Annotated in this window: 91 protein-coding genes and 2 pseudogenes (2 of these 93 running past the window's edge); 33 read left to right on the top strand and 60 right to left on the bottom strand. The window is 65.5% G+C overall.

Going from position 1 to position 115,343, the window contains the following annotated elements; all coding sequences use genetic code 11:
- The 3 genes from ACN22W_RS22565 to ACN22W_RS22555 all read left to right on the top strand — a co-directional run.
- Window positions 1-76: the final stretch of a DUF6881 domain-containing protein gene (locus ACN22W_RS22565; RefSeq protein WP_226122493.1), read on the top strand. It extends 224 nt beyond the left edge of the window; only the last 76 of its 300 coding nucleotides appear in the window; the start codon falls outside the window, past its left edge; its stop codon occupies window positions 74-76.
- A gap of 113 nt (window positions 77-189) precedes the next feature.
- Entirely contained in the window at window positions 190-879 is a 690-nt protein-coding gene (locus ACN22W_RS22560; protein WP_419689470.1) for an alpha/beta fold hydrolase, read from the top strand.
- A gap of 352 nt (window positions 880-1,231) precedes the next feature.
- Entirely contained in the window at window positions 1,232-2,323 is a 1,092-nt protein-coding gene (locus ACN22W_RS22555) for a hypothetical protein (protein WP_419689469.1), read from the top strand.
- A gap of 301 nt (window positions 2,324-2,624) precedes the next feature.
- On the opposite strand, the gene ACN22W_RS22550 is transcribed toward ACN22W_RS22555, so the two are convergent.
- Entirely contained in the window at window positions 2,625-3,341 is a 717-nt protein-coding gene (locus tag ACN22W_RS22550) for an EthD domain-containing protein (RefSeq protein ID WP_226122498.1), read from the bottom strand.
- A 51-nt stretch (window positions 3,342-3,392) separates the two neighbouring features.
- Window positions 3,393-3,905, bottom strand: a complete 513-nt coding sequence (locus ACN22W_RS22545; RefSeq protein WP_193100456.1) for a nuclear transport factor 2 family protein — start codon at window positions 3,903-3,905, stop codon at window positions 3,393-3,395.
- 212 nt (window positions 3,906-4,117) lie between these two features.
- On the opposite strand from ACN22W_RS22545, the gene ACN22W_RS22540 reads away from it, so the two are divergent.
- The 5 genes from ACN22W_RS22540 (at window position 4,118) to ACN22W_RS22520 (ending at window position 9,582) form a co-directional block, all read left to right on the top strand.
- Complete coding sequence (locus ACN22W_RS22540; protein ID WP_419689468.1) at window positions 4,118-4,618, top strand: nuclear transport factor 2 family protein; 501 nt, start codon at window positions 4,118-4,120, stop codon at window positions 4,616-4,618.
- A 50-nt stretch (window positions 4,619-4,668) separates the two neighbouring features.
- A complete protein-coding gene (locus ACN22W_RS22535) occupies window positions 4,669-5,535 on the top strand; it encodes an SDR family NAD(P)-dependent oxidoreductase (RefSeq protein ID WP_412024489.1) in 867 nt (288 codons plus the stop codon).
- Window positions 5,536-5,544: 9 nt separating this feature from the next.
- A complete protein-coding gene (locus ACN22W_RS22530) occupies window positions 5,545-6,300 on the top strand; it encodes an SDR family NAD(P)-dependent oxidoreductase (RefSeq protein WP_419689467.1) in 756 nt (251 codons plus the stop codon).
- Window positions 6,301-6,409: 109 nt separating this feature from the next.
- A complete protein-coding gene (locus ACN22W_RS22525) occupies window positions 6,410-7,186 on the top strand; it encodes a glucose 1-dehydrogenase (RefSeq protein WP_412024491.1) in 777 nt (258 codons plus the stop codon).
- A gap of 527 nt (window positions 7,187-7,713) precedes the next feature.
- Window positions 7,714-9,582: a phosphoenolpyruvate carboxykinase (GTP) gene (locus tag ACN22W_RS22520; RefSeq protein WP_419689466.1), complete on the top strand. Its 1,869-nt coding sequence runs from the start codon at window positions 7,714-7,716 to the stop codon at window positions 9,580-9,582.
- Window positions 9,583-9,687: 105 nt separating this feature from the next.
- Here the strand turns inward: ACN22W_RS22520 and ACN22W_RS22515 are convergent, their stop codons facing one another.
- The 5 genes from ACN22W_RS22515 to ACN22W_RS22495 all read right to left on the bottom strand — a co-directional run bounded on the left by ACN22W_RS22515 (window position 9,688) and on the right by ACN22W_RS22495 (window position 13,620).
- Window positions 9,688-10,596 carry an NAD-dependent epimerase/dehydratase family protein gene (locus ACN22W_RS22515; protein WP_193100461.1) on the bottom strand — a complete coding sequence of 303 codons (909 nt, stop codon included), beginning with the start codon at window positions 10,594-10,596 and terminating at the stop codon, window positions 9,688-9,690.
- Between the two features lie 73 nt (window positions 10,597-10,669).
- On the bottom strand, window positions 10,670-11,506 hold the full coding sequence (locus ACN22W_RS22510; protein WP_419689465.1) for an SDR family NAD(P)-dependent oxidoreductase: 837 nt from the start codon (window positions 11,504-11,506) through the stop codon (window positions 10,670-10,672).
- 37 nt (window positions 11,507-11,543) lie between these two features.
- A complete protein-coding gene (locus ACN22W_RS22505) occupies window positions 11,544-12,302 on the bottom strand; it encodes an SDR family oxidoreductase (RefSeq protein WP_129514957.1) in 759 nt (252 codons plus the stop codon).
- Window positions 12,303-12,342: 40 nt separating this feature from the next.
- The gene (locus ACN22W_RS22500; RefSeq protein ID WP_419689464.1) at window positions 12,343-13,200 is read right to left on the bottom strand and encodes an SDR family NAD(P)-dependent oxidoreductase; all 858 of its coding nucleotides are present in this window, start codon (window positions 13,198-13,200) and stop codon (window positions 12,343-12,345) included.
- Between the two features lie 3 nt (window positions 13,201-13,203).
- On the bottom strand, window positions 13,204-13,620 hold the full coding sequence (locus ACN22W_RS22495) for a nuclear transport factor 2 family protein (RefSeq protein WP_419689463.1): 417 nt from the start codon (window positions 13,618-13,620) through the stop codon (window positions 13,204-13,206).
- A 454-nt stretch (window positions 13,621-14,074) separates the two neighbouring features.
- Here ACN22W_RS22495 and ACN22W_RS22490 point away from each other — a divergent pair, with 454 nt between their 5' ends.
- Both ACN22W_RS22490 and ACN22W_RS22485 read left to right on the top strand, forming a co-directional pair.
- Entirely contained in the window at window positions 14,075-14,284 is a 210-nt protein-coding gene (locus ACN22W_RS22490) for a hypothetical protein (protein ID WP_343494530.1), read from the top strand.
- A 282-nt stretch (window positions 14,285-14,566) separates the two neighbouring features.
- A complete protein-coding gene (locus tag ACN22W_RS22485; protein ID WP_419689462.1) occupies window positions 14,567-16,063 on the top strand; it encodes an FAD-dependent oxidoreductase in 1,497 nt (498 codons plus the stop codon).
- 102 nt (window positions 16,064-16,165) lie between these two features.
- Here the strand turns inward: ACN22W_RS22485 and ACN22W_RS22480 are convergent, their stop codons facing one another.
- Window positions 16,166-17,830 (bottom strand): acid phosphatase, encoded by a 1,665-nt coding sequence (locus ACN22W_RS22480; protein ID WP_419689461.1) that lies wholly within the window; start codon window positions 17,828-17,830, stop codon window positions 16,166-16,168.
- A 472-nt stretch (window positions 17,831-18,302) separates the two neighbouring features.
- Here ACN22W_RS22480 and ftsH point away from each other — a divergent pair, with 472 nt between their 5' ends.
- A complete protein-coding gene (ftsH, locus tag ACN22W_RS22475) occupies window positions 18,303-20,279 on the top strand; it encodes an ATP-dependent zinc metalloprotease FtsH (protein WP_419689460.1) in 1,977 nt (658 codons plus the stop codon).
- Window positions 20,280-20,362: 83 nt separating this feature from the next.
- Window positions 20,363-20,830 (top strand): OsmC family protein, encoded by a 468-nt coding sequence (locus tag ACN22W_RS22470; RefSeq protein WP_129514951.1) that lies wholly within the window; start codon window positions 20,363-20,365, stop codon window positions 20,828-20,830.
- Window positions 20,831-20,836: 6 nt separating this feature from the next.
- Here the strand turns inward: ACN22W_RS22470 and otsA are convergent, their stop codons facing one another.
- The 4 genes from otsA to ACN22W_RS22450 form a co-directional block, all read right to left on the bottom strand.
- A complete protein-coding gene (gene otsA, locus ACN22W_RS22465; RefSeq protein ID WP_419689459.1) occupies window positions 20,837-22,243 on the bottom strand; it encodes an alpha,alpha-trehalose-phosphate synthase (UDP-forming) in 1,407 nt (468 codons plus the stop codon).
- 657 nt (window positions 22,244-22,900) lie between these two features.
- Window positions 22,901-24,520, bottom strand: a complete 1,620-nt coding sequence (locus tag ACN22W_RS22460) for a methyl-accepting chemotaxis protein (RefSeq protein WP_419689458.1) — start codon at window positions 24,518-24,520, stop codon at window positions 22,901-22,903.
- A 468-nt stretch (window positions 24,521-24,988) separates the two neighbouring features.
- Window positions 24,989-27,067, bottom strand: coding sequence for a TonB-dependent receptor (locus tag ACN22W_RS22455; RefSeq protein ID WP_419689457.1), 2,079 nt, complete (start codon window positions 27,065-27,067; stop codon window positions 24,989-24,991).
- 180 nt (window positions 27,068-27,247) lie between these two features.
- A complete protein-coding gene (locus ACN22W_RS22450; protein ID WP_419689456.1) occupies window positions 27,248-27,457 on the bottom strand; it encodes a hypothetical protein in 210 nt (69 codons plus the stop codon).
- A 61-nt stretch (window positions 27,458-27,518) separates the two neighbouring features.
- On the opposite strand from ACN22W_RS22450, the gene adhP reads away from it, so the two are divergent.
- On the top strand, window positions 27,519-28,547 hold the full coding sequence (gene adhP / locus ACN22W_RS22445; RefSeq protein ID WP_343494537.1) for an alcohol dehydrogenase AdhP: 1,029 nt from the start codon (window positions 27,519-27,521) through the stop codon (window positions 28,545-28,547).
- 60 nt (window positions 28,548-28,607) lie between these two features.
- Here the strand turns inward: adhP and ACN22W_RS22440 are convergent, their stop codons facing one another.
- From ACN22W_RS22440 to ACN22W_RS22430, 3 genes are all read right to left on the bottom strand, one after another.
- The gene (locus ACN22W_RS22440; protein WP_419689455.1) at window positions 28,608-30,050 is read right to left on the bottom strand and encodes a sialidase family protein; all 1,443 of its coding nucleotides are present in this window, start codon (window positions 30,048-30,050) and stop codon (window positions 28,608-28,610) included.
- 463 nt (window positions 30,051-30,513) lie between these two features.
- Window positions 30,514-30,945, bottom strand: coding sequence for a MarR family winged helix-turn-helix transcriptional regulator (locus tag ACN22W_RS22435; protein ID WP_343494539.1), 432 nt, complete (start codon window positions 30,943-30,945; stop codon window positions 30,514-30,516).
- A complete protein-coding gene (locus ACN22W_RS22430) occupies window positions 30,942-31,859 on the bottom strand; it encodes a serine aminopeptidase domain-containing protein (protein ID WP_419689454.1) in 918 nt (305 codons plus the stop codon). Before ACN22W_RS22430 ends, ACN22W_RS22435 begins: the two co-directional genes overlap by 4 nt.
- Window positions 31,860-32,159: 300 nt before the next feature.
- On the opposite strand from ACN22W_RS22430, the gene ACN22W_RS22425 reads away from it, so the two are divergent.
- The 3 genes and pseudogenes from ACN22W_RS22425 to ACN22W_RS22415 all read left to right on the top strand — a co-directional run.
- Window positions 32,160-33,125: an ABC transporter substrate-binding protein gene (locus tag ACN22W_RS22425; protein ID WP_419689453.1), complete on the top strand. Its 966-nt coding sequence runs from the start codon at window positions 32,160-32,162 to the stop codon at window positions 33,123-33,125.
- A gap of 73 nt (window positions 33,126-33,198) precedes the next feature.
- Window positions 33,199-33,457: pseudogene (locus ACN22W_RS22420) on the top strand (LLM class flavin-dependent oxidoreductase); the annotation flags it as partial.
- A 288-nt stretch (window positions 33,458-33,745) separates the two neighbouring features.
- Window positions 33,746-34,558: pseudogene (locus ACN22W_RS22415) on the top strand (LLM class flavin-dependent oxidoreductase); the annotation flags it as partial.
- A 108-nt stretch (window positions 34,559-34,666) separates the two neighbouring features.
- Here the strand turns inward: ACN22W_RS22415 and ACN22W_RS22410 are convergent.
- The 11 genes from ACN22W_RS22410 to ACN22W_RS22360 all read right to left on the bottom strand — a co-directional run bounded on the left by ACN22W_RS22410 (window position 34,667) and on the right by ACN22W_RS22360 (window position 46,015).
- Window positions 34,667-35,599 (bottom strand): ABC transporter substrate-binding protein, encoded by a 933-nt coding sequence (locus ACN22W_RS22410; protein ID WP_419689452.1) that lies wholly within the window; start codon window positions 35,597-35,599, stop codon window positions 34,667-34,669.
- A 43-nt stretch (window positions 35,600-35,642) separates the two neighbouring features.
- Window positions 35,643-37,424: an amino acid ABC transporter permease/ATP-binding protein gene (locus ACN22W_RS22405; RefSeq protein WP_419689451.1), complete on the bottom strand. Its 1,782-nt coding sequence runs from the start codon at window positions 37,422-37,424 to the stop codon at window positions 35,643-35,645.
- Between the two features lie 56 nt (window positions 37,425-37,480).
- Window positions 37,481-38,833 carry an LLM class flavin-dependent oxidoreductase gene (locus ACN22W_RS22400; RefSeq protein ID WP_193100481.1) on the bottom strand — a complete coding sequence of 451 codons (1,353 nt, stop codon included), beginning with the start codon at window positions 38,831-38,833 and terminating at the stop codon, window positions 37,481-37,483.
- A gap of 7 nt (window positions 38,834-38,840) precedes the next feature.
- Window positions 38,841-39,890, bottom strand: a complete 1,050-nt coding sequence (locus ACN22W_RS22395; protein WP_419689450.1) for an LLM class flavin-dependent oxidoreductase — start codon at window positions 39,888-39,890, stop codon at window positions 38,841-38,843.
- A gap of 53 nt (window positions 39,891-39,943) precedes the next feature.
- A complete protein-coding gene (locus tag ACN22W_RS22390) occupies window positions 39,944-40,885 on the bottom strand; it encodes an ABC transporter substrate-binding protein (RefSeq protein WP_419689449.1) in 942 nt (313 codons plus the stop codon).
- A gap of 70 nt (window positions 40,886-40,955) precedes the next feature.
- Entirely contained in the window at window positions 40,956-41,516 is a 561-nt protein-coding gene (locus ACN22W_RS22385; protein ID WP_419689448.1) for a GNAT family N-acetyltransferase, read from the bottom strand.
- Between the two features lie 315 nt (window positions 41,517-41,831).
- Window positions 41,832-42,233 carry a type II toxin-antitoxin system MqsA family antitoxin gene (locus ACN22W_RS22380; protein ID WP_193102115.1) on the bottom strand — a complete coding sequence of 134 codons (402 nt, stop codon included), beginning with the start codon at window positions 42,231-42,233 and terminating at the stop codon, window positions 41,832-41,834.
- Window positions 42,234-42,235: 2 nt separating this feature from the next.
- Window positions 42,236-42,532 (bottom strand): type II toxin-antitoxin system MqsR family toxin, encoded by a 297-nt coding sequence (locus tag ACN22W_RS22375; protein ID WP_048247685.1) that lies wholly within the window; start codon window positions 42,530-42,532, stop codon window positions 42,236-42,238.
- A 108-nt stretch (window positions 42,533-42,640) separates the two neighbouring features.
- Window positions 42,641-43,675 (bottom strand): succinylglutamate desuccinylase/aspartoacylase family protein, encoded by a 1,035-nt coding sequence (locus tag ACN22W_RS22370; RefSeq protein ID WP_343494548.1) that lies wholly within the window; start codon window positions 43,673-43,675, stop codon window positions 42,641-42,643.
- Between the two features lie 255 nt (window positions 43,676-43,930).
- Window positions 43,931-44,206, bottom strand: coding sequence for a hypothetical protein (locus tag ACN22W_RS22365; RefSeq protein ID WP_419689447.1), 276 nt, complete (start codon window positions 44,204-44,206; stop codon window positions 43,931-43,933).
- 258 nt (window positions 44,207-44,464) lie between these two features.
- Window positions 44,465-46,015 carry a diguanylate cyclase domain-containing protein gene (locus ACN22W_RS22360; protein ID WP_419689446.1) on the bottom strand — a complete coding sequence of 517 codons (1,551 nt, stop codon included), beginning with the start codon at window positions 46,013-46,015 and terminating at the stop codon, window positions 44,465-44,467.
- Between the two features lie 490 nt (window positions 46,016-46,505).
- On the opposite strand from ACN22W_RS22360, the gene ACN22W_RS22355 reads away from it, so the two are divergent.
- Genes ACN22W_RS22355 through ACN22W_RS22345 form a run of 3 tightly spaced genes read left to right on the top strand, consistent with a single transcriptional unit; the run spans window position 46,506 to window position 51,324 of the window.
- Window positions 46,506-49,385, top strand: coding sequence for a xanthine dehydrogenase family protein molybdopterin-binding subunit (locus tag ACN22W_RS22355; RefSeq protein WP_412024517.1), 2,880 nt, complete (start codon window positions 46,506-46,508; stop codon window positions 49,383-49,385).
- Window positions 49,382-50,068, top strand: a complete 687-nt coding sequence (locus ACN22W_RS22350) for a (2Fe-2S)-binding protein (protein ID WP_419689445.1) — start codon at window positions 49,382-49,384, stop codon at window positions 50,066-50,068. Before ACN22W_RS22355 ends, ACN22W_RS22350 begins: the two co-directional genes overlap by 4 nt.
- On the top strand, window positions 50,065-51,324 hold the full coding sequence (locus tag ACN22W_RS22345) for a c-type cytochrome (RefSeq protein WP_419689444.1): 1,260 nt from the start codon (window positions 50,065-50,067) through the stop codon (window positions 51,322-51,324). The genes ACN22W_RS22350 and ACN22W_RS22345 overlap by 4 nt, the downstream gene beginning before the upstream one ends.
- Window positions 51,325-51,413: 89 nt before the next feature.
- On the opposite strand, the gene ACN22W_RS22340 is transcribed toward ACN22W_RS22345, so the two are convergent.
- A complete protein-coding gene (locus ACN22W_RS22340) occupies window positions 51,414-51,575 on the bottom strand; it encodes a hypothetical protein (protein WP_419689443.1) in 162 nt (53 codons plus the stop codon).
- A 202-nt stretch (window positions 51,576-51,777) separates the two neighbouring features.
- Here ACN22W_RS22340 and ACN22W_RS22335 point away from each other — a divergent pair, with 202 nt between their 5' ends.
- Window positions 51,778-52,251: a hypothetical protein gene (locus tag ACN22W_RS22335; RefSeq protein WP_419689442.1), complete on the top strand. Its 474-nt coding sequence runs from the start codon at window positions 51,778-51,780 to the stop codon at window positions 52,249-52,251.
- Window positions 52,252-52,395: 144 nt separating this feature from the next.
- Here ACN22W_RS22335 and pal read toward each other — a convergent pair whose 3' ends face one another.
- The 3 genes from pal to ACN22W_RS22320 form a co-directional block, all read right to left on the bottom strand.
- Complete coding sequence (gene pal / locus ACN22W_RS22330) at window positions 52,396-52,887, bottom strand: peptidoglycan-associated lipoprotein Pal (RefSeq protein ID WP_412024522.1); 492 nt, start codon at window positions 52,885-52,887, stop codon at window positions 52,396-52,398.
- A gap of 295 nt (window positions 52,888-53,182) precedes the next feature.
- The gene (locus ACN22W_RS22325) at window positions 53,183-54,394 is read right to left on the bottom strand and encodes a porin (protein ID WP_412024523.1); all 1,212 of its coding nucleotides are present in this window, start codon (window positions 54,392-54,394) and stop codon (window positions 53,183-53,185) included.
- Window positions 54,395-54,671: 277 nt separating this feature from the next.
- On the bottom strand, window positions 54,672-55,250 hold the full coding sequence (locus ACN22W_RS22320; protein WP_419689441.1) for a hypothetical protein: 579 nt from the start codon (window positions 55,248-55,250) through the stop codon (window positions 54,672-54,674).
- Window positions 55,251-55,793: 543 nt separating this feature from the next.
- On the opposite strand from ACN22W_RS22320, the gene ACN22W_RS22315 reads away from it, so the two are divergent.
- The 3 genes from ACN22W_RS22315 (at window position 55,794) to ACN22W_RS22305 (ending at window position 58,296) form a co-directional block, all read left to right on the top strand.
- Entirely contained in the window at window positions 55,794-56,411 is a 618-nt protein-coding gene (locus ACN22W_RS22315; protein WP_419689440.1) for a TetR/AcrR family transcriptional regulator, read from the top strand.
- A gap of 87 nt (window positions 56,412-56,498) precedes the next feature.
- A complete protein-coding gene (locus ACN22W_RS22310; RefSeq protein WP_412024526.1) occupies window positions 56,499-57,266 on the top strand; it encodes an alpha/beta fold hydrolase in 768 nt (255 codons plus the stop codon).
- 154 nt (window positions 57,267-57,420) lie between these two features.
- The gene (locus ACN22W_RS22305; RefSeq protein WP_193102119.1) at window positions 57,421-58,296 is read left to right on the top strand and encodes a patatin-like phospholipase family protein; all 876 of its coding nucleotides are present in this window, start codon (window positions 57,421-57,423) and stop codon (window positions 58,294-58,296) included.
- Between the two features lie 241 nt (window positions 58,297-58,537).
- On the opposite strand, the gene ACN22W_RS22300 is transcribed toward ACN22W_RS22305, so the two are convergent.
- Genes ACN22W_RS22300 through pcaB form a run of 3 tightly spaced genes read right to left on the bottom strand, consistent with a single transcriptional unit; the run spans window position 58,538 to window position 62,775 of the window.
- Window positions 58,538-59,926 (bottom strand): class II fumarate hydratase, encoded by a 1,389-nt coding sequence (locus ACN22W_RS22300; RefSeq protein ID WP_419689439.1) that lies wholly within the window; start codon window positions 59,924-59,926, stop codon window positions 58,538-58,540.
- Window positions 59,927-59,952: 26 nt separating this feature from the next.
- On the bottom strand, window positions 59,953-61,374 hold the full coding sequence (locus ACN22W_RS22295; protein WP_419689438.1) for a cation:dicarboxylate symporter family transporter: 1,422 nt from the start codon (window positions 61,372-61,374) through the stop codon (window positions 59,953-59,955).
- A gap of 27 nt (window positions 61,375-61,401) precedes the next feature.
- On the bottom strand, window positions 61,402-62,775 hold the full coding sequence (pcaB, locus tag ACN22W_RS22290; RefSeq protein WP_419689437.1) for a 3-carboxy-cis,cis-muconate cycloisomerase: 1,374 nt from the start codon (window positions 62,773-62,775) through the stop codon (window positions 61,402-61,404).
- Window positions 62,776-62,902: 127 nt separating this feature from the next.
- On the opposite strand from pcaB, the gene ACN22W_RS22285 reads away from it, so the two are divergent.
- Both ACN22W_RS22285 and ACN22W_RS22280 read left to right on the top strand, forming a co-directional pair.
- Window positions 62,903-63,634 (top strand): GntR family transcriptional regulator, encoded by a 732-nt coding sequence (locus tag ACN22W_RS22285; protein ID WP_419689882.1) that lies wholly within the window; start codon window positions 62,903-62,905, stop codon window positions 63,632-63,634.
- A 313-nt stretch (window positions 63,635-63,947) separates the two neighbouring features.
- A complete protein-coding gene (locus ACN22W_RS22280) occupies window positions 63,948-64,259 on the top strand; it encodes a hypothetical protein (protein ID WP_419689883.1) in 312 nt (103 codons plus the stop codon).
- Window positions 64,260-64,436: 177 nt separating this feature from the next.
- Here the strand turns inward: ACN22W_RS22280 and ACN22W_RS22275 are convergent, their stop codons facing one another.
- On the bottom strand, window positions 64,437-65,888 hold the full coding sequence (locus tag ACN22W_RS22275) for a PIN domain-containing protein (RefSeq protein WP_419689436.1): 1,452 nt from the start codon (window positions 65,886-65,888) through the stop codon (window positions 64,437-64,439).
- Window positions 65,889-66,307: 419 nt separating this feature from the next.
- Between ACN22W_RS22275 and ACN22W_RS22270 the strand changes: the two genes are divergently transcribed.
- Both ACN22W_RS22270 and ACN22W_RS22265 read left to right on the top strand, forming a co-directional pair.
- Window positions 66,308-67,264 carry an SIR2 family protein gene (locus tag ACN22W_RS22270; RefSeq protein ID WP_419689435.1) on the top strand — a complete coding sequence of 319 codons (957 nt, stop codon included), beginning with the start codon at window positions 66,308-66,310 and terminating at the stop codon, window positions 67,262-67,264.
- A gap of 46 nt (window positions 67,265-67,310) precedes the next feature.
- Entirely contained in the window at window positions 67,311-67,466 is a 156-nt protein-coding gene (locus tag ACN22W_RS22265; RefSeq protein ID WP_419689434.1) for a hypothetical protein, read from the top strand.
- A gap of 2 nt (window positions 67,467-67,468) precedes the next feature.
- Here the strand turns inward: ACN22W_RS22265 and ACN22W_RS22260 are convergent, their stop codons facing one another.
- Both ACN22W_RS22260 and ACN22W_RS22255 read right to left on the bottom strand, forming a co-directional pair.
- On the bottom strand, window positions 67,469-67,717 hold the full coding sequence (locus tag ACN22W_RS22260) for a hypothetical protein (protein WP_419689433.1): 249 nt from the start codon (window positions 67,715-67,717) through the stop codon (window positions 67,469-67,471).
- A 49-nt stretch (window positions 67,718-67,766) separates the two neighbouring features.
- On the bottom strand, window positions 67,767-68,306 hold the full coding sequence (locus ACN22W_RS22255) for a hypothetical protein (RefSeq protein WP_419689432.1): 540 nt from the start codon (window positions 68,304-68,306) through the stop codon (window positions 67,767-67,769).
- A 171-nt stretch (window positions 68,307-68,477) separates the two neighbouring features.
- Between ACN22W_RS22255 and ACN22W_RS22250 the strand changes: the two genes are divergently transcribed.
- From ACN22W_RS22250 to ACN22W_RS22240, 3 genes are all read left to right on the top strand, one after another.
- Complete coding sequence (locus ACN22W_RS22250) at window positions 68,478-72,995, top strand: hypothetical protein (protein WP_419689431.1); 4,518 nt, start codon at window positions 68,478-68,480, stop codon at window positions 72,993-72,995.
- Window positions 72,996-73,388: 393 nt separating this feature from the next.
- Window positions 73,389-74,666: a hypothetical protein gene (locus ACN22W_RS22245; RefSeq protein ID WP_419689430.1), complete on the top strand. Its 1,278-nt coding sequence runs from the start codon at window positions 73,389-73,391 to the stop codon at window positions 74,664-74,666.
- A 55-nt stretch (window positions 74,667-74,721) separates the two neighbouring features.
- Window positions 74,722-75,318 (top strand): plasmid pRiA4b ORF-3 family protein, encoded by a 597-nt coding sequence (locus ACN22W_RS22240; protein ID WP_419689429.1) that lies wholly within the window; start codon window positions 74,722-74,724, stop codon window positions 75,316-75,318.
- Between the two features lie 247 nt (window positions 75,319-75,565).
- On the opposite strand, the gene ACN22W_RS22235 is transcribed toward ACN22W_RS22240, so the two are convergent.
- The 19 genes from ACN22W_RS22235 to tssJ form a co-directional block, all read right to left on the bottom strand.
- Window positions 75,566-76,342 carry a hypothetical protein gene (locus ACN22W_RS22235; protein WP_129514921.1) on the bottom strand — a complete coding sequence of 259 codons (777 nt, stop codon included), beginning with the start codon at window positions 76,340-76,342 and terminating at the stop codon, window positions 75,566-75,568.
- Window positions 76,339-80,919 (bottom strand): RHS repeat-associated core domain-containing protein, encoded by a 4,581-nt coding sequence (locus tag ACN22W_RS22230; RefSeq protein ID WP_419689428.1) that lies wholly within the window; start codon window positions 80,917-80,919, stop codon window positions 76,339-76,341. The genes ACN22W_RS22235 and ACN22W_RS22230 overlap by 4 nt, the downstream gene beginning before the upstream one ends.
- Window positions 80,916-82,214, bottom strand: a complete 1,299-nt coding sequence (locus ACN22W_RS22225) for a hypothetical protein (RefSeq protein ID WP_419689427.1) — start codon at window positions 82,212-82,214, stop codon at window positions 80,916-80,918. Before ACN22W_RS22225 ends, ACN22W_RS22230 begins: the two co-directional genes overlap by 4 nt.
- 17 nt (window positions 82,215-82,231) lie before the next feature.
- The gene (locus ACN22W_RS22220; RefSeq protein ID WP_419689426.1) at window positions 82,232-82,855 is read right to left on the bottom strand and encodes a hypothetical protein; all 624 of its coding nucleotides are present in this window, start codon (window positions 82,853-82,855) and stop codon (window positions 82,232-82,234) included.
- A 56-nt stretch (window positions 82,856-82,911) separates the two neighbouring features.
- Window positions 82,912-85,185, bottom strand: coding sequence for a type VI secretion system tip protein TssI/VgrG (gene tssI / locus ACN22W_RS22215; RefSeq protein ID WP_419689425.1), 2,274 nt, complete (start codon window positions 85,183-85,185; stop codon window positions 82,912-82,914).
- A complete protein-coding gene (gene tssH, locus ACN22W_RS22210; protein ID WP_419689424.1) occupies window positions 85,182-87,839 on the bottom strand; it encodes a type VI secretion system ATPase TssH in 2,658 nt (885 codons plus the stop codon). The genes tssI and tssH overlap by 4 nt, the downstream gene beginning before the upstream one ends.
- Before the next feature lie 12 nt (window positions 87,840-87,851).
- Window positions 87,852-89,024 (bottom strand): type VI secretion system baseplate subunit TssG, encoded by a 1,173-nt coding sequence (gene tssG / locus ACN22W_RS22205; RefSeq protein ID WP_419689423.1) that lies wholly within the window; start codon window positions 89,022-89,024, stop codon window positions 87,852-87,854.
- Entirely contained in the window at window positions 88,949-90,820 is a 1,872-nt protein-coding gene (gene tssF, locus ACN22W_RS22200; protein WP_419689422.1) for a type VI secretion system baseplate subunit TssF, read from the bottom strand. The genes tssG and tssF overlap by 76 nt, the downstream gene beginning before the upstream one ends.
- 4 nt (window positions 90,821-90,824) lie before the next feature.
- Window positions 90,825-91,373 carry a type VI secretion system baseplate subunit TssE gene (tssE, locus tag ACN22W_RS22195; protein WP_419689421.1) on the bottom strand — a complete coding sequence of 183 codons (549 nt, stop codon included), beginning with the start codon at window positions 91,371-91,373 and terminating at the stop codon, window positions 90,825-90,827.
- A 26-nt stretch (window positions 91,374-91,399) separates the two neighbouring features.
- The gene (locus tag ACN22W_RS22190; protein ID WP_027791618.1) at window positions 91,400-91,891 is read right to left on the bottom strand and encodes an Hcp family type VI secretion system effector; all 492 of its coding nucleotides are present in this window, start codon (window positions 91,889-91,891) and stop codon (window positions 91,400-91,402) included.
- Window positions 91,892-91,938: 47 nt separating this feature from the next.
- Complete coding sequence (gene tssC / locus ACN22W_RS22185; RefSeq protein WP_419689420.1) at window positions 91,939-93,447, bottom strand: type VI secretion system contractile sheath large subunit; 1,509 nt, start codon at window positions 93,445-93,447, stop codon at window positions 91,939-91,941.
- Window positions 93,440-93,994, bottom strand: coding sequence for a type VI secretion system contractile sheath small subunit (gene tssB / locus ACN22W_RS22180; protein ID WP_419689419.1), 555 nt, complete (start codon window positions 93,992-93,994; stop codon window positions 93,440-93,442). The genes tssC and tssB overlap by 8 nt, the downstream gene beginning before the upstream one ends.
- A 77-nt stretch (window positions 93,995-94,071) precedes the next feature.
- Complete coding sequence (gene tssA / locus ACN22W_RS22175; protein ID WP_419689418.1) at window positions 94,072-95,202, bottom strand: type VI secretion system protein TssA; 1,131 nt, start codon at window positions 95,200-95,202, stop codon at window positions 94,072-94,074.
- Window positions 95,189-97,438: a protein kinase domain-containing protein gene (locus ACN22W_RS22170; RefSeq protein WP_419689417.1), complete on the bottom strand. Its 2,250-nt coding sequence runs from the start codon at window positions 97,436-97,438 to the stop codon at window positions 95,189-95,191. The genes tssA and ACN22W_RS22170 overlap by 14 nt, the downstream gene beginning before the upstream one ends.
- Window positions 97,439-97,500: 62 nt before the next feature.
- Window positions 97,501-98,181, bottom strand: a complete 681-nt coding sequence (gene tagF, locus ACN22W_RS22165) for a type VI secretion system-associated protein TagF (RefSeq protein ID WP_419689881.1) — start codon at window positions 98,179-98,181, stop codon at window positions 97,501-97,503.
- Window positions 98,178-101,804: a type VI secretion system membrane subunit TssM gene (tssM, locus tag ACN22W_RS22160; protein WP_419689416.1), complete on the bottom strand. Its 3,627-nt coding sequence runs from the start codon at window positions 101,802-101,804 to the stop codon at window positions 98,178-98,180. The genes tagF and tssM overlap by 4 nt, the downstream gene beginning before the upstream one ends.
- 1 nt (window position 101,805) lies before the next feature.
- The gene (locus tag ACN22W_RS22155; RefSeq protein ID WP_419689415.1) at window positions 101,806-103,134 is read right to left on the bottom strand and encodes a DotU family type VI secretion system protein; all 1,329 of its coding nucleotides are present in this window, start codon (window positions 103,132-103,134) and stop codon (window positions 101,806-101,808) included.
- A 14-nt stretch (window positions 103,135-103,148) separates the two neighbouring features.
- A complete protein-coding gene (gene tssK / locus ACN22W_RS22150) occupies window positions 103,149-104,555 on the bottom strand; it encodes a type VI secretion system baseplate subunit TssK (RefSeq protein WP_419689414.1) in 1,407 nt (468 codons plus the stop codon).
- The gene (gene tssJ, locus ACN22W_RS22145) at window positions 104,552-105,067 is read right to left on the bottom strand and encodes a type VI secretion system lipoprotein TssJ (RefSeq protein ID WP_129514904.1); all 516 of its coding nucleotides are present in this window, start codon (window positions 105,065-105,067) and stop codon (window positions 104,552-104,554) included. Before tssJ ends, tssK begins: the two co-directional genes overlap by 4 nt.
- A 630-nt stretch (window positions 105,068-105,697) precedes the next feature.
- On the opposite strand from tssJ, the gene ACN22W_RS22140 reads away from it, so the two are divergent.
- A complete protein-coding gene (locus ACN22W_RS22140; RefSeq protein WP_129517284.1) occupies window positions 105,698-106,084 on the top strand; it encodes a TssQ family T6SS-associated lipoprotein in 387 nt (128 codons plus the stop codon).
- Window positions 106,085-106,132: 48 nt separating this feature from the next.
- Window positions 106,133-107,584 (top strand): type VI secretion system-associated FHA domain protein TagH, encoded by a 1,452-nt coding sequence (gene tagH, locus ACN22W_RS22135; protein ID WP_419689413.1) that lies wholly within the window; start codon window positions 106,133-106,135, stop codon window positions 107,582-107,584.
- 43 nt (window positions 107,585-107,627) lie between these two features.
- Here tagH and ACN22W_RS22130 read toward each other — a convergent pair whose 3' ends face one another.
- Window positions 107,628-107,999, bottom strand: a complete 372-nt coding sequence (locus ACN22W_RS22130; RefSeq protein ID WP_129514902.1) for a DUF4430 domain-containing protein — start codon at window positions 107,997-107,999, stop codon at window positions 107,628-107,630.
- A gap of 761 nt (window positions 108,000-108,760) precedes the next feature.
- Here ACN22W_RS22130 and ACN22W_RS22125 point away from each other — a divergent pair.
- Window positions 108,761-109,810, top strand: coding sequence for a hypothetical protein (locus tag ACN22W_RS22125; RefSeq protein WP_419689412.1), 1,050 nt, complete (start codon window positions 108,761-108,763; stop codon window positions 109,808-109,810).
- A gap of 82 nt (window positions 109,811-109,892) precedes the next feature.
- On the opposite strand, the gene ACN22W_RS22120 is transcribed toward ACN22W_RS22125, so the two are convergent.
- The 4 genes from ACN22W_RS22120 to ACN22W_RS22105 form a co-directional block, all read right to left on the bottom strand.
- Window positions 109,893-111,338: an NAD-dependent succinate-semialdehyde dehydrogenase gene (locus ACN22W_RS22120; protein WP_048244459.1), complete on the bottom strand. Its 1,446-nt coding sequence runs from the start codon at window positions 111,336-111,338 to the stop codon at window positions 109,893-109,895.
- 153 nt (window positions 111,339-111,491) lie between these two features.
- Window positions 111,492-112,790: a c-type cytochrome gene (locus ACN22W_RS22115; RefSeq protein WP_419689411.1), complete on the bottom strand. Its 1,299-nt coding sequence runs from the start codon at window positions 112,788-112,790 to the stop codon at window positions 111,492-111,494.
- 13 nt (window positions 112,791-112,803) lie between these two features.
- Window positions 112,804-115,023 (bottom strand): molybdopterin cofactor-binding domain-containing protein, encoded by a 2,220-nt coding sequence (locus ACN22W_RS22110; protein ID WP_419689410.1) that lies wholly within the window; start codon window positions 115,021-115,023, stop codon window positions 112,804-112,806.
- A 1-nt stretch (window position 115,024) separates the two neighbouring features.
- On the bottom strand, window positions 115,025-115,343 hold the 3' portion of the coding sequence (locus ACN22W_RS22105) for a (2Fe-2S)-binding protein (RefSeq protein ID WP_048244466.1). It continues 137 nt past the right edge of the window; the window shows 319 of its 456 coding nt (coding positions 138-456); its start codon lies beyond the right edge, outside the window; the stop codon is at window positions 115,025-115,027.

The raw sequence follows: 115,343 nt of genomic DNA, 5'->3' as shown, positions 1-115,343 counted from the left end.
AGAGATCACGTTGGAGTTGTTCGACACGTTATGGTCATGCCACGTGGCACCTATCGACAACCTCGACCAGGTTTGACCAGAAGCGGCCAGCTGATGACCTCGGCCAGATTACGATCAATTGGTTTGCCGCTGCACCGTGATGCAAGCGCAGCTCGTTAGCCCGTTCAACTGCCAGCCCGAACCATTCTGATGTCGCTACCGCTCATATTTCTACCGGCGATGCCGTGTGATGGTCGCATGTATGCCGACCAGATCGAAGCGCTCAAGGACCTCGCTTCACCGACAGTGAAGATATTGGCGCATGCAACCTTCGCCGAGAGTGCCGAGAAGCTCCTGACATCCACGAGCGGCGCGTTCATTCTCGTTGGTACGGCATATGGCGGGTGCCTCGCGATGGAAGTGCTCGCGAGAGCGCCAGAGCGCGTCCGTGGACTCTGGCTGATGAACTGTCAGCCGGGCATTCATCCGAACCCGGATGCCGCTCGTGCGACTAGCCGGAAAATTCGCGCTGGAGAGTACGAGCGCGTCATTGCGGAGTTTGCCGAGAATGCAATCCCGGCTGACGACCGCTCATCACGGGCTGCGTTCATCCAGATGGCTCGCGATGCTGGGGCGGATTTGTTTGCCCGTCAATCCGACTCGACGCTGACACGTTCGGATCATTGGTCGACCCTGGCATCGAGCCAGGTCCCCACGTTGCTCATATGGGGCGCTGCGGACCGCTTCGTACCGGTTGACGTTGGCCGCCGCATCGCCGGCGTGATGCCACATGCCCGTTTCGAATCAATAGACGGATGCGGCCATTTCCCGACCTTGGAGCGGCCCGCGCTATGCACGGCGATCGCGCGCGAATGGTTGATGGAGTCGGTGCTCGGTTGAAGCGTGCATGAGAGGTGGCCCCATGCCCGACTGCGCGGGGCGGTGCTCGGCCAGGAACGATCATCCGACGCAAGCAAGTAATTGACGACGATCTGGTGTTGACCGAAGAGCCCGTGATCGGTGAAATGATGTCCGATCTCGCAACTAGTAAAACAACTCCTTGAGAATTATGACCGCGATAGCGCTTCTAAACGTAGAAAACGATCCTCATATCGTCGCAGATAGTCTTTTGTCCGTAGATGGTCCAGCTCCTGAAAATAGGAAGAAGATCTGGCTCCCCGCCGTAGGCATAGTACAGTCGGAATGGGGGCGCGACGGTCGTACTTGGCATGTCGGTCGGCTAGGTAGGAAGATGTTTGCTCTCCCCAACCACTCCGGGATACTTTGTTTTGCTGGAGACGGATCGTCCGCATATCGTTTCTGGGCGGCGTTATCGGATAAATGGGCGACTGCGAGTGGTTACGACCCACTTGTGCGAGTCAGCCAAGAGATGCTTCAAGACGTATTTCGCGAGAATTCGGAAGATATTCGCAAGATTTCAATTTTTGGCGCCTTGATTGATTTGTGTGGGAATCGCACCGCTATTTTTCATAATTTTGAATTGAAAATAGAAACGAAACAATTCGGCACATGTTATATTGCTGGGTCAGGAGCCCGGCTGGTGGAGCAAATAATTCGCCGTGTGGATCAAAATCTAACTAACAGCAGAGGATGGCCGGAGCAGTACCCAATTTCTGCAACGGAAGATCTCGCCGAACACATATCATGCGAGATGCTGCATGCGGAAGGTAGTTTCTCTAACGGAATTTTACCCGGCACGCCTCTTGATCTGCGCTGTGGCGGATATTACGATTGGATTAAAATTTATCCAGATGGAATTCGTCCCATGCGCCCACGGATTGATCTATCTGTTGCCGTGGAGAAGGATGAGCTTATTATATATCGAGCATATTTTTTTGAGCATCAGCAGCTTATGCTGCATACCAAAACAAATTCTCAACGAATTTGCACGTCGGTTGTGAATATGGGGATGGAGTTCTCTCCTATAAAAATACCCCAGAGTTGGGGGGGAGGGTACGAAATATTATTCGATGAGACTTGGGGAACCTCCATTCCATCATTCTTTTTTGGTCACCACTACGAGGATGATGTATTTAGAAACCAGCTTTTTGGTAGAATGAATGCGGAAATAATTGAGAAGGATTTTTCGCCGCCGCTCGAGGTTAATCGAATTCGTGTGATCGTTAAGGTCGGGTCATCCACGGCAATTCAAAAGCGTTTCATTACCAAGAGAGGTTCCGGAGGAGATGGGGTGCTTTCTTGTGTCAACGGAAAGCTTTCTCTCTGGCTTAGTCCTCGGCTTCTTGAAATGACGGTCAAGACGGCCAGGTTTGGCGGGGACGGCGGTGCGACAGATAAATCGGAAAATATCCTCGCCGAGTAGCGTCTGACTGGATCTAGCAAGGCGCGTCCTTGACTCATTTGGCATAAAGTGAATTAGTTACTATGCCTGCCGACACCGGTGTTAGCGCCTTGTTCCATGACAGTGTCTAATCTTGATGTTCTGCAACGACCGTAACGGCCCGTTCAATGATATCCAGAGAAAGCCACGAAGAACAAAAAAATCAGGCCGACAACGCGCAATGGACCGCGCACCATCGGCCTGCTGAGGAACACAAGACGAACCTTCGATAAAAGCAATCGAGCCGCGCGACCACATCCGCGCGGCTCGCCACCACCACAACCTACCCGCGCACCGCCTTCACGACATACTGACTCGTCGGCACCACATCGATCTTGTCGAAGTCGATAAACCGTCCGCAGCTATCCATCATCTCGGCCACATTGCGCTGAAACTTCTCCTCGTCACCGACCGCATCGAAGAACGCATGCGGATCGGTCATCGCCGCAGCCGGAAAACACTCCTCGACGATCGCGTCATACCCGGGCGCCGCATGCGTGAGCGCACGCACGACGACGTTCTGCACGTACAGAAAATTATCCTGCGTATCGATTGCCACACGCGTGTGATGCCCGTGCCACACATCGAGCCACGCTTCGTGCGTAAGGCGCGGCGGCCGCTTCAGGAACGCGAGCTGCGAGAAGCCGGCCGTACGCTCGCCCGGCCGCGCCGGGAAGCGCGTGTTCGGAATCGGCTGCGACTCGGTGACGAGATACGCGGCCATGTGCGGGACGATCGCGCGCACTGCCTCGTCGAACGGCTGGCGAAACATCGCGTTCGCGCTGTCGACCCACACCGCGACGATCCCGTCGATGCCCGGGTGCGTGTTGGTCTGCTTCAGGCCGGCGGCCGGCGCGACATCGGCGTCGGCGACGTTCACCTGCACGCCGTGCGCGCCGAGCGACAGCAGCTTGTCGGCGAGCTGCGCGCGCACCGTGCGGCTCCACTGATCGGGCGCGGCCTGTGCGTCGCGCCACAACACGTAAATGACTTTCTCCATTGCTCCGGCTCCAGAAGGGAATGACGGGATCGGCGGCGCTGCCGCCGGGGTTCAGGACGCGGTTTCGGTCGATCCGGCCGCCTGGTGCGCGACCGGCGCGAACCGGTTCGCGGTCAGCGTGAACGACGGCGGGATCGGCGACGTGACGGTTTCGAACAGCCGCTCGTGACGCGTCGCGTGAATGCGCCACACGCCGTCGCGCTTCACGTACTGGTCGTCGTAGAACGCGGTGCCGTGCAGCAGGTAGTTGTCCTCGAGATTGATCGCGTGATCCTCGAGAAACCACACGCCGCACGCGTGATCGGCGGACACCAGCGTGAGTTCCGGGTGATGGCCGTGATGCATCGTCAGGAAGGTCGGCTTGCCGATCAGCTCACGCAGGCTCGACACGAACGTTTCGCGGCCGTCGTACGCGTAACGGCCGCCGTACAGCCGCGCCTCGCAATCCTCGGTCAGGCAATCCGCGAGCAGCGACCAGTCGTGCGTGTCGACCGCGCGGAAATACCGGTATTTCAGCTGTCGGATCTGCTCGTATTCATGGAGCGTGCGGGTCGTGTCGTCCATCGCCGTGTCTCGTGGTGGTGTCGTTCGATGGTAGGAACGAAGCCGCCTGCATCACATCGTCTGTTCGGACGAAAGCCGCTGGCGCATGCAGCCGGCGTTTCGACGATACATCGCCCGTTTAATCCGAACGGGTGATGGCCGGCGATTCGTGCGGCTGTAACGTGGCATCGACGCGGCCTTCGAACCGCGCCGGCACCGAACAAGGAGACGGGATGACCCTCATCGAATCGCTGGAAACGCGCGTGCGCAGGCTGGAGGACGCCGATGCGATCCGCCGGCTGAAGGCGCGCTACTTCACGTGCTGCGACCGCAAGGACCCGCAAGGAATGCGCGACTGCTTCGTGCCGGGTCGCGTGCATATCGACTACGGCCGGATCGGCACGTTCGACACGCGCGACGCGCTCGTGGATGTATTCGAACAACTCGGCTGCCATCCGCACATCGTCGAGATGCACCACGGCGTGAATCCCGACATCGCCGTGCTCGACGACACGCATGCGCGCGGCACGTGGGGCCTGCACTACCAGATGATCGATACGAACGCGCGCACGCTCACGCAGCTCGGCGCGTATTACGACGACGAATACCGGAAGGTCGACGGCGAATGGAAGATCGCGGCCACGCGCTGCGTCGTCACGTCGACGCTGTCGGCCAGCTACGAAGGCGACGCATCGGGCGTGCTGTTCGCCGGCGCGCAGCCGCCGGCCGCCTGACGCACGCCATCGCCACGCGCGTGGCGGACATTCCACTGGAGACATCGAACATGACACAGAACCACGAGACGCCGGTCGCCGTCGTGACGGGCGCTTCGCGCGGCGCGGGCAAAGGCATCGCGCGCGCGCTCGGCGCGGCCGGCATGACCGTCTACGTGACGGGCCGCTCGCAGCACGAAGGCGATGCGCCGCTGCCCGGCACGATTCACGAGACCGCGCGCGAGATCGACGCGCTCGGCGGCCGCGGGATCGCGGTGGCGTGCGACCACGCGGACGACGCACAGGTGAAGGCGCTGTTCGAGCGCGTCGAACGCGAAAGCGGGCGGCTCGACATCCTCGTCAACAACGCGACCTACCTGCACGACCAGCTGATCCTGCCGGGCCCGTTCTGGGAGAAGTCGCTCGATCTCGTGAACATCCTCGACGTCGGGCTGCGTTCGGCCTACGTCGCGAGCTGGCATGCGGCGGCGCTGATGGCGAAGCGCCGCAGCGGGCTGATCGCGTTCACGTCGTCGTTCGGCGCGAGCTGCTACATGCACGGCGCGGCGTACGGTGCGCAGAAATCCGGCGTCGACAAGTTCGCGAAGGACATGGCCGTCGACCTGAAGCCGTTCGACGTCGCGGCCGTGTCGATCTGGATGGGTCCGCTGCGCACGGAGCGCACGACGCGCGTGTGGGACGAGCATCCGGACCTCTACAAGGAATTCTCGCTCGTCGCCGAAAGCCCAGAGTTCACGGGCCGCGTGATTCACGCGATCCACGGCGATCCGCAGCGCATGGCGCTGTCGGGGCAGGTGCTCGTCGGCGCGGAAGCGGCGCTGCAGTACGGCATCGCCGATCTCGACGGCAAGCAGCCGCCGTCGTACCGCGAGCTGCTCGGCGGGCCCGTGCAGGCGCATCCGGCAATCGTCGCTTAAGGGGCGCGCATGGGCATCCTGAAGGGCAAGGTCGCGCTGGTGACGGGCGCGGGGCAGGGCGTCGGCCAGGGTGTCGCGCACGCGCTCGCGGCCGAGGGCGCACACGTCGCGGTGGTCGGTCGCACGCGCGACAAGCTGCTTACGACCTGCGACGCGATCCGCGCACGCGGCGGCGTTGCGGCGCCGTTCGTGTGCGACGTGATGGACGCCGCGCAGATCGCGCATTGCGTCGACGCGGTGGTCGAGCGGTTCGACGGCGTGCAGATCCTGATCAACAACGCGCAGGTCGTGCCGCTCGGCCGCCTGCTCGACGTGACCGACGAGGATTTTCTGGCGGGACTCGAATCGGGGCCGATGGCGACGCTGCGGATGATGCGCGCGTGTCATCCGCATCTGAAGGGCGACGGCGTGATCGTCAATTTCGCATCGTCGGCCGCGGTGCGCTGGGATGCGTCAGGGTACGGCGCGTACGCGGCGACCAAGGAGGCGATTCGTGCGCTGACGCGTGCGGCCGCGTGCGAATGGGGTGCGGACGGCATTCGCGTCAACGCGGTCGCGCCGCATGCATTGTCGCCGGGCCTGAAAGGCTGGGTCGATGCGAATCCGCAGGAAGCCGCCGCGTTTTTCCGCACGATTCCGCTCGGCCGCGTGGGCGACTGCGAGCAGGACATCGGCCGCGCGATCGTGTTTCTCGCGAGCCGCGATGCCGCATACCTGACGGGCGCAACGCTGCCGCTCGACGGCGGGCAGGCTTACTGGGGCTGACGGCGGGGCTGACGGCGCGCGGCGTGTGCCGCGTGCCAATCACGAATTCGGCTCGCACGCGCATGCCTGCGCGCGGCGGCCGGCAAACCGGAATCGAAGAGAGGACGACATGGGTCGACTGGAAGGAAAAGTAGCGATCGTCACGGGCGGTGCGCGTGGCATGGGCGCGGCAACGTGCAGGCTGTTCGTCGAAGAAGGCGCGCGCGTCGTGATCGGCGACGTGCTCGACGCGGAAGGCGAAGCGCTCGCGCGCGAGCTCGGCGATGCGGCGCGTTTCATGCGCCTCGATGTGGCCGACGAAGCGCACTGGGTGCGCGTGGCCGAAGCGACGGTCGAACAGTTCGGCCGCATCGACGTGCTCGTCAACAATGCGGCCGTGCTGACGTTCGGCGGCATCACCGAGCTGTCGAAGCGCGATTTCGAACGCGCGGTGTCGATCAATCTCGTCGGCACGTTCGTCGGTATCCGCACGATCGCGCCGCGCATGATCGAGCGGAAGAGCGGGTCGATCGTCAACATCTCGTCGGTGGACGGCCTGCGCGGCGTGAACGCGCTTGCCGCGTACGTGTCGAGCAAGTGGGGCGTGCGCGGGCTGACGAAGGTCGCCGCGCTCGAACTCGGTCACCAGGGCGTGCGCGTGAATTCGATTCATCCGGGCGGCGTGAACACCGTGATGTCGAACCCGACGGGTGCGCCGCTCGAGGAGATCAACAAGCATTATGCGAACGTGCCGCTGCAGCGTGTCGGCCTGCCCGACGAGATCGCACGTGCAACGTTGTTCCTCGCGAGCGACGAAGCGTCGTATTGCAACGGCGCCGAACTGGCCGTCGACGGCGGGATGGCGGCAGGCGCGTATTACCCCGGATTGCCGGGCGCGCCGTTTTGAGCAGGGGCGTACATCAAGCATTCGACCCGGATGTTTGTGTACGCAACCTAATTCAGGGTTTGCCTGAGTAGCGAAAACACGAATTCGCCGGACGCGCATGCGCGATCGTCATGCATGCGTCCGGCGAGCCGAATTGACTGCTTCCCCGAAACCATTGCCGGATGGACGTTCCGGCCGTTTCGTCCCCGAAAGCGGACGCGTCGACGCCGTCGACATGACGTGCCGGCAACGCATGTGCCGGCACGTCGTCACAGTTGTTTCTTGTTGCAACGCAACGCCCGAGCAATATCGGCGATGGTATGCTGGCCGGCATGGAAGTTGTAAGGCAGGTTGCATGCATGGCGAAACTCGCGTTCGCATCTTCTAACGAGACATCACATCCTCTCGCCCGCATCGCGGCATCGACACGCGCACAGCTCGCGTGTACCGCGCTGCGCGTTGCTGCGTCCTGCGCTCCAATCGCATTCCCCATCTGGCGGGTTCACCCCGCATTCCCCATCCCCGCCCAATAATCTGGAGACATCCTCATGTCGCAAAACAATCTGGCCGAAGCGACAACACACGGCCCGCTGATCGCTCCTCCGGCTTTCGTCAAACATCGCAAGCTGATCGACTGGGTGTCGCGCATCGCGGCGCTCACGGAGCCCGCGCGCATCGTATGGTGCGACGGTTCGCAGGAAGAAAACGATGCGCTGTGCCAGGCGATGGTCGACCAGGGCACGCTCACGCGCCTGAACCCGGCGAAGCGCCCGAACTCGTATCTCGCGCAATCCGATCCGTCGGACGTTGCACGCGTCGAGGATCGCACGTTCATCTGCTCGGCATCACGCGATGACGTCGGCCCGACCAACAACTGGATCGAGCCCGCCGAAATGCGCGAGACGCTCAACGGTCTGTTCCGCGGCTCGATGCGCGGCCGCACGCTGTATGTCGTGCCGTTCTCGATGGGCCCGCTCGGCTCGCCGATCGCGCACGTCGGCGTCGAACTGTCCGACAGCCCGTACGTCGCGGTGAACATGCGGATCATGACGCGCATGGGCCGCGACGTGTACGACGTGCTCGGCGAGGACGGCGAATTCGTGCCGTGCGTGCACAGCGTCGGCCATCCGCTCGAAGCGGGCCAGCAAGACGTGCCGTGGCCGTGCAACCCGGTCAAGTACATCGTGCATTTCCCCGAAACGCGCGAGATCTGGAGCTTCGGCTCGGGTTACGGCGGCAACGCGCTGCTCGGCAAGAAGTGCTTCGCGCTGCGCATCGCATCGACGATGGGCCGCGACCAGGGCTGGCTCGCCGAGCACATGCTGATCCTCGGCGTGACGTCGCCGGCCGGCAAGAAATATCACGTCGCGGCTGCGTTCCCGTCCGCGTGCGGCAAGACCAACTTCGCGATGCTGATTCCGCCGCAGGGCTTCAACGGCTGGAAGGTCACGACGATCGGCGACGACATCGCGTGGCTGAAGCCGGGCCGGGACGGCCGCCTGTATGCGATCAACCCGGAAGCCGGCTTCTTCGGCGTGGCGCCGGGCACCGGCGTGAAGACGAACCCGAACGCGATCTCGACGCTGACGGAAAACGTGATCTTCACGAACGTCGCGCTGACGGAAGACGGTGACGTGTGGTGGGAAGGGCTGACCGACACGCCGCCCGCGAAGCTGACCGACTGGCAAGGCAACCCGTGGACGCCGGAGATCGGCAAGGAAACGGGCCGCAAGGCCGCGCATCCGAATTCGCGCTTTACCGCACCGGCCGCGCAGTGTCCGTCGATCGACGGCGACTGGGAGAACCCGGCCGGCGTGCCGATCGATGCGTTCATCTTCGGCGGCCGCCGCTCGACGACGGTGCCGCTCGTGACCGAGGCGCGCGACTGGGTCGAGGGCGTGTACATGGCCGCGACGATGGGCTCGGAGACGACCGCCGCGGCGGTCGGCCAGCAAGGCATCGTGCGCCGCGATCCGTTCGCGATGCTGCCGTTCTGTGGCTATAACGTCAGCGATTATTTCGCGCACTGGCTGAAGCTCGGCAAGCAGCTCGAAGGCGCGGGCGCCGCGTTGCCGAAGATCTACTGCGTGAACTGGTTCCGCAAGGATGCGAACGGCAAGTTCGTGTGGCCGGGCTTCGGCGAGAACATGCGCGTGCTGAAGTGGATGCTCGATCGTCTCGAAGGCACCGGCGGTGGCGGCGAGCATGCGTTCGGCGTATCGCCCGCGTATGAGGATCTGCACTGGGACGGGCTCGATTTCACGCGCGAGCAGTTCGATGCGGTGACGTCGATGAACGCCGACGAATGGCGCGAGGAGCTGAAGCTGCATGCGGCGCTGTTCGACACGCTGAAGCTGCGCTTGCCGGCCGAAATGACCGACACGATGAAGAAGATCGAACAGCGCCTCGGCGCCTGACGATCCGCAGCGACGCATCGCCGCGTCAACCCTGACGTCCCGCCGCCGGCATGCATCGCCGGCGGCGGGACGTTTTCGCATCCGCGCCGCGTGTGCGCGGTTCGCTTACTGCGCGCTGCAATGCGCGACGACCTCGTCGACCGCGCGCTGCACGTCGCCGCGCCGGTAGCGCAGCAGCGCGCTATCGGCCGGATCGGGCTCGTACGACACGACATTGCCGCGCCCGGTGTAGATCGCCATGTCGGGCAACAGCGGATGCTCCTGGTCGAGCGACGGCACGGGTTGCGGGTTGCCGGCCGCGCGGAAGAATGCGGCGAAGTAGTCGGCGAAGCTGAGGTTCTCGTCGCCGACGAGGTAGGCCTTGCCCGCTTCGCCACGCTGAAGCGCACCCCAGATCGCTTCCGACAGCGATTGCGTCGAGATGAAGTTGCTGCCGCCGGCCGGCCCGTACACAGGCAGCCCCGCGAACTGGCCCCGCGCATAACCCGTGTACGCGGCGAACATCTCGTTGCGCAGCCCCGGTACCGACCCGACGACGAACGGCGCATTGACGCTGCACACCGTGAATGACGGCGTCGCGAGTGCACGTACGCGTTCGTCGGCGAGATGGCGCGAGCGCACGTACGGCACGGTATCGACGAGCGCCGGTGCGACCTGCGGATAGAAGCTGCCGACGAGCACGGCGCGCTTCACGCCCGCGTCGCGCGCGAGCGCGAAGAAACGCGGCACCGCGTCGACGTTCGCGCGTTCCCAGTGCGCGGCTTCGTCGGTGCCGGGCGGCAGATGGCGGATGTCGTTGCCGGCCGCGAACACGATCGCGTCGAACGGCGCGAGATCGTCGCGCGTGAAGTTGCCGGCGACATAGTCGCGCAGCAGCACGTCGAACTGCGCGAGCGCGCTGCCGGCCGCGGGCGGCTTGCGCGCGGCGAGCGTGACGTGGTTGCCCTGCGCATGCAGGTGCAGCGCGGCGTGGCCGCCGATGAGGCCGGTGCCGCCGACGATCAGGATCTTCATGGTGTCTCCGGTGGCGGCGCAGGCGCGCCGCGAGAAATGAACGGATGAAGCCGCGCTGGTGCGCGGCTGTCGCTCAGAAATTGAAGCCGTTACCCGTGACGACGGGCATGTTGGTCCAGAATCCTTTCGGGTCGCGATACCAGCCGGCCGCCGCGAGCGCGCCGCCGTCGACGTGCAGCGTCGTGCCGGTGACCCACGCGGCGAGCGGGCTCGCGAGGTACAGCGCGGCACCCGCGATGTCGCCGGCCGCGCCGAAGCGCCCGAGCGGAATCCAGCGCGGGATGTGGTCATGGTGCTCGGCCGCGACCATCGCGCTGACGGGCACTTGCGGTGTCTCGGTGGTTTCTGGCGCGATCTGGTTGACGCGGATGCCGGTCGGCCCGAGTTCGAGCGCAAGGCTTTTCGTGAAGCCGGTGAGCGCGGCCTTGAACGATGCGTACACCGAACAGTTCGGAATCGCGCGGAAACCTTCGATCGACGATACGCCGACGATGCTGCTGCCCGCACCGCGCTTGCGCAGCAACGGCAGCATCGCGCGCGTGACAACGAACACCTGGCGCAGGTTCACGTCGAACAGCCGCGCGATGTCGTCGTCGGTGTAGTCGTCGAACGGTTTCGCGATCTGCAGGAAATCGCCGACGTTGTTGACGAGCACGTCGAGGCCGCCGAAGCGCGCGTCGACCGTCCGCGCGAACGCATCGACCTCGTCGCGGCGCGTGACGTCCACGGTGCCGACGAGCGCGTCGACGCCCGCCGCTTCGAGCGCCTGCCGCACGTCCTGCGCGCGGGCCGCGTCGATCTCGGCCACGGCGACACGCGCGCCCGCCGCGCCGAATGCTTCCGCACACGCACGGCCGATGCCCGCGCCGCCGCCCGTGACCAGCACGGTCTTGCCGGTGAATGAAATCATCGATGCACTCCTTCGAATGGAAAAGCGTTGCGCCGCGTCACAGCGACGACACCAGTTGCGCGTTGTCGATCCGCAGTTCCGCGCCGTTCACGAAGCGCGATTCGTCGGAGGCGAGGAACAGCACGAGATTCGCGACGTCCTGCGGGTCGCACATGCGCGCCATCGGGTCGCTGCCGATGCCGAGCGCGGCCGGGTCGAGGTCGGGCATCAGCGCCTGCGTCATCGGCGTCCAGATCCCGTCCGGGTGGATCGAGTTGCAGCGGATCCGGTAGCCGCTGCGCTTGCAGTGCACGGCGACGCTGCGCGCGAGCGCCGTCACCGCGCCTTTCGAGCCGGTGTACGCGCACATCATCGGCAGCCCGCCGAGCGCGGCGACCGACGACATCATCACGATCGAGCCCGGCGTGTCGTTGCCCTTCATCGCGCCGATCGCGTACTTGCAGCCGAGGAAATAACCGTCCGCATTGGTGCGCATCACACGCCGCCACGTGTCGAGGCTCGTCTCCTCGATCGAGCCGACCGGGCAGATCGCCGCGTTGTTGACGAGCACGTCGAGGCGGCCGAAGCGGTCGAGCGTTGCTGCGAGCGCATGCCGCCAGCCGTCTTCGTCGGCGATGTCGTGGCGCACGAACAGCGCCGCGTCGCCGATCTCGCGCGCGAGCGCACGGCCTGCGTCCTCGTCGATGTCGGTCAGCACGACGCGCGCGCCTTCGGCGGCGAGCAGCAGCGCATCCGCGCGGCCGACGCCGCTTGCCGCGCCGGTGATCAGCGCGACCTTGTTTGCGACTCGATTCATGGTCGGTCGATGTCCTGTGAAGTTGAAAGAAGGCGGGCGCTCATGCGGCGCCCGGTGCACGGCCGGCCTTGACCGCATCGAGCGCGGCCGCGCCGTAGATCTGCGCGATCGTGTCGTCGACGCGCGGGTTCGTGCGCAGCTCGTGACCGCCGTCGACCGCGAAGCTCTGGCCGGTCACCCAGCCCGACTCGGGGCCCGCGAGATAGCGCACTGCGTGCGCGATCGCTTCGGGTTCGCCGAGCGTGCCGAGCGGGATCTGTTCGAGAAAGCTGTCGACCAGTGCGCGGTTGTCGAACATCGGCGCGGTCGCTTCGGAGCGTGTGAGGCCCGGGCGCACCGCGTTCACGCGGATCTTCGCGCCGGCCAGTTCCTCGGCCGCGCCGCGCACGAGCGCTTCGAGCGCGGCCTTCGCGGTGCAGTACGCGGTCAGCCAGCGGAAATTGATCTGCGCGGCGGTCGACGAGATGCAGACGATCGCGCCGCCGCCGCTCGCGGCCAGCCGCGGCGCCGCATGGCGGATCGCGGCGAACGCGCTGTGCAGGTTCAGGTCGATCTCCGCGCGGAACGTGTCGGCGTCGTGCATCAGCAGCGGCCGGAACCCGGCGCCGCCGACCGTCGGCACGACGATGTCGAGGCGGCCGTCGAGCGCCCACGCACAGTCGAGCGCGGCCTGCAGGTCGGCTTCGTCGCACGCATCACCGGCGTGGATTGCGACGCGGCTGCCGGGCACCGCGTCGGTCAGGTGCCGTTGCGTGCGTTCGAGCGCGTCGCGGCGGCGGCCCATCAGCACGACGGCCGCGCCGTCGGCGACGAGCGCCTGCGCGCAGGCCGCGCCGATGCCGCCGGCGCCGCCCGTCACGAGCGCGGTGCGGCCGTCGAGGGGAAGGGAGGTGCGCATCGTTCAGCCCTCCAGCGGCAGGTCTTGCGCCCAGTCGACGTGCAGCGTGCGCGCGGCGAAGCGCCACGTGCCGCCGTCGAACACGCAGTGGTCGCGATAGCGCAGCCCCCAGTCGAGCTTGCGCTTCACGCCGTCGCGTACATACACGTGGCACGCGATGCCGTAGGTCTCGACGTCGGCTTCGCCGCCGTCGAGCGTGACGAGCTGGTTGTGCACGTGATGCTGGGTGGCCTCGTAGCGCTCGATCACGCGCATGCCGGCGACGATCGCATCGCGGTCGTCGAAGCGGAAGCCGGGGCCGGCAAGGGTTGCATCGGCGGTGAAGAGGCGGGTGAGTCGCGGCCAGTCGCGCCGGTCGACGGCTTGCGCGTAGCGGCACGCAAGTTCGTACAGCGCGTGGCGGGGATTCGAATCGGTCATGCGTTGCTCCCGTGGAAGAACGGAAAGAGTCGGCCGCGCCGCGCCGCGAATGCGGACGCGGCGGCATTGCGACGTCGACGCGCAGGTTCGCATCGGACCGGTCGCGATCCATCATCCATACGGAGCAGGGCGAGGCTCGGGGAAAACACCGGGGCCGGCGGCCGCGCGTTGCGCGATGGTGCGGCGCAGCGGCCGACGTACGGCATGGGTCTGACGATTGACTTGGCCTGTCGCGAAAGGCGTACGACGTGAAGTGTTCCCTCCACGCATGCAAATCCGTTGCCCGCGATGTTGCGACGCCGCATGCCGTATGACCTCCGCTCAGCGTTTGCCCCTAGTCGAAATGGACGATGGCTGGCGGCGGGGCGCTGGCTACCGTGCAGTCATCCGGTGCTGCAACAGAGGCGCACCGGACACGAACCGCACGAGCGGCCAACCGGAGGGGACGACGATCATGAGACTGACGACTCGCAAGCTGTGCGTATTGGCAATGGGCACGTTCGCTGCCATGGCGATGGCGCGATACGGAGCCGATCAGGTCCCGTCGCCGCCGTATGCGGCCGGCATCCTGCAATGCCGCTCGGTCGACCCGAATGGCCTGCCGACCGGTTGCGTGCCGATCGATCCGGTGCACTTCGGTTTCGCCGCGCTGCGCGGCATGTAACGCCGGCGCGGCCGCGCGCCGCTCGGGCCGGCAGCCGTCGCGTTGCGGCGGCACACGGACGGTTTTCGCCGGCGTCACGGCACAAGCGCCACGCGTCCGCGCGGCCGATCTGCCGGGCCGGCTCAACACTGTTCGACTTCAACCGCGCATCAGACGGCGCACGGCTTGCGTTCGCACCGCCGCGCGCTCGCAGCGGCAACGACGCGGCGACGCCAGCATCAGGCCGCGTGTCCGCAGGCCCGCACCACGCCCGCCGATTTCCTTCACGCTGACCCATTCCCCATGTCATCCGACCATTCCCTGACCCGCCCCCTGAACATCCGCGACGTGCATCGCTGGGACGCCGAACACGACGTCGTGATCGTCGGCTTCGGCGCGGCCGGCGCATGCGCGGCGATCGAAGCCGCGAGCGCCGGCGCCGACACGCTGATCGTCGAGCGCGCATCGAGCTACGGCGGCACGAGCGCGCTGTCGGGCGGCGAGATCTACCTCGGCGGCAGCGGCGGCACGCCTGCCCAGCGGCAGGCCGGCTTCGCCGACGACACCGAGGACCTGTACCGCTACCTGATGCTCGCGGGCGGCCGCGACGCCGACGAAGCGAAGGTGCGCCTCTACGCGAACGAAAGTCTTGCGCATCACGACTGGCTGGTCGCGCAGGGCCTCACGTACAAGAACACGTTCATCGCCGAGCGGATCGTCGAACCGGAAACCGACGACTGCCTGATCTGGTCGGGCAGCGAGGAGGCCTGGCCGTTCAACGAGGCCGCGAAACCGTGTCCGCGCGGCCACACGCCGCAGTGGCCGGGCTGGGGCGGCGGGCAGATGCTGATGCGCGTGCTGGCGGAACGCGTGGCGGCGCTCGGCGTCGCGACGCGCTACGACACGCGTGCGCTCGCGCTGATCGTCGACGACGGCGGCGCGGTGCGCGGCGTCGTGCTGCGCGCGTATGGCGAGACGGCGTTCGTGCGTGCGCGCCGCGCGGTGATCCTGTGCGCGGGCGGCTTTGCGATGAACCGCGACATGGTGCGCCGCCATGCGCCGCAGTTCCTGCGTTCGGATGAACCGATCGGCAGCCCCGGCGACGACGGTTCGGGCATCCTGCTCGGCCAGAGTGCGGGGGGTGCGGCGATCCACATGGACCAGGGTTTCGTGAGCCTGCCGTTCTATGCGCCCGAATCGCTGATCAAGGGCATTTTCGTGAACGCGCGCGGGCAGCGCTTCATCAACGAGGACGGCTACCACGGCCGCACGGGCCATCACGCGTTCCACCAGGCCGACGACCGCATCTACCTGCTCGTCGACCACGCGACGTACCAGGAGCCGCCCGCGATCGCGCGGATCGGCATCGCGGCGGCCGGCGAAACCTGGGAGGAAGTCGAACGCGACCTGCAGATGCCGGCCGGTACGCTGACGGCGACCGTCGACGTCTACAACCGTCATGCGGCCGAAGGCGCCGATCCGCTGTTTCACAAGGCGAAGAAGTGGCTGCAGCCGCTGATCGAACCGCCGTTCGTCGCGCTCGACTGCCGGATCGACTACGCGTTTTATCCGCATTTCACGCTCGGCGGGCTCGACACGCTGCCGACCGGGCAGGTGCTCGATGCAACGCGCGCGCCGGTGCCGGGCCTCTATGCGGCCGGGCGCACGACGTGCGGGCTGCCGCGCTGGGGCGCCGGGTACAGCTCGGGGCTGTCGCTGGCCGACGCGACGTTCTTCGGCCGGCAGGCCGGCCGTCACGCCGCGCAGGCGGTGCGCGACGCATTGCGCAGCGCCGCGTAGCGGTGCCGTAAACGAAAGACGCCCCGGGCAATCCATCGCATTGCCCGGGGCGTCGCCGTTTCAAGCGGTCACGCGATCACCGATCACGCAACCACCCGGCCGTCAGCCGAGGTCGAGCGCGTTCGTGAGATCGCCTGGCGGCGTCTCGCCGCGCGCGGCGAACGCCTTGTTGCGCGCGGCCACGCCGTCGAGCGGCGCGAGCCCGTGCACGCGGCTGATGAAGCGCAGGATCGAGTTCGTGTCGTACAGCGTGTGATCGACGAAGCCCTTTTTCGCGAACGGCGAGATCACGAGCGCCGGAATCCGCGAACCGGGGCCCCAGCGGTCGCCGACCGGCGGCGCGACGTGATCCCACCAGCCGCCGTTCTCGTCGTGCGTCATCACGATCACGGTGTTCGCCCATTGCGGCCCGCGCCGGATATGGTCGATCACGGTCGCGATGTGGCGGTCGCCCGATTCGATGTCCGCGTAGCCCGCATGCATGTTGAGGTTGCCCTGCGGTTTGTAGAACGTGACGGCCGGCAGGCGGCCCGCGTCGATGTCGGCGATGAAGCGGTTCGTCGACGGATCGTCGCCGAGCCCCGCGTCGCGCAGGTGCTGGCGACGGGCTTCAGTGCCCGGCGCATAGTTCACGAAGTAGTTGAACGGCTGGTGGTGGTACTGGAAATCGGGCACGGTGCCCGTGTCGCGATGCTCGAGCGCGTATTGCCACGCGCCGCTGTACCACGCCCAGTCGATGTTCTTCTCCGACAGGCGATCGCCGATCGTCGCATAACCCTGCGGCGGCATCACGCGATGGTCGGCAGGGTCCGCATACGCGGCGTTGCCCGGGTCGGGCGGTGGCACGTAGCTCGGCTGGTACGGCGGTGCCATCGTGTTCACGCCGTAGCCGTCGGGCGTCAGCGGGCCGTCGACCGCGAACTTCGGCGGGCCGTCGAGCGCGGACGCGGGCGAATCGTCGGCGAGCTTCAGGCGCGTGCCGGCAGGATCGTCGCCTTCTACCTTCGACAGCAGCTTGCCCGCGTGCGGATGCTTGTGCGCGTCCGGATACATCGGCGGCTGCGCGGAGATCAGGAACATGTGGTTCATCCACGAACCGCCGAAGGCCGCCATGAAGAAGTTGTCGCACAGCGTGTATTGCCGCGCGAGATTCCACAGCCGCAGCGTGTCGGCTGAATTGCGGTAATGGCCCATCACGAGGCCGCCCGAATCGGCCCACGCGGCGAATTGGTTGTTGCGGCCGGCCGCGATCTGCATCTGGTTCTGGTAGAAGCGGTGCCACAGGTCGCGCGTGATCACGCCGTTCGGCAGCGGCTGGCCCTGCGCATCGGCGACCCGGAACGGCGCGTTCGGCAGCTTGTCGATATCGCGCTCGGCGATCGCGTAGCGCTTGCCGTCCACTTCCTGCGCCTGCGGCACGAGCCCGCCCCAGATCTTCGGCAGCACGGGCAGCGGCGTCTTGCCGTCGCGATCGAGCTGCTGCGCCTGCTCGGGCCGCACTTCGCTCAGCGGATGGCGCACACCCGGGAAATCGCCGTACAGGTTCGCGAAACTGCGGTTTTCCGCATAGATCACGACGATGTGGCGCACGCGCTCGCGCAACGCTTCGTCGACGCGCAGGTCGGCGGCGGAACGCGGTGCGCCGCCCGGCGTGGTTTCACAGCCGCTGAGCGCGACACCCGCACCGAGCGCGGCGAGGCCGCCGAGCATGCGGCGGCGGTCGGGATCGGCGGGAAGGTCGTCGGGGCGATCGGGGGTGTCGTTCACGTCGTGTGCTCCTCGAATGGGCGGGTTGGCGGTGTGGTTCGATGCGCGGCGGCGTCGCACAGGCTGCCGCGACGCGGGACGGAAAGCAACGGCCCGCGTTGCGTGCAAGCGGGCGCGATGCAACTGTCATAAAAATGTCACGAACGCGACTATAACGCGGCTGGGGCTGCCGATGAAAGGCGTTTGTCGGACGATTCGGTTCGCACGGCGGGCGATGCGCGACGCGCGTGCGCGAACTAGACTGGATTCAGGGGCGGCACGTCGCGGCGCGCCGCCCGGGCGAGGATCGCCCGGCGGCGCCGGCCGACGGCGTCGCCGCGGCGTCATCGATGCGACGAAACGAGGCGATCAAGCGAGGCGACGATGGTGCGGATGAATGGCGCTTTCGCATGGCGGCCGATGCCGCGCGCCGACTGCGCGTGCGTGCCTGCGTGAGCGTGTGCCGCGCAGCGTGGATGGCTGGCCCGATGCCATGGACAGGAAATTCGACTACCCGGGATTGCTGATCGCGGCGGGCTTCTTCGTGCTGTTCGCCGCGCAGTTGCTGATGCTGCACCAGACGTCGGCGTCGATCGCCTACAGCGATTTCCACCGGCTCGTTGCCTCGCGGCTCGTCGACGATCTCGAGGTCGGCCCCACGCAAATCACCGGCACGCTGAAGATGCCGCAGGCCGCGACGCTGCTGCCGGCGTCCGAGGCCGCGGTCGTGCAGCAGGCCGGTACGCCGTGGCGCTTCACGACCAACCGCGTGACCGACGAGCATCTCACCGACACGCTGACCGCCGCCGGCATTCGCTATCACGGCACGCCCGACACGGGCTGGATCGCGTCGTTGGCTTCGTGGCTGCTGCCGCTCGTGCTGTTCGTGTTCATATGGAACATGATGCTGCGCAGACGCGGCGGGCTTCAGGATTTCACCGGGATGGGCAAGAGCCGGGCGCGCGTGTACGTGCAGCAGGAAACCGGCATTACGTTCGACGATATCGCGGGCATCGACGAGGCGAAGGCCGAGCTGCAGCAGTTGGTCGCATTCCTGCGCAACCCCGATCGCTACCAGCGGCTCGGCGGCAAGATTCCGAAGGGCGTGCTCGTCGTCGGCGCGCCGGGCACCGGCAAGACGCTGCTCGCGCGCGCGGTGGCCGGCGAGGCGGCCGTGCCGTTCTTCTCGATCAGCGGCTCGGCGTTCGTCGAGATGTTCGTCGGCGTGGGCGCGGCGCGGGTGCGCGACCTGTTCGAGCAGGCGCAGCAGAAAGCGCCGTGCATCGTGTTCGTCGACGAGCTCGATGCGCTCGGCAAGGTGCGCGGCGTCGGCCCGATGTCGGGCAACGACGAGCGCGAGCAGACGCTCAACCAGTTGCTCGTCGAGATGGACGGCTTCCAGGCCGGCTCCGGCGTGATCATCATGGCTGCGACGAACCGGCCGGAGATCCTCGATCCCGCGTTGCTGCGGCCGGGCCGCTTCGATCGTCATATCGCGATCGACCGGCCCGACGTGAACGGCCGCCGGCAGATCCTCGGCGTGCACGTGAAGCGCGTGAAGCTCGCGCCCGACGTGGACCTCGGCGAACTCGCGTCGCGCACGCCGGGCTTCGTCGGTGCCGATCTCGCGAACGTCGTCAACGAGGCCGCGCTGCATGCGGCCGAACTCGGCAAGCCGGCGATCGGCATGGCCGACTTCGACGAGGCGATCGACCGCGCGCTGACGGGCCTCGAGCGCAAGAGCCGCGTGATGAATGCACAGGAGAAGCTGACCATCGCGTATCACGAGGCCGGCCATGCGCTCGTCGCGGAAAGTCGCGCGCATTGCGATCCTGTGAAGAAAGTGTCGATCATTCCGCGCGGCGTCGCCGCGCTCGGTTATACGCAGCAGGTGCCGACCGAGGATCGCTACGTGCTGCGCAGGAGCGAGCTGCTCGACCGGATCGATGCGCTGCTCGGCGGGCGGGTCGCGGAAGAACTCGTGTTCGGCGACGTGTCGACGGGCGCGCAGAACGATCTCGAACGCGCGACCGCGATGGCGCGTCACATGGTCATGCAGTACGGGATGAGCGAGAAGATCGGGCTGGCGACGTTCGACGACGGCGATGCGCACCAGGGCATCCCCGGCGCATGGCGTGCGGCCGACGGACGCTGCAGCGAGCATACCGCGCGGATGATCGACGACGAGGTGCGCACGCTGCTGGCCGATGCGCATACGCGTGTCGCGGCGACGCTCGGCGAACGCCGCGATGCGCTTGAACGCATCGCGCGACGGCTGTTGCAATGCGAGGTGCTCGAACGCGACGCGCTGCAGGCGCTGATCGACGGGCGCATCGAAACGTCGTCTGCCGCGGCAGCGGCACCCGATGACGAAACCAGCCCGCGCGGCGACGCGATCGCGCCGGAGCAGGCTTCCGCGGTCGAGCGTGATTTCGTCGCGTACGGGCCGCCGCGCGAGCCCGAGCGCTGAACGCGCTACCGACCTGAGACCGGCGCGCGCCGATACGGCGCCGCGCCGCGATTCAATTCCCTCTTTTCCGCCACGGAGTCGCCATGAGCGAGCCGCACGTATCGGTCAAGGTCGCGCAGCAAGCGCGCTTTTGCTTCGAAGTCACGTTTGCCGGCACGACGCTGTCGCCGGTGTTGATCGACGAGCCGCCGCCGCTCGGCGCCGGAAACGGGCCGAACCCCGTCCGGTTGCTTGCCGCGGCCGTCGCGAGCTGTCTCGCGGCAAGCCTGTTGTTCGCGCTGGAAAAGCATCATGTCGATCCGCAGCCGGTCGCCGCGCACATCGACGTCGACATGGTGCGGAACGAAACGGGCAGGGTGCGCGTGGGCGCGATGTCCGTGCGGCTGTCGATCGGGAAAACGTGGTCGGATCTCGCGGCGGCGACGCGTGTGCTCGACCGCTTCGATGCGTATTGCGTCGTCACCGAGAGCATGCGCGCGGGCATCCCGATCGCGGTCGACCTGTGCGACGCGAACGGCACGGTGATGGAATACGCGGCGACGGACGGGTGAGTGCGGTCAGTGCTCGGTGGCCGCGGCGACTTCGGCCGCTTCGGCGAGCGCTTCGAGAAAGCGCGTGCGCCACCAGTGCACGTCGGTCTTGCGCACGATCGCCATCAGTGCCGAATGACGCTGGCGGCGTTCTTCGAGCGGCATCGCGAGTGCGCGCTGGATGGCCTGCGCGGTACCTTGCGTGTCGTACGGATTGACGAGCAGCGCCGACTTCAATTGCTCGGCCGCGCCCGCGAAACGCGACAGCACGAGCACGCCCGGGTCGGCCGCGTCCTGCGCGGCGAGGAACTCCTTCGCGACGAGGTTCATCCCGTCGCGCAGCGGCGTGACGAGCGCGACGCGGCTCGCGCGGTAGAGACCCGGCAAGCGCTTGCGTGCAACGGTGCGGTGAATGTAGCGCATCGGCATCCATTCGAGTTCGCCGTAGTCGCCATTGATCGCGCCGCACAGGCTGTCCATCTCGCGCCGCAGGTCGTCGTAGGCACCGAGATCCTCGCGGCTCGGCGCGGCGATCTGGATCAGCGTCGCGCGATTGCGGTTCTCCGGATACTGTTCGAGCAGCTGGCGGAACGCATGCACGCGCTGCGGCAGCCCCTTCGTGTAGTCGAGCCGGTCGACGCCGACGAGCAACTGGCGGCGCGAATATTCGTCGCGCATCCGATCGAACATGTCGATGCCGTCGCGATCGCGGGCGAGCGACTCGAACTCGTCGACGTTGATGCCGATCGGGAATGCACCGGCCGACAGCGTGCGGCCGAACGCGCGCAGGCGGCCGTCCGGCAGCCGCGCGGCACCCGCTTCCGCTTCGACGTAATGCTCGAAGTGCAGCAGGTCCGATTCGGTCTGGAAGCCGACGAGGTCGTACGCGAACAGCGAACGCATCAGCCATTCGTGTTCCGGGATCGCGGCCATGATCGGCGGCGGCGGCATCGGGATGTGCAGGAAGAAGCCGATCGGATTCGGGCAGCCCATCGCGCGCAGTTCGGCGGCGAGCGGAATCAGCTGGTAGTCGTGGACCCAGATGGTGTCGTCGGGCCGCAGCAGCGTGCGCAGCTTGCGCGCGAACAGCTGGTTCACGCGCCGGTAGCCGTCGGCGAAGCGGCGGTCGAACTGCGCGAGATCGAGCCGGTAGTGAAACACCGGCCACAGCACGTTGTTCGAATAACCGAGGTAGTACGCGTCGTAATCCTGCGGGTCGAGGTCGATCGTCGCGAGCTGGATGCCGCCGACGTTCTGGATCTGCACCTCGTCGCCATGCGTGGGCTGATCGTCGCCGCCGCGTAGCCTGCCGCTCCAGCCGAACCATACGCCGCCGGTTTCCTGCAGGCTGTCCTTCACGGCAACGGCGAGGCCGCCGGCCGCGGCTTTACGGGGATCTGCAATGCGATTGGATACGACGACGAGTCGGCTCACCAGCTCTCCTGACGATTGTTGGGGGAAAGGATCGTGCGGCCGGCGGCGCGAAGCGGACGCCGCCATCGCCGCGCTGTGCGCGATGCGATGAGGCCGCAATGCAATCGGACGGGAGTCAGGGCACGCGATTCGCCGTCCGAACGGGGAGTGCTCTTTTTAGGATACTCGTCATTCGGCAGTTTTAAAAGGCTGCATCCGAGAGCGGCGCGGGTGCGCATGCGGCGTGATGGGCATGACGTCGGCGTGACGTCGGTGTGGCAGCACGCGATGCGTGGGCGAGGTCGACACTTGTGCGGCGCTGCAAACGTGGCGTGCGCCCTGCATAGCGGAGGAAGGCGAATGCCGTGCGGTGATTGATCTCGGTGTGCGTGCGGACATGCATGCGGACACGCGCACGCGCACGATGCCGCGACGATCGACGGCGATGGTTTTCGATGCGGCTACGCCGATGCGCGACCTACATGCATGCGTGCCGTGAACGCGCGACGCGGATCGGCGACGCACGACGTCGTGCATGGGTGCAAAGCGCGCCGGCCCCCCGACGCTGCGCAGCCGCACCGCGTGCCGCGTGCGGCCGCGCATCGCGCGGTGCGCGCAAGCGAGACGCAGGCGGACCACCGGCGCAGCGTGCGCATCATCGTCTCCTCGCTGCGGCCGTCATGCGGCAGCCGGTTGCCAGTGATGCGTGTCGGCTGCCTGTGCATGCATGCCCGGCGACGCGACATGCGCGCCGGACGGCATCCGGAATGCGGAGACCGTTTCGGACAGCTCGCGGCCCTGCGCCTCGAGCGACTTCGATGCGGCCGCGGCCTGTTCGACGAGCGCCGCGTTCTGCTGCGTTGTCTCGTCCATCTGCGTGATCGTCAGGTTCACCTGGTCGATGCCGCGGCTCTGCTCGGCCGACGCGGCCGCGATCTCGCCCATGATGTCCGTCACGCGCGCAACCGCCTGCGTGACGTCGGACATCGTCTTGCCGGCTTCGCCCGCGAGCGCCGAGCCGTTCTGGATCGTCTGCACCGACGCGGAGATCAGCTCCTTGATCTCCTTCGCCGCCGTCGACGAGCGCTGCGCGAGACTGCGCACCTCGCTCGCGACGACCGCGAAGCCGCGGCCCTGTTCGCCGGCACGCGCGGCTTCGACCGCCGCGTTCAGCGCGAGGATGTTGGTCTGGAATGCGATGCCTTCGATGATGCCGGTGATGTCGGCGATCTTCGACGAGCTGTGGCCGATCTCCGTCATCGTGTCGACCACGCGGCCGACCACCGAGCTGCCGCGTTGCGCGACATCGGACGCATTCGCGGCGAGCGTGCTCGCCTGTTGCGCGTTTTCCGCGTTCAGCCGCACCGTCGACGTGAATTCCTCCATCGTCGCGGCGGTTTCCTGCAGCGATGCGGCTTGTTCCTCGGTGCGCTGGCTCAGGTCGAGATTGCCCGATGCGATTTCGCCCACCGCATGCGCGATGCTGTTCGACGAATCGCGCACGCGGCCGACGATGCCGATCAGCCGTTCGTTCATGGTCCGCAGCGCGTCGAGCAGGTCGCGCGTCTCGTCGTTGCCGCTCACCTGGATGCGGCTGCCGAGATCGCCGTTCGCCACCGTGCGCGCGACGTCCACCGCCGAGCCGATCGGCGCGGTGATCTTGCGCGTGAGCCACAGGCCGCCGCACGCGGCGATCACGACGGCGATCAGGCAGATGCCGGCCAGCAGGTTGCGCTCCATCGCATAGCGATCCGCGAATTCCTGCGCGATCGCGAGTTCGCGGTCATGCGTATAGGTCGCGTATGCGTCGGTCGCGCGCACCAGCTGTGCGAGCAGCGGGCGGCAATTGTCGTCGATGTCGGCCGTCGCCTCGTCCTTCTTGCCGGCCTGCGCGAGCCCGACGATGCGCAGCGCGACGGGCCCGTAGCTCGTTTCGATGCGCACGATGTCGGCCACCAGCTCGCGCGCGCGATCGGAGGTGTCGGTCGCGCTCGCCATCATGTCCTTGAGCTTCGCGAGATGTTCCTGCACGTCCTTGTGCGCCTGGTTCACTTCGGCCAGTTCGAGCTCGATGTCGGACGGTTTGGTCACGAGCACGAGATTGCGCGCGGCGATCGCGCGCCGGTCGACCGCGGTGCGGATTTGCGCGGACAGGGTCGCCCGCGCATTGATGCCGTTCATGTAGCGGGAAAACTCGGCGTTGGTATCGGATAGCGCCTTGAGGGCCATGCCCGACACGACCACGACGACCGCGGCGAGCAGGCCGAAGCCGCCCAGGAGTTTTGTTTTGATGCTCATTCTGGCGATTTTCACGTTGTGCCTCTGCGCGTGTGGTTGGCAAATGGAATTTATTCTTCGACCAGATACGGGCTCGTGCCGGCATTAACGGGTATCCCGGATGATTCTTTACCCTTCGAAAACCCTGATATTAGTTTTTTTAGCGATGAGAGCCTTGTGGGGCGGGGCGGGGTTGATTCTTGTCAAAAAACGGCGGATCACCCGTGATTCAAACGTTTATACGCAGAATTTGAAACCGGTTTTATTGGTAAAACAAAAATCATCTTTTTGTTAATAATCGTCTGATGATTTTGTTTCAATTTATGGGTGAATAACGGAATTTCCTTGCGGATGAATCGGGAGGCGGGAACCGGTACGCGTCATTGGCGTGCGCTGCACCATGCGGGGGTAATGGCGGATAAACGGAAATCGGCGGCGAATCTTTGTCGTGCCACGGGCCTGCGGCGCCAGCCGCAGGCCCTGAGAGGGTCAGAACGTGGTGCGCAATCCGGCCATCGCGCTGCGGCCGCCTTGCGGCGCGAAGCCGCGCACGACCGAGGTCGAGTAGCGGATTTCCTGGTTCGTCAGGTTGTCGCCGCGCAGGTACGCGAGCCAGTGCGTCGGGCCGACGCGGAACTTGTAGGTCAGCATCACGCCGAGCGACGTGTAGCCGTCCGTCGAGAAGTCGTTGTCCGGCACGCGGTGCTGCGACCATGCATGCGTGACCTGCGCGCGTGCACCGAACGGACCGTAGCCGTAGTCGGCCGCGAGCGTCGCGCGCAGCGGTGCGATGCGCGGCAACGGCTGGCCCGTGTCGACGTTGCGCGCGTGCGTGTAGTCGGCCGTCAGTTCCAGGTCGACCGTATGGCCGCGCCGCGAGAACGCGCGCCACTTGCCGTCCAGCTCGATACCGTAAAACTCGGCGCGCACGCCGCGATAGATCGCCTCGTTGAGCGAGCCGTCGGTGCCGGGTGCGACGGGCTCGCCGTCGTCGTTGACGACGCGCCCCGTGTTGTACTCGGTCAGGTAGTTCGAGAAGCGGTTGTAGAACACGCCGACGCTGCCGCGGTTCGGGCCGCTCGCATAGCGCAGCGACAGGTCGGTCGACACGGCCTTTTCCTTCGATGCGTTCGGGTTGCCGATCAGGAACTGGCCGGTCGCATCGTGCGGGCCGTTCGAATACAGCTCATAGAAAGTCGGCGCGCGTTCGGTGTACGCGACGTTCGCCGCCACCGACCACACGGGCGTCAGCGAGAACAGCGCGCCGGCCGACAGGCTGCCCGCATTGAAGTCGCGCGGCTGCGCGCCCGCGAATTTCTCGACACCGGCCGGATCGGGATCGACCTTCACATGCTCGAAGCGGCCACCGAGGCTCAGCTTCAGCGCCGGGACGACCTGCCATTCCTCGAGGCCGAACAGCGCGACGCTGTTCGTGCGCGTGGACGGCACGAGCATCTCGTCGCCGAGCGCGGAGAACGTGTTCTGGCCGAACTGCACGCCGATCGCGCCTTCGAACGGGCCGATCTTGCGGTGCTGCGCCTCGATGCGCGCCTCGTAGCCGCGGTTGCGGAAGGTGGTTGCGGTCTGGCCGTTGTCGACTTCCTTGTGGCGGTAGTCGGTGTACGCGAAATCGAATTTCAGCTTCGTGAACGGCCCGTTCAGGTTGCGCACCTCGGACGCAAGCGCGAGGCGTTCCTGGCGCATCCGCAGCCGCACGTCGCTCTCCGCGACGGAGCCGTAGTTCGACTCGTAGCCGCTGTACGACAGGCCCGCGAAACCGTCCGCCCACGTGTACGACGCGCCCACCGCGCCGCCGTGTACGCGGCCGTCGCTGTTCGGCACGCTGCCGACCGGCTGCGGCGTGTCGGGGCCGTCGATCGCGCGCTGCTGGCTGCTGCGCGCGTAGCCGGGAATCCGCAGCTTGCTCGTTTCGCGGTCGAACGCGTCGACGTGGAACGCGAAGCGGCCGTTGCCGCCTTCGACTTGCGCGGCGCCCGCACGTACCGAATTCGCGCCGCCGTAGCGCGCGTCGACTGCGCCGGTCACGCCCTGGATCGCTTCGCGCGGAATGCGGTTGTCGATCGTGTTGACGACGCCGCCCACCGCGTTGCCGCCGTACAGCAGCGCGGCCGGGCCACGCACGATCTCGACGCGCTCGATCGACAGCGGATCCTGCGGCACCGCATGGTCGTACGACAGCGACGACGCGTCGTAGGCCGCGACGCCGTTCTGCAGCAGCCGGATCCGGTCACCGTCCATCCCGCGGATGATCGGGCGGCCGACCATCGGCCCGTAGGTGGTGGTCGACACGCCGGGCAGCCCGTTGAGCGTTTCGCCGAGCGAATCGGCCTGGCGGCGCGTCAGCGCATCGCCGGAAAGCTGGGCGGTCGGCGCGATCAGTTCGGTGTCGCCGAGCGGGTTCGCGGTCACGAAGATCGGCGCGAGCGGAGCGGCGGACGGCGTGCCCGATGCGGCGGGCGCATCGGCCTGCGCGTGCGCGGCGGCGGCGAACAGCATCAGCGAAAGGGGCGAGAGCGGGCGAAGCGGTAGACGAGGGAGGTCGCGCATGGTCGGTGAATCGGTTGGAATCGGATCGGATAACGAGCGATGCGGGTCACGACTAGATACGATATATTGTTGCGTCTGTGACGCGGAGTGACCCGTTGGGACATGGCTCGGCGAGGCTCGGCCACCCACAGTGGAACGGCGTTAGGCGGACGAGCACACGAAATGATATGTTATATCATTTCAAATTCCAAGACGAATGGCAGCGGTACGTACGGTTTCCGTCGGACCGTCGAAAGGTCGGCTGAAGTGGCAGGCGCGCTGGCCGGCGATGGTCCGTGCGTACGCCGGCGCGGCGTGGAACGAAGCGGCGCGCCCGATCGTGCCGTGCCGCCGTGCGCTGCGATGATGCAGCCGCGATCGCCGGACAGCGCGCATCGCGTTGATACGCATCAACGTCCTCCGGTTCCGAAACCGGATACTGGGTCGCTCAATGACCAGACAGGAGCGACGCATGACGCAAACCATGAAAGCGGCCGTGGTGCACGCATTCGGCGAACCATTGCGCATCGAGGAAGTGCCCGTGCCGGTGCCGGGCCCCGGCCAGATCCTCGTCAACATCAAGGCATCGGGCGTCTGCCATACCGACCTGCACGCGGCCGACGGCGACTGGCCCGTCAAACCGTCGTTGCCGTTCATTCCGGGGCATGAAGGCGTGGGCATCGTCGCGGCCGTTGGCGCGGGCGTCACGCACGTGCGCGAGGGTGACCGCGTCGGCGTGCCGTGGCTCTACACGGCCTGCGGACATTGCGAGTACTGCCACACGGGCTGGGAAACGCTGTGCCACGGTCAGCAGAACACGGGCTATTCGGTGAACGGCAGCTACGCGGAATACGTGCTGGCCGATCCCGACTACGTCGGCCATCTGCCTGCGCAGGTCGAGTTCGACGAAATCGCGCCGATCCTGTGCGCGGGCGTGACCGTCTACAAGGGGATTCGCGTGACCGATACGCGCCCCGGGCAGTGGATCGCGATCTCCGGCATCGGCGGGCTCGGGCACGTGGCGGTGCAGTACGCGCGTGCGATGGGCCTGCACGTCGCGGCGATCGACATTTCGCCCGACAAGCTCGCGCTCGCGCGGCAGCTCGGCGCGCAACTGACGATCGACGCATCGGTCGACGATCCGGCGAAGGTGATCCAGAAGGAAATCGGCGGCGCGCACGGCGTACTCGTCACGGCGGTGTCGCGCAGTGCGTTCGCACAGGCGCTCGGGATGGTGCGGCGCGGCGGCACGGTTGCGCTCAACGGCCTGCCGCCCGGTGATTTCCCGTTGCCGATTTTCTCGACGGTGCTGAACGGCATTACCGTGCGCGGCTCGATCGTCGGTACGCGGCGCGACCTGCAGGAATCGCTCGACTTCGCGGCCGACGGCCTGGTGCGTGCGCATATCCATCGCGACCGGCTCGGCAACATCAACGACGTGTTCGCGAAGCTGCGCGAAGGCAAGGTCGACGGGCGCATCGTGCTGACCGACATGCAGTGATGCATGCGGCCGCCGCGTGGCGGATCGCGTCGCGACGGCGGCCGTGCCGCAGGGTTCGCGTTACTGCGCGAAGAACACGTCCGTGCGGTTCGTCAGGTTGCCCGCGTTGGTCTGGACGAAGAACGGATGGAACGACGACGACGGGCCGACGTCGAGGCCCTGATAGTCGCCGATGAAGAAGCCTTCCGCGTTTGGCGCGAGCTTCATGTCGAACGGTCCGGCGACGCGCCGCTCGGCGACGAACGTGGTGCCGCCGTCGAGCGAGATCTTGCGCCAGAAGCCCGTCGGCAGCGTCGTCGTGTTCCCGGCCAGCAGGTCGCGGAAGTCGTAGTGGGTGACCATCACGGCGCCTGCGTTGTCGACACGCACCGACGGATTGAAGGCAGGCCGGCCGGTCGGCGTGTTGACCTGCAGCGGCGCGCTCCAGGACGTACCGCCGTCCTTGGATGTCGATAGCGCGATCTCGTCGTATTTGCCGCCGTTGAAGCGGCTGTCCTGCCACACGACGTAAAGCTGGCCCGACGCGGGATCGATCGTGGGCTCGGGAATGATGTCGCCGGTGCGCACGGGTTCGCCGGTGTTCGGGTCCGTCACGCCGACCGTCTGCAATCCCGCAATCACCTGCGGCTGCGTCCACGTCGCGCCGTCGTCGGTCGACTTGATGAACGCGACCTTGCCGGCGGCCTTGCTGAACGGCGGCTGGATCAGATTGAAGAAATCGTAGAGCGTGCCGCTCTTCGGATCGACGACGATCTGGTTGCCGATCGTCTGCTGGCGCGACCGCACGTGGACGATGACCTTCGCCTTGCTCCACGTCTTGCCGCCATCGGTGGTCTTCGAGAACAGCGTCGGCCCACGGAACGCCTGCGTGTGCAGGTTCGCATACGGGTTGCCGTTCGGCAGTTCGAGGCGGTCCCAGACCGCGTATGCGGTGCCGGCCTTCACCGGGTTCGCCGTCACCGATTCCTTGTCGTTGAAGAACTGCGTCGTCGGTTCGTTGTTCGCGACCAGCAACGCGGGACTGCTCCACGTCTGCCCGCCATCGGTCGATACCGAGCCGGCGACTGCGTTGCTGTTGTTCGACTGGTTGAACGTGATCGCGACCGAGTACGCAGTGCCGTCCGGCCCGATCGATACCCACGGGTCCGACGCGCGTTCGTACGACAGCCCGCCCGGCGCGCATGCACTGAACGGTTGCGTCGTCCGTGCCCAGGTGGCGCCGCCGTCGAACGTGTAGCCCGCGACATGGCCGTGCGCACCGCCGTTCGACCAGCGGTCCTGCTGCCACACGCCGATCATGTTTTGCGGGTTGGCCGGATTGACCGCGAGCCACGGTTCGACCTCCGCATTCACGTAGACGGTGCCGGGCCCGCCGATGGTGCAGGCGGCGTATGGACTGGGGCCGGACACGAGCACGGGATCGGCATGCGCGGCGGCACAGGCCAGTGCCATCGCGGCGGGCAGGCAGGTGAATAGCGGGTGGGACACGATAGTGCGTCGCATGGACTGCTCCTCGTTGACGTGCGGCCGCGATGGTGCGGTGGAACGAGGCCGTGCGAACCGATCCGCGGCGGCACGGGCCGCCCGGGTCGGGGTGTCGCGGCGACGCGCACGATGCATGCCGCCGGGACGTGTCGTTCAGGATGCCGCTTCAGCCATCGCGATCCGCGTGCGCTGGATACCGCCAGCACTTCGGTCAAGACTCCTATTCGTTTTTATTGCTTGTGACGGATGTGTCGTTGATGCCGCCCTGCGGGGAGGCCGGTTCGGGCAGGCGAAGAATGCGTAGAAGTGGATTGCAATGTAGTTGATCCGGATGCGGCGAGGCAGGCAATTTTTTGTAACAGCACGTAGCCGGAAAGCGTTGCCGAACGAGAGCAAACGCGCGGGCAAAATTTGCCGTGGCGAGCACGCGAAATCGAAACGGAAAGATGAATTGCTATCGTTTCCGCTCGACGTGCGCTGCTCAGCGTTCCGCCGGAAACCGCTCCTGCAACGCGTGCAGCCAGCGCGCGACGACATCGAGTTCCGCGTCGGAAAACCCGTCGCCCAGCTTGCCGTTCAGTTCGCGCAGCAGCACGCGCGCACGCTTGAGCGCCGCATGGCCGTCGTCGGTCAGGTACAGGCGCGTCGCGCGGCCGTCGTCCGAATCGGCGTGGCGCGCGAGCAGGCCGGCTTTCGCCATTCGGTCGGCGAGCCCGGTCATCGCGGACGGCGCGAGCTGCAGCGTGGCGCCGACTTCGCCGATCAGCGCGCCGTCCTGCTTCGCGAGACAGAACAGCACGCCGGCCTGCGCGGCACTCGCGCGCGTATCGGTCTCGGCCTTGCGGTCGATCCAGCGCTGCACGCGCCGCTGGCCGATGTTCAACAGGAAAAACAGTCGTCGGTCTTCGCTCAAGCTGGGTTCCCGGCTGCAATGGAGAGGGAGGGGCGGCCCGCGCCGCGTGGCGTGTCGAGCGCCTGCGCGAGCCAGTCGGCCACGTCGGGCCACAGCACGGCGCCGGGCCGGCTGCGGAAGAAGCCCATGTGCCCGACCGGGCCGCTGCCCGCCGCGCGTGGATCGATCTGACGACGTTCGACTGCCGCGCGGGTCAGATAGCTTACCAGCAGGTCGATCGCGGTCGGGTTCGCCCACGGATCGTCGTCGAAGCCGAGCGCGAGGATCGGCAACTGCTGTTTCGCGAAGCGCTCGGCCGCGCCGAGCGTCGGATCGTCGAAGAAATAGCGCGGCAGCGCGGTCCAGCGGCTCCATTCGCGGAACACGCCGGCCGGCAAATCCTCGCCGAGCCCGAGCCGCTTGCCGGGCACGTAGCCGAGCAGCGCGGACATCAGCGGGCCGAGCACGCGCAGGATCAGCCGCACTTTCAGGCGCTCGGTCGCTTGCTTGATCAGGCGCGTGCTGCCCGCATGCGCGGCGACGAGCACGGCCGCGCGCAGGTGCGTCGTGCCGGCGGACAGCCCGATCGCATGCCCGCCGACGCTGTGGCCGACCGCCAGCAGCGGCAGCCCGGCGTGCGTCTGCCGTGCCCATGCGGTTGCGGCGCCTACGTCGAGTTCGATCCAGTCGCGCATGCTCGCCTGCAGCGCGTTCAGTCGCGCGGGCCGCGACGTGTCGATACCACGGTAGTTGTAGGTCAGCGCAGCGAAGCCGCGCTCGGTCAGAAAGCGTGCGAATCCGGCATACAGCCGCTCCGGCACGGCCGTCGCCGGATGGATCAGCACCAGCGCGCGCGGTTCGGCATCCGGTGTCCACAGCGTGCCGCGCAGCAGATAACCGTCGACGGCGGAAAACTCGATGGGTTGGGAGGTCATGGCCGTCCTCGTTCCGGGTAGTTATTTCGTATGCGAAATATATTCCGGGATTTATTTCGCGCACGAAATATCTATCGAGGAATCATTCGAACGACGGGGCCGGAGGTTGGCACCCGGCATCCGGCGATCGCACTCGCTTCATAAAATATTTGCATCTTTCCATAGCAGAATATTGCGTTTGTCTCATGAAGCGGGCCGACGTATCTTCACCGGTTCCATCCGCTGCGCCGGCCGCTGCGCAACGCGGACAACGAGGCGCCGCCGCCGTGCGGCAGCCTGCCAACCCTCCGGGAGATCACGTTGCTGAGCCGAATCGTCACGGCGCTCGTGCTGGCGCTTGCCGCGCAGCCGGGCATCGCGAAAGACACCGTCACGCTGCGCGTCGGTGAACAGAACTACTTCAACATCCAGGCGTCGATGGAGGCGTCCGGCGTGCTGAAGGACCTGCCTTACACGATCGAATGGAAGCACTTCCAGGCCGCCGCGCCCGTCGCCGAGAGCCTGAACGGCAACGCGATCGACGTCGGCTTCCTCGGCGATTCGGCGCTGCTGACGCTGGCTGCGCGCGGCGCGCCGGTCAAGGTCGTCGCGGTGTCGCGGCAGAGCCTCGACGGCGTCGCGATCCTCGTGCCGAAAAATTCGCCGGTGCGTACCGTGGCCGACCTTCAAGGCAAGACCATCGCCGTGTGGCGCGGCGCATGGAGCCAGCAGCTCGTGCTGCGCGCGCTCGAACACGCGGGCCTGCGTGCGGATTCCGTCAAGTACGCATACCTGATGCCGATCGACGCGACCAACGCGCTCGCGAACGGCTCGGTCGACGCCGTGTCGCTGTGGGAGCCGTTCGTCAGCACGTTCGCGTTGCGGCAGGGCGCACGGCCGGTGACGACCGCGCAAGGGCTGATGCCCGCGCTGAGCTTCGTCGCCGCGAACGAGCAGGCCGCGTCGGGCAAGCGCGCGGAGATCGCCGATTTCCTGCGGCGCGTCGTCGTCGCGCGCCAGTGGGTCGACAACCATCCGCGCGAGTACGCGGACCTGTGGGCGAAACGCGCGAAGCTCGAGCCCGACGTCGCGTACCGCTGGCTCAATAACGCGAAGCAGCGCGTGGGCCCCGTCGACGACGCGGCCGCGAAGGACGCGCAGAACACGGCCGACTTTTTGCACAAGGCCGGCGTGATTCCGGCCGCGTACGACACGTCGAAGCTGCTCGACCGCTCGTATGCAGGCGCATTCGTGGCGCCCGCGCAAAAGACGGTCGCCGCGCAGTGATCGTGCCGCCCCCTCCACGATTTCCGATCGAGAACCAGAAGGACATTCCGACATGCCAGTCGACATCATCGGCATGATCACCGCGACGCCCGGCGCGGATGTCGACGTACCGGGCGGCGCGGCCGTCCAGCCCGATTACGTGCGCCGCTTCGCGCAAGCGCACGAGGCCGCGGGCTTCGACCAGATCCTGGTCGGCCATTTCAGCAACGCGGCGGACGGCTTCATCGTCGCCTCGTTCGCGGCCGCGGCGACCGAACGCATCCGCATCCTGCTCGCGCACCGGCCCGGCGTGATCGTGCCGTCGGCCGCCGCACGGCAGATTGCGACGCAAGGGCCTGTTCCCGCTAATAACGGGCTTGCGAACGTGCCTTGCCGGTCGTAGTGCAAGGAGTGAGGAGCGCCGTTTGGCCGCGCCAAACAAGCAACGATCGACGCCGCAATACGGCCGGCAAGGCACGTTCCCCTGTTTGGAAAAAATCATTCGTGGGGCTGGCCGCCAGAAGGGCCGATCGCGGCGTCATGCTCCTCGCGAATACGTTGAGTATTCGCTTCGTCGCAGTCCTTGCGCTCGGCCCTTCTGGCGGCCAGCGCAAGCCCGTTATTAGCGGGAACAGGCCCTTGTGTTCAGCGGCGGCCGCCTCGCACTGAATGTCGTGTCGGGCGGCGACGACACGGATCTGCAGCGCGACGGCGATTTCGTGGCGCACGATGCGCGCTACCGCCGCACCGGCGAATATCTCGACGTGCTGAAACGGATCTGGCTGGCCGACGCGCCGGTCGACCACGACGGCGAGTTCTACCGGCTGCGCGGCGCGTCGCCGCTCGTAAAGGGCGCACAGCGGCCGCACGTGCCGATCTATTTCGGCGGCTCGTCGCCGGCTGCGCTCGCGGTCGCGGGCCAGCATGCGGATGTCTACATGACGTGGGGCGAGCCACTTGCGTTGGTGCGCGAGCAGATCGCGCGCGTGCAGGCCGCCGCCGCACCGTTCGGGCGCGCGCCGCGCATCAGCGTGTCGTTCCGGCCGATCGTCGCGGACACCGAGGCCGCCGCCTGGGAGAAGGCCGAGGCGCTCCGCGAGCGCGTGCGCGCGGCACGGCTCGCGAACGGCCAGCCGATTGCCGGCCATGCGCCGCAGAATGCGGGCTCGCAGCGGCTGATGGCGGCCGCCGCGCAGGGCGACGTGCTGGACGAGCGGCTGTGGATGGGTGTCGCGAACCTGACCGGCGCGCGCTGGAATTCGACCGCGCTCGTCGGCACGCCCGAACAGGTCGCGCGTGCGCTCGGTGCGTATTACCGGCTCGGCGTGTCGACGTTCCTGATTCGCGGGTTCGATCCGCTCGACGATGCGCTGGACTACGGGCGCGACCTGATTCCGGCGATTCATGCGCATGTCGCGGAGCTCGACCGGTATCGCGCGGCGGTGACGGCGTAAGCGAGGCCCGGTCAGGCGGCGCACCGGTCTTCGATTCGCCCCGGCATTCCCATTGAGGAATGCCGGGGCGATTTCATTGCGTGCGTCGTTGTCGTTCCGGCATTCCGTTCAGAACGACGGCAACCCCGGCGGATTGGTCTCCGCGCGCGCGATCGCTTCGCTCTGCAGGCCCCAGCGCGCGAGCGCCTGCCCGTAGCGGCCGCTGCCAATCAGCGCATTCGTCGCAAGCGTCAACGCGGGCGCGAGCCCGCTGCCGCGACGCGTCGCGATCGCGACATCGGCATTGTTCGGCCAGCCTGCATTGACGACGCCGACGCGGCGAATCTTGCCGCTGCGCGCGGCCTCGTACGCGAGCGACGCGTTCGGGTTCAGCTCGGCATCGGCGCGGCCCGACAGCAGCGCGACACGCGCGGTCGCATCGTCGTCGAAATAGAGCAGCTCGGTCGGCTTCAGCCCCTGCGCGACGTTGCGCCGGCTCCATTCGAGCAGGATGCGCTCCTGACTCGTGCCGGCACCGGTAATGATCCGCAAGCCCGCGATGTCCTTCGGCTCGGCGATCTTCGCGATCGGGCTGCCGGTGCGGACATAGAAGCCGTGCAGCCCGATCCGGTAGGTCGTGAAATCGTATTTCTCCTTGCGCTTCTCGGTCACGCCGACGTTCGAGATCACCGCGTCGTATTTGCCGGACGTCAGCCCGAGCGGCCAGTCGGCCCACGCGATCGGCACCAGCGCGAGCGTGCGGCCGAGCGCATCGGCGACGAGTTGCGCATAGTCGGGATCGGCGCCGACCACGGTGCGCGCGTCGGTCGCGTAGGTCGACACGGGCGGCGCGTGCGGCGAAATCGCGACCGTGAACGCGCCGTCGCGCACCCAGCGGTAGCCGGTCGCCGCGCGGATCGCGGCGTCGTCGCGTTCCGCTCGGAGGCGGCCGGCCTGGCGCGGGTCGAGGTCCGCCGTCGCGGCGGCCGCGTGCGCCGCGCGCCATGGCAAGCCGGATGCCGCCACCAGCGCGGCGGTCATGAATTGGCGTCGGTCGATCATCGTGGCGCGCCTCGCAGGTCTCGCAGGTCGTGGACGGCGCGCATCACAGCACCCGCGACAGGAATGCGCGTGTGCGCGGATGCGCCGGCGCGTCGAGCACGACGGCCGGCGGCCCGGCCTCGACGATGCGCCCGCGCTCCATGAACAGCACGTTGTCCGCGACTTCGCGCGCGAAGCCGATCTCGTGCGTGACGATCACGAGCGTCGTGCCCGAGCGCGCGAGTTCCTTGATCACGTCGAGCACCTCGTTGACGAGTTCGGGATCGAGCGCCGACGTCGGCTCGTCGAACAGCAAGACCTTCGGACGCAGCGCGAGCGCCCGCGCGATCGCGACGCGCTGCTGCTGGCCGCCGGACAGCTGGCGCGGGTACGCATCGACCTTGTCCGCGAGGCCGACGCGCGCGAGCAGCGTGCGGGCGGTGCGCTCGGCGGCGTCGCGCGTCACGCCGGCGACCGCGACCGGCGCCTCGATCAGGTTCTCGAGCACCGTCAGGTGCGGGAACAGGTTGAAGTTCTGGAACACCATCCCGACGGCCGTGCGCCGCGTCAGCACGTCGCGCTCCTTCAGCTCGTAGAGCACGTCGCCGTCACGCCGGTAGCCGATCAGTTCGCCGTCGATGTCGATGAAGCCGTCGTCGACGCGTTCGAGATGATTGATCGTGCGCAGCAGCGTCGACTTGCCCGAGCCGGACGGCCCGACGATCACGGTCACGCTGCCGCGCGGCGCGACGAACGACACGCTGTCGAGCACGCGCTGCATGCCGAACTGCTTCGATACGCCATGCACGGCCACTTCGCCGCCCGTTCGGGGCGCGGCGGCGGCGAGTTCACTTTCGGGCTGCACGATCGATGCCGCGTTGCGCGCCGTTGCACGCCGCCACAGCACACCGATGCGCGCCAGCGCGAACGTGAGCACCGACGGTGGCGGATTGCGCAGCGCGCCGCGAGCATAGTGCCGCTCGACCTGCACCTGGATCGCCGACAGCACGGTCAGGATGATCAGGTACCAGACGGTCGCGACCATCAGCAACGGAATCACTTCGAGATTGCGGCGATAGATCACCTGCACCGTGTAGAACAGTTCCGGCATCGCGAGCACGTACACCATCGACGTGCCTTTCGCGAGCGTGATCAGATCGTTGAACGCGGTCGGCAGGATCGCGCGCATCGCCTGCGGCAGCACGATCCGCGCGGTCTGGCGGCCGCGCGGCAGCCCGAGCGCGGCGGCCGCTTCGAGCTGCCCCTGGTCGACCGCGAGAATGCCGCCGCGGATTACCTCCGCGGAAAACGCCGCGTGGTTCAGCGTGAGGCCGAGCACGGCCGCGAGGAACGGGCTGATCAGGTCGGTCGTCGGTGCTTCGAACCACACGATGTCGGTGAACGGCACGCCGAGCCGCACGTGCTCGTACAGGTAGCCGAGGTTGTTGAGGATCAGCAGCAGCACGATCAGCGGAATCGAGCGGAACAGCCAGACGAAGGTCCACGCGCTCGCGGACAGCAGCCGCGAACGCGACAGCCGGGCCAGTGCGACGAATGCGCCGAGCACGAAGCCGAATACCGCGCCGAGCAGCGTCAGCACCAGCGTGCGCGCGAGTCCCGACAACACCGGCGGTGACAGGAACCATTCGGCGAACACCGGCCAGCCCCATTGCGGATTGCCGAGGATCGAATGCAGCGTGATCGCGATCAGCACGACGGCAAGCACGGTGCCGGCCGTGCGCGCCCGGTGGCGCGCGGGCACGATCCGGAAACGCGTGCCGGCGTCGCGCGTGCCGGGGGAAGAGAGCGGCGGCAGCGCGCCGCCGAGGTGGGTCGTGTCGCTCATGTCGTGGGAAGTCCTCGAGTCGGTCGGGCGCGCCGCGCACGGGCGGCGCGGTGGCGTCAGGCGTGCGCTTCGGCCGCCGGTTCCTGCGAGGCGCCGGGCGCCGCGTGGCGGCTCGCCTTGCGCGGCAGGCCGAGGTGGTCGCGCAGCGTGGCGCCGGGCAGGTCGCGGCTGTAGCGGCCGCGCGCCTCGAGCACCGGAATCACGAGCTCGACGAAATCGTCGACGCCCTGCGCCTGTACCGGAAAGCCGAGGATGAAGCCGTCGCCGGCGCCCGCGTCGTGCCAGCGGATCAGCTCGTCGGCCACATGCTCGGCCGTGCCGATGAAGTTCGGGCGCGGCGTCGCGACCGCGAGCGCCGTCTCGCGCAGCGAGAGGCCTTTCTGTTTCGCGTCGGCCTTGATCCGGTCGGTGGTCGAGCGGAAGCTGTTGCGGCCGAGCTCGCCGAGTTCGGGGAACGGCGCGTCGAGCGCGTATTGCGTGAAATCGTGGTGATCGAAATAGCGGCCGAGATACGCGAGTGCTTCGTCGATCGTCAGCAGGTTGCGGATCGCCTGGTATTTATCTTCCGCCTCGGCGGCCGTGCGGCCGACGATCGGCCCGACGCCGGGGAAGATCTTCACGTCGCCGGCTTGCCGCCCGTGCTCGATCGCGCTCTGCTTCACGCGCCGCGTGAACGCGGCCGTTTCGTCGAGCGACGGCGAGTGCGTGAACACCGCATCGGCGTACTTGCCCGCGAGCCCGATGCCGGTGTCGGACGAGCCGGCCTGGAAGATCACCGGCTGCCCTTGCGGCGAGCGCTGGATGTTGAGCGGGCCCGCGACCTGGAAGAAGCGGCCGTGGTGATCGAGCGTGTGCAGCTTGTCGCGATCGAAGAAGCGGCCGGTCGCACGGTCGCGCACGAATGCGTCGTCGTCCCAGCTGTCCCACAGGCCCTGCACGACGTCGAGGTATTCGTCGGCGATCTCGTAGCGCAGTTCGTGATCGGGATGCGCCTTGCCGAAATTCTTCGCGGTGCCTTCGAGCGGCGTCGTCACGACGTTCCAGCCCGCGCGCCCGCCGCTGATCGCGTCGAGCGACGCGAGCTGGCGCGCGACCGTGAACGGCTCGCTGTACGACGTCGAGATCGTGCCCGCAAGCCCGATCTTCTTCGTCGCGACCGCGAGCGCCGACAGCACGGTCAACGGCTCGAAGCGGTTCAGGAAGTGCGGAATCGATTTCTCGTTGATGTAGAGGCCGTCCGCGACGAACGCGAACGTGATGCCGGCGGCTTCCGCCTTGCGCGCGATGCCGATCGCGAAGTCGAGGTTGATGCTCGCGTCCGGCGGGTTGCTCGGGTGCCGCCATGCGTTCATGTGGCTGCCTGCGCCTTGCAGCATCAGGCCGAAGGGGATCGATCGTCGGGTCGTCATGGGAGCGTCACGCGTTCTGGTCAGGGGAAAGGGAGCGGTCATCCGCGAGGGCCGCATGCAACGGCGTGGCCGACAGCGCGCCGCCGAGCCATTCGACCGACGCGAGCCGCGCCGCGTAGTCGGTCACCGGCGAATCGATCACGAACGCATCGACGTCGAGCCGCCGGCTCAGCGCGTCGAGCGCGCGGTGCACGCGCTCGGGCGTATCGGCCAGCACCGTCGGGCGCAGTTCGTCGATCCGGTAGTCGGACGCGCCGCTTTGCCGCGCGAATTCGGCGGCTGCCTGCGCGCTGCCGAGATTGAAGCTCTGGCCGCCCGCGAATTGCAGCTTGAAGATCTTCAGCGGCCCGATCAGTTGCTCGGCCTCGTCGCGCGTCGGCGCGGCGACCGCGTACAGCGCGACCAGCGGCCGCGTGCCGCCCGCGCTGCGGTACGCGTCGAGCGAGCGTTCGAGATTCGCGTCGTCGCCGTTGAAATGCCCCGCGTAGCAGAAGCGCCAGCCTTTGCGCGCGGCGAGCGTGCCGCTGTCCGGCGAACCGCCGAGCAGGATGCGTTCGGGCGGCTGCGGCGGCACCGGCATCGCGACCGCGCCGGCGAGCGGATGGTCTTCGGCGACGCCCCAGCCGAGAAACGCGTCGAGCTCCGCGAGCTGGCCCGCGAAGTCGGGCTTGCGCGCCTTGTCGTGGAACCACTGCAGCGCGCGCGTGGTCAGCGGCAGCCCGCCGGGCGCCTTGCCGATGCCGAGATCGACGCGGCCCGGCGCGAGCGCGGCCAGCAGCTTGAACGACTCGGCGACCTTGAACGGGCTGTAGTGCTGCAGCATCACGCCGCCCGAGCCGACGCGAATGCGCGACGTGTGCGCGAGCAGGTGCGCGACGACGATCTCCGGCGCCGAGCTCGCGAAGCCCGGCGTGCCGTGATGCTCGGCGACCCAGAAGCGCTCGTAGCCGAGCTGTTCGGCACGTTGCGCGAGCGTCGTGGTGAAGCGCAGCGCGTCGGCGGCGTTCGCGCCGTCGGCGATCGGACTCTTGTCCAGCAACGAAAGCGAATAAGACATGATGAGCGGCGTTCCTGCGTGTGGCGTGAATGGACGGTGGGCGCGCGCGGCGCTCAGCTCTTCGGCAGCCCCGGCGGATTTGTGCGCGACTGATCGAGCGCTTCGGACGCGAGGTTCCAGCGGTCGAGCACCTGCTGGTAGCGGCCGTTCCTGATCAGCCCGTTCAGCGCGACGGTCAGCGGATCGGCGAGCCCGCTGCCGCGGCGCGTCGCGATCGCGATATCGGCGGTGCGCGGCCAGCCGCCGCTGATCGCGCCGACGAGCCGTGTCTTGCCTTGCTGCGCGCTTTGATACGCGAGCACCGAGTTCACGCTGAACACGGCATCGGCGCGGCCCGACTGCACGGCGACGATGCGCATTGCCTGGTCGTCGTAGTACTGGATCTGCACGGGCTTCAACCCGTGCGCGACGTTCTCGCGGTCCCATGCGAGCAGGATCTTTTCCTGGTTGGTGCCGGCGTCGGTCACGATGCGCAGCCCCGCGACATCCTTCGGCTCGCGGATCGCCTGGATCTTGCTGTCGTTGCGCACGTAGAAGCCGACCTGGTCCTTGCGGTAGGTCGAGAAATCGAATTTCTGCTTGCGCTCCTCGGTGACGGTGACGTTCGAGATCACCGCGTCGACTTTCCCCGATTCGAGCGCGAGCGGCCAGTCGGCCCACGCGAGCGCGACGATCTTCAGCTTGCGGCCGAGACTGTCGGACACGAGCTGGCCGACGTCCGCATCGAAGCCGATCACCGTGCGCGCGTCGGTCGCATACGAGCTGATCGGCGGCAGGCTCGGCGCGATGCCGATCGTCAGCGTGCCGGGCTCGGCGAACTTGAACGACGTGGGCACCGCGCGTTCGACCGCCGCATCGGCCGTGCCGCGCGGGCGGCCGCGCTGCTCGGGGCTCAGGTCGAAGGTCGCGGCGGCCGCGGCGAATGCGGTCAGGCCGATCAGCGCGGCGGCCAGCGTGCGCACGGCACGGGAAGAAAGCGGTACGGCTCGTTGCATGAAAACGTCCTGTCGTGGAAAGCGGAAGCGGAGATCGGAGTCGGAGGAAACGGGGCCGTTGGTTGCGCCGTCAGCGCTGCAATACCGGTTCAGGCACGGGCGCCCACAGGTCGGCGAGCGTCGACGTGCGCGACGGATCGGCGAGATCCTTGCCGAACCGCAGGTGGAAATACGCTTCGGGGTCGATCGACGAATCGAACAGCCGCGTATAGCCGGTGCGGTCGTACAGCGCCCACGCTTCGGGCTGGCGAAATCCGGTGGTCAGGTAGAGGCGGCGGTAGCCCTGCTGTACGGCGCGCAGTTCGAGCGCATCGACGATGCGTCGCGCGAGGCCCTGACGGCGCAGGTCCGTGCGGGTCCAGATGCGTTTGAGTTCGGCGGTCTGCGCGTCGAAGCGCTTGAACGCGCCGCCGCCGATGGTTTCGCCGTCGCGCAGCAGCAGCACGAACGCCCCTTCGGGCGGCGCGAACAGTTCGGCCGGGTAGCGTGCGAGCTCGTCGCGCGCGGATGCGCGGCTGTCGGGGCGATACGCGTTGTAACGGGTCGAATATTCGTCGATCAGCGCGTCGATCAGCGGTTGCGCGCGGACGTCGAGCGGCGTCGTATCGATGATGCGGTCGGTCGTGGCCATGGGCATCGCGAAGGGCGCGCGATGCGGACGTTCCTGGCGGGGCTCGGGCACGCGGCCCGTCCGGTCTGTTCCGTTATCGCGACGCGGTTGTCGTGATGACGGCAGCCGGTGCGCATCCTGCGATGCACGGGGCGGGCCGCCGCCGTTTCGAACACGTTAGCGGCGCGGCCGGCAAAGGCGAACGAAGCAATTTCGATAAGGATTTCGCGGGAAGCGTCAGAAGGCTTGCAGCGGGAGTGGGGTGGGGATGACGGGCCGCGTTCGCATGCGTCGGAGCCCGTGCTCGACGCATGCGCGATGCCGACATGCGAGCGCCTATGCCGCTCGAACTTCGGCGAGTAGATCGGGGTGACGATCCAGGATCTTCAGCAATTTCACGAGGGCAAGCGGCGGATTCGTCTTGCCTGTCTCGTAACGGGAGAACGCGTTGACGCCACCGCCGAAGAGCTCGGCCGCCTCGCGCTGATCCAGCCTCAGCTTCTTGCGCACCTTCGCGATGTACTTCGGGTCGACGATGGTTGCGTTCACCTGCTTGTTGAACTCGGCGATCGCCTCGCCGAGACGGGTCGCCTCGTCGAGATCCAGTATCGATTCCCCGCAGGCCGGGCAAAAATCGCCGGTGATATCGTGGACGACAGTCGACCGGCCTTTGTAGGTATAGGGGATGTCTCGCGTGTCGCGGACCAGCCTGGCGGCACCACATGCGGGGCACTTCATCATCATCTCTCCTTGAAAGACACGATCAGCACATCGTCGATCACCGTCAGTTTCAGGTACACGTCGCCACGCACCGTCAACGGCCGGTAGACGTCCTGCCAGATCGTGTGGTCGGCGTACGTCGTCATGCTCTTGTGGAAGTCGAGGTCGGTCAGCGACATCACGACATCGAGCGCCTCCCTTTCCGTGAAACCCAGTTGCCGGGCGCCGAATACCGCACTCGTGGTCAACCGGACCTTGCCGGATTCGACCAGCGCCTTGACGAGGGGCAGCTTGCAATGAGGCCTTCTCTTTTCCATTGGTGATCATAACCAAGTAAGTTAATTTGTCAAGTTGGTTAATGACGCACGCGTGCCGTCCGTCACGAACGACAGACTGCATGGAAAAGGGATGAATCCGGAACTGGCCTATTGGCCTATGCTCGGCGCCGCCGACAACTCCGCGAGCTGGAACAGGCAATCGCCGCGCCGCACTTGCGCGGGCACGCGCTTGCACACCACTTCGCCGTCGCCCTTGAACCGGTGCAGCACCGGTTCGCGCAACGGCGTATCGGGGAAATGCACCCATGCGGCCGGCTGCCCGGCCTTCACTTGGTCGCCGAGTTCGACGAGCGGCTCGTACAGCCCGCGCTCGTACGCATAGACGAAATGGCGGTCGCCGTCGACGCGCATGAAGCGGGTGACGGTCGGCGGCGCGTCGGGCACGAGCGCGCCGTGCAGCAGGCCGATATAGCCGAGGTAGTGCAGCAGCCCGTGGCGGCCGAGCCGGATCAGCGACGGATCGGCCATGCCCGCGCCGCCGAGTTCGGTCACGATCGAGATCGCGCCCTGCCGGCGCGCGGCCGATGCCGAATGCACGGGATTCGGCGCGTGCAGCAACGCATTCTGCAACCCGAATGCGACCAGCAGCCCGTTGAGCTTCGCGGCTTCGTCCGCGTCGAGCGGATCGATCGCGAGCATGTTGCCGCCGTGGTAGAGCAGCGAGCTGCCGCCCGAGTGCAGGTCGACGAGATACTGCGCGCGCGACAGCAGCGCATGCTCGATGTAGTGGGCGATCATCTGCGTCGGCGTGCCGGTCGGGTCGCCGGGGAAGCTGCGGTTCAGGTTGCCCTCGTCGAGCGGCGACACGCGCAGCCCTGCATCCGCCGCCGGGAAATTTGCCATCGGCAGCAGGATCAACTGCCCGCTGACCATCTCGGGCTCGATCTCGCGCATCAGCTGCGACACGATGATCTGGCCTTCGTATTCGTCGCCGTGGTTGCCGGCCATCACGAGCGCGACCGGCCCGTCGCCGTTGCGGATCGACGCGATCGGGATCGGCAGCCAGCCGTACGCCGAGCGGTGCACGGAATGCGGCAGCCGCAGGTAGCCCGCGTGCTTGCCTTGCGCGTCGAGATCGATTTCGCAGTGGATGGGGTTTCGCTGTGAGGAAGAGACGGTCATGGCGGCATCGTGCGATGAACGGAATCTGCCATCTTATCGGGAAACGACCGCCGCGCACCGCACCGGGGGCACGCAACGCTGAACGCCGTCGACCGGCATGCGCGCGGATGCGCATGGGCGAGCCGTTGTTTCGATACGCGCGACCGTGCGCGATGTTGCATCGGTGAACGCATGCCGGCGCGTCGGCCGGCTGCATTCCTGTGTACGGTTTCGCGCCGATCCCTTGCCGCGACAGGGCCGGCGCATGCGGCCGGCTTACCGGCCCGATGTTTCAGCTTCGAGACGTCCTTCTTCCCACAATGCCCAGAAACGGCTGCCGGCGCGATACGGATTCGCGCGCCGTGTGCCGTAATCGGCGACGCCCTGGCGAAACGCGCCGTACAGCGTCAGCGGCGGATTGTCGACGCACGCGGCTTCGCGGGCGGCCGGCACGCGGCGCTCGGAGACGAGCCGCCGGATCAGCGAGGCGCCGTCGATCACATCCAGTTCGTCGATGGTTTCGCTGCGGCTGAGGACTTCGACGGTATTCATGTTGGGTCTCCCTGACAACCTGTTTCCCTGACAGGGAGCAATAAGAGTGCCAGCCATGAAAAGCCTTGCCCTGCATCGATCGTGCCGGCTTCTGCGGCCAACGTGACGCGTCGAAACCGACGATGTTACGGAACACGTCACGTGACACGCGAGCGCGCCGCGTGACGTGCGAATACGCAAAGGGTTTCGGAATTGAATCGTCGGGAGGAGGTGTCCGGTAACGGACACGGGGGCGAACGGGCCGCGTGCGTCGCCGGGTCAGTTCGCGGTGACGGGTTCCACGCGGCGACTGCCGTTCGAATAGAAGCAGTAGATGCCCTTGCCGGCCGACTTCGCGTCGTACAGCGCGCTGTCGGCCTGACGGATCAGCTCGTCGGGGGTGCCGTGCCCGTCGTCGAGTGCGATGCCGATGCTGATCCCGAGGCTGACGGTCTTGTCGATCGACAGCGTATAGGGTGCCGAGATCTCCCGGATGATCCGCGCGGCGAGGAGCGAACACGCGTGCATCGTCGTGTCGTCGATCGCGACGACGAATTCGTCGCCGCCGATGCGTGCCGCCAGCTCGCCGGGCGGCAGCGTCTTGCCGAGCCGCTCGGCGACCTGCGTCAGCACTTCGTCGCCGGCCTGATGCCCGAAGCAGTCGTTGATCGCCTTGAAGCCGTCGAGGTCGAGATACATGACGGCGAGCGCGGGGCCGGGCATGCGCGGGCGGTGCGCGAGCATCCGCTTGAGCCGGGTATGCAGTTCGTGGCGGTTCGGCAGACCCGTCAGCGCGTCGTGCCGCGCGAGATGCCGGATGTGCTGCTCGGTCTGGCGGCGCGTGGTGACGTCTTCGACGATGATCACTGCGTTGCCGTCCGGCACACGATGTCGCGTCAGTTCGAGCTGGCGGCCGTCGGTGAGCACGATGTCGAACGGCTCGGGTTCGTCGCGGGTCAGCCAGACGTCGCACTGCGCGGCGAGACCGGTGCCGCCGGGATCGGATCTGGCGTTCGCGCCGAGCGCGGCGATGACGTCGGGCAGCGGCGTATCGAGCATGATCTCGCGCGGCGAGCCGAACAGCTGCGCGGTGCGCCGGTTCGCGACGATCACGCGGCTGTCGCCGTCGATCATGCACAGGCCGTGCGGCATATAGGTGAGGGCGGCGTCGAAGCGCGCGACGAGTTCGGCGTTGCGCTGGCGTGCGGCGATCAGCGCGACGAGCACGCGGTAGTGGCGCTGGACGACCGTGCGCATGGCCGCGAGATAAATTGCAAGCGGCGGCAGCAACAGCCACGCGCCCGGCCGGTGGGCCAGCAGCGCGCCGACGCCGATCGGCACCACGCCGAGCGTGACCTGCGTCATCGCGAGCCGCGGTAACGCCGAATTGCGCGACGCGATGCCGCCGAATACGCCGCCCGCGACCAATACCGACAGCGTGCCGAGTTCGATGTCGGTCGCTTGCAGGCAGCCCATCACGCCGAGGCCGAGTACGAAGCACGCCGCGAGCGACACGGGCGCATAGTGCATCGCCCAGTATTCGGCGCGATCATCGCCGGCGTCGCGGCGCACCGTGTAGGCATGCGCGATCGCGATCCGGGCGACGAGCAGGCCGACGTCGAGGATCAGCCACGCGAGGCACCAGAGCTGCTGCAGCCGGATCAGCGCGACGGTCGCGACGAAGCCGCTTGCGAGCCCGGACATCGCCATCGGGCGAATATCCTCGAACAGCGTGATCAGCATCGACGGGCGCAGCGCGGCCGTGACACGGTGGTTGCCGGAGGCGGGAGTGGCGAGAACGGAGTTCAGGATGGATGCCCTGACTGCCATGGTTTTTGACCTCGACACGATGTAGCGATGGCTGGCGATGCCCGCACGGCACGTGGCGGAAGCGCCGGCCAAGCCGGATACGCGCGACATTACCATGAAACATGCACGTCGCGGCGCGTCCGGGCACCGGCACCGGACGCGCCGGCGGGCCCCGGCCGCTAGTCGTAAACCACGCCTGCGAAGGTCTTGCGCATTCGACGGCACGGAGGCAGCATCGTTGCGAGCGAGACGATGTGCGGCGGCCGACCGGAGACTGGCCGCCATGGGCGGCGTGCGTGCGCGTCGGTACGCAAACGCGCGCAAATCGTCGACGCGTTGCGCGCCGCGACCGGCCGCCGCAGCCCGGCTGAATCCCGTTATAAGAAATTCAATAAGTATTTCATGCGAGAAATACTATAGGCGATATATCAAAAACAATGCCAGAATGCGCGCCGCTCCGAACGCCGCGACACCCTATCGCCGTCCGAGCCGCATCAGGAGGTTCCCCCCAATGAAAAACCACGGCCTGTCACGGCGGGGTTTTCTGAAAGCCAGCGTGCTGGCGGGCGTCGCAGTGTATGTCGCGCCCCTGGGCAGCCGCGCATTCGCGGCGCTCTTCGAAGAAAAACTCCTCACCCCGGTCAAATGGGATAGCGTCACCGGCATCCCCCAATTCCGCATCGACGGCATCGCGAAGGTCACGGGCTCGAAAGTGTTCGCCCGCGACGTGCGCGCGGCCGACATGCCGCACTGGCCGCAGCAGCAGTCGCATGCGCTGATCCTGCGCGCCACGCAGGCCGATCGCACGTACGAAGGCTTCGACCTGTCGCTGCTCGGCGACGACCTGAAACCGGACCGCGTGGTCACGGCCGACGATCTCGCGCGCGACGGTGTTGCGTTCCCGGCGTTCTACGGCGACGACATGCTGTTGCCGGCCGGCAAGACGCCCGCGTATCTCGGCCATGCGGTCGCGATCCTCATCTATCACGACTTCGCACGCTTCCGTTTCGCGAAGAACACGCTCAAGTTCCGCGACGACGTGATCCGCTACGGCGCGGTCACGGGCCCGCTCGAGCGCGATCCGTGGGGCACGTTCCGCTACGTGCGCGTGGGCGGCAAGACGGCCTACGACGACGACGTCTATTCGAGCCTGAAGGACGCGCCGATCTTCCCGAGCATGATGCGCAAGCACCTGCCGGTGTGGCCGGACGGCAAGGAGCACGGCAAGCTCGACGAGCAGGGCATGTTCCTCGCGGGGCAGATCGCCAGCGAGCTCGATCATCCGTCAGCCGACTGGCTCGTGTTCGACCGCGAGTACAACACGCAGTCGATCGATACGGCCGCGCTCGAACCCGACAACGCGAACTGCTGGTACGACGCCGCGACGCAGTCGCTGCACCTCGTCGTGCCGACCCAGTCGCCGCTCGAAGTGTCGGAGAACGCGGCCGCGATGGTCGCGAAATGCCGCTTCCCGGTGAAGAAGCTGTTCGTGCATCCGTGCTACACGGTCGGCTACGGTTCCAAGGATCACTTCAACGTGCCGTTCTACGGCCTCGTCTGCGCGCTGTACGCGGACGGCCGCCCGGTGCGTTTCGCGAACGACCGCTACGAGCAGTTCCAGACGTCGCTGAAGCGTCACGCGTTCAAGATGCACTACCGGATCGCGGTCGACCGCAACACGGGCCTGCTGCAGTCGTTCAAGGGCGACTTCGAGGCGAACGGCGGCGGGCGCATGAACTTCTCGCCGTCGGTCGCGATGGTCGGCGCGACGGCCGCGCAGTCGATCTACTACTTCCCGAAGAGCGACCTGGCCGCGGTCGCGATCGCGTCACGCGCGATCGACGCCGGTTCCGCACGCGGCTACGGCACGCTGCAGAGCATGGCCGCGACCGAGATGGCGGTCGACGAGATCGCCGCGCAACTGAACATCGATCCGATCGATTTCCGCCTGCGCAACGCGCTGCGCTCGGGGATGAAGAACACGCAGGGCGCGATTCCCGCCGGCGCGTTGCGCGTCGACGAAGTGCTGGAGCGCGCGAAGCAGCATCCGCTGTGGACGCACCGCGTCGCGCGCAAGGCCGAATTCGAGGCCGCGAACCCGGGCAAGCGCTACGGCGTCGGTTTCGCCTGCGTGCAGAAGGATTTCGGCACGGGCGCGGAAGCATCGTTCGCGAAGGTCGAGTTCGACGAGCACGGCAAGGTGTCGCTGCAGCACACGGCTGCCGAGATCGGCACCGGGATGTCGACGTCGCAGGCCGTCGCGGTCGCGAAATGGCTCGGCCGTCCGGCGACGGACGTGCGCGTCGCCGTCACCGAGTGGCCCGACCTGCCGGTCGAGACGAGCGGCGATCCGTACCTCATGTCGCAGGCCGACCAGGATCGGCTGAGCGCGAACCCGCGCTGGTCGCCGAACTATGCGTCGCCGTCGAGCGCGACCAACTCGGCGTACTACTTCACGCACAGCACGCGCGAAGCCGCGCGCGCGGTGTTCCGCTACGGGCTGTGGCCGGCCGCGATGTCGATCTGGACGCGCGGCCTCGGCGGCGGCCAGGCCGCGCCGTACACGATCCGCATCGAGGACGCGCGCTGGGTCGACGGCAAGCTGACCGCCGACGGCCTCGAACCGCTGACGTTCGAACAGCTCGCGAAGCAGGCGCATGCGCTCGGCCTGCCGACCGGCGCCGTCGTGCACGTGTTCAACCGCTGGCAATGGACCGACGCCGAGTTCGAAGTGGGCGGCATGGTCGATCGCCTGCCGATCGACGGGCTGTCGCTGCGCGTCGGCGCGCCGAAGACGGGCGACGACAACGGCCCGGTGCCGGGCACCGCCGCGCCGGCCGGCGCGACGACGATGCGCGGCACGCTCGCGCCGACCGCGAACGGCTATCGCGTGCTGGACCGCAAGCGCGTGTTCATCCCGCCGACGAGCCGCAACAACGCGGCCGTCACGTACTACACGGCCGTCGGCACGCTCGTCGAGCTGGCCGTGCACGAAGCGACCGGCAAGGTCGAGCTGATCACGCACCACTCGATCATGGAGTGCGGCAACCAGATCTCGCCGCAGCTCGTGTCGGGCCAGTTGCAGGGCGGCCTCGCGATGGGCATCGGCCATGCGCTGCATGAATACCTGCCGCTCTATGAGGACGGCCCGGGCAACGGCACGTGGAACTTCAACCGCTACCAGCTGCCGCGCGCGTCCGACGTCGCCGTGTGGTCGCAGACGGGCGACATCCTGCCGCCGCTGTCCGAGACCGATCCGCCGAAGGGTGTCGCCGAAGTGGTGATGATCCCCGTCGTCGGTGCGATCGTGAACGGCATCGCGCACGCGATCGGCCATCGTTTCACCGACCTGCCGGTGACCCCGCAAAAGATTCAGGAGGTGCTCGCATGACGACCGCCCAAACCGCGGCTTCGGCCGCGAGCGCCAGCGCGGCTGCGACCGGCGCTTCCGCACCGGCGGCGGCTTCGGCCGCACCGGCATCCGCCCCGGGCGCTGCGCCGGCAGCCGTCGAGCGTCCGCTCGTCCGGTTCCAGCAGAAGCCGCTGTCGATCAATATCAACGGCAAGTCCGTCGGCCCGATGCAGGTGCCCGAAGGGCTGATGATGATCGAGTTCCTGCACGAGTACGCAGGCCTCACCGGTTCGCGGCTCGGCTGCGGGCAGGGCATCTGCCACGCCTGCGTCGTGATCGTCGACAAGCCGGACGGCACGAGCGAGGAAATGCGCACCTGCATTACCGGCGCGCACTTCTTCCACGGGCGTTCGATCCGCACGATCGAAGGCCACGCGAAGCGCAACGACGCGGGCGAGGTGGTCGAACTGTCGCCGATCCAGCAGAAGTTCCTCGAGCACTTCAGCTTCCAGTGCGGCTACTGCACGCCGGGCTTCGTCAACGCGGCGACCGTATTGATCGAGCGCCTGAAGCGCGAGCCGGTCGCGAAGGCCGACGTCGAACGCACGATCACCGAGGCGCTCGACGCGCACATCTGCCGCTGCACGGGCTATGTCCGCTACTACGAAGCCGTGAAGGACGTGGTGCTGACGACGCCGGGACTCGTGAAGGACGCCGCATGAAACGCACATTCGCCTATCGTGTCGCGCGGGCCGCGGGCCTGCCCGTGCTTGCGGCGGCCTGCGCGCTGCTGCTCGCCGCCTGCGGCGGCCATGACGCGCCTGCGTCGAACGCGGCGTCCGGCGCACCCGGTGCCGACCAGGTTGCGCGCGGCCGTTATCTCGTCAAGGCCGCCGACTGCGCGGCGTGCCACACCGCGAAGGACGGCGCACCGTTCGCCGGCGGCGCGAAGCTCGATTCGCCGTACGGCACGTTCTACGGTTCGAACATCACGCCCGACAAGGATCACGGGATCGGCAACTGGAGCGCGGACGATTTCTACGCCGCGCTGCACGACGGCAAGGCGCCCGGTAAGCGCCTGTATCCGTCGATGCCGTACACGTCGTATCGACAGCTCACGCGCGCCGACACCGACGCGATGTACGCGTACCTGATGACGGTCAAGCCGGTCGCGCAGGAAAACCGCGCGCACGACCTGAAGTTCCCGTACAACATGCGCTTCGGGATGTTTTTCTGGGACATGGTGTTCCTAAAGGACAGCCTGCCGGACGCGTCGGCCGGGCAATCCGCCGACTGGCAGCGCGGTCGTTATCTGGCGAACGCGCTCGGCCACTGCGCGGAATGCCATACGCCGCGCACGTTCACGGGCCAGCTCGACAGTGCGAAGCCGCTCGCGGGCGCCGCGCTCGGCCGCGTGGCCGCGCCGGACATCACGCCGGCCGGCCTCGCCGCACGCGGCTGGACGGGCACCGACCTGCAGACGTTCTTCGGCGTCGGCATCGCGCCGCAAGGCTCGGCGTTCGGCGAGATGTATCCGGTCGTGCACCTGAGCACGCAATTCATGACGAAGGACGACCTGCGCGCGTTGTCCGTGTACCTGCTCGGCGACACGCCACCCGCGCCGCAACCGGTGAAGCCGGTGTCGGCCGACGCCGCGCAACTCGCGGCCGGCCGCTCGGTGTATCTGGCGGTCTGCGCGGGTTGTCACGGCTTCAACGGCGAAGGCAAGCCGCACGTCGCGGTGCCGATGAACGGCAATTCGACGGTGCGCCAGGGCGACCCGCGCAACCTGCTGGTCGCGATGCTCGACGGTATCGACGAGCAGAAGTTTGCCGGCCTCGAAAACCTGCAGCCGATGCCGGGTTTCGCGCACACGCTGAGCGACGACGAACTCGCGCAGCTTGCGAACTACCTGCGCGCGACGTGGGGCGGCCAGCCCGCGAGCGTCACGCCGGCCGACGTGAAGGCCATGCGTTAAGTCGTGCCGCAGGGCGGGGCGTCGCGCGCGATGCGGCCGGTTTCCGGCGCTCGCGCGCGATGCGTCGCCCGACTTTTTGCTGCGGCGCTTCAGTAGCCGCCGCCTCCGCCACCCCCTCCGCTGCCTCCCGACCCGCCGCCGTACCGGCTCATGCCGGGCCCTTGCGAAGTGCCGTTGCCCGACGTGCATCCCGCCGACAGCACAAGCACCAGCGCCGCGATCAGCGCCGCGGCCAACGTTGCCGATTTCATTGCAATCTCCTTGCAGCGCGCAGGCCGCGGGACAGGCCGGTTCGCGTGAACCGCGCGACTGCGCGATGACGAAACGTTTCGGGCGGGCCGTTTATTCCATGCTTTTTGCGTATCGTCGCGTGCAAAAGCGCCGGATCGGACGCGCCGCACGGTGCCTTGGTACACTCCGGCACGCCGCCATTCCGATTCCGATTACAAAAACATGAGTGCCACCATCGATCGTCCACCGCGCAAACCGCTGCGTGCGTCCAGTCCCGTTGTGTTCGGCTGCCTGTCGTTTGCCGTCGGCGGCCCGTTCGTTGCGGCGCTTGCGTGGCCGTCCGTGATGCTGGTTGCGTGGACGTTGATCGACGGCCCGTCATGGGACGGACTGAAGACCAGCGCCGGCATGGTGCCGCTGATCTTCTTCGCGTCGTTCCTGTTCGGTTATTTCCTGCCCGCGATGGTGACCGGCGGCATCATGGGCGCGGTCGGCACGCGTATCCGGCGGCGCTGGTTCGTGTTGCTGGGCGTGATCGTGGGCGCCGGCACGATGGTCGGTTATGTGCTGCTCCTGACGTGGCTGGTCAAGGCGGACAAGGTCGGCGACATCAATGCGATCGCCACGCTCGACGCAATCGTGACGTCGGCCGTGATGTCGCACTGGCTGCATCGGCGGCTCGAACGGCGGCGTTGAGCGCGAAGCGCTGCGCATCGGGCGTGTGGCCGGTGATGCGCATGAACTCGGCCAGCCGAGGGGCACCGCACGGCCGCCGTCCGCAGCCGGCGACCTGCGAAGTTTCCGTGTTGCGGATGCCGCCGGCGCGGCGGCGTCCTTGGATCAACGATAGACGAGATCGGCGCGGCGGTTCTGCGCCCACGAATCCTCGTCGTGCCCCAGCGCGACCGGCTTTTCCTTGCCGAGGCTGACGGCCTCGAGTTGCGTGGCCGGCACGCCGAGCGTTTCGAGCACGCTCATCACGGCCTGCGAACGGCGCTCGCCGAGCGCGAGGTTGTATTCGGACGTGCCGCGTTCGTCGGTATTGCCCTGGATCAGCACGTGCCGCGCCGGATGGCTGCGCAGGTAGTCGGCGTGCGCCTGCAGCAGCGACTGGTATTCGGGTTTCACGGAGTACTGGTCGAAATCGAAATAGATGCTGCGCTTCGCGAGCGGGCCGTTCGGATTGTTGAGCTCGTCGGCCGCCACCGTTGCGACGGCTTCGCTCGACGGCGTTGGCTCCATGCCGGCATTCTCGGGTGTTTTCGCCGCGTGGTGGCAACCGGCCAGTAGTGCGAAGGCTGCCAGGACCGCAAATCGGTTCGTTTTGCTCATCGTTCGTCTCCAGCGGTTGACTGCGTCGAAAGCGTGGTGCGTGCCACATCTGCACGTACGTATCCGGCCGCAACGGCGCGAAAGTGCCGGCTCCGTCACGCGATGCGTTTCGTAAGCCGGCGGGACGCCATATGAAAGAGTGTTGTGGCCGGAGCACCGAAACACGATGCCGCTGCAACTAGATTAGGAAAAATGTCACAGCGTGACCAGTTTCTCCGCATTTTTTGCGCAGACGCGACAGTCCGGGAGACATTCCTGCTTTCGCAGGCGACCAAGCGAGCAGGGTGCCGCGTCGTCAGAACTTGTGACGCAAACCCAGTGCGACGACGACCTGGTTGCTGTTCGCCGACGGCGTCAGCGTCCAGACGGTCGCGTTGAACGCGGGATTGCCGTTGCCGCCGCTCACGCTCTGGTAGGTGCCTTCGAGATATGCGTCCGTGCGCTTCGACAGCGCATAGTCGGCCTGCGCGACGACCTGGTTCCATTTAGGGCGTGTCTGGCCCGTGCGCGTGTCGAAGCGGCCCATCGTGTAGGTGTACGCGGCGGCAAGGCTCAATGCGCGCGTGACGAAGAAGCGCCCGTCGACCGAGAAGTTGTCGAACACCAGTGATTCGCCCTTCAGCGGCGCGATGCTGGCGCCCTGGAGCACGCCCGTCACGCCGTCGGTGGTCGAGTGCGACCAGGCGGCGCCGACCGAATGCGGCCCGAACGCATAGCGGCCGGCCGCGGCCCAGATCTGCTGGTTGCCGCCCGTGATCGTCGCGGAGCCGTCGACCGTGCTCAACGCGCCGTCCGGGTTCGGCGCATTGCGGTCGCGGCTGATTTTCAGGTAGCCGGCGCCGAGCTTCAGCGGCCCGTTCGCATACGACAGCCCCGCGCTCCACGCCGCGTTGTTGCTGAACTGGCCGGCGGTGTTCGAGAAGCCGAACATCGCGCCGAACGTCAGCCCGTGATACGTCGGGCTCGTGTACTTCACCGCATTGTTGATGCGCAGGTTGCGGTTCGAATCGTCGTTGTCGTACGGATGGACCGCGAGATTGCCGCCCCAGCCGGGCCCGGACGCGCCGAGCGGCGTCACGAAATCGAGGATCAGGTCGTATTGGCGGCCGAACGTCAGCGTGCCTGCCGTCTTCGAGCTCACGCCGATCCACGCCTGGCGGCCGAACAGGTCGACGCCTTTCTGCGACAGCTTGCCGGTGGTGCCCGAGAAGCCGTTTTCGAGCGTGAAGACCGCGGCCATCCCGCCGCCGAGATCCTCGCGGCCGCGCAGCCCCCAGCGCGCCGCGTTCAGTGCGCCGCTCGTCATCGCGACGGCACCGCTGCCGGGCGAGCCGGCGCCTTGTGTGCGCTGGTTCGTTGCATACGTAATCGACGTATCGATCAGGCCGTACAGCGTCACGCTGCTCTGTGCGTGCGCGACGCCCGGCACGAAGCCGGAGATGCATGCGGCAAAAACGGTCCCCGCGACGCGTGCGCCGGCGTGCTTGTTTATCTGGTAGGAATGCATAGGAATTTTTATCGTTGGCCCGGCCCGGTGACCGGCGGGTCGCGTTGGCGCGTTCGCCGACGGATCGAGCGGCCATTATTGGAGATCGAGCGACGGTCGATTAAGGCGCTGCACAGGAAAGGTCCTCTGCGGAATCGAGTGGAATCGCGAAGTGTCGGCGCAGGCGTTGGGGAGTGTGTGGCGCGGGAGGGGCGCGTCGAGGTGTCGGCGGCGCGTTTCGATTTCAGTGCGACGTCAGGCCGTTCGAGCCGTCTGCACGGAATCGAATGTCGAACGGTTAACGGCGGGCAATCGGCAGCGCGGCGTCGACGCCACCGCTTCGATACGCGGCACGCACGGCGATCGCCCTGGCTTCGATCGCTTCCGGCGACGGGCACGGTCTCAGTCGAACGACGACGCGCGGCAACACGGCAAGCTGATTGCGCAGACGCACGATCGACCGGCAACCACGAAACGCCGACGACGACGCATCCGGATGCGATGCGGCTTCGGCAAGCCCGACGGTCCACGCGACACCGCGATGGTGCCTGACGTGGTCGAGGTGCGGCAGGTAGCGTGCGTCGCCCGATAACGCAATCAGCAGCGCGGCCCAGTGTGCGCCGCGCCATCCGAAGTTCACATCGCGCGTCAGGTCGGCCAGCAGCGCGTCGTCCAGCACGGACAGGCTTTGCTGGCACAGGTAGTGGAAATCGAGCGGTTGATAGCGGACATGGGGGTATTCGCGCAGGACATGCCCGAGTTCGACGCCGGTATCGACCACGGCAGCGAGGAACCGTTCGGCCGGCGCAGGGCGGTTCAGCAGCAGCGTCGGGACGCTTGAATAAAGCCGGCTGATGTCGTCAGGGTGGTAGTGCATTGCGAAGGTCGTTGTCGATGGAGTTTTACCATCCGTCGTTCAAGCCACCCGGAGCCGGAGATGAACGTCGAAGCACTGCCGCGACCGTGATCACGAGTTTTCATCGAGTTCGACCGCTTCGATCGTATGCCCATCAGCCAATCCTAACCGAACGGATCGCGAATCTTGCCGGTATCCGCCGGGGCGGCGGCTGAGGGTCATGTGTTTGACCGTGTCGAAAACGGCGATCAGGCCGATTCTACAAACGAATCGCTTGGCGGGTGCAACGCCGGCACCGGCGAACGGTGAGGGACGTGTGGCCGAAACGGCAACGATGGTCCAGTGAAACGTATCTTTCCTGGTGCTTGGTCGATATGACGACTCGTTGAAGAATGCGCGTGGCGAAGTACCGGTACAGCGCAGTTCTCATCCGGTGCCCGCCGTGTTCAGGATTTCATACCCTGGCTGGAATACCTCCGCCCGCGAGTGCGCCTTGATATCCTAATCGGATTAGCCTAATGTCTAATTCAATTAATTCCGCTGCGATGGAGGATCGATCAACCGATGAAAGCTGCCAGCGTCCGGCGATCCGTGCCCGCCAAGGTCGACCTTGACCGTATCCGGCAAGAGGCATCTGCGCTCGCGAATCGTCTCGGGCTCGATGGGCTGTCCATGAACGCCCTGGCGGAGGCGCTGAACATTCGTACCCCCTCGCTGTACTCGCATGTCTCGGGCATTGACGATGTGCGGCGCCTGCTTGCGATTCATGGCCTGGAAGAACTCGAACACACGGCAGCGCGCGTCACGATCGGCAAATCAGGCCGCGACGCGGTGAGGGCACTGCTGATAGCCCATCGCGCCTTCGCGGGAAAGAACTCTGGTGTCTATGCCGCGACGATTCCCACCCCTCCGCGGGACGATGCGGAGTGGCGCTCGGCCGTGGATCGCCTCAACGAAACTTGCAGGGCAGTCTTGCAGGGCTATGCCCTCGGCGAGCCTGAAACCATCCATGCGCTGCGCGGCCTGCGAAGTGTGGCGCATGGATTTGCTTCACTCGAAACCTCCGGTGCACTGAAGAATCCGGTGAGTCGGGACGAGAGTTTCATCTGGCTGGTCGATGCATTCCTCGAAGTGCTCGACAACATGGCGCGCCGACCAAGGCAGCACCTGGGGAACAGATGAACAGATGAAATATCGAGCGTCGTAAAGGCGGGTTTCGCACCCGCGATTGTCCGTTGTCAACCCGAGCACCGACCTTGGAGACTAGCCATGACCCATATCTCGACCCGAATCAGAAATATCGGCTCCGCTGTCTTGTTGCTGAGCATGACAGTCCTGCCCGCCGTTGCTGCCGCGCAGTCGACGAAGAACGTCATTCTGGTTCATGGCGCATGGGCAGATGGCTCGAGCTGGTCCAAAGTGATCCCGCTGCTCGACGCCAAAGGCTATAACGTGACGGCTGTCCAGCTTCCCCTGACATCACTGTCGGACGACGCCGCCACCGTCAAGCGGGCCATCGCGCTGGAGCCGGGGCCCGTTCTTCTTGTCGCGCATTCGTATGGCGGTGCCGTCATCACCGAAGCAGGCAATGATCCGAAAGTGACCGGCCTTGTTTATGTGGCGGCCTTTGCGCCCGACGCTGGTCAGTCGGTGGGTTCCCTGAACGCAACGGTCCCGCCGACGCCGCTGGCCACCCAGGCAAAGCCGGATGCCGATGGCTTCGTGAGGATCAGCAAGGCAGGCATATTCGAAGACTTCGCGCAGGATCTGACACAAACGGAGAAGGGCGTGCTCTACGTGGCCGAGGCACCGACGAACGTGAAGTCGCTTGGCGGCGCTATCGGCCAGCCCGCCTGGCGAAACAAACCGTCCTGGTACATCGTTGCTGCCGACGATCGTGCGATTTCACCCAAGCTCGAAGCCACCATGGCGCAAACGATCCATGCGACAACGGAGACGATCAAAGCCAGTCATGTGGCCATGTTGTCCCATCCGAGGGAGGTTGCTGACGTGATTGAACGTGCGGCTGGACATTGAGCCATCGCAGACGAAGAAACGGTGTTCGGGCGGCTCCGCGTGCGGTTGACCGGAGCCGGCAAGATGGACATTGAGCGGCCCGCCAAATTGTGCGAATCTGTATCGCAGACTTCGGCGTTCATCCTTCTCTACTGGCCCGGTACGGGAGACAACCATGGCCCTCGATCGAAGCGCGAGTCCGGAACGGACCGCTTTCGTGTTTGCCGGCGGGGGCAGCCTCGGTGCGATCGAGGTGGGCATGCTGCGCGAACTGCTCAATCACGGTGAACGTCCTGACTTCGTGGTCGGCGCGTCCGCTGGTGCAATCAATGCCGCGTATTTCGCCGGGCAGCCCGATGGCGACGGCGTCGCGAAGCTCGAAGCGCTATGGTGCAGCATCCGCCGGCGCGACATCATGCCGTTTTCGATGCTCGGCCTGTTAAGGACGGTTCTGCAGAACCGCGCACACCTCGTCGAGGCGACCGCGCTGCGCATGCTGCTGGAACGGCATCTGCGGTATCGATACGTGGAGCGCGCATCGCTGCCGTTGCACGTCGTCGCGACCGACATGCTCAGCGGCAACGAAATCGTGCTGTCGTCGGGCTCCGTCGTCGACGCCGTGCTCGCCAGCGCGGCGATCCCGGGCGTGTTTCCGCCGGTGCGGATCGACGATCGACTGATGGTCGATGGTGGTGTCGCGAACAATACGCCGATCTCGATAGCCGTCGCGCGGGGCGCGACGCGCATCGTCGTGCTGCCGGCCGGCTTTGCGTGCGCGTTGCGCAAGCCACCGGGAAGCGCAATCGCGCAGGCGATGCATGCGCTGACGCTCGTGATCGCGCGCCAGCTCGTGCGCGATCTGGAGTTCTACGAAAGTCGCGCCACGATCTGCGTCGTGCCGCCCCTATGTCCGCTCGACGTCTCGCCGTACGACTACACCCGATGCAAGGCGTTGATCGAACTCGCGGCCGAGCGGACCCGCGCGTGGCTCGGCGATGGCGGCCTCGAACAGCGGTTCATTCCGGGGGCGCTGCACGAGCACACGCACTAGGCGGAGCGTCCGACCAGCGATGTCGGTGCGTAGAGCCTGCTCAATGCGTTCCCTGGCACCGGCAGACGCGTTGCGCGCCGGTCAATAAAAATCCGGCGGCCCATGGAGCACGATCGCGATTGGTTCAGTGTGTGAGGTGGCCAACCATGAATGTCGGCGCGGACTTGGTGAGGGCTTTCGGACGGCGGGACTCGGCGCCAGTGCAGTGCGGACAAAAAGTCTGCCTGCCATCGACTCGGCGTCATTTCCCCGCCATGCGCCGGAGATCCACCAGCCTGTCGAATGCCTCTCCGTCCAGCAGGCCAAGCTCGATCGCTGCCTCGCGCGGCGCGATTCTGCGTCCGGTGGCATGGCGGGTGATGGAGGCTGCCTTGTCGTATCCCAGCACCGGATTCAGGGCGGTTACGGCGAGCAAGGGGCTCTGCAGATCGCGCGCGAGTCGTTCCGTGGCCGGCCGGAGGCCGGGAATGAGGCGAGTGGCCGCAACGTTGGCACAGTCCGCCAGCAGCCGGATCGACTGCAGGACGTTGTAGATCAGCACCGGCTTCGCCACATTCAGCTCAAAGCTGCCGGACGCCGCGGCCATCGTCGCCGTCACATGGTTGCCTGCCACCTGCATGGCTGCCTGCACCATGACCTCCGCGATGGTCGGATTGCGTTTGCCGGGCATGATGGAGGAGGTGAGCCCATCGTCCGGCAGCAGCAATTCGCCAAGGCCGGCGTTCGGACCGGAACCCATCCAGCGCAGGTCATTGGCGATCTTGGTGAGCGACGCGGCGATCACGTTAAGCACACCAGAGAGTTCGAGCAATGCGTCGTGTGCGGCCATGCCCTCGACTTTGCAAGGATTCGGACGGAATGCCAGGCCGCTCAGGCGGCTCGCTTCCTCACAGAACGCCTGGTCGAAGCCGGGCGGGGCGTTCAGGCCGGTTCCCGCCGCCGTACCGCCCTGCGGCAGGACGAGCAGGCGGGGCATCGTGTCGCACAGGCGTGCCAGCGCATTGTCGATCTGCGCGGTGAAGCCGTCGAAGGCGCGGCCGAGCGTGGTGGGGACCGCGTCCATCAGGTGGGTGCGGGCGATCTTCAGCACGTCGGCAAAGGCGCCGGCGCGTTCGTGCAGGCTGTCGCGCAGCCGGCTGAGCGCCGGGACCAGTCGGTCTTCCAGTTCGATGGCAGCGGTGATGTGCATGACCGATGGAAAACTGTCGTTTGACGATTGCGACGCGTTCACGTGGTCGTTCGGGTGGACGGGCGACTTGGTGCCCAGCGGCTGCCCCAGCCGTTCGTTGGCGCGGTTCGCGATCACCTCGTTGGCGTTCATGTTGGTCTGCGTGCCCGAACCGGTCTGCCAGATGGAAAGGGGGAAGTGTTCATCGAATCGGCCGCGGCGCAGTTCCGCCGCCGCCGCGATGATGGCTTCGCCGAGCGACGCGTCAAGCACACCGCACCGCATGTTGGCGTGGGCGGCGGCCATCTTGTGCAGGCCGAACGCATGGACGAGGCAGTCCGGGAAGCGTTCCTCCCCGACTGCGAACACGGCCAGCGCGCGCTGCGTCTGGGCGCCCCAATAGCGGTCGGCGGGTATCTCGGCAGGGCCGAACGCGTCATTCTCGGTGCGGTACGTTGTCATGTTGAATCCAGCGAAGGTTGTTCAGTTCAGGCAGCCGTCGTGCGCTGCAGCGGGGTGCGGGACGCAGACGGATCGGTAGCATGGGTAGCGCCGCCCGGCAGAACGCCGTCGTCGAGCGCGGTGTCGTCCGCGGCCGGGTCGGGATAGCGCTCGGGATAAAGGTGGCGCATTGCGATCTCGGCATCGAACGTGCCCGACCACTTCGCCACGACCACGGTCGCCACGCTGTTGCCGATGGTGTTGCAGGTCGAGATGGCCATGGACAGGAAGCGGTAGACACCGAAGATCACGGCCAGCCCTTCCACCGGCAGCACCCCGGTCGACGTCACGGTCGCGGCAAACACCACGAACGAGCCGCCGGATACCGTGGCCGCGCCTTTCGACGTCAGCAGCATCAGCACCAGGATGCCGAGCTGGTGGTCCGGCGTCAGCGGCACCCCGTACGCATGGGAGATGAACATCACGCCCATCGCCATGAAGATGGACGTGCCGTCGAGGTTGAACGCGTAGCCGGTAGGCAGCACCAGACCGACGGTCTGCTTGGCGCAGCCCAGCCGCTGGAGCTTGATCAGCAGGCGCGGCAGTGCACTTTCCGACGAGGCCGTGCCGAGCACGATCAGGATCTCGTCCTTGATGTACCGCAGGAAGCGCCACAGGCTGAAGCCCGCCACCTTCGCGGCGATGCCGAGCACGACGGCGATGAACAGCGCCACCACCGCGTAGAAGCTCAGGACGAATTGCGCCAGTGCGACCAGTACCGCCGCGCCGTTGATGCCCACCGAATAGGCCACCGCGCCGAAGGTGCCGATCGGCGCCAGCTTCATCACGAGATTGATGAAGGAGAACAGCACCTCGGAGAGGGTGTCGAGGCCATGGTTGATCGTCGCGCGACGCGTCTCCGGAATGGCCAGGATCCCGATGCCGACCATGACCGCCAGCACCACGACCTGCAGTAGTTCGCCCCGGGAAAATGCGCCGACGAAGTTGTCGGGCACGATGTGCATCATGAATTCGGGGAAGCCCTGCGGCGCCACGGCCTTTGACGCCGGGGCGACGGCGCTGCCCGTGACGTGGGCCATCCCCTTGCCGATCTCCAGCAGGTTGCCTGCGAGCATGCCGACCATCAGCGCGACGGTCGAAATTACCTCGAAGTAGAGGATCGACCGCCAGCCTACGCGCCCGGCGCTCTTCACGTCGCCCGCCGAGGCGATGCCGTGCACGATGGTCAGGAAGACGAGGGGTGCCACGCCGACCTTGATGAGCGACAGGAACAGGTCTCCCAGCAGCTTCAGCTTCACGGCCAAGGCCGGGAACACGAAGCCGACGCCGATGCCGAGCAGCAGCGAGACGAGCACCTGCATGCCGAGCTTGCGATACCAGGGACGCCGTGGGGAGGCCGGCGGCGCGGTGGGTGGAACTGCAGCGGTCTGGATGGTCGGGTCTTGCATGATGTCTACCTCCACCGGGGCCTGTGTTCAGGCCACCTTGTTCGAGAGTTCGATGGCGCGATCCACCATCTGCGGGGCGAGGCCGAGATAGTTGACCGGGTCGCACAAGCGCTCGACGGCGGCCCGGTCGAGATGCTTCGTGACGATCGGCAGGGCGCAGAGCGCGTCGGCCAGCGTGCCGCCGGTTTCGTTCACGGTGCGGCAGGCGTCGTACACCACGTCGTGCGCTTGCTGGCGGCCGATGTGCGGCGCCATGCCCATCATCACGGCCTCGGCCACGATCAGGCCGTTGGAGATATCGAGGTTGTGTCGCATGCGGGCGGTGTCGACGATGAGCCCGCCCAGCGCGAATTTCGCCTGGTGCAGCGCGCCCGAGGTCAGGATGAAACTCTCCGGAATGGCGATCCACTCGGCGTGCCATGGGCCGGTGGCGCGCTCGAAGTCCTGCACCATCGCGTCGACCATCAACCCGGCGTGCTGGCGCACGGCCTTGGCGGCTGCCAGCATCAGTTCACTGGAAATGGGGTTGCGCTTCTGCGGCATCGTGCTGCTGGCGCCACGCCCCTTCACGAAGGGCTCGTAGACTTCCGCGAACTCGGTCGAGGCCATGATCATGATGTCGAGTGCGATCTTGCCGAGCGAGCCGGTGACAAGCGCGAGCAGGTTGACCGCTTCGGCGAAGCCGTCACGTGCCACATGCCAGGTGGTGGCCGGCACGCCCAGGCCAAGTTCTTCGGCCAGCGCCTGCTGGATCGCAAAACCCTGCTCGCCAACCGATGCCAGGGTGCCGGCCGCGCCGGCGAATTCCACCACCGCCACGCGGGGGCGCAGTTCGGCGATACGTTGCTGGTGCCGGTCGAACATCGCCAGCCAGATCGCGGTCTTGTAGCCGAAAGTCACCGGTAGCGCCTGTTGCAGGTGAGTGCGGCCGGCCATCGGGGTATTGCGGTGCTTCGTCGACAAATCTGCGAGAATGCCGCGCAGTTCGCGAATGTCGGCGTCGATGCTGTCGAGCGCGTCGCGCACCTGGAGGGCGACGGCGGTGTCCATGATGTCCTGCGTGGTCGCCCCCCAGTGCACGTAGCGACCTGCTTCGCCGCACATCGTCACAAGCTGGTGTACCAGCGGCAGGATCGGATAGCCGACGATGTCGGTTTCCTCGCGCATATGGTCGAAGTCGATTCGCTCGATGCGCGATTCGCTCGCGATGACCTCGGCGGCTTCGTTCGGGATCGTGCCGACGCGTGCCTCAGCCTTCGCCAGCGCGATTTCGACGTCGATGTAGCGCTGCACGAGCGCACCGTCGGAGAAGATCTGACGCATCTTCTTCGTGCCAAAAGCATCTCGGAAGAGCGCAGAATCGACGACGGTGCTGGCGGCGGGGATGGCGTTGAGGGGCATGGTGCTACCTTGTGATGGGAAGTCGGGTTGGCTAATATGTTCGAACAAGTCGCATTAGATATGTTCGAACATGTTTGGCAAATCCGGGTTTACCCAATTCGAATGGAACGTGATGTTGTCGAACCAGATGAGCAAAACCAACGCGGCGGAGATCGCCAGGCAACTTTTTGACGGGATCGCCAGCGGGCGCTTCCCGGTCGGCACACTGCTCCCCACGGAATTCGAGTTGTGCGAGCAGTTCAATGCGAGCCGGTACACGATCCGCGCCGTGCTGCAGGAATTGCAGGACCAGGGACTCGTGTCGCGCCGCAAGAACGTGGGTACGCGCGTGGAGGCATCGAGTCCCCAGGCCAGGTTCCGGCCGACGCTTGCCTCGGTGGACGATCTCGTCCAGTTCGGCGTCGAGCATTCGCGCCACGTGCAATCGGTGGGAACGGTCAAGGTGAAAGGGGATCTGGCGCGAGAGATCGGCTGCGCGGAGGGGACGCCTTTACTGCGAATTTCCAGTATCCGTCTGGAGGAGGGCCGGGCCGACGCCCCGATGGCCTGGACGGATATTTATATCGATCCGGCATACACGGACGTCGGCGAGATGGTGCGCAAATCGACGGAGCTCGTCAGCGCCCTGATCGAATCGCGCTATGGCCGCCAGATCGCGGAGATCGAGCAGGACGTACGCGCGTCGACCCTGACGGATGAACGCGTAGGAAAGGGGCTCAGGCTTGAGCGTGGTGCAGCCGTGTTGAGGATCTCGCGCCGCTATCTGGATGCCACCGGTGAAGCATTTGAGTTTTCCGTGACGGTGCACCGTGCGGACAGCTTTTCGTTGTCGATGCGGCTGAAGCGATCGACGAGGTAGGTGTTGGGTTCCGTCGAAATCGTTGAGGCCGGCGCATGGTCCTCGTACCACCGGTGGTTGCTGCCATCAGCTCGCCCAGGCACGCGCGGCGATTCCGTGGCTGGTAGACCTTCGGCGGCTCGCCAGGGCTCAGACGCAGCTCGACGATGGCTTCTACGACTTTGCGCCGACCCACTTCATGCATCGTCATCGTGATCGTCCCAGTCGCGTTCATTGTGGGGTGTCGGCGATCAACCTACAGGCCAAAACACGACATTTTTTGTTTAGCGGAAAGGGGGTGCGGCGGAATTCTTGGACTATCAGGAGCTAGTCCATGTATTCGTACGAAGACCGTATCCGAGCGGTCAAGCTCTACTTGAAGCTGGGAAAGCGCCTTATCGCGACCCTTGCCGAGGGGGTAGTCGCAACCGACCTGAGTCCTGACACAGCCACGTCGGAAGACCACCAACTGGTCGTGGAGATCCACGAGGTTGTCATAGCAGATGATCTGCGGAGCGATCTGGTACCGATCCGAAAGGTTTTGCCGTGCGGGCAACCCAAGGCGATCCGGTTGACCCGTCTGTACGTCGAGCGCTTCGGCAAGGCGCGCACTCCGGCAGGGGCGGGCGCGGTCGGCGCAGCGTGAGTCTTCGTCGGTCTAGTACCGCCGAGGAGAAAGCCCTGTTAAGCTCGAGAACAAGGCTTCACGCGCGCAGCGTCGGTATGGGGCCTGCTAGCATGATCAAGGTCGATGATGTAGTGAAAACCGAAAATCGGGTGAAGCAGCAGCGTGATTTCGTGATGGTGCATTTTCTTCGACGGCTTACCCCAGGCGAAATAGCCCTTCACGAACCTGTTCGATTGTGTCGCCGCGTGCGACCTGAACGCGTACCGGAATGACTAGCTCAACGCGCTCCGGTAAGTTTGATGCGTGCGCCAAGCAGCGAATAGCGCCGGTCACGTTGCCTTCGGTAGCAGAGTCGGGGCGGAAGGATATCTCCAGGGCATACGGTTCATGCTGATGCCGGAATTCGTCGCATTCCAGTACCCATTCCATGGTTTCCTCTGTCGGGCGGCACGGTTTCCAATAAAAGCCATTTGGATCGTGACGTTGCGTTGTCCATATGCTCGATAGGTCAGGAATGCGGCCCTCGAGTTTTGGAGCAAAGATGTTGGGCATAGCATTGAGTGCTATAAAGCGATCCGCTGTATTCACGAATTCGCCAGCAGGGGGCGTTGGCGGGGCAGCGAACAGCGGTTTCTCGTGATCAATGTCGTCGCCGTCGTCACTTATTGCGGGTACACCGAAGATGATCGCCCCTTCAACCTGAAACGTGACGAGCAGATTTTTTGCGGGCTGTTGCCCGGTATTCCCGACTACGAGCGTGAAGGTCGAGAATAGGCCATCGTTCAATCGGTGGTGAATGCTTTCCAGCTCGGATCTGATCAGACGTAACCACTTTGGGTAGGCTTCCTTCTGGTAGTGATCGATCTCCTGCGCGCTGGCAGGTTTCCACTGCTCAAGAGGATTGGCGAATCTCGCGACAAGGCTGAAAAGCCTGTCGTTATGACGTGCAGGAGGTTCCTGTGGAAAGTCGCTTTCCATCGGAAACTGTGCGCGGATCTCCCCCATCAGGGTCTCGATCTCGGACTCAGTCAGTGCTGGAAACAGCGTGACTTTTGCCGAAATCCGGTTGTCTGGAATGTCGGGTAAATCAAAAGTGAGCTTGGGGTGCTGGCTGGACATGCGCGCGACCGTCTTGCGCAACTCGTCAATCGTCCTGTCGCGTTCGTCCTTTTCGGGAGGGAGCATCCACAGCGAAGGCAGACGTTGGAAGGAAAGCTGCTGTGACTTCGCGGTGACAAGTGCCGCTGTGTCATTCGAGATGAACGTTACTTGAACATCGGGGCGTTGCCGCCGCACCCATAGAGCTTCCGCCACGATTTGGTCATCCGAATTCTGCAGGTCGAGTTCCGGAAATTCCTCTGCCTTGATTCTCGACATCAGCAGTTCAATGCTGATGGTGAAATTCCTGACGATGGTAGTGATCCGGTTGTTGCCAGAATCGATCACCTGCGCGAACAGGCCCGATGCCTTGCGCGCTCTCGATGCCCTGCGGGCGTTGCCGCCGTCCTTGTGGCGGTCGATTTCGCGCTGGACGGCGCGCGGCACAGCGACCGTAACATCGATGTCCTCGGTCACCAGCGACCAGTCGAGCGTCTGGTAATCAAGACATTGCAGGAAAAAGTTGGTATCCGGTACAAGAATGTGCATGACGCGTGCAGGTGCTGTCTGTCTCGGCTTTGGAGCAACAGGATAACGCTTTTCGGGCGCTTCGCACGATTTGACGACCAAACCATTTGGCGAAACTGTGAGGCGACCTGTGGCTCAACCAGATTGTCCGAATCAAGCCGAGTGTGAGGGCGCCCATGTTTACAATGAGGCATTGGCGACCGACTGGAGGAATAGGGCGATACCGGGCCGCAGCCGAAGGAAGTTGAGCATTCGCCGGTTGCAACCGCTTTCGCGGGCTGTCTGCTCATCGCATGCTGATCGATTGGTGTTCCTGACGTCGAGCAATTTTAATGCGTCGCTTGGATGGCGACGGCGTGAAGTCGCGGCACACGGACGACATAATCGCCTAGGAGCCCTTTTGTTGAGCGCTTCAGAACGAACTGCGAGGTGAGCGAGTTATGCCATGTTATCTCCTGCTTGGTGCGGGTTTCAGCCGTAACTGGAACGGCTGGCTGGCAAGCGAGGTCGCTGACGACCTTGTTTGGCGTTTGCGCGAACGGCCTGAGATCTGTCAGATCGTGCTGCAGTGGGGTTTCGAAGGGGCGTTGTTTGACCTTCGAAGCCAACTTGCACGCGGAGAAACTGATGTCGATCAAGTTCGCTTACTGGAGACGGCAATTGCGGATTCGTTTCGCGCGATGAATGGAGCGTTTGCGCGGCAACTTCAGTTTGAGTTTGCGCAAGATGAGCATTCCTCCGTCGCGGAGTTTCTTGCTCGATTTGATGCCGTCTTCACCCTGAATCAGGATCTTCTCCTCGAACTGAACTACGACGCTACGCTTAAGCGTCGTCGTTGGGCAGGAGCGCAATGGCCGGGTGTTGCGCCCATGGGGTGGCCGGCCGTGACGCCGGCAATGAGAACCGAGTTGATCGATCATCGTTGGCGCGTGCTGCCTAGTGTTCCAGCGATCGACCAGCAAGCGCAGCCGATTATCAAGCTGCACGGTTCATCCAACTGGTACGCGGACCATATCGCAGGCCAAAACATGGTCATCGGTGGGCAGAAGCGCGAAGCGATCAACGCCAGCCCATTGTTGCGCTTCTACAGCCAATACTTCGCTCAGTGTCTCGCCCAGCGAGACGCGCTGCTGATGACGATCGGCTACAGCTTTAGTGATGAGCACATCAACGAGATCATCTGCGATGCGAATGAAGCTGAGACTAATTTCGGCATATTCATCGTTGGGCCAAACGGTAGGGCGGTGCTCGACAAAAGCCATCCTGACGACATGCAGTATGACCCTCATGGGCGACTGTTGAGGCTGCGCTACGTCGGTGGATCGTCGCGTTTGTTGTCTTCGACTTTTCGCAATGATGGACTCGAACTCGACAAGGTTCTGCGGTTCTTTGAATAACTGCAACGCAAGAGTAAGCAGGGAGCGCTCGTCGTTCCTGCTGCAGATGCTTGAACAGATCAAAGATACAGAAGAGAAGCGGTCGGTGTTGCGCGGTGCGATCGAGGCCACTCCGCCTCAGGGCGTCGACAGCCTCAGTGAGACGATCACCGAGCTGAAGCGGCAATACCCCGATGGCGAGACGGACGAAATTGAGATTTAGTTTCACCAGCACTTCAAGCTTGGAAGTTTTGCCACCATCTCGAATTGATCCTCGGCATATGCAGATTCGAGAAAGAGTGTGGTAGTTTTGTTTTCCCACGCCAGCTCGATCGAAGGAGCGCAACCGGCAAGCCGGTTTGTCGGATTCTGCCGTAACTTTTCAAGGGATTGAGCTTTGAACACGGATGCGGAAAACACGAAGGCAACATCGACTGAAATCACAGGCGGTGCGGGCTTCACGTACGAGGACATTGTGGTTGCGTACTATCTCGCCGCGCTGCTGCGGGAAGATCGCGCGGCGTTACAGGACGGGACTGTCAAGAGCGTCGCGGTCCAGCAGAGCGGTCATGATCGTCCGATGGACGACCTGACCATAGAGACCGAGCGCGACGGCGCGACTTCCCGCCTCGATCTGCAGATCAAGACAACCGTTGTAGTCAGCAGCAGCAACGATGCTTTCAGGGATGTGGTCGATCGGGCACGACAGACGCGTGCGGCGGCGGGGTTCCAGATCGAACGCGATGCCTATGGATTTGCTGCAGAAAGAATATCGGTGGCTGGCCTGCAGGCGTTGGAGCGGCTGATCGAGTGGGCCAAGGCCAGCCCGGACGTCTTGCATTTTACGAGGCGATTTTTGCCTGGCGGAACCGCTGCGATCCCAGAGCGGAGGATGCGCGACGATCTTAAGTCTTTGATCGGCGCAGAAGACGACGTAGGGGAATGGCGTTTCTATCGCCAGTTTGTCGGGGCGCGCCTTGACGGCTTGCGCGAAGGGGGGGCCCTGAGAACCGAGATCGTCAATCGGCTGCAGGAACTTGTTGCCAGCGATGAGGACGGGCAAAGCGAACTCCTGTTCGACCGGCTTTGTCGCATCGTGCGCGACGGCGCGGGCACCGCGCAGAAATGGACGCGTTCGTCATTGCTGGCGCAGTTGCGTGGCGTAGTGCGACTGAAGGTGACACCGAGCTATCTAGCAGACGTTAGCCTGATCTCACAGTTTGCATTCGATGGGATGGCTGATATCGTGGACGACATCGAAGGCTTTCGGGTTGACCGCCCGAGCCTCCAGGATGACGTTAGCAAAAAATTGCAGGCGCACCGCGTAGTCAATATCAGCGGACTTCCGGGCTGCGGAAAATCGGTGGTGCTGCAGCGTGTCGCCATGGCCGCGCGTACACGTGGCCCAGTCCTTTTCCTGAAATCCGATCGTCTGACGGGAACGGGCTGGCTGGAGTTTGCAGCCAGGCTTGGACTTCGTCACCGCAAGATCGATGACCTGCTTGCCGAGATCGGTGCAACCGGCTCGCCGGTTCTTTATGTCGACGGAATCGATCGGATCAATCCGGACCAGAAGAGAATCATTCTGGATATTCTTCACGCGATCGAAGCGAACCCCGCACTGGCTGAATGGCGAGTCCTCGCGACGTCTCGTGATCAGGGGCTTGAGACGTATCGTGCCTGGTTTCCGTCGTCGTTCTACAAGGGTTCGACCATCGGCGATGTTCAGGTCCAGCCGTTTGATGACACGGAGGCCGAAGCGCTTGCGAGAGAGAGGCCAGGCTTGCGTCGTCTGCTTGTGGGTACGGCAGCGGTACGGCACATCGCCCGGCGACCATTCTTTGCTGCAGTTCTGGCGAGAAGCTTGGGCGATGATGCTGGTGAGCCTCAGACGGAGACTGATCTCATCAACGCTTGGTGGGCGCGGGCTGGTCACGACGCAGCCGCGAGCGAAGTGCCTCAGCGCCAGCGTGCTCTTCTTGATCTGGCGGAAAGGGGCGTCGGCAGCCTGGGTAAGACCATTGGCGCACGGGGCCTGGCGCCGCAGACGTTCGACCATATTGGAGCGCTCAAGGCGGACCTGATTGTGCGTGGTCGTGATGGGGATGCGACGTTCTCGTTCACTCACGATATCTTTTTTGAGTGGGTATTCTTCCGCCTGCTTATTGACCTTGGCACCGAATGGATTCAGGGGATCGCCAAAGCGGGTGAGCCGCCTTTGCTCGGTCGTGTTGTTGGCCTGCTGGCGCAGCACTCACTTTCTACCCCGGGGCGATGGACCGTGGGATATCAGGCGCTGCAGGGATCGTCGCTTCGCCCCCAATGGCGACGGGAGTGGCTCACTGCACCACCCTTTACAAGCGCGTTTGGTGCTGCCCAAGAGGAGTTTGCCAAACTCCTCGTCGCAGACGACTTAGCATTGCTTGAGAAGGCGCTGGTCTGGTTCCAGGCGCAACACACCGTGCCGAGTCCAATTGTCCTCGGGCGCCCCGACGTGGGGGGCGAAGCCGCAGATCGTATCCGGCTGGCCGAACTGTTGAGCTGGCCCTCGGATTTTGCGAGTTGGGGGCGGTTCCTCGACTGGTTGATCGCACTGGCTCCACGTGTACCTGTGCGACTCATGCCGACCATGGTGGACGTACTGTCGGTATGGCAGAACGCGCTGTCTGAATTCGACAACCTGCGGTCCAGAGCTGTGGTAGAGACGTGTTCGCGATGGCTGATTGACCTGGAGGGAGCAGTCTATCAGGACGGGTTCATATCAGGATACGGCAAGTGGGATGCACTCGGGCACGATGCACTGACCCAGTTCGCGACCAGTCTGCGGATCCTGATCGTGCGAGCAGCCCGCAGTTACCCTCAGTATGCCAACGACCTGTTTGATCGTGCTGTCGTGAACAAGCGGATGCGCGCAGAGGCGTTTTCGGAGTTGATGGCGCTGGCTCCGGCCATGGTCGATGTGTCGCCCGACAGGCTTGCTGCGGTTGCGAGGGCCGAGATACTCGAGGAGCTACCCCAGGACAAAGTCGATCGCAGGAGACAACGTGATCAGGCACGGTCCGAGCGGGTCCGTCAGATCCGTGAGAAGCCCGAAAGCGAACGGAGTGAGGAAGAGACCAGGCTGATCCAACGTTTCCATCCACTGATCGGAGGCGGCAGTGAGCTTGACGATGACATCGGCATCGATCGCCATCACAGTTACTACTATCCGGTGTCAGCGCTGCATGAGCCGTTCGCGAGCCTGTTCTCGAAAAAGCCGGAGGTAGCACTTCAGCTCGTTCGCGATATCGCAAATCATGCGACGACGGGATGGCGTCAACTGCACCAGATTTCATGGCGCCGCCGGGCAACGCCGATCCCGGTCACCATCGATTTTCCATGGGGTGCGCAGCAGTTCTGGGGAGGCTGGAATGTTTACAGCTGGCATCTCGGCGAGCTCACCGCACAGCCGCTTGAATGTGCGTTTCTCGCACTCGGTTATTGGGCCTTCAGAGAGATCGAGGCCGGTCGACCAGTCGACGAGATCATCAGGCTGGTCGTGGAGGGCAATCAAAGCATAGCGGCTGCGGGACTCGGTCTCGTGCTTGCACTTGAGACGTTCCATCTCTCCGAAGTCACGTTGGCGCTCGCCATCTGTCAACGGCTCTGGCGTTATGACATCCAGCGTGCTCAACAGGAGCCGATGCGCGACATTGACTTGTTTGGCTTTGGGTTCCTATCGGAACTGAAGGGTGATCGGGCGAAAGCGAAGGCGTTCATGGACAAACGCGAGAGTCGCAGGCGCAATGTACGGGAATTGGCCATGCGGTTTGCGATCAGTGGAGATGGATCGCTCGGCGAGCGGTTCAGGGCGGCACTCGAAGGCTTTCCTGCGGCACTACCGTACGAGTTCGAAGAGGATCGAACGAACCCGGACGCGGCTTCTGCGCTGTTGGCATGCGCACAGGAATACGCAGCGTTTGCAGTCCCGGGCAACTATCGGGGTTACCGGACACCCGATAATCAGGTCATGGTGGCATACCAGCCTCCGCTCAGCGAGGGGGACATCCAGCGCGGGGAGGCAGCGCGGACCTATCTTCACCAGCAGAGCCTTCTGGCGTGGGCAATGAAATCGCTTCGTGAGGGAGCGGTTTCACCCGATAACACTATTGCCGCTGCCATCGCATTTGCGCGGCCGCTGTACGCTCCGTCAATGTTTGCAGTGCGACTGGAGGTCGGCGACCACGGACCCCAGAGCCTGGTGGCGGCAGTCGCAGCGTGTGTGGTGTGTTTTGGTGACAAGACGTCGGAGGACTATGCTTGGGCTCTGCGTGTATTGACGGACATCGAGGGGATGCGTGAACCTGACGACGCATTCGGAGGCTCGCGAATCGCCTGGCATCCAGCTCACCAGCTTATCCACGCATTGTTGCATCTGCGGCGTACGGAGCCGTCCGATATGGATCCTGCCCGGCGTTTGCTGCGTCTCACGGATCACGATCATGAGGAAGCTGCCGAGCTTGCGTTTGTCGCATTGCTTGCCGACCCCGCACCACAGGTCGCATGGGCGGCGGCGCAGCTTGCGCTTGATCTCTCGGTCTACTACCGGCCAACGATAACGGATCGAGGCGAGCAGATCAGTCACATAGGCCAGCGGGCGGCCAATGCGGCACGACGTCGGGCGGAGACAACGCTGACTGATGACAGGCCCAAGCCTTTTCGCGCACTTCCAGCAGCATGGGAAACGCGACACATAGCGAGGGAGTCCGACGCGTTTGACTACGGCGACGACGCATCGTGGCAGGATCCGAATCCGAAATTCGACGCGCGACGCGCCGAAAAGATGATTCGGAGGTTTCCGATCGAGACGTGGTGTGCGCTTGATGACTTCAAGCACTTGGTGCTTGAATTGTTACGGGCGCTCGTGACCTGGACCGGCGAACGGCTCAACCCGTCACGACCGGGCCGGCGGCGCAGCCAAACGAGCGAACTCATCGGTTGGAATGATGCACTTGGTGACATGCTGGCACGCGCGGCACCGTGTTTCGATCCCTCCGTGGTCCGAGATGAACTACTGAAGCCGTTCCTGAACGGCGATGATGCACTCGACGTGATTGCGGAGTTTGCGGATATGATGGTCAGGCGTCATGTCCTTGATGCACATCAAATTCCTCCAGGTACATTTGATCTGCTAGAAGTGTGTCTCGATCGCGCTATCGCCGATCCAACCTTCAAACCGGGGGGCTACCGCGCCGGGGAGGTGTCAGGGCACCATCTGCCGAAGCTTGTCAATGCGCTGCTTGTTGTCGCTGTTGAGCGCGCGGACGCAGCTGCACGTTACGTGAACGACGACTGGAGCGACATCGATGTCATCATGCCAATGGTCACCCGTCTCGTGACCACTGCCGGATGGTCAACGTACGTCATGTCGAAATTCCTGCTTCTCTGCGAGCGTGCGGGCGCCGCGTATCCGATTGACGACTTTATTGTGCAGACGGGAGCAGTCCTATCCGGCATCGGCAACGCGAAGGGCAACTGGATCGGAACGCTGCTTCCGGCCCGGACGGCGGCGACAGTCCAGAGACTGGCCGACGCGAACTTTCCGCTAAAGCTCGAACAGGCTCAGGGTTTGTTGCGGATACTGGATGCCCTGATTGACCTTGGCGACCGGCGCAGTGCAGCCCTTGAGCAAACGGAAGCATTTAAGGGTGTTCAGGTTCCCACCTACGATGGAACGGCGGTGATCAACGGTTGCAGCGGAGGCGGGCGATAAACCTGCGCCAAAGGCAATGAACGTCAAAACTCTCTGACGGAAACGTTCGAAGTGGTGTATGCGGTATCAGAGCATGCGTTCGGTGATCGCGCGCATCCATGCAGAGCGATCCCGGATCGTACAGGCCCGACGGATGGAGGCTGACAGCGGGGCATAGCTGGCAGTCGGCATGATGGTCTCTACGCGCCCGTGATCGACGCACTCGATCTTCTGCTGGGACACTCTCGGACGAGGTTGATGACGATGAGTTGACGCGTGGATAGTGCTACGTCAGTGCCCCGTTGGTCAGTGATAGCGGCCGATGCGATCTGTTCCGTAGCGCGTACTGGGCGTTGAGCGACGCAGGCCTGAACCTGACAGACTTGTAGAAAAAGCCGAAGAACGGGGGCGACAATGGCAGCAACGATTTTCTTTTCGTGGCAGGCGGATCGCGCAACGCGTACCGGACGCAATCTTCTTGAGCGCGCACTCGAGGCGGCAATTGGCCGCCTCGGCGATCAAGCGGATTTAGAGGAGGCCGATCGCAACGATTTGGTGCTTGATCGCGACACGAAAGATGTGCCGGGCTTTCCACCGATTGCACAGACAATCTTTGAGAAAATTGATGCTGCCGCGGTGTTCGTGCCGGATTTCACCTTCGTCGGCGATCGCAGCGATGGACGACCGACGCCGAATCCGAATGTGCTGATTGAATACGGATGGGCGCTGAAATCGCTCGGGTACGAGCGGATCGTTCCCGTCATGAATACGGCGTTCGGCGAGCCGTCAGACCGTACGCTGCCCTTCGACTTACGGCATCAACGTCACCCGATTACCTATCACTGTCCTGACGACGCCGACGAGTCAACGCGCAAGGCGGTGCGTGAGAAGCTTTCAAGGGAACTGGAGCGGGCGATTGGCCTTGTGATCCGAAGCGAATCCTACGTCAACTCGTTACCGAAGCCTCCGCTCCCTGAGCGGTTCCAGCCAATGATCGAAGCTGCGCCTGGACGGCTGCGTCCGGTTAACGAACCGGTTGGAGTCGGTACGAGCTTTCCCAAGCAGGACGAGGAGATTCTGCTCGCAAACCGCCCCTTGATGTGGTTGCGCGTGATGCCAGATCTGACTCCCGGAGTGACGTGGACAATCGAGGAAATTCGAGCTGCGGCCACAAGGCCGCAAGCCCATCTCTTTCCGCTTTGGGATGGATACGGCGGTTTCAGCTACCTTCGCCATGCGGACGGATTCGGTGTATTTGCTCGTCGGATTGACGACGACGATGCGACAGGGTTGACCTTTGCCTTCAAGACCGGTGAGGTGTGGAGCGTCGATGCACTCTATCTGGATTATATGGAGGATCAGGGTATTACCTCCATACCTGACGCCGAATTGCTGTACGCGAACGCGTTGCAGAGGTTCGGGGACTTCGTGGGGTACCTTGGTGTCAAGCCGCCGTACCGGTGGATTGCTGGAATGAGTGGCATCAAGGGGCGTGGACTCGACGTGCCGATCCGGCCGGGTTACGCGTCACGGCCGGGTCCAAAGGGCAAGTGCCTGCTCGATGTCGTGAGCGAGTCGGGTACTTACTCGCCTGAGGTGAGTGCAGTTCTCCAACTGAAGCCTTTCTGGGAGGCGATCTACGAAAGCTGCGGACTTTCGCGTCCAGCATGGCTGGACAATCGTACGAGTTGATTCATCGACGGTGGTGTGGCGAGAATAGAGCAGATTCTCGTTCTCCGGAGATCAAATGCCGAAATCGTTCCAGCGTCTCATCCTCAACGTTGTGCTTCAGCACATCGATCCGCCGATCTGGCGTCAGATCGAAGTCGAAGGAACCGAATCTCTGCGCAAGTTGCATCACATCCTACAGGCAGCTTTCGGATGGGAAGACACCCATCTACACGACTTCCTGATCGACGGTATGACCTACGCCATGTTCGAGGTCGATGACGTGGTGGATTTCGCTGACCCGGGCACGACTGCCGATGATCGGAAGGTTCGTCTGCAGACGGTCCTGAAACCAGGTTCGCGCTTCGTTTACCGATACGACTTCGGGGACGGCTGGAATCACACTGTCGTCGTTGAGAAGATGGAAACCGTCGAGAGCGAACCGTGGGGAGGAGCCCAAGTCATTGACGGCGCTCGTGCTTGTCCGCCGGAAGACGTGGGCGGCCCATCGGGCTATGAAGCGTTCCTGAATACGCTATCCAGCGATCCCAACAGTGAAAAGGCCGAACGTTACCGAAACTGGATCGGCCCCGGCTTCGACGCGGAATTGTTTGATTTGCGAGCTACCAATGCAGCGCTGTCACGAATGGCTTCCAACCGTTGGGGTAACCAGTAACACACTGACTCAAGACTCCAACCAGCGTGAAGACGGAGCCGTCTGGCTATCGTGGCTAGCAACGTGCCGGCAGGAAATTTTGGCGCAACGCCGATAGGTACCATCTACGGAACCCGGTGTTGCACTGAAGTGGCCGATCCACGGCTCAGAACGCAACACCTCCAAATGCACCAGTTATATCGATAATTCACGTTATGTAAAATAAGCGCCGAGAATGCAGCAGGCATAGAAAATTGCTAAGAGCTAATCAATCGACAGCTAAAAGTCCACGCAGTTGCTGCGCCAATCGGTCAACCTTCTGATCGCTGCCACCATAAATGAAAACTAAGGCTCCCGCGTCCGGCGGCAACTCTGCCCATACGGTCGAGTCGTCGAAGACAGCGCAGTAGTGAGTCGCGTCGTTAAACCAGGCTTTCTCCAGCCCCTCCTCGTCTGAAAACCGTGCAAGTATTTGCATCGCACTGATGTTGCCGAAGCGGCCCCGAGCAAGGCCTAGGGATTCTTCGCTTGTGCTCAATGTCGCCGTAGCTGGGAATCGAAGTCTTTCGCATCGTCGAGTCGCATATTGAAAAAGCAATTTTTCCCAACCTTCGGCATACGGCGCACAGTATTCTCCCCATGCATTGGTCATGTCTACCGGTGGCTCGCCTAGCACCGGGACGTCAAAATTGAGTCGAAGTTGATCGCCCGTTTCAAATCCGCCTACTATTAGCGAGTGCGGGTCAATTTCGTCACATTCCTCATATAGGGATAATAAGTCTGGAATGGTTCTGTAAATCAGAGTCGGATGCAGTAAGTCGCCATCGTTCAATCCCATGTGGTGTAGATATGTTTTGTATGATTTCGGAAACTCAAGTCCGATATCAGTAAGGCCTGCCATTTTTTCGAGTCGAATAATGTCGGCATGGCTCGCGCCACGAATGCGTTCTTTCCAATTGTAATCCCACGCGGAGATGTAGTCGAGTAAGCGATCCATCAGAGAGTCAATGGGGCCAAATCTGGGGAGGCGCACAGTGGATTTCATTCTCCCTCCAAATATTTGTTCATTGCATGCTTCATATAGACCTTGATATTAGCACTGTGCGCGCACGTATCGCACGGATTGATTTCGCGAGATCGGCCCCATCTACCGGTCGGATATGGGTTGTCCTTGTTGCCACGCCAGATCGTTGCCATACCGATGATAGGACTGGGATTTTTGCTCGCAGCGTGCGCTGCGCCCGGCTCCGCGCACGCACCACGATGATTTCCGTTGCCGAATTTGCTTATTTTTTTCTTAAAATTAATCCAGTCTGCATCATCATTATCTTTTCGGCCTATCGTGTATTTTCCTCTTTCCGCATTGTCTAGCTCGCGTTGAAATTCTCCAGGGTCAAATGTATCGCCGGAAATTCCTACGGAAACTGTACCATCCTCATGTAAAAAAACATGCACAGTCGGCATTTTTGATTTTGAGTACTTGGGTCTGTTATCGTTGCCTCTCATATTATCCATTGTTTCAACAACAAAGTGGCATTCATCCCATGCTTTCTTTGTCCGCGGCGGGTACTCGGCGTTCTCGATCCATCTTTCCCCCTTATGAGCAGGCCGCATCGAACGCGGGCCTTGTGGGGCGGTGCGATGTTCCCCGGGGCTAGCAATCACGGGATCGCCCGTGCCGATCGATTCAGAAGCTTCCGTCGGTTCACTTGCTGCGTGCGAATCGGATAGTCCTAGCACGTCTACTGATACAACTGGGTTCGAAGGATACGCGTAGAGATTAATCCCCCCCGCTTGGCCCATCGGATCAGATTGGAGGTATCGACCGAGCACAGGACTATAAAACCGAAACCGGTTGTAATGGAGGTTGATTTCCCGATCAAGCCAGTGGCCTGGCCAGCGCAGGTCGTACTCTATGGAATTTCCACTGGCAACGAAAACTGTTCCATAAGGGTCTATGTCAGCTGCACGCCAGACTAGTCTGCGGTCTCCATTCTCGATCCATTCCGGCATCCCAACCTGGTTAACGAATGTGAAGTACGCGTGCCCCTCATTAGGCGACGCGCTCACGCTGGGATAGTCAATAAACATGAACGGCAGGAGTGCCGTTTCGTTTGCATAGACGTAAATTCGGATCTGTCTATTTGGGGCGATCTCTGCTGCGAGTCGGTCACCGTCCCAGTAGTATTCTGTGCGCGCCGTGCCGATCACTTTGGTAACCCGGCGGCATAGCCCGTCATATTCGGCTGCCCAAGTCTGTAATTGACCACCCCATTCGACCTTCACCAACTGGTCCATACTGTTGTAGTGATATGTGATGCGGCGGTCAATCCCAACAATTTCTTCCGCAAGATGATTGCGATGGTTATAGCGGAATTCCCCAGATGACGCTGAAGAGAGCCGGTTGCCGTCCGTATAGCGCATCCAGCGAAGCGTGTACGTCGACAATAGGTTTCCAGCAGCGTCGTATTCGAAACGCCGAACCGGCCATCCATCGCGAGTTTCTCCCGTCAACCGGTGCGTTGCATCGTACTGGTATGCGACGGTGCCCCTCTCACTATCAGTCACACGCCGCAGTTCTCCAGTCGCGCTGTACTCATATTGGACAGTACGGGGAGCCTTGACGCGCTCATCCAGCCACGTCATGCGCCCGGTGCAACGTCCCTGCGAATCGAACGCGTACACCACGTTCGTGCCGTTGGCCAACTGCATCAAAATCCGGCCATCCGCTCCACGATGCATTCGGTGGGTACCGCCCTCCGGCGTGCGGATCAATATTTCGCCGTCGGCAGCGCATTCGTAATAGATATCGAAGCGCTTGAAGTAGGTAGTTCGCGCAAGCCGATCATCCAGATATGCATGCTCAACGCCAGTATCGTTGCGCTTGTCCGAGGTACGTCTGCCACTGCTTTCGAATGTCCGAGTAATTTCAACCTGGTCCGTCGAGGCCTTCGTAACGTTCCCACGAGTGTCGTACTCATAGATGTAAGTTTCACCGCTCGAAAGGATGCGCTTGCTGTGAAAACCGTTCTCGCCTACCTCGAAACGCAGCAGTACGTTATCCGCGCCATCGCGTTTTTCGACCAACCGGTCGCCTTTGTCATAGGCATAATTTTCGAGCAACATACCGTCGCGAACGACTTGGGAAATGCGATTCTTGAGGTCGTAGGCATAGGTGCTTTCGTTGCCATTGGCGTCGACGATTGCGGAAACTTTCCGGCGCGATGCGTACCGATACTGAACGGTATGGCCTAGGGGATCTCTCGTGCTGCCGTGCAGGTTCCATGACGCAAGCGTATAGCGATACTCACTACCGTCACCGTCGTGCCGGCACACCAGATTTCCTGCCGCGTCGTACACGAACCGTTCGACGTTGCCGTGAACGTCAGTGTGCTGAATCAGTTGGCCCGCGACATCGTGCCGTTTTTCAGATTTGTCGAACCTCGGCGGAGGGGGTGTTACTGCCTGCCGAGCTGACTCTTCAAGTTCCGGCGGCAGCAGCGCCATCTCGGAGAAATCTCCTTTGCTAACCCAGCCCCATTGAAGTCCCAATGACGATCCTGGAATTTTGTGCGACAGTGGATTCGGCAGGTTCGGCGCTTCGTCCTTGATCGGCCACACATTCCCGAATTGGTCCACTCGGCCGGTGTTGCGTTCTCGTGCGTTATAGAGCCACCGTAGCACACGCCCGCCGGAGTCGATCTCCTCTGTAATGCGCCCGTCGAAGGCTAGTGCGTACTCGATCGCGCCACCATATGGGTCGACGATGCGCGTGATCGTGCCGACATCGTTGTAGTGCACTGACCACTTGCCCCCATCGCCTTCGGTGACGATTGTTCGTCCCGGCTGGTACTGGAACTTGACGTGCCACATACCGTCTTGGCCGCTACTTTCTATGCAGCGGCCTTCGGTGTCGTAGCGGTAGAAGAACGAGTACCCATTCGCATTGATGAGACGCACAATACGTCGCTGCGGGTCGTATTCATTGGCAGACACCGCATTGAGTGCGTTGCGGTAGGTGACGAGACAGCATTCCGTATCGTATTCGTACCGAGCAATTGGGGTACGTCGCCCGTCCAGATTAGTCAGTACAACGCTTAGGATCCGCCCGCACCGATCATGATCGAATTGAACTATCCGCCGAACATGGCCGCGCTCGTCGACTTGCTCGATTTTTTCGAGGTATCCATTCGCATGCCAATGCAGTCTGCTACGTACACGGTTGCAGACGTGGCCAATGCAACACGGCGTACCGTCAGTTGCAGAGATCTGCTCGAACTCAACGGCGCCCTGCACGTCATGCCAAACGATGAACTGTCGGCCGTCAAGTTGCTCAAGGACGTAGCCTTGACAGCAGCCGCCGTAACGGCCGTCCGCTCCTCTACCGAATGTGTATGCGGTTCCCTGCGGATCGGTATAGATCGCGCGCGTGCGCAGCAACTGCAGTTCGTGTTGCCAAGTATGCCGAAACCCGTACCCAAGCGGGCCAGCGCGGTCCCGCCACGAGCTGCTGTAGTGTCGGCCCCACTTGAATGGCATAGCCTCGTCGGTTTCGTAGTCTGAAAAGTCGTTCTTGACCTCTCCAGTGACCGCGCTGATCGGCTCCCCTCGGCACTCAGACTTCAATTCCTGAGGTCGCTTCGCCACCCTCGACCTTACCTTCTTCCCGATCCCATGCTTCGCCCCATGCCACATCATCTGCGAGTCCGGCAGCGGAAACCCGCCGATCAGCACCGTCGGATCACCCATAAGCAGCGTGCCCATACTTGGCTCGATACCCGGATCCTTGCCCATCAGATTGCTGAGCATCATGAACGCGAGATCGGCCGCAGTCTGCGCAGCAGTCATCGCGGCCGCCAAGGCTTCGTGATGTTTGACGTCACTGGCAGCGGTTGCCATCCCTGACGCCGGCCCAATCGCCGCGTTGCCAACCGACCACGCCTTCCCTGCCCCTCCCAGCAACTTCGCTCGTCCACTTACCTGAGCCGCCTCGCTCGCCACTTCCTCGCTTTTCTCGGCCGCACTCGCCGCTTCACCGCCTGACTTCCCCACATGCCCCATCGGATTGCAATGCCGCGTCATGTCGATGCCCATGCGCGCGGCACGCATCCCGCCGATGAACGTATTGCTCGAGCCCGTCTGGATATCGAAGTAAGGTGTCAGCCCGCCACAAGTAGGCGCGAAACCGATGTCCAGCACTCGGGCAGCCGGGATACCGCCGATCAACACGCTCAGGCAACCGGCGCCAATCGTCATACCGGAACTCGGTAAAGGGAACCCGTTGCTCGGCGGATGACTGTGCGCATGCGGTGTACCGAGATGCGGAACGCCGATGGTGGCCGCCGGCATTCCCGGTACCTTGTCGAGTAACGGAATCTGCGCGATACCGGTGTTGAGCAATTGCGACGGCATGCCCTGCAAGGATGCAAGCGAATTTACCGCCTCGCTGACATGATGGAGCGTGCTCCCTTTCGACGAGAACGTTTCCTTGAACGGATCGAGAGTCGACTTGACCGTACCGAGCAGCGAATCGCACGCGGTGTCCGCTTTGGTTTCCGATTGCGTCGTGTGACTTTCGGACGAATCGGACGCACGCGTAAAACGAGGTTCGGATTCGCTCATTGCCTTGCCCGTTCATATCCGGCCATTGCCTCGCGCGCAGCTGCCGTAGCCGTTCCACGCAGACGAGCCATGTAAAGCGGATCCTTCTCCAGCTCGTACGCTCTCGCCTCGGTTTTCAGGCCGGCGTCTCCGTAAAGCGACACAAGTCGATCAAGGATGGCGATGCGTTGTCGTTCGCAGCCAAACTGCTCGCATAGCCCCTTCGCGGCGATCCAGCTTTTCGCGGCTTCCGCTGCCTGGCCACATGCCAGCAGGGCGACACCGCCATTCTCCATCGCCTCGATCTTCGTATGTACGAGCATCAGCCTGCCGGCGGCGCCGCTCGCCAGATCGAAATAGGTCGCCGCCTTCGCGTGCTCGCCGAGCGTGTTGCAACAGCTACCTGTCGCCATCAGCGCATTGAGCACGACCAGCAGATTCCGGCCATCGAGTGCCGCCGGTAGCGCACGCAAGTACCAGTCCTTTGCGTCGCTCGGCGATCCGTGCCGTAATGCCACGTCACCCAAGCCGTGCAACGCGACTGCACAACCCGTTGAATCCTTCCGTTCCGCATGAAATGAGAAGAGCGCGTAATACTTGCGCTGTGCGTCGGGCAGCCTGCCGTGCGCAAGGTCGATACCGGCGATCTGCATCAACGCACCCATGCGCTGTTCGATCGGATGCGCCGCGTCGTTCGCGATGTCGACCAGATTCCGGGTTGCCTTTTCTGACGAGAAATCGACGGGAAGAATCAACACGTGCTCTGCTTTTTTCTCGCGAGCGAGCGGGATCAGGCAAGGATGCTTCCGGTCGTCGCGGATGCAGAACCGATGCCCTTCCATCCAGTCTTCAAAGCCGTTCAGTGCCAGACATTGCAGCACCAACTTCGCGAAGCCGCCAAAGTCGCCCATCGGTGACGGCAACCATGCCCAAACGACTTTCACACGTTCCGGAACCAGCGTGTGCACATGAGCGATAGCGTCACGCAATCGCTGCGCAGGCGAGCGCCTCTGATCGGTACAAGTCAGAGGCAACGGCGGCCAGCCTCCTTCACCGCGCTCGACGCGTGCATTGCTTTCGTCGTCGATTTGACGAGCAAGCGCCGCCATGCATGTCTGCAAATACGCGTCGACCGAGTCGCACGGAAACGGAAAGATCAGGAAAATCGCGTCGCCGACACGCTCGTCGAGCGATTGCATCATCTTCAGTACGGGTACGATGTCGTTGTCGGTTGCTTCGAGTAGCAACGTGGGATCGTCAGGCTGATCGATGAACGCCTCAAGCGACGATTCGATGGCGGCGAATTCGCGGTGCATGTCGTCGGGCCGCCGTTTCAGTTCAAGCGAACGTATCGGCTGCGCACCACGGTGTCCGCTTCGGTCCGGATGTCGACACCGCCCCGCCCACCTTCCAGTTCGAGTGTCTGCGCACTCAGTCTCAGCTTGCCGGCGACTTCGATGTTCACGTTCCGGTTCAGCAGCGTCACGACCGGTCCGTCCGGCGATGCGCGCACCTGCAGCAACGGAGTGCCCGCCGCATCGGCGATCTGCACGCATTTGTCGGCTTCAAGCGAAAGCGCTACGGCAGGCTCGACAATCGGCTCGACCGGCTCGCCATTTCCCTTCCGCTTCAGCATTCCGGCGATCAGAGGTTCGGGCCAGTTCACAGGCGATTGCAGCAGCACACGATCGCCGATACCGGGTTTCACACCGTCCACGCATTCGAGCCAGCGTTCGCACGTTTTACCGTCTTGCCCCGACCACTTCACGCGAATGAGTCCCATCGCATCGGGATGATGCGTATCGGTCACTTCGCCGATCAATGTCGATGATTCGTGGTGTTCCGCAGACGGAGTGCGATCCGGCGTCAAATCGCTGGCGAACAGCCGACGCAGCGCATCGACCGTTTCCGCTTCGAGCGTTTCATTGACCGTCATCTGATCCGATTCGTTTTCCATCGAATGTCTCCCATGCTTCGAATGCAATCGGGCAGCCGGCAGCCCGCCGGTCGAAATCAATTGATGTGGGCGATCGTTCCCTGGATCGTCACGCCCGAACCGTCGAGCGTGATTGAACCGCCGCCGGTTGCCAGAACAATCTTTGTCGCATTGACATTGACGTTGCAGCTGTCCTTGCCGTTGTCGATATTCACCGTCGGTGCCTGAAGATTGGCCGTCGACTTGCCGGAAAGATTGAGATCGTTCTCGCCGTAAATCGTCACGCCCGGTGCATAGCCTGCAATGTTGACGCCCTTGCCGTATCCGGCGATGACCACACCGCCATCCTGGCCGCTGATCCCGACACCGGTATCGCTTGCGGTTCCGCCGATGGAGACGCCGATGTTGTCCTTGTTGATCGACACGCCGCTCTTTCCTGCACCCATGTCGATGTATTTGCCGGCTGCCAGTGATGCGACTTTGTTGACGTCCACGGAATGGTCTCCGGCATTGACCTTTGTCGCATACGACCCGGTACCGACGACATGCGTGCTGTTCCCTTCGACAAAGACGTCATGCGTGCCGGCGACCACCGCGAGGTTGTGATTGCCCTTCGTCACCGTATGCGAGCTATTGCCGTCAACGGTCACGCTGCGATTCCCGGTCACCCCATGCGTCTCATTCCCCCCGATCTGCGCAGCCTTGTGCTGCTTGATATTCACCGTCTCGTTCTGCCCCACACTCCGTTGCCGATTGTTCTTCACCTGCATCGTCTCGTCGTTCCCGACCGTATGCGTATGGTTGTTCCCGACCGACAGCGAATGATCGGCCTCCGTCTCCGCATCGAAATTCCTTTCCGCGTGCATCCACAGCTGTTCCGCGCCCTTCTTGTCCTCGAACCGAAACGCATTCGCATGCTCGGTCGTCCCACCCGGCGATGATCTCGACAGCATCCCGCTCTGCGTCGCACTCCCGGGCAAGCCCCAAGGCGGCATCTTCTCGCCGTTATAAACACGCCCCGTCACGATCGGCTCATCCGGATCTCCATTCAGGAAATCGACCACGACCTCATCACCCACCCGCGGAATCTGCACGCCACCGAACCCACCGCCCGCCCAAGGATTCGACACGCGCACCCAGCACGACGAATCCTGATTACTCTGCCCGTACCGATCCCACCGGAACTGCAGCTTCACGCGCCCGTATTGATCGGTCCAGATTTCCTCACCGGGCGGCCCGACGACGGTGGCCGTCTGTGGCCCGTTGGTCCGTGGCCTCGGCGTCTCACGTGGCGACCGATAAGGCAAGCTTGAAGGCTGCACGAGCATCATCGTCTGATGCACGACAGCCTCCGCGCCTTGATCGCTCGCATACGCGTTCTCCTGGAATCGGTACTGGCATCGCACGATCAGGTACTCGCGGTTCTGGTCGGCACGCGGGCAATGCGCAAGCGTGAAAAGATAACCAGGCGCCGCCCCGCGCACATCGGTATCGGCATTCGCGCGCTCATGTTCGGCCTGCTGTTCCTCGAGCCGCACGCGGCTGTAGTGCGCACCGGGCGCGTCGTCGCGATATCCACCGGGCCATTCGAACGACGCGAAGCTGTCGTGATCGTGGCCGCGCGGATCGACCTTCTGCGAAGAAAGATCGGCGCGCGGCTTCGTGTAGTCGTAGTCGGTGGTCTGGTGCTTGCCGACGCTCACCTCCTGCGCGGGCAGCCAGCCGTCGATGTGTTCCTCGTCGGCGATCGCGGTGCGGTCGCGCGCGATGTACGGAATCGTCTCGTAACCGGGCAGCGCGGTGTGCGACGACATCGCGTCGCTCAGCATCAGCGTATGCGTGTCCTCGGCGTGCCGGAACCAGTAATAGATACCCTCGAACTCCATCAGCCGCGACACGAACGCGGCATCGGTCTCGTTGTATTGCACGCAAAACTCGCGCGGCACATACGATTCGACGAGGTGGTTTTCAATCGGAAAGCCGTACGTCGACAGCACCTCCTGCACGATCTCGGGCACGGTCTTGTTCTGGAAAATCCGGCAATCGGAGCGTCGCGTCGCGAGCCACAGCCACGGGCGCACGACCAGCTCGTAGCCGTAGTACCGCTCGGCACGCCGGCCGGCAAGCGATGCGCGCGCAACGATTCCGTTGAGGTAGCGCGTCGACTGGTCCTGCTGTTCGATCCGCACCGTCACGGGCTTGCCGAGCATGTCCTTCAACGACAGGCTGTGGCTGTCGGCGAGCGCCTCGATCCGGAATTCGAACAGCCGGCCGAGTTCGTCGCCGCCGTCGAGCGTGTGGAATTTCAGGTCGTCGCCGTGCGGGCTGTCGAGTGTGAAGACGCGATTCACGCCGCTCCCTCCTCGTCGAACCGGTAAGCGAATTCGCCGCCGGCCGCGCTCACCTCGATCGACGTCAACGCGCGCCCTTCGAGCGTGGCCTGCAGGATCGCGCGGCTGATGCGCGGCATCACGGTATGCGTGAGGATCGCGTCGACCATCCGGCCGCCGGATTCGATGGTCCGGCAACGCTCGACGATCAGCGCGGTCGCCGCGTCGGTGCAGCGCAGCCGGATGCCGTGATGCGCGTCGATCCGCTTCTCGATCCGCCGCAACTGCAGCGCGACGATGCGCGCGAGCGTCGCGTCGGTGAGCGGGTAATACGGGACGACGGTCAGCCGGCCAAGCAGCGCGGCCGGAAACACGTCGAGCAGCGGCCCGCGCAACGCATCGGCAAGCGTCTGCTCGCCGGGCAGACGGTCGGGGTCGCGGCACAGCTGCATCACGCGATCGGCGCCGACGTTCGACGTCAGCAGGATCACCGTATGCCGGAAATCGATGTCGCGGCCCTCGCCGTCCTCCATCCAGCCCTTGTCGAACACCTGGAAGAAAATCTCGTGCACGTCGCGGTGCGCCTTCTCGATCTCGTCGAGCAGCACGACGCTGTACGGCCGGCGGCGCACGGCCTCGGTGAGCACCCCGCCCTGTCCGTAACCGACATAACCGGGCGGCGCGCCCTTCAGCGTCGACACGGTGTGCGCCTCCTGGAACTCGCTCATGTTGATGGTGATCGCGTTGTGCTCGCCACCGTACAACGTGTCGGCCAGCGCAAGCGCGGTCTCGGTCTTGCCGACGCCGGACGGGCCGCACAGCAGGAACACGCCGTGCGGTTTGGTCGGATCGTCGAGCTTCGCGCGTGCAGTCTGGATCCGCTCGGCGATCAGTTCGACCGCATGCCGCTGGCCGACGACGCGTTCGCCGAGCGTATCGGCGAGCTTCAGCACGGCCTGCGTCTCGTCGCGCACCATCCGGCCGAGCGGAATGCCGGTCCAGTCGGCGACGACAGCCGCCACCGCATGCGTGTCGACGGCGGGCAGCACGAGCGGTGCATCGCCCTGCACGTCGGCCAGCGCCTGCTGTGCGACGGCGAGGCGTGCCTGGATATCGGCGCGCGCGGCGGCATCGAGTTCGTGCGACGGATCGTCGTCGAGCAGCGTGGTGCGGGATTCGACGATCGCCGCCAGTGCATTGCGTTCGGTTTGCCAGCGCGCGTCGAGCTGGTCGAGCGCAGCCTGCGCGTCGGAAATGTCGGTGTCGATCGCGTCGCGCCGCGCGGCATCGCCGGTGCCTAGCGCGCACTCGCGGCCGATCCGCTCCTGCTCGACACGCAGGCTGTCGATGCGGCGGCGCGCATCCTCGATCGGCGCGGGCACCGCGTGCTGACTGACGGCAACGCGCGCACAGGCCGTATCTAGCAGGCTGATCGCCTTGTCCGGCAACTGCCGCGCAGGGATGTAGCGATGCGACAGCGTGACGGCGGCCTGCAGCGCATCATCGAGTACGAGCACGCGGTGGTGAGCCTCGAGCTTCGCGGCGAGGCCGCGCAACATCGTCAACGCGGCCGCTTCTTCCGGCTCGTGCACGTGGACCAGCTGGAAGCGCCGCGTCAGTGCGGGGTCTTTTTCGATGTACTGCTTGTACTCGGACCACGTGGTCGCGCCGATCGTGCGCAGCAGGCCGCGCGCGAGCGCGGGCTTCAGCAGGTTCGCGGCGTCGCCGGTGCCGGCCGCCCCGCCCGCGCCGACGAGCGTATGCACTTCGTCGATGAACAGGATCGCGGGCCGCTCGGACGACATCGCTTCGTCGATCACGCCACGCAGACGGCTTTCGAACTCGCCCTTCACGCTCGCGCCGGCCTGCAGCAGCCCGATGTCGAGCAGGTACAGCGCGACATCGCGCAGCGACGGCGGCACGTCGCCGGCCGCGATCCGCAGCGCGAAGCCTTCCGCGACAGCCGTCTTGCCAACGCCGGCCTCGCCGACCAGCAGCGGGTTGTTCTGCCGGCGCCGCAGCAGGATGTCGACGATCTGGCGGATCTCGGCGTCGCGCCCGACGACGGGGTCGATCTCGCCGGCCCGCGCGCGGGCGGTCAGGTCGACGGCGAAGCGTGCGAGTGCCGAACCGTCGGCGGCCGCTGCTCCGCGCACGGCCGCGTCACCTCCCGCGCCGGCAGATCCGGCCGGTTGCGCCTCCGGCGAACCGTCGACGATCGATTCGAGTTGGTCGGCGAGCACATCCGGCACGATGCGCTCGAATTCGCGCGTGATCGCCACCAGCACGTTGCGCAACTGCGGCGTCTTCAGGATCGCGAGCAGCAGCACCGCACCGCGAATGCGCGTCGCATCGTATTTCAGCGTCGCATAGACCCACGCGCGTTCGACCGAGTCGTCGATGTGCGCGGACAGGTCGGACACCGATCCCGCGCCGCGCGGCAGCCGGTCGAGCGCTGCAACGAGCCCGCGGTCGATGGTCGCCGCATCGATCTCGAAGCGGCGCAGCACGCGTTGCAGGTCGCCGTCGGGCCGCTGCAGCATCTGCTTGAACCAGTGCGCGAGTTCGACATACGGATTGCCACGCAGCCGGCAGAATCCGGTCGCCTGCTCGAGCGTCTCGTAGAGGAACGGATTCAGTTTTCCGAACAGGTTGACGCGGCCGATATCGGACATGACGGTTCCCGGTTAGGCGGTTTCGCGATGAAGGGCCGTGGCGCCGCCCCGCACGTCGTAGCGGACGACGAGGTCGCGCGCGGGGCCCGGTTCGAGCCGCTGCCCGAGCCACGCGGTGCGGCCGATACCCTGCGGTTTGCCGAGCGCGATGGCGGGCACCGCGTCGGCCGCCAGTTCGAGCTGCACGTCCCAGTCGAACTCGATGCCGACGTATTCGCGCACCCATAACGCGAGCTGCCGCGCGTGCGGCCCACCCGGCAGGAAACGACGGTACGCGTCGAGCGAGAGCGGGCCGAGCACGATCCGGAAGCGCGACTGCGCGTCGCGTACCGCGACGCCGAGCGCGACGGCGCCGACGCGCAACGTCGGCCGCGTCGCGCGGATCGTGCAGCGCTGCGAGCGCTCGATCGCGACCCATTGCGGCACGTGCTCGACGATGCGCGCGTCGACGCCGAAATGCCGGCGCAGGATCTGCACGAGCCCTTCCGGGTTGCGCGTGTGCCGCACGAGATGGCCCGCATGGAAATAACGCGCATGCGGCGCGAGCGTGTCGGCGCCGGTATCGGTACCGGCTTGCACGGCCGGCTTGTCGCCGTTCGCCGCGCGCCCGATCAGGCTCGCGACATAACCGTCGAACCGTGCGCGCTCCGGGCGATCGAGGCTCACCGTCGGCTGCGCATCGGCCCACGCGCGGTAGAACAGCAGGATCAGCCGGTGATGGAACAGGTCCGCGAACGCGGCAAACGTCGGGTCGTCGTGCTGGGCCGCGCGCTCGTGCGCGTATTCGGTCAGATGCGTCGGCAGCGGCCCGTTCGGGCCGAACAATCCGAAACCGTGGATCGCGATGCGCGGCGGCGCGGCGCCGTTCTCGTACACGCCGGCCAGCATCGACGCCGCGAACGCTAACGACGGCTGCTGCCCGAGCCGCACCGCTTCGTCACGCGGCCGCGCGGCATGGCCGAGCGGTGCGCGCCCCGGCGACAGCGCGTCGAGCCAGCGCAGCGCCTGGAACAGGTCATAACCGTGCGGCGCGGCCCGCAACCGCGCCCACCACGCGTCGCGGCGGGCGGTTTCGGTGGCCGGCGGCGCGCCGGGAGACGTGTCGCGCTTCATATCGCGGGCCGCCTGCCGATGCGCGCCGGCCAGTGCGCGAGCGTGCCGCGCTGCACGCTGGTCAGCACGCATTCGGCGAACGCGTTGATCGATACGTGACGCGCGAAGAACTGTTCGAGCACCGCGCCGAGCAGGAACGGACTGTCGCCGGAGAACGCATGGTCGTCGACGGTCACGTTGACCTGCACGCCGCGCCCGAACATCAGCGGCCCGGACGCCGGCAGCCGCCGGAACACGGGCGAGAACGCGACGCGCTGCACGCCGTCGATCTGCCGGCGCATCGCGGCGTCGGCCGGGTCGGCGTGCAGGCCGAGCAGTTCGCGCAGCGCATGCGCGCCCTCGTCGTCGTCGAGATCGGTCAGCGTGTGCCGCGCGAGCCCGAGATGGCGGATCAGCCGCCACGCGGTTTGCGCATCGGCGATCGGCGGGCGTGGCCGAGACGGGCCGCGAATCGCGACGATGCGCTCGACGGGCGCCGATACGCGCAGCGTGAACGTGTTCGCGTCGCCGGGCGGCTGCAGCAGCACGAGATCGCGATTGGTGCACAGCGTGTCGGCGGACAGATAGCGCATCGTCTCGTCGTACGGCGCGCACTGGCTGTCGACGAGCGACACGTAGGTCTCGCTGCCGACATAACCGGTACGCGTGCCGTTCGCGCGTGCCTGCGCGGACACCAGCCGCGGCTCGCGCCGCACCGTGTAGTACGCGCCGTGATTGCCGTTATCGCCGGCGAACGACGCGTGAAACGGCCTGAATTCGCGCGACTGGCCGTCGTCGCGCTGCTCGCTCGCGAGCCGCTGCACCGCATAGACTTCATGGTCGAGCGGCCGGCTGCGATCGACGACGACATGATGTTCGCGCGCGCCCGGCTGCAGCGGAATGCGGTCGGCGCGGCGCGCGAACAGGTTCACGGCCGGCGTGCAGTTCAGCGCGAGATGGCGTGCATCGACGGCCGCTTCGAGCGCCGCATCGTGACGGTCGAACAGCACGGTCAGCTCGCACTCGTCGCCGGTCGCACGTGCCAGCGCAGCGCGCAACCCGCCGATGCTGAAGAACAGGAAGCGCGCCGGAAACGCGAAATACTCGCGCAGCAGCCGGTAGCCGTGGAAGCTGCGGCCGTCATCGGGGAGGATCGCTTGCGCAGGATCGAAACCCTCGTGGACGATCTCGTCGGCGTCGAGCGTATGCAGCCAGCGTGGCGGCTGCCCCGGGTCGTGGCACACGGCGCCGAGCGCATGCGCGGCGATCAGTTCGAGCAGATGCAGCGCGTCGCGCTCGGGGCCGGCGAGATGGAACGTCAGCCGGTCGAGCGGCAATTGCGAGAGCCTGGCGCCGCCGCGCGCCTTCAGCCGGATGCGCAGTGCGCCGCGCACGTCCTGGCGCGCCGCGACGGCACCGCGCGGCAGCCATGACGGCGCGCCGGTGACGGTCGCATCGGTCAGTTCGAGCGGCCACAGCGTCAGGTCGTGCGCGGTGCGGAATTCGCACGCGGTCTGCTCGGACGCGGCCGGCCGCGCGCGCAGCGCGGTGCCGGCCGGCAGCCGCCAGCCCTGCGCAAGGCTGCCTTCGTTCATCATCGGCGCGAACCGCACGATCGCCATCGACGGCAACGGCGCGATATAGCCGGGATACACGGCGTCGAGCAGCGCCTGCGTGAAGCGCGGAAACTCGGCGTCCATCTTCAGCTGCACGCGCGCGGTGAGGAAACTGAAGCCTTCGAGCAGTCGTTCGACGTAGGGGTCGGGCGGCCCCGATTCGTGCAGCCGCAGTCGCGCGGCGACCTTCGGGAACTGTTGCGCGAATTCGCCGCCGAGCTCGCGCAGGTACGCGAGTTCGCGGTTGTAGTAGTCGAGCAGGCGCGTATCCATCGCGTCAGGCTCCCGCCACGGATTGCAGCGACATCGCGCCCGTCTCGAGATCGAGGTCGGAGCGCAGCACGAATTCGAGCGGATGCGGGATCGACCACAGCGTGCCGCGGATCTCGAACAGCAGCACGTTGTGGCGCCGTTCGCCGGCCCGGCCGCCCTGCGCGTCGAGCACGCTGCGGACCTCGACGCTGTCGGGTGCGATGCGCGGCTCGAAACGGACGATCGCGTCGCGGATCGACGCCTCGACCGACATCCGCTCGACGCCCGACATCGGCTTGCCGACGAGCGGCCGCATGCCGTAGTTGAGCACCGACGCCTGCGCATGCGCGAACGCCGACCAGTCGACGAAGCCGTCCTCGGCGTTGCGCGTGTTGAGCAGCCACGCGAGATCGCGCAGCACCGCCGCGCGCAGCCGCTCGGTACCGATCCATTGCGCGCCGGGTGCTTCGGTCGTGCGGTGCGGTGCATCGTCGGTGAGCCGGTCGAGCAGCGCGGGCTGCAGCCGGTCGCGCAGGCTGCCCTCCCGGCCGTCGCGGGTTCGCGAGTCGTCCATGGTCGTCTCCGTGCGGGTTCGACCCGTCACATCTCGGTGTTTTCCTTGATGTTCCAGCCGACCGTCACCTCGGCGCCCTTGCCGCCGTTGTCGTTCTGCTGCCAGTACTGCTTCTTCACCTTCGCGGCCTGGAAGCCGTAGTGCATCATCAGCCGGTCGGCGACGTCGCCCGGGTCGATACCCGCGACCTGCGCGGACGTGACGAGCACTTCCTGCAGCGTCACGCGCATGAATTCGACTTGCGTGCCGCCCGTCTTGCACGCCGAAATCTCGACCGAAGAAAGATGCTTGCCGTTCGCGCAGTTCTTGATGATCGCGGGCGCGCCCTTGTCCATGTACGCGGCGACGACGAGATCGTTGAAGCTCGCCTTGCCCGCGTTGCCGCCGCTGCCGCTCGCCATCGCGCCCGGCTGGCTCGCGCCCCACGTGAACGACTGGATGTCGGTCCAGCCCTTGTGCTGCGCGTCGGCCGATTCGCCGGTCACGCCGTCCACCTTCATAAACATTGCCACGCCCATTGCCGTCTCCGTTTCGGTGCGATGTCAGGTTGAATGCCGGTTGCCGTTCACTCGTTTGCCGCCTTCGCGGTCGGCAGCCGCGAGATGAGCCGCAGCGACACGGTGAGCCCTTCGAGCTGGTAGTGCGGTCTCAGGAAGAATTTCGACGTGTAGTAGCCGGGGTTGTCCTCGACCTCGTCGACGACCACCTGCGCGGCCGCGAGCGGCTTGCGCGCCTTGGTTTCCTGCGACGAGTTCACGGGGTCGCCGTCGACGTAGTTCATGATCCAGTCGTTCAGCCAGCGCTCCATGTCGTCGCGTTCGCGGAACGAGCCGATCTTGTCGCGCACGATGCACTTCAGGTAATGCGCGAAGCGGCAGCACGCGAACAGGTACGGCAGGCGGCCGGACAGCCGCGCGTTCGCGGTCGCGTCGGGATCGTGATACTCGGCCGGCTGATACAGCGACTGCGCGCCGATGAACGCCGCGAAATCCGAGTTCTTCCGGTGCACGAACGGCATGAAGCCGTTTTTCGCGAGCTCGGCCTCGCGGCGGTCGCTGATCGCGATCTCGGTCGGGCATTTCTGGTCGACGCCGCCGTCGTCGGTCGGGAACGTATGGCTCGGCAGCCCTTCGACCGCCCCGCCCGACTCGACGCCGCGGATCGACGAACACCACCCGTACTGCTTGAACGAGCGGTTGATGTTCGCGGCCATCGCGTAGGCCGAATTCGCCCACGTATAACGATCGTGGTTCGCGGCGTCGGTATCTTCCTCGAAATCGAATTCGTCGACCGGGTTGGTGCGCGCGCCATACGGCAGCCGCGCGAGAAAACGCGGCATCGCGAGGCCGACGTAGCGCGAATCCTCCGATTGCCGCAGGCTGCGCCACGCCGCGTATTCGGTGTTCTGGAAGATCTTCGTCAGGTCGCGCGGGTTCGATAGCTCCTGCCACGAATCCATCTGCATCAGCTCCGGCGACGCACCGGCGATGAACGGCGCGTGCGCGGCCGCCGCGATCTTCGACAGCTCGCCGAGCATCTCGACGTCGGGCGGGCTGTGGTTGAAATGGAAATCGCCGACGAGGCAGCCGAACGGTTCGCCGCCGAACTGCCCGTACTCTTCCTCGTAGATCTTGCGGAACAGCGGGCTCTGGTCCCACGCGACGCCCTTGTAGCGCTTCAGCATCCGCGCGACCTCGTTGCGCGACGCGGGCAACGCCTTGATCTTCAGCAGCTCGTCGGTCTCGGTGTGCGTGACGAGGTAATGCAGGCCGCGCCAGGCGCCCTCGAGCGTCTGGAACTCGTCGTGATGGAGGATCTGGTTGATCTGCTCGGACAGCTTCCGGTCGATCTCCGCGATGATCTGCTTGACGCTGCCGTACGCGTCGGTCGTCATGCCGACCGTATGTTCGAGCGCCTGCTGCGCGAGCGTGCGCACCGCGCGCTCGACCGACTCGCGTGCCTCGGCGGTCTTCGGCTTGAATTCCTTTTGCAGCAGCGCGGCGAATTCGTCGTGCGCGACGGCCGGCTGCGCGGCGTCGCGCGCGTCGGCGCGGGATTGGACGGGGTCATTCATTGCGGGCCTCCGGTTGGGTCGAGTCGCGGCGCTGCGCGGGCTCGGGCGGTTCGCGCACGAGCGTCTTCAGCAGGTCGGGATCGTTGATCGCGCGCTCGATCAGCTGTTCGGCACCGTGCTTGCCGTCCATGTACGACAGCAGGTTCGACAGCTCGGTACGCGCCTCCAGCAGCCGGCGCAGCGCATCGACGTTGCGCGCGATCGCGGCCGGCGAGAAATCGTCGATCTGCTCGAACGTCATGTCGACGTTGAGCATCCCTTCGCCCGTCAGCGTGTTCGGCACCTGGAACGCGACGCGCGGCGCGACCGACTTCATCCGCTCGTCGAAGTTGTCGACGTCGATCTCGAGAAACTTGCGCTCGGGCAGATCCGGCAGCGGCTCGGCACGCTTGCCCGCCAGGTCCGAAATCACGCCCATCACGAACGGCAGTTGCACCTTGCGCTCGGCGCCGTAGGTCTCGACGTCGTACTCGATCTGCACGCGCGGCGCCCGATTGCGCGCGATGAACTTCTGTCCGCTGCCTGCCGCCTTGGTTCTGTCCGTCATCGTCTACTCCTTCGCATCGATCAGGTTGCGCAGTCCGTGGTCGCCGCCCGTGTGGCGGCCCCTTTCGTTCGTTCGTTTCATTCGCTTCGCTCGCCGCTCAGCAGGTCCAGCTTCGGCAAACTCTCCGGCGCGAGATCGCGGATGATTTCGTAGAAGTCGAGCGCGAGCAGCCGCTGCGCGCGCCGCAGCAGCAGCGGCGCCGGATGGCTCGGCTCGTGCAGCTCGAAATAGCGGCACATCTTGTCGAGGCCGAGCCGCACGTCGTCGCGGCTCGTGACGTCGGCATCGCGCCACGCATGGCCGTTCGGCATCGCCGCCGGCGCGGGTTGTGTGCCACCTGCCTGTAACGCGTCTCCGGATGCCGCCTGCAGCGTGGACACCGCGCCGTCCGGCGCACCCGGTCGCGGTTCGGGCAGCGGCACTTCGCGCACGATCCGTTGCAACGCCTTCTCCGCGTCGCCTTCATCGGGCGCCCATTCACGGCCGAGCTTGTCCGTCACGCATTCGCGTATCGCATCCAGCGCGTGCAACGCGGCACGCGCCGCGTCGAGCGGCGTCGTGCCGTCGTCTCGTGCGGCCGACAGCGTAGCGACCAGGCTGTCGCGGCTGCCTGCCACGGAGCCGCCCGCGTCGTCGCGGCCGTCGAGCAGCCGCTCGGCGTCGCGCACGCTCGGGCCGCCGTCGAACAGCGGCTGGCGGCGCGCCGCACGCGCGCAGTCGTGCGCGCCGGCCACGTCGGCGAGCGCGTTCATCCGGGGCGTCGGGTCGGGTTCGCCGTCCGCGTCGAGCCGCGGATGCAGGTCGTCCCACCGGCGCTCGAGCAGGTTCGCGACGACCGCGAGCGCGTCCGCATAACCGGGAATGCCGTGCTGCTCGGTCCAGCTGCGCGCGAGATACGCGACGACGCGCAGGTCCTTAGTGCGCGCGGACAGCGCAAGCGCGAGCCGCTCGACCGTGCGCCAGTCGGGCGCCTCGGCCGGGATCACGGTGTCGCCGTACTGCTGCTCGGCGCGCGGCGTCGCACGCTCCTGTAGTTGCAGGAACTCGGCGTCGTATTCGAGGTTCGCGCCGCACGGCGCATCGGGCGCGACGTCCGCGAGCAGCCCGCCGATCACGTCGGCGCGCGGCGTTGCCCACGGTACGCCGCGCGACCCGGGAGCAAACGCGGCGGCGGCCAGCGCCGCCTGGCTGATGTCATTCGAATGCATAGTCGATGTTGATCGGTTTGCTGCCGAAATCGACCGCCAGCGTGCGACGCATCGGCGGCAGCGAGCCGTTGCGGATCTCGATCTGGTACACGCCCGGCGTCAGCGACACCGAGCGCAGCGGCGGGCTCGCGCCGCGCCGTGCGCCGTTCACGTAGACGTCGCCCCACGGCCGCACGTTGAAGCGGACCTGGACGGTTTCCTGCGTCTTCGGCGGACGTGGCTCGGCAGGCAGCACGTTCACGGCGGCGATGGTCGTGTCGGTTTCCGGCGGTGGTGGCGGAGTTGGCGTCGTGGTCGGCCGCGCGGCGACTTCCGACGGCGGCACGTTGACGACGCGCTCCGACGCGTCGAGGCTGCCGGCCGGCGCGATAGTCGAACGGGAGCCGGCTTGCGACGGGGCCGGGTTCGTGATGGTGGTCGCGACCTGCGGCGCGGCGGCAGCGGCCTCGACGGCTGGCGTGCTGGCCGGTGCGGCGGCGACGGGCGGCGGCGGAACCTGTTCCGACGATCCGGCCGGCAGGCTCGACGGCGGCACGACGGTCGGCGTCGGTCCGCTCTGGGCCAGCGTGGCGTCCGGCGCGCTCGCGGGCGACGATGTGCCGGCCAGCGGCTGGCTCGCGCCGGGCGCGGCCTCGTCGGCGACGCGGGCGGGACGCGACAGATAGGTCGCGGCGAGCCCGATGGCGATCAGCGCGACGAGTGCGCTACCGACGTAGACGGGAATGCGGCGGTTGCGTGCGGGGCCGGGTCGAATGCCGGACGGTGTGGATGCGCCGCCCGACGATGATGCCGATGCGGCGGGATACGGCGCGGTCGCGCTGGCAGCACCGGCATTCGGGCTCGTATTCCCGGCATCCGCTGCACCACGCTTTCCGATGTCGGCGTCGGCGCTTGCCGGTCGCGTACCGGCCGCGGGTGGTTCCTTTGCGCGCTCGCTTTCACTGCTGCCGGGTCCATCGGACCCGACCGGCTGCGCCGCGCGCACTGCCGACGCTGCTATCGTTCCCGCAGCCGCAAGCGCGGCGCCTTGCGCGGCCGCCGTCGATGCCGATGGCGCACCGGACATCGCAGACGAAGCAGATGCGGTCTCCGCCGGCACCGCCAAATCATCCGTCCGCCCGGGCCGCGACGACGGCGTGCCCGACGCGGTCCTGCCCTCGCCGATAGCCGCGGCAGCACCCGCCGACGCGGTACCGGCCGCGGCGGAAGCATCACCCTTCCCGTCCCCGCCGTTGCCCGCATCGCCCGCCGGAGGCACGACCGCCGCGCCATACCCCCCACCCGTCCGGTCGAAATCCCGCAACCCGAGTTCCGCCGCGAACGCCGCGACCGATTCCGGCCGATCCGGAATCCGCAACTGCAGCGCATGATCGACCGCCGCGAGGAACGCCGGGCTGTACACCTCGCCGGCCGGCAACTCGCGCGACGCGAGCGGCCGGTACGTGTCCTTGATGCTGCGCACGACGGCCGCGGGCGGCAGTTCGCCGGTAATCATCGCGTGCATCACCGCGCCGAGTGCATAGAGATCGGTCCACGGCCCCTGGCTGAACGCGGGGTCGTCGGTGTACTGCTCGATCGGCGCGTAACCGGGCTTGATCATCATCGCGCCGTCGTCGACGAGATCGCCGATCCGTTTGCGCGCCGCGCCGAAGTCGAGCAGGATCGCGCTGCCGTTCGGGCGGATCAGCACGTTGTCGAGCGCGACGTCGCGATGGAAGCACTGCGCGCGATGCAGCGTGTCGAGCGCGCCGAGCAGCGCGGCGACGATGTTACGCAACTGCGTCTCGCTGATCCGCATGCCGCCGTCGAGCAGTTGCTTGAGCGTGCGCCCTTCGTAGAACGGCATCACCATGTACGCGGTGCCGTGGCTTTCCCAGAAGTGCAGGACCTTGACGAGCCCCGGATGGTCGAATTGCGCGAGCAGGCGCGCCTCGTTGAGGAACGCGCCGCGCCCCGCGTCGAACGCCTGCGCGAACCGCTCGGAACGCAGCGACACCGTGTAGTCGCCGCCGCGCGTCGCGAGCATCGACGGCATGTACTCCTTGATCGCGACCGCGCGCCGCAACGTACGGTCGAACGCGCGATAGACGATCCCGAAACCGCCGATCCCCAGCACCTCGTCGAGCTGCAGTTCGCCCAGGCGATGGCCGAGCGGCAGCGGCCGCACCGTGAATTCGGATGCGTCGCCGCGTGTCGCGGTGTCGTGCTCGTTGTCTCTCGATCCTGGGTCCTTCATCTCCACCACCTCTCGAAACCGCGTCCTTTCTGCTTGTCGCTCACGCCGCGCCCGGCGGCCCGCTACCCTCCGCCGAACAGCGTCAGGAACAGCGCGTTGTCGGGCGTGCCGGTATGTGCGTGCGTGCGCAGCGGCGATCCGTCGGCGCGGTTGGTCCACCAGAAGCTGGTGCCGCCGTGCGGATCGAAATAACCGGACAGCCCCGGCCACGCTGCCGGCGCCGGCCGCTCCGGCAGCGCCGCCGGCAAACCGTCGACGATGTCCGCGAGCGTGCCGCCGCCCGGCGCGAGCCGCACGCGCTCGAGCGTCTGCTCGAGATGACCCGGCGCGTGCGCATGGCGGATCGCGTCGAGCAGCGCATGGCCGACCTGCCAGTAGAACGCGTCGGCGGCGTCGGGCAGCCCGTTCCAGTAATCGGCCGCGCGCATCGGCAGCGTGACGATCACCGGGTAGTAGCGCCCCACGCGGTCGCAGCTCGGCGCGAGGCAGCCCGGCTGCACGCACGACGCGCCGGCACCGGCCGGGATCAGGAAATTCCAGACCGGCGCGACCGTGTAGTGGCGCTCGATCTCGTCCGCGCCGCGCTGACGCATCGCGGCCATCCCTTGCAGGAGCCAGCGTTCCCACCAGAGTGCGAGCGCATGCGGCAGCCGGCTGTTCACGAAGTCGCCGGCGCCGGGAATCTTCCCGTACCAGGCCGGCGCGTCGCCATCGGCGCGCGCGAGCGGCGGTGTCGGGCTCATGGCTTCGGAGGGCATGTAAAGGACTCCATCTGGGGCAGCCTGAACGGATTGCGGACACTGCCCGCATTCACCTGCAGCACGATCGGTTTGCCGTCGACCGTGAAGCGCGCAATCATCTGGTCGGAGCCGCGCCCGGCCGACACGCCCGCGCGGTCGAACAGCCGGTGCAGCGCCCACGGCCCGTCGGTCGTGAAGCCGTCGGTCGTACCGGCCTGCCCCGACACCTGCAGCCGCACCTGGTTGCTGCCGCGCGGGCCCGGCCAGTCCACCGCGCTCTGCACGAGCGGGCCGTGCGCGTAACGGACGATCTGCCCGTCGACGTCGAGCACCATCTCCGTGATCGACGGGTCCATTTCGAGCGGCTGGATCTGCACCTTCAACTGCGCGGTGCGCGCTGCGCCGCCGAAATAGACGTCGCGGATCACCGCGGCCTTCTCGAACGACGCAAGCATCTCGGCCGCCGACGGATCGGCATCCGCATTCCGGTTCGCGAAGCGCCACGGGTGCGATGTGGTATCGACGATCGACTGCAGGTTCTTCTGGAAGAAATCGTCCATCAGCCCGCCCGGCGCGAACATCTGCGCGAAGTCCGCCGGCGCGACGTCGCGCGACGATCCGCGCGCGAACGGATAACGGCCCGCGATCGCCTGCCGGCAGAAATCGCCGACGTTCGCGCCGGCGCGCTGCATGACGCTGCGCTGCTCGACGGTCGCGACGCTGCCGTTCGCGACGTTCGACAGGTCGTCGAGTACTTCGCGGAATGGCGTCGGCAGGCGGCCGGCCTGCGCACGCAGCCGCGCGGGCGCGTCGGACGGCGGCGGTTGCGCGCCGCTGCGCAGCGCGTCGTCGGTGGCCGTCAGGTAGGTGTACAGCGCGTCGATCGATTTCAGCACCGCGTCGAACGCCTGCGCCTGGTCGCCGCTGCCCGGTGCGAACGTGCGAAGCCCGGCGAAGTGGCTGTCGATCACCTGCTCGGCGCTCGCGGGCGCCGCCGCGGACGGATTCGCGTCGCTGGCCTGGCCCGCGAAGATCTGCGACAGCGAGCTGCGTGCCTCGTCGACCTTGTCCTGCGCACGCGACGCGAGATTGCGCGCCCCGCCCGGCGCATCGCCGAGCGCGGTGTCGCGCGCGAGCGCGACCATCAGCCGCGTGAGCGGCGAATCGGCCGACGACAGCGCGCGCGCGACCTGGATGCTCTGCGCGAGCGTCGCGGTGCGCTGCAGCTTGATGTCCGCGAGATAGTCGTCCCAGATCTTCAGGTAGTCGTTCAGGTAAAGCTGGCGGATGTCGCGCGCCCAGGCGGCCGCATCGTTCGGCCCGGGGATCTCGGACAATCCAAGGTTCAGCACCCACACTTCCTCGCGCCCGTACGCATCGACCTCGCCGGCCAGGCGCGGCGCGAACACGTTGCGATAGCCGTTGCGCGTATAAAGGCCCGGCACGCCTTCCGACAGCGGCTTGCCGCTCTGTCGCCGGAACACCAGCGACGCGTCGGGGCCGACCGCGCGCGCGACGCTGAAGTCGAACGCGGACGTCGCCGGGCGCAGCGTGCGCGTGAGCTGCCGGTATAGCCGCTGCGAGAACGGCACCTGCCGCAGCCGGTCGCGCACGTCGGCCACGAGCCGCTCGTTCATCGGATACGGCGACACCGCGACGCGGCTGCCGAACAGCGCGGCGAGATGCGCGCGCAGCGCCGAACGTTCGGCCGGCGAGAAATCGGGCGGTAGCGCGCGCTCCATTTCCAGATCGACGACGGCCTGCACGAACGCGGGATCGTAGTGCGCGCTGTCGTACAGCATCAGGTACGCCTTCAGCGCCGCATACGCGTATTCGGTCTCGTCGGGCCGCGCGTCGCGCAGCGCGGCCTCCATCCGGCTCGCGGCGATCGGCAGCAGCACGTCGTCGAGCGCGCGCCGGTACACGGCGTCGACGGCCTCGTCGATCTTCTCGCCCTGGAACAGCCCCCACCGATACGCCAGCGGCGGATGCGACAGGTCGACGCCGCCCGCGTTCGCGAGGCTGCCGAGCGCGTCGAGCACGGGCAGCAACCGGGCGATGTCGGTCGCGTCGGAGAACTTCGCGCCTGCGATCTGCGCATCGACGGCCGGCACGCGCGCGGCGATCTGGTCGAGATACGCGCGGTTGTTCGAATAGCTGCGCAGCCACGCGACCAGCACGGCCACGCATACCAGCGCGAGCAGCGCGTAGCCGGCGATCTGCAACACGCGCCGCTTCTGATGCCAGCGCAGGTCGCTGCCGGCCAGCGCCGATTCGCGGAAGATATGTTCCTGCAGCAGCGACTTCAGGAAGAAGCTGCGCCCGGTCGAGCCGACCTGCGCGACCGGCGGCACGCCTTCGATCTTCAGGAAGCGCTTGATGCCGCTCATCACGCGATCGAACGCGGTGCCTTCCTGCGTGCCGCTCGTCAGGTAGACGCCGCGCAGCATCGGCATCGGCTCGAAGCTCGAGACGGAAAACACCTCGGCGACGAACTGGCCGAGCATGTCCTGCAGGTCGGCGATCTGCTGCGGCAGCAGGTACGTCATCTCGCGCTGGCGCGCATCGGTCTGCGCGGCCAGCAGTTCGGGCAGCCCGTCGTTCAGCCGCTGGTGCAGCAGCCGGTATTCGCGGTCGAAGGCCGCGCGCAGGTCGAAGCCGGGCGCCTCGCTCTGCGCGAGCGGGAACGTGAAGCCCCACACCTGTGCGCATTCCGTGCGGCCGTAGTTGCCGAAATACTCGGCGAAGCCCGCGAGCAGGTCGGCCTTCGTCACGAGCAGATACACGGGAAAGCGGATGCCGAGCTGCGCGCGCAGCTCGAGCAGCCGCTTGCGCAGCACCATCGCGTGCTGCGTGCGTTCGATTTCCGATGCGCCGAGCAGGTCGGCCACGCTGATCGTCAGCATCGCGCCGTTCAGCGGCTGGCGTGTGCGGTACTTCTTCAGCAAATCGACGAAGCCTTTCCACTCGGCTTCGTCGAGCGCACGGTTGCCCTCGTGCGTCGTATAACGGCCGGCCGTGTCGATCAGCACCGCGTCGTTCGTGAACCACCAGTCGCAATGGCGCGTGCCGCCCACGCCGCGAATCGCCGCGCGGCCGAACTGCTCGGCGAGCGGAAAGCTGAGCCCGGAATTCACGAGCGCGGTCGTCTTGCCCGAGCCCGGCGCGCCGATGAATACGTACCACGGCAACTGATACAGATACTGGCGCGACATCCGGTCGAACCAGCGCGGCAGGCCCTTGCGCACCGTGTCGGCTTGCCCGAAGCGGACTTTCTTCAGCAGCGTCGCGGCTTCGTCGAAGCGGCTGCGCAGTTCGTCGAGCTGCGCTTTCGCCGGATCGTCGGCGGTGGCCGGCCCCGGCACGGCCTCGCGAAGCTGGTTCAGCAGTTGCGCGTTGAGGCGGCCGGCGCGCCAGCTGCGCCACGCAACGCGCGCGCCCCACGCGGCGAACAGCACCGCGATCGTCAGCCCGCGTGCCCAGCCGCTTTCGAGCGGCCGGATTTCGGCGAACGCGAACAGCGGGCCCGCGAGCCACACGAAGCACGCGAGCACGACGAGACCGGCGAAGGTCCAGATCTCCCGCGACGGCAACGGCCGGACGAAACGCGCGACAGCCTGGTTCATGTCAGTTGGCCCCCTGCGTCGCGCCGACGGCGGCACTGCCGGGCGCCGGCAGCAGCGTGATCTCGACGCGCCGGTTCAGCGCGCGGTTCGCGGGCGTATCGTTCGGCGCGACCGGATCGAGCGTACCGCGCCCTTCCGCCGCGAGCCGCTCCGGATGGTCGAGCCGGGCCGCGATCATGCTGCGCACGGCTTCCGCGCGTTCGCGCGACAGATCCCAGTTCGACGCGAAACGCGCCGTATGCACGGGCGTGTCGTCGGTATAGCCGGTCACGCGCACATTGCCGGGCACCTTGTTCAGCGCGTCGGCGACCCGCGCGAGCACCGGCGCGTAACGGTCGATCACCGATGTCGAGCCGGACTTGAACAGCCCGTCGCCGCGCAGCACGATCACGCTGCGATCGGCGTCGTCGCGCACCGACACGAGGCCGGCCGCGATCTCGGGTTCCAAAAACTTGCCGATGCGCGGCGCCGGCGCCGGGCGCGGCGGTGCCTGCGCGGGTTGCAGTTTCGGCACATGCAGCGCGTCGATCGACGCGAACAGTCGATCCGAATGCCCGGCGAGCGCGATGCGCAGCCCGACGAACACGCCGAAGCCGATCAGCAGCGCGAGCGCCACGCACACCCACAGCGGCACGACGAAACGGCGCGCGACGTCGCGCGTGACGACGTCGCGCCAGTGCGGCGACAGCGCGGGTTCGAATTCGCCGCGCACCGAGCGGATCGTCAGCGCGAGCTGGTGGCGCAGCGCATCGAGTTGCGCGTGGCCGTTGTCCAGCACGCGATAACGACCCTCGAAGCCGAGCGCGAGACAGAAGTACAGCAGCTCGAGCAGGTCGAGATGCTGGCGCGGCTGCTGCGACAGGCGTTCGAGCAGGTGGAAGAACTTCTCGCCGCCCCAGGTCTCGTTGTGGAACGACACGAGCAGGCTGTGCGACGACCACACGCTGCCGCCCCACGGCGTCAGCGCGGCCGCCTCGTCGAGCGCCGTGCACAGGCAGTAGCGCGCGCCGATGATCGCCTCGGACGGCACGCCGGCTTCCTGCGCGCGCGCCTCGAACTGACGGATCTCGACGACGAGATGCTCGCGCAGCCACGCCGGATTCGGATGATGGACGGTCGAGCGGATCTGCGGCACCAGGTTGAGCAGCGGGTTCGCGGCCGCGACGAGCGGGTTCGTGCCGCTCGCGGCCCAGCGCCCGGGCCGCGGCTGCGTGGCGGTCGGCCCGGCCGGACCCGCCGCGCCCGCCGTGGCGGCCGGATGCATACCGCCCGGATTCGGCGGCACGAATCCGCCGGCGCCGGCGGAGATCGAATCGGAGGAAGAATTCATCGCGATGTCCGCCCTCACCCGCGTATCGCCCAGAACTCCATCGAGAGCCCCGGGAATTCGCCGGCGAAATGAAAAGCGAGACCGCCCGAGCGCGCCAGTTGCTTCCACAGGTCGCTGCCCTTGTCGATCTCGAAGTACGTATGACCCGCGTGATACGGGATCTGCCGCGGCGCGACCGGCAACTGGCGCATCGTGATGCCCGGCAGCTGCAGCTGCACGAGATCGCGGATCCGCTCGACGGGCCCGAGCTTCGCCTGCGCCGGAAAGCGGGTGCGCAGGCTGTCGGCCGGCACGTCCGCGCGCACCGCGAGCACGAAGCCGGCCGTGTCGCGCAGCGCCGGGTCGGCGAGCGTCGCGACGCGGATGCCGTTGCCCGCATCGCGCAGTTCGATCTGGATCGCGTTCTGTTCGAGCACCGTCGACAGCGATCGGCGCAGTTCCGTCATCAGTTCCGCGAAGCTCGTGCGCAGGTCGTCGTGCACGTAGACCGCGAGCGACTGCGGGCGCCGGCCGGCCGCCGTGAACGTGCTCAGGTCGCACGCGAGCTTCAGCCAGTCGCAGAACAGCGCTTCCGGATGCGTCGAAACGTGCTGCTGCGCATGCCAGGTCAGCGCGAGATAGCGGTTCACGAGCTGCAGCAGCAGGAAATCCGCGACTTCCGACACGCCGCCGCGCCCGGGTTCCGACAGCCGTTCCGCGAGCGCCTCGCTGCGTTGCGTGAGCAGTCCGTGCAGTTCGCGCGCATACGCCAGCAACACGGCATCGCGCTGCGCGACGAGCCGCGGCGGGATGTAGCCGTCGTCGACGAGCAGCCGCGCGTCGGTGCGCCGCTCGACGATCCGCGCGACGCCGAGCGCGTGCCAGTCGCCGGTCAGCTCGGCTTCGAGCATCAGCCGCATGTTCAGGCGCCCCGTCTGAAGCAGCGCGGGGCCGAGCGCGACGGCGTTCGCGTCGGCCACTTCGTATTCGCGCACGACGTAGCGCGCGACGTCCGCATTGCCGTTTGCGCCATTTGCACCGTTTCCGCCGTTAGCGGCGCCCGCGCCGAACGACACTTCCTCGCCGCCGCCGCGCCACAACGGCAGCGCGAGCACGACGAGCTGGTCCTTCGCGTCGGCGGGCACGTCGAGCGGCTCGGGGAGATCGTCCGGATGCGCCAGGTCGAACGGCGTGCCGTCGCGCATCACGCCCGATGCGGCACGCAGCGCGACCTTGCCGAGCGCGAGCTGCTCGCGATCGATTTCCAGCGCGTCGAAGCCCCAGTAGAAGCCTTGCAGCGGCAGGCAGCGCAGCGCGACGTAGCGTTCCCAGTGCCGTTCGAGCTGCTGGAAATGCTGCGGCCGCAGGAACATCCCTTCGGTCCACACCACGCGCTGGCGGAGTGCCGCGACCGGCGTCGCGGACATCGTCGGTTCGGTCATGGGCGCCCCCGCGCGTCGTTCAGCGCGATGCCGCCGTTCCTGACCGCGATCGACAGCTTCAGTTCGCCCGGCGACGTCTGCCAGAACTTGTAGAGATTGAGCTGCTTCGCGCGCGGCAGCGGCACCGTCAGCCGCCAGCGATTCTTTTCGAGCACGCGGTATTCGGCGACGACGCCGATCGCGCCGGCCTCGACGTTGCCGCGATAGTGCAGCGTGCGCGAGTCGCCCGGCCGCAGGATCACGCGGTCGGTGCCGAGCAGGTCCGCGCCGAGCACGTTCTCGGGCTTGTCCTGCAGCGAGAAGAAATCCGCGCTGTCGAACGCCGATGCCGCGCGCAGCTGGAACACCTTCAGCACGATCGGCGACGGTTTGCGGTTCATGTCAGGGTTGACGTCGGGCGCCACGTCGACCGTGATCGCATACGGCACCGCCGCGGCGTGCTCCGTCGCGCCGCACCCCGGAAGCAGCAACACGCATCCCCATACGATGAGACTGCTCGACCGCCATTGCATATTCACCCTCGCCACCCAATAGCCATTCGCCGATCCTGGACTACGGAACCGGATGGTCTGATCAAAAAAGGGACAATTAATTGACCGGTAATTGTGTAACTCGAATATCCTTCCATTGCAATTTGTGCCGGCAAATCGTTTTTTGTAAAAAGCCGGGTCAAATCATCCGTGGTTTGTAAAAATGAATTTGGCGAGATGACAGGTAATTTGATTGAGTTCGTTCATTTAACGGAAAAGGTTAATCCGACCGGTTCGCCATGGCGGCCCGGTTCTATTGCGTGGACACCTGTCGGATGGGCTCGGGGCGCAAGCCGGCCGGCCGCCAGGCAAGGGACGCCCGCGACGTTGATGGTGTGCCAGGCTATTCGTGTCGCGCGAACGGACGAACCGTTTTTTCGTGCATTGACGAGCGCCGACAAAACAACTGACGAATCCGAAAAACACAGCGAACTATAGGTTCGTTTTTTTGGATTCACAAGCACTGAAATTCGTAGTGATTTTCCATTTAATTGGAATCGGATCGCTTAAATGAAACAAAACGTAACAGCAACGGCGATGCCGATGATTGGCACTAGAATCCAACAGCGCTTGTGTGCCACCTTCCAATTACGCGAATTCTTAATTTCAATAATGACAGGCCGTTCATTGCTCGTTGTTTTGCTCGGCGCGTTGTGGCTGGGGGCCGGCGGGTGCAGCACGTCCCCGCCGCAGTCGGCCGCGCGCACGACGGTCGACAGCGCGCGCGCCGCGTACGACAGCGGCGACTACGGGCGCACGATCGCGTTGCTGAGCCATGCGAAGGAGATCGACGGCGCCGACATCAACACGCAGGTCGCCGCGCACAAGCTCCTCGCATTCAGCTATTGCGTGACGAACCGCGTCGCGCAGTGCCGCGCCGAGTTCTCGAGGATTCTCGACCTCAACCCGCGCTTCGACTTGTCCGCTGCCGAGAAGGGCCATCCGATCTGGGGGCCCGCGTTCGAATACGCGCGCCGCAGACATGCGTCGTCATCCTGAACGAACCGGTCGACACGCGCGCGCTTCATCTACAGAGCGACGTATGACATGCAACTGATCGTGATCGAACATGCCGGCGAGCCGGTCGAAAACGACTCCTACGACGCCGTCGTGTTTCATCCGCCGGGCGGCACCATCGGCCGCGCCAGCGACAACCATCTGGTGCTGCGCGACGACACCCGGCAGATTTCGCGGCTGCAGGCACTGCTGCAGGTCGGCGACGACGCGTGCCTGCTGAAGAACCTGAGCAGCGTCTCGACGATCGAGGTAAATCGCGAGCCGGTCGGTTATGCGCAGGAGCGCCCGCTCAATACCGGCGACATCATCCGTATCGGGCCTTACGTGCTGCGAGCGGAGCGCGACGACGGCGACGACGCGCCGGTGATCGACATGGCGCCCGATGCCGGTGTGCACGTCGGCAGCCAGGGCGCGCCGGAAGCCGCCGTGCAACCGTCGCGCGCGCCCTCGCCTTCGCGCGACGATGCGAAAGGCGCCGGCAACCGGCTGTGGGGGCTGCTCCAGGATCGTCTCGCGCCGCGTGGCAAGGTGGCGGATGCCGGTACACGGCCGGGCGGTCCCGCACGCGCGGATGCCGCGCAGCCTGCACACCGCGCCGCGTCGGCCGAATCGCCCGCGCCGTCGCAGCGCGACCTGAATCAGTTGTCGACCGATCCGCTCGACCTGTTCGCGCAGTCGTCGGGCGATATCGGCGGCACGTCGGGCACTGCGTCGTCGGCTGCTCGCGGCGATGCGGAGCGCGACACGCCGTCCGCGACGCAGGCCGATCACGCGCCCGAGTGGACGCAGCACGTGCGTGTGCAGCCGGCGGCCGCACATGCCGATACGCGGCCGGCTGACGAACCGGTGCCGCATGCGACGCGCGCACCGGCACCGCCGACGCCCGACGAACTGCTGAATGCGTTTTTCGAAGGCGCCGGGCTCGATACGGCTGCCGAATCGCATCATTGGTCGGCCGAGCAGCTCTATATCGCGGGCCAGTTGCTGGCGCTGTTCGCGAACGGCACGGTCGAGCTGCTGTCGTCGCGCAGCATCCTGAAGCGCGAGGTGAAGGCGCACATGACGATGCTGCTCGATCGCGAGAACAACCCGCTGAAGCTGCTGCCCGACGGCGGCGCCGTGCTGCGGCAGATGTTCGGACTGCCGCTGCCGGGCTTCATGTCGCCGCAGAGTGCGGTCAGCGATGCGTTCCAGGATCTGCACGCGCACCAGATCGGCATGGTCGCCGGCATGCGCGCTGCGCTGATGGACCTGCTGACGCGCTTTTCGCCGCAACGGCTGCGCGAGCGCGACGATGCGATGCGCTGGTACGAGAAACGCGTACCCGCGCTATACAAGGCGCGGATGTGGGATCGCTACGCGGCGACCCATCGCGATACGGTGTTTGCGATCGAAGACGATTTCGCGTCGGTGTTCGGCAAGGCGTTTCTGGCTGCGTACGACGCGGAGGTGGAGAGTTATCGGGGGAGCGGCCGGCATTGAAGGGGCCGATGCCGGCCGCGTCGCATGGATCGCGCGACGAACGTCAAACCAGCGGCGGATGAACCGCCTGCTTCAAGCCGCTCGAGTAGTGCTTGTAGTCCCAGGCCACGCTATCGCCGGGTTGCAGCGTGTAGACCGCACACGAGACGTCGGGCATCTGGCCGTTGACGAAATACACCCACCAGTAGCCGTTGCCGCCCTGGTTGGCCTCTACGCCACCCAAGGCCGTAATGAACAGGCTCGCGCCTGAACCCTGCCATTGCGGGCTGAGAGCGGGCGACACGCCGTCGGCCGTCAGCAGATCGAATACGGTTGTCACGCCGGGGGCAATCGCGATGCGGTCGTTCGCTTGCCACGGCGGATTGTGAAATTCTGAACCCCAATCGACGAATTGATTCGCTACCGAGCTGGCCATGGAGATATCTCCGTAGTGGTGGTGAATGCCTGAACTGCGCCCCTCTGCTCTTTTTCGTGGTTTGTTGAAAGCACCAGGTTCTGACCTGGGTGCCGGAAAGCTGTATCGATCGTTTGCTGATCGCTCGATTCAAACCGATCGCCGAATCACAGGCAGATCGTTTCAATTAAATGGTGTCGCTCGGTGATTGTTGCAAATTCTGTCAGCATGATTTCCGTTTCGAATGGCGCATTTTCCGTTTTTCTATTACAGGCGCCTTTGCCGTCCGTGAAATCCTGATATTCGTATTGGTCAGAGAATAGGCGATGGACTGCTCCCTCGCAATGCCAGTCACTCGACTGGTCCGGGTTCGCTTCACCTCGGACGTCGATCGTCACGGCAAACAAGGGAAAACTGAGCCGGTTTTCGAGAACCTGTTTGAATTTTGGTATGCGACGCAATTGAAGAGATTATGACGCAATCGTCATTTCTCCATTACGCGCGCCTTGCCGTCCTTTAAATCCCGATATTCGTATCGATCAAAGAATAGCCAATGGACCGGCGGCCCGTCATACCGCTCGCGCGTGACTAGCGCACAGCGCCCCTCCGCTCCCCGGGCAAGTCACAACAGCTCGCCCCGCACGTCCCTTCCTCCTGTGTCCTTCACCCCATGACGTCGGGCAGCGCTTTCGGCCCATAGGCCGTCTGCGTGCGCCTGCTTGTCGTTGACGCATGCCCGCTCGTGGGCCCTCTCCCATCCACGAAATCACTGGAGCCCGTTCATGGATATCGATCGTAACCCTATCGGCGGCACCCTGCGGATCGCCGCATGTTCGTTTGCCGCCGCACTTTCTTTCGCCACGCAGGCGCAGGGGGCGACCGCCTGCTATGCCGTCGACATGCGCGGATCGCCGCTCTACGTGACGTCGGATGTGTTGCGCGACGCCGCGCTCAAGGTCGCGAACGCGCGAGTCGACGCCGCCGGGAATACGGCGTTGACGCCGGTAACGCCCCCGCCCGACCCGAAACGTTGCGACGGGGCGAACGATCACCTTCCTGAGGAGGGTCCCGGCGCCGGCAACTACTTCGGCAATGTCGTGAGCCCGTTGAAGTTCCTGCGTCTCGCGGCGTATCAATGCGCGGGAACAGGAAACCAGAGTCAGTTCTTCTCGATGAACCAGGCCATTTATTATCGTCAGTGTGGAGGCGGGCAATACTCGAACTACATTCACTTCTGGGGACGCGCGAACGGGAACGCGAGCACGTGTTTCGCCAGCGACTACCCGACGATGTTTGCCAAGGCCACCAAAGACAGGACGCCGGCGGACCTGCTCAACGCGATGAAGACGGTTTACTCGGGCGGCCTGAGCGGAACCGCCGCGAACGATCAGGCGCTCGGCAACGCGATGGCGGCGATCCTGATCGCCGAAAGCAATCGCGACTACCTGGTCAACCTCGAGAACTACATGCTGATGGACCTGGCCGGCGTGAAGAAGGCCACGCCCGAGCAAATCATCGGGGGCCACTGCGTGCCGAATGCCGGGTCCTGCCAGAACCGCGGCCAGTCACAGAACGGCAAGCACCCGATCGCGTGGGGCGGAGCGCAGGAAACCATGATGGTGAACGGCTGGGGCCAGGGGGCAGGTGCCAATAGCGCCTTCGGCAGGACATTCGAAGGCAATCTGTCGGCCGAGTGGGCAGTCGCGAAAGGAAAGGCCGCTAGCGCGAAGGTCGCCGAATGCGGCAAGGTTCCGCGAACCTATGGAGATCTGAACCCCGACCAGCAGAAGGCAGCGAAAGGCGTCTTTGAAGGCATTCTGCCGGCCCGCTGAGGTTCGCCGTCGGTCAAAGCGTCAGGAAAACGCCGCCGCCCCCATACGCGGAAGCGGCGGCCTCACTACGCTCAACCTGTCGTCAAACCGCCATCACCGTCACCGACTTCGTGACGAGGTACGGCTCGAGCGCTTCCGGCCCGCCTTCCGACCCGTAGCCCGAATCCTTCACGCCGCCGAACGGCATTTCCGGCCACGGCGTTGCCGGCTGGTTGATCCACAGCATCCCCACTTCGAGGCGCTGCGTGAGCAGGTGGACGTTCGCGAACGAACGCGTGAACGCATAACCGGCCAGACCGAACGGCAAACGATTCGCTTCCGCGATCGCATCCTCGAGCTTGTCGAAGCCGCGAATCGCCGCAACCGGGCCGAACGGTTCGTTGTTGAACACGTCGGCCTCGAGCGGCACGTTCGCGATCACGGTCGGCGCGAAGAAGTTGCCTTCCGAGCCGATCCGCTCGCCGCCGGTTTCGATGCTCGCACCGACCTTGCGCGCGTTGTCGACGACCGACGCCATCGCGGTAAGGCGACGCGGGTTCGCGAGCGCGCCGAGCGACGTGCCTTCCTCCAGGCCGTTGCCGACCTTCAGCCCTTCTGCATGTTTGACCAGCGCGCGCGTGAATTCGTCGCGGATGCTGTTGTGCACGAGGAAGCGCGTCGGCGAAATGCAGACCTGCCCCGCGTTGCGGAACTTCGCGCCGCCGGCGGCCTTCACCGCGAGCGCGACATCGGCGTCCTCGGCGACGATCACCGGCGCGTGCCCGCCCAGCTCCATCGTTGCGCGCTTCATGTGCTGGCCCGCGAGCGCGGCGAGCTGCTTGCCGACCGGCGTCGAACCCGTGAACGTGACCTTGCGGATCACCGGGTGCGGGATCAGGTACGACGAGATTTCAGCCGGATCGCCGTACACGAGGCCGATCACGCCGGCCGGCACGCCTGCGTCGACGAACGCGCGCAGCAGCGCGGCCGGCGATGCCGGGGTTTCTTCCGGCGCCTTCACGAGGAACGAACAGCCGGTCGCGAGCGCGGCGCTCAGCTTGCGCACGACCTGGTTGACCGGAAAATTCCACGGCGTGAACGCCGCGACCGGGCCGACCGGCTCCTTCACGACGGTCTGCTGCGCGCCGAGGTTGCGCGGCGGCACGATCCGGCCGTACACGCGGCGACCTTCGTCCGCGAACCATTCGATGATGTCGGCCGCCGACAGCATTTCGACGCGCGCTTCGGTGAGCGGCTTGCCCTGTTCCTGCGTCATCAGCTGCGCGATCGCGTCGGCGCGTTCGCGCACCAGCGCGGCCGCCTTGCGCATCGTCGCCGCGCGCTCGTGCGCGGGCACCTTGCGCCACGCCTCGAAGCCGCGTTGCGCGGCGGCGAGCGCGCGGTCGAGATCGGCGATGCCCGCGTGGGCCACCTTGCCGATTACCTTGCCGGTCGCCGGGTTCACGACGTCGATCGTCTTGCCGCTCGCGGCGTCGACCCACTCGCCGTCGATCAGCAGTTGCGTATCCGTATAAGTCACGTTAGCCATCCAGACACCCCTACATTGCGTCGATAAAACGCGCGCTGCCGCTCATGGCCGCGCGCCGGTTGACAGAAAGAGCAAAGCCGCCGGGGCAGACAGGCACCCGGTGGCACCGACGGCAGGCACGCCGGCCTACCGCCGTTCCGCATGGGGCCGCGCTCAGCGCGCGGCCGCCGTCGCCTTGCGGAGTTTCGCGACGTCCGCTGCCTGCACGGGCGGCGCGCCGTTGTTCCAGCCGGCGCGCATGAACGTCAGCACGTCGGCGATCTGCCGGTCGTTCAACTGGTTCGAGAACGCCGGCATCGGATACGCGGATGGCACGCCATCGATCACGAGCGTGTCGCTGCCGTTCAGCGTCACGTTGATCAGCGACGATGCATCGGTCTCGAGCACGTTCGGATTGCCGGCGAGCGGCGCGAGCAGCGGCGCGTAACCGCGCCCGTCCACGCCGTGGCAATGCAGGCAGTAAGCGTTATACACCTTCGCGCCCGGATCGGCCGCCGGCCGGCCCAGTACCACCTGCGTCGCCTTCGGATCATAGCTGTACGGCGGCGCGCCCGTGCCGCCCGCGGCCGGCAGCGACTTCAGGTAGCGGGAAATTGCCGCCAGATCGTCGTCGTTCAGCGCCTGCGTGCTGTGGTTGATCACGCTCACCATCGAGCCGAACGCCGTGGCGTGCCGGTTCGCGCCGGTCTTCAGGAACTGCGCGACATCGGCCTCGTTCCAGCGGCCGAGCCCCGTGTTGGGCTCGCCGGTCAGGTTCGACGCGAACCAGTTGTCGATCGGCGCACCCGACAGGAACGCCGCGCCGCCTTCGTCGAGCGCCTTCTCCTGGAAGCCGACGCCGCGCGGCGTGTGGCACGACCCGCAGTGCCCGAGCCCCTGCACGAGATACGCGCCGCGGTTCCACATCGCGTCCTTGGCCGGCTTGTCGGCGTACGGCGTCGTGTCGAGGAACACCGCGTTCCACAGCGCGAGCGGCCAGCGCATGTTGAGCGGCCACGGGATGTCGGACGGCCGGTTCGCCTGCTTCACCGGTTCGACGCCGTGCATGAAGTACGCGTACAGCGCCTTCACGTCGTCGTCCTTCAGCTTTGCGTACGACGGATACGGCATCGCCGGATACAGGTGATGGCCGTCTTTCGCGACACCCGCGCGCAGCGCGCCCGCGAACTCGGCCTCCGTGTAGCCGCCGATGCCCGTGTCCGGATCGGGCGTGATGTTGGTCGTGTATATCGCGCCCATCGGCGTGACCATCTTCAGGCCGCCGGCGAACGGTGTGCCGTGCGGTGCGGTGTGGCACGCGACGCAGTCGCCCGCTTTCGCAAGATACGCACCGCGCGCGACGAGCGCGCTGTCGGCCGGCGCCGTCGACGCGGCGTGCGCGGCCGTGCCGGCCAGCAATGCGGACAGCGCGAGCAGCGATGCGCCGAGCGCGTTCAGGGTGAGGTTTCGCATGATCGTGCCTCCCTCAAGCCGTCTTCAACTGGTTGCCGACCGGCAGCTTGCGCAGCCGCGTGCCGGTTGCCGCGAAGATCGCGTTCGACAGCGCCGCCGCGGTCGCGGCCGTGCCCGGTTCGCCGATCCCGCCCGGTGCTTCGCCGCTCTTCACGAGATGGACCTCGATCGGCGGCGTCTCGTTGATCCGCAGCATCCGGTAATCGGTGAAGTTGTTCTGCACGACGCGGCCGTCCTCGATCGTGATCTCGCCATACAGCGCGCCCGTGATCCCGAAGATGATGCCGCCCTGCACCTGCGCCTCGATCGTGTTCGGATTGACGACCATCCCGCAGTCGACCGCGCACACGACGCGCTTGACCTGCACCTCGCCGTCGTCCACCGCGACGTCGATGACGATCGAGAAGAAGCTGCCGAACGCGTGCATCACCGACACGCCGCGCCCTTGCCCCTTCGGCAGCGACGGGCCCCAGCCGGCCGCCTTGGTCGCGACATCGAGCACGTTGAGCGCGCGCGGCGTCTTGCCGAGCAATGCGCGGCGGTACTGCACGGGGTCGGTCTTGGTCTGCGCGGCCAGCTCGTCGATGAAGCTCTCGACGACGAAGGTGCTGCGCGTCGGCCCGACGCCGCGCCAGAACGCGGTTGGTACGTGGCGCGGCTCCTGCCGCACGTAATCGATCAACTGGTTCGGCAGGTCGTACGGCAGGTCGGTGGCGACCTCGACCGCGTCGGGATCGACGCCGTCCTTGAACGCGGGCGGCGCGAAACGCGCGAGGATCGACGAGCCAACGATCCGGTGCTGCCACGCGACCGGCTTGCCGTTCGCGTCGAGGCCGGCCGAGATCCTGTCGTAGTAGTAAGGCCGGTACATGTCGTGCTGGATATCTTCCTCGCGCGTCCAGATGACCTTCACGGGCGCGTTGACCTGTTTGGCGACCTTCACGGCCTGGCCGATCATGTCCGTCTCGAGCCGCCGTCCGAAGCCGCCGCCGAGCAGGTGGTTGTGCACGACGATCTTGTCCGGCGGAAAGCTCGTGAGCCGCTGCACGGTGTCAACCGCCCGCGTCGGCACCTGCGTGCCGACCCAGATCTCGCAGCCGTCGCTGCGCACGTGCACCGTGCAGTTCACGGGTTCCATCGTTGCGTGTGCAAGGAACGGCTGTTCGTAGACGGCGTCGATGCGGGTTTTGGCACCCGCGAACGCCTTGCCGACGTCGCCGTCCTTGCGTGCGACCGCGCCCTTGCCGTTCGCCGCGGCCTGCGCGAGATCGGCGACGATGTCCTTCGTCGATACCTTCGCGTCCGCGCCTTCGTTCCACTTCACGACGAGCGCCGACGCGCCGCGCTTCGCGGCCCACGTGTGATCGCCGACCACCGCGACCGCGTTGTCGACGCGCACGACCTGGCGCACGCCGGGGATCTTCTTCGCGGCAGTGTCGTCGACGCTCGCGACCGTGCCGCCGAACACCGGGCTGTTCACGATCACCGCGTACAGCATGCCGGGCACGCGCACGTCGAGGCCGAACTGGGCGGTCCCATCGACCTTCTCCGGCGAATCGAGCCGCTTCGCGGGCGTGCCGATCAGCTTGAAATCCTCCGGCTTCTTCAGCGCGACATCCTTCGGCACCGGCAGCTTCGCGGCCGCATCGGCGAGCTGGCCGTACGACGCGCGCCGGCCGCTCGGCGGATGCTGCACCTCGCCGTTCGCGGCGCGGCAGGTTGCCGGATCGACGTTCCATTGCTTCGCGGCCGCCGCGACCAACAGCGTGCGCGCGGTCGCGCCCGCGCGGCGCAGCGGTTCCCACGCGTAACGCACCGATGTCGAGCCGCCGGTGAGCTGGCCGCCCAGCAGCGGATCGAGAAACAGCTTTTCGTTCGGCGGCGCGTGATCGAGCGTCACGCTCGACAGCGGCACTTCGAGTTCCTCGGCGATCAGCATTGGCAGTGCCGTATAGACACCCTGCCCCATCTCGACCTTCGGCATCACCAGCGTGACCTTGCCGGCGCGGTCGATCTGCACGAACGCGTTCGGCGCGAACACGCCGGCGCGCGCGGTTTCATCGCCGTCGCCGCCGATCACCGACCGGCGCGTGTCGTCGCCCGCGGCCGGCAGGCTGAAGCCAAGCAGCAAGCCGCCGCCCGCCGCAGCGCCGAGCGACACGCCGAACTTGAGAAACGAACGGCGCGACACGCCCGCGCCGGCCCGACCTGCTTCGATGAGTCCTCGAGACATGTCAGGCTCCCTTCGCGGCTTGTTTGACCGCCGCGCGAATCCGGTTGTACGTGCCGCAGCGGCAGATGTTGCCGGCCATGGCGGCATCGATGTCGGCGTCGCTCGGATTCGGGTTCGACGCGATCAGCGCGGTGGCAGCCATCACCTGCCCCGACTGGCAGTAGCCGCACTGGACGACGTCGAGCTCGCGCCACGCCTGCTGGACCTTGTGGCCGGCCGGCGTCGCGCCGACGGCTTCGATCGTCGTGATCTTGCGGCCCGCGACGGCCGCGACCGGCAGCACGCACGAGCGCGCGGCGACGCCGTCGAGATGCACGGTG

The sequence above is a fragment of the Burkholderia theae genome (assembly GCF_048565265.1).
Classification (GTDB): Bacteria; Pseudomonadota; Gammaproteobacteria; order Burkholderiales; family Burkholderiaceae; genus Burkholderia; species Burkholderia theae.
Note: the sequence above shows the minus strand (reverse complement) of the source record. Positions and strands in the feature narration are given on the sequence as shown.

Bases quoted from the DNA above. Each gene is read 5' to 3' on its own strand.
- ACN22W_RS22395 (WP_419689450.1), bottom strand. From the start codon at position 39,890: ATGTCTTATTCGCTTTCGTTGCTGGACAAGAGTCCGATCGCCGACGGC.
- ACN22W_RS22385 (WP_419689448.1), bottom strand. From the start codon at position 41,516: ATGGCCACGACCGACCGCATCATCGATACGACGCCGCTCGACGTCCGC.
- ACN22W_RS22320 (WP_419689441.1), bottom strand. From the start codon at position 55,250: ATGCACTACCACCCTGACGACATCAGCCGGCTTTATTCAAGCGTCCCG.
- tssF (WP_419689422.1), bottom strand. From the start codon at position 90,820: ATGGATACGCGCCTGCTCGACTACTACAACCGCGAACTCGCGTACCTG.
- ACN22W_RS22125 (WP_419689412.1), top strand. From the start codon at position 108,761: ATGGATATCGATCGTAACCCTATCGGCGGCACCCTGCGGATCGCCGCA.
- ACN22W_RS22505 (WP_129514957.1), bottom strand. From the start codon at position 12,302: ATGAATCGAGTCGCAAACAAGGTCGCGCTGATCACCGGCGCGGCAAGC.
- ACN22W_RS22460 (WP_419689458.1), bottom strand. From the start codon at position 24,520: ATGAGCATCAAAACAAAACTCCTGGGCGGCTTCGGCCTGCTCGCCGCG.
- ACN22W_RS22295 (WP_419689438.1), bottom strand. From the start codon at position 61,374: ATGCAAGACCCGACCATCCAGACCGCTGCAGTTCCACCCACCGCGCCG.
- ACN22W_RS22305 (WP_193102119.1), top strand. From the start codon at position 57,421: ATGGCCCTCGATCGAAGCGCGAGTCCGGAACGGACCGCTTTCGTGTTT.
- ACN22W_RS22550 (WP_226122498.1), bottom strand. From the start codon at position 3,341: ATGGAGAAAGTCATTTACGTGTTGTGGCGCGACGCACAGGCCGCGCCC.
- ACN22W_RS22270 (WP_419689435.1), top strand. From the start codon at position 66,308: ATGCCATGTTATCTCCTGCTTGGTGCGGGTTTCAGCCGTAACTGGAAC.
- ACN22W_RS22540 (WP_419689468.1), top strand. From the start codon at position 4,118: ATGACCCTCATCGAATCGCTGGAAACGCGCGTGCGCAGGCTGGAGGAC.
- ftsH (WP_419689460.1), top strand. From the start codon at position 18,303: ATGGACAGGAAATTCGACTACCCGGGATTGCTGATCGCGGCGGGCTTC.
- ACN22W_RS22225 (WP_419689427.1), bottom strand. From the start codon at position 82,214: ATGCACCGCGAATTCGCCGCCATCGAATCGTCGCTTGAGGCGTTCATC.
- ACN22W_RS22120 (WP_048244459.1), bottom strand. From the start codon at position 111,338: ATGGCTAACGTGACTTATACGGATACGCAACTGCTGATCGACGGCGAG.
- ACN22W_RS22190 (WP_027791618.1), bottom strand. From the start codon at position 91,891: ATGGGCGTGGCAATGTTTATGAAGGTGGACGGCGTGACCGGCGAATCG.
- ACN22W_RS22230 (WP_419689428.1), bottom strand. From the start codon at position 80,919: ATGAGCGAATCCGAACCTCGTTTTACGCGTGCGTCCGATTCGTCCGAA.
- ACN22W_RS22170 (WP_419689417.1), bottom strand. From the start codon at position 97,438: ATGAAGGACCCAGGATCGAGAGACAACGAGCACGACACCGCGACACGC.
- tssB (WP_419689419.1), bottom strand. From the start codon at position 93,994: ATGACGGACAGAACCAAGGCGGCAGGCAGCGGACAGAAGTTCATCGCG.
- ACN22W_RS22515 (WP_193100461.1), bottom strand. From the start codon at position 10,596: ATGAAGATCCTGATCGTCGGCGGCACCGGCCTCATCGGCGGCCACGCC.
- ACN22W_RS22325 (WP_412024523.1), bottom strand. From the start codon at position 54,394: ATGCATTCCTACCAGATAAACAAGCACGCCGGCGCACGCGTCGCGGGG.
- ACN22W_RS22470 (WP_129514951.1), top strand. From the start codon at position 20,363: ATGAGCGAGCCGCACGTATCGGTCAAGGTCGCGCAGCAAGCGCGCTTT.
- ACN22W_RS22530 (WP_419689467.1), top strand. From the start codon at position 5,545: ATGGGCATCCTGAAGGGCAAGGTCGCGCTGGTGACGGGCGCGGGGCAG.
- ACN22W_RS22155 (WP_419689415.1), bottom strand. From the start codon at position 103,134: ATGAATTCTTCCTCCGATTCGATCTCCGCCGGCGCCGGCGGATTCGTG.
- ACN22W_RS22240 (WP_419689429.1), top strand. From the start codon at position 74,722: ATGCCGAAATCGTTCCAGCGTCTCATCCTCAACGTTGTGCTTCAGCAC.
- ACN22W_RS22115 (WP_419689411.1), bottom strand. From the start codon at position 112,790: ATGCGAAACCTCACCCTGAACGCGCTCGGCGCATCGCTGCTCGCGCTG.
- ACN22W_RS22560 (WP_419689470.1), top strand. From the start codon at position 190: ATGTCGCTACCGCTCATATTTCTACCGGCGATGCCGTGTGATGGTCGC.
- ACN22W_RS22365 (WP_419689447.1), bottom strand. From the start codon at position 44,206: ATGAATACCGTCGAAGTCCTCAGCCGCAGCGAAACCATCGACGAACTG.
- ACN22W_RS22510 (WP_419689465.1), bottom strand. From the start codon at position 11,506: ATGATTTCATTCACCGGCAAGACCGTGCTGGTCACGGGCGGCGGCGCG.
- ACN22W_RS22355 (WP_412024517.1), top strand. From the start codon at position 46,506: ATGAAAAACCACGGCCTGTCACGGCGGGGTTTTCTGAAAGCCAGCGTG.
- ACN22W_RS22390 (WP_419689449.1), bottom strand. From the start codon at position 40,885: ATGCAACGAGCCGTACCGCTTTCTTCCCGTGCCGTGCGCACGCTGGCC.
- adhP (WP_343494537.1), top strand. From the start codon at position 27,519: ATGACGCAAACCATGAAAGCGGCCGTGGTGCACGCATTCGGCGAACCA.
- ACN22W_RS22455 (WP_419689457.1), bottom strand. From the start codon at position 27,067: ATGCGCGACCTCCCTCGTCTACCGCTTCGCCCGCTCTCGCCCCTTTCG.
- tssH (WP_419689424.1), bottom strand. From the start codon at position 87,839: ATGTCCGATATCGGCCGCGTCAACCTGTTCGGAAAACTGAATCCGTTC.
- ACN22W_RS22370 (WP_343494548.1), bottom strand. From the start codon at position 43,675: ATGACCGTCTCTTCCTCACAGCGAAACCCCATCCACTGCGAAATCGAT.
- ACN22W_RS22300 (WP_419689439.1), bottom strand. From the start codon at position 59,926: ATGACAACGTACCGCACCGAGAATGACGCGTTCGGCCCTGCCGAGATA.
- ACN22W_RS22440 (WP_419689455.1), bottom strand. From the start codon at position 30,050: ATGCGACGCACTATCGTGTCCCACCCGCTATTCACCTGCCTGCCCGCC.
- tssJ (WP_129514904.1), bottom strand. From the start codon at position 105,067: ATGCAATGGCGGTCGAGCAGTCTCATCGTATGGGGATGCGTGTTGCTG.
- ACN22W_RS22335 (WP_419689442.1), top strand. From the start codon at position 51,778: ATGAGTGCCACCATCGATCGTCCACCGCGCAAACCGCTGCGTGCGTCC.
- tssA (WP_419689418.1), bottom strand. From the start codon at position 95,202: ATGCATTCGAATGACATCAGCCAGGCGGCGCTGGCCGCCGCCGCGTTT.
- ACN22W_RS22235 (WP_129514921.1), bottom strand. From the start codon at position 76,342: ATGAAATCCACTGTGCGCCTCCCCAGATTTGGCCCCATTGACTCTCTG.
- ACN22W_RS22140 (WP_129517284.1), top strand. From the start codon at position 105,698: ATGACAGGCCGTTCATTGCTCGTTGTTTTGCTCGGCGCGTTGTGGCTG.
- ACN22W_RS22315 (WP_419689440.1), top strand. From the start codon at position 55,794: ATGAAAGCTGCCAGCGTCCGGCGATCCGTGCCCGCCAAGGTCGACCTT.
- ACN22W_RS22360 (WP_419689446.1), bottom strand. From the start codon at position 46,015: ATGGCAGTCAGGGCATCCATCCTGAACTCCGTTCTCGCCACTCCCGCC.
- ACN22W_RS22375 (WP_048247685.1), bottom strand. From the start codon at position 42,532: ATGGAAAAGAGAAGGCCTCATTGCAAGCTGCCCCTCGTCAAGGCGCTG.
- ACN22W_RS22265 (WP_419689434.1), top strand. From the start codon at position 67,311: ATGCTTGAACAGATCAAAGATACAGAAGAGAAGCGGTCGGTGTTGCGC.
- ACN22W_RS22350 (WP_419689445.1), top strand. From the start codon at position 49,382: ATGACGACCGCCCAAACCGCGGCTTCGGCCGCGAGCGCCAGCGCGGCT.
- ACN22W_RS22380 (WP_193102115.1), bottom strand. From the start codon at position 42,233: ATGAAGTGCCCCGCATGTGGTGCCGCCAGGCTGGTCCGCGACACGCGA.
- ACN22W_RS22130 (WP_129514902.1), bottom strand. From the start codon at position 107,999: ATGGCCAGCTCGGTAGCGAATCAATTCGTCGATTGGGGTTCAGAATTT.
- tssK (WP_419689414.1), bottom strand. From the start codon at position 104,555: ATGACCGAACCGACGATGTCCGCGACGCCGGTCGCGGCACTCCGCCAG.
- ACN22W_RS22495 (WP_419689463.1), bottom strand. From the start codon at position 13,620: ATGACCGATTCGAATCCCCGCCACGCGCTGTACGAACTTGCGTGCCGC.
- ACN22W_RS22525 (WP_412024491.1), top strand. From the start codon at position 6,410: ATGGGTCGACTGGAAGGAAAAGTAGCGATCGTCACGGGCGGTGCGCGT.
- tssE (WP_419689421.1), bottom strand. From the start codon at position 91,373: ATGGACGACTCGCGAACCCGCGACGGCCGGGAGGGCAGCCTGCGCGAC.
- ACN22W_RS22490 (WP_343494530.1), top strand. From the start codon at position 14,075: ATGAGACTGACGACTCGCAAGCTGTGCGTATTGGCAATGGGCACGTTC.
- ACN22W_RS22345 (WP_419689444.1), top strand. From the start codon at position 50,065: ATGAAACGCACATTCGCCTATCGTGTCGCGCGGGCCGCGGGCCTGCCC.
- ACN22W_RS22535 (WP_412024489.1), top strand. From the start codon at position 4,669: ATGACACAGAACCACGAGACGCCGGTCGCCGTCGTGACGGGCGCTTCG.
- tssG (WP_419689423.1), bottom strand. From the start codon at position 89,024: ATGCGTGCTGACCAGCGTGCAGCGCGGCACGCTCGCGCACTGGCCGGC.
- tagF (WP_419689881.1), bottom strand. From the start codon at position 98,181: ATGAGCCCGACACCGCCGCTCGCGCGCGCCGATGGCGACGCGCCGGCC.
- ACN22W_RS22220 (WP_419689426.1), bottom strand. From the start codon at position 82,855: ATGGAAAACGAATCGGATCAGATGACGGTCAATGAAACGCTCGAAGCG.
- tssC (WP_419689420.1), bottom strand. From the start codon at position 93,447: ATGAATGACCCCGTCCAATCCCGCGCCGACGCGCGCGACGCCGCGCAG.
- pal (WP_412024522.1), bottom strand. From the start codon at position 52,887: ATGAGCAAAACGAACCGATTTGCGGTCCTGGCAGCCTTCGCACTACTG.
- ACN22W_RS22485 (WP_419689462.1), top strand. From the start codon at position 14,567: ATGTCATCCGACCATTCCCTGACCCGCCCCCTGAACATCCGCGACGTG.
- ACN22W_RS22250 (WP_419689431.1), top strand. From the start codon at position 68,478: ATGGCTGATATCGTGGACGACATCGAAGGCTTTCGGGTTGACCGCCCG.
- ACN22W_RS22555 (WP_419689469.1), top strand. From the start codon at position 1,232: ATGTTTGCTCTCCCCAACCACTCCGGGATACTTTGTTTTGCTGGAGAC.
- ACN22W_RS22400 (WP_193100481.1), bottom strand. From the start codon at position 38,833: ATGACGACCCGACGATCGATCCCCTTCGGCCTGATGCTGCAAGGCGCA.
- ACN22W_RS22340 (WP_419689443.1), bottom strand. From the start codon at position 51,575: ATGAAATCGGCAACGTTGGCCGCGGCGCTGATCGCGGCGCTGGTGCTT.
- tssM (WP_419689416.1), bottom strand. From the start codon at position 101,804: ATGAACCAGGCTGTCGCGCGTTTCGTCCGGCCGTTGCCGTCGCGGGAG.
- ACN22W_RS22430 (WP_419689454.1), bottom strand. From the start codon at position 31,859: ATGACCTCCCAACCCATCGAGTTTTCCGCCGTCGACGGTTATCTGCTG.
- tagH (WP_419689413.1), top strand. From the start codon at position 106,133: ATGCAACTGATCGTGATCGAACATGCCGGCGAGCCGGTCGAAAACGAC.
- ACN22W_RS22110 (WP_419689410.1), bottom strand. From the start codon at position 115,023: ATGTCTCGAGGACTCATCGAAGCAGGTCGGGCCGGCGCGGGCGTGTCG.
- ACN22W_RS22545 (WP_193100456.1), bottom strand. From the start codon at position 3,905: ATGGACGACACGACCCGCACGCTCCATGAATACGAGCAGATCCGACAG.
- pcaB (WP_419689437.1), bottom strand. From the start codon at position 62,775: ATGCCCCTCAACGCCATCCCCGCCGCCAGCACCGTCGTCGATTCTGCG.
- ACN22W_RS22310 (WP_412024526.1), top strand. From the start codon at position 56,499: ATGACCCATATCTCGACCCGAATCAGAAATATCGGCTCCGCTGTCTTG.
- ACN22W_RS22285 (WP_419689882.1), top strand. From the start codon at position 62,903: ATGAGCAAAACCAACGCGGCGGAGATCGCCAGGCAACTTTTTGACGGG.
- ACN22W_RS22260 (WP_419689433.1), bottom strand. From the start codon at position 67,717: ATGTCCTCGTACGTGAAGCCCGCACCGCCTGTGATTTCAGTCGATGTT.
- ACN22W_RS22500 (WP_419689464.1), bottom strand. From the start codon at position 13,200: ATGCGCACCTCCCTTCCCCTCGACGGCCGCACCGCGCTCGTGACGGGC.
- ACN22W_RS22410 (WP_419689452.1), bottom strand. From the start codon at position 35,599: ATGATCGACCGACGCCAATTCATGACCGCCGCGCTGGTGGCGGCATCC.
- ACN22W_RS22450 (WP_419689456.1), bottom strand. From the start codon at position 27,457: ATGCGTATCAACGCGATGCGCGCTGTCCGGCGATCGCGGCTGCATCAT.
- ACN22W_RS22405 (WP_419689451.1), bottom strand. From the start codon at position 37,424: ATGAGCGACACGACCCACCTCGGCGGCGCGCTGCCGCCGCTCTCTTCC.
- ACN22W_RS22520 (WP_419689466.1), top strand. From the start codon at position 7,714: ATGTCGCAAAACAATCTGGCCGAAGCGACAACACACGGCCCGCTGATC.
- ACN22W_RS22275 (WP_419689436.1), bottom strand. From the start codon at position 65,888: ATGCACATTCTTGTACCGGATACCAACTTTTTCCTGCAATGTCTTGAT.
- ACN22W_RS22245 (WP_419689430.1), top strand. From the start codon at position 73,389: ATGGCAGCAACGATTTTCTTTTCGTGGCAGGCGGATCGCGCAACGCGT.
- ACN22W_RS22280 (WP_419689883.1), top strand. From the start codon at position 63,948: ATGTATTCGTACGAAGACCGTATCCGAGCGGTCAAGCTCTACTTGAAG.